Consider the following 113,877-nt stretch of genomic DNA (forward strand, 5'->3'; position numbering starts at 1 on the left):
GCGGCCAACCTCTTCGGCTCCGGCTTCAAGGGGCCGGTGATGCCGGTGAACCCGCATGCCGGCAGCATCCGCTCCGCCGTCAGCTACCGCTCGGTCGCCGCGCTGCCGCTGGTGCCCGATCTCGCCGTCATCGCGACGCCCGCACCCACCGTACCCGGCATCGTCGCCGAGCTCGGCGCGCGCGGCTGCCGTGCGGCGGTGGTGATATCGGCGGGCTTCGGTCAGGACGACCTGCGCCAGCGCCTGCTGGACGCCGCCCGCCCGAACCTGATGCGCATCGTCGGGCCGAACTGCATCGGCTTCATCTCCCCGCCGGCCGGCATCAATGCGAGCTTCGCGCATCTGACGCCACGCAGCGGCGATCTCGCCTTCATCAGCCAGTCCGGCGCGATCGCGACCGCCGTGCTCGACTGGGCCGACGTGCGCGAGATCGGCTTCAGCCATGTCGTCTCGGTCGGCGACATGAGCGACGTGGATATCGGCGATCTCCTCGACTATCTCGCCCTCGACGCCAAGACCCGCGCCATCCTGCTCTATGTCGAGAGCATCACCGACGCGCAGAAGTTCATGTCCGCGGCCCGCATTGCCGCGCGCGCCAAGCCGGTGGTGGTGATCAAGGCCGGCCGCAGCGAGGCCGGCGCCAAGGCCGCGGCGTCCCACACCGGTGCGCTGGCCGGCTCCGACGCCGTCTACGACGCCGCCTTCCGCCGCGCCGGCATGCTGCGCGTCGACACGCTGCGTGAGCTGTTCGAGGCGGTCGGCACACTGGCCTCGGGCCTGCGGCCCAGCGGCGACCGGCTGGCGATCCTCACCAATGGCGGCGGCGCCGGCGTGCTCGCCACCGACACGCTGTCGGATTATCGCGGCGAGCTGGCGCAGCTGTCGCCGGACACGCTGGCCAAGCTGGACACGATCCTGCCCGGCAGCTGGTCGCACGGCAATCCGGTCGATATCCTCGGCGATGCGCCGGGGGCGCTCTATGCGCAAGCTCTGGAGGCGATCCTCGCCGATCCGGGCCAGGACGCCGTGCTGGTGATGAACTGCCCGACAGCCGTCGCCGATGGTCTCGACGCCGCCCAGGCCGTGGTCGGCACGCTGAAGTCCAATCGGCGCGCGCCGATCCTGACCTGCTGGCTCGGCGAGCGGGCGGCGCGCGAATCCCGCCGGCTCTTTGCCGCCAGCGGCCTGCCGACCTACGACACGCCCGATGCGTCCGTGCGCGCCTTCATGCAGCTTGTCGACTACCGGCGCAATCAGGAGCTGATGATGCAGACGCCGCCGGCGGCGCTGATCGGCGACTTCGACAAGGCCGCCGCAAGCGCCCTGATCGACGCGGTGATGGCCGGCGGGCGCTCCACCCTGACCGAGCCTGAGGCCAAGCGCCTGCTCGCCCTCTACAACGTGCCGGTGGTGCGAACGCTGACCGCGGCGACGCCCGCCGAGGCCGCGCGTTTGGCCGAGACCATCGGCTATCCCGTTGCCCTGAAGATCCTCTCGCCCGACATCTCTCACAAGTCGGATGTCGGCGGCGTGCGGCTCGAGCTGGAGAGCGCGGCGAGCGTCGAGGAGGCGGCGACGCAGATGCTCAAGCTCGTCGCCGAGCGCAGGCCGGATGCGCGGGTCGAAGGCTTCACCGTGCAGGAGATGATCCTGCGCCCGCGCGCTCACGAGCTGATCGCCGGCATCGGCGAGGATCGTATCTTCGGTCCGATCATCCTGTTCGGCCAGGGCGGCACGGCGGTCGAGGTGATCGCCGACCGGGCCATCGGTCTGCCGCCGCTGAACCTTTTGCTCGCCCGCGACATGATCGGGCGCACCCGCATCGCCAAGCTCCTGCACGGCTATCGCGACCGCCCGGCGGCGGACCTCGATGCCGTGGCGACGACGCTGGTGAAGCTGTCGCAGATGCTGGCCGACCATCCGGAGATTGCCGAGCTCGACATCAACCCGCTGCTGGCCGACGAGAACGGCGTCATCGCGCTCGACGCGCGCGTCGTCGTGCGGCCGGCCCCGGCCGGCCAGCGCTCGCGCTTTGCCATCCAGCCCTATCCGGACGAGCTCGCCGGCACGATCCGGTTGCGCAATGGCGATGCCATCTGGCTGCGGCCGATCCGTCCGGAGGACGAGGCTTCGCTGATCGAGATGCTGGAGCAGTCCGAGCCCGAGGATCTGCGCCTGCGCTTCTTTGCGGCGATGAAGCGCATCGGACATGCCTTCGCGGCGCGGCTGACCCAGATCGACTACAGCCGCGAGATGGCCTTCGTCGCACGCGCGGCCGACGGGCCGCAGCACCCGATCCTCGGCGTCGCGCGCCTGATCGTCGATCCGGACGGCGAACTCGCCGAGTTCGGCATCATGGTGCGCTCCGACCAGAAGGGGCGGGGCCTCGGCTACTGCCTGATGCAGCGCATCCTCACTTACGCCCGCGAGCGCGGCATCCGCCGCGTCTATGGCGAGGTTCTCGCCGAGAACACCACCATGCTGGCGATGTCGGAGGAACTCGGCTTTGTCAGAAGCAGCGTGCCGGGCGATCCCGGCCTGCGCCGCGTCGAGATCGCGCTGTAGAGCCTGTGACGCGTGCGGTGACGAACCGCAGAGGGGTCCGATCAACTCGGCGTGGTCGAGTGGCGCGGAGATGTGAGCAAACGCCAGACTGTCCAGCGGCCGCGATCCTGGAGGCTGCGAGGCAAGCTTGCCGGTTCACGCCGGATCGGCTAGGAACGAGGCACCATACGCCTGGCCGGCCCGATGCGGCAGCCATGGCGAGGCAAACGGCCGCAAGGCCGCGGCACCCGTAGCTCAGCTGGATAGAGCGCTGCCCTCCGAAGGCAGAGGTCACAGGTTCGAATCCTGTCGGGTGCGCCACTTCTCCGTGTCTGCGACCCAGGGATATGGCTGACGGACCCGTTCAAGACCGGGTCTGCCAGCCATCGGCAATGTCAGACGCCATACTCCGACACGAGTTTGGTCCGCAGGAACGCTTCGAGCCCCTCACTGCCGCTTTCCGAGCCGTAGCCGCTCTCGTTCACACCGCCGAACGGCGTATCCGGGGTCGAGATCACCGTGTGATTGACGCCGACGAGCCCGGCATTCAGCGCCTCCTCGGTCTTCGCGGCGAGCGTCATGCTGCGGGTGAAGACGAAGGAGGCAAGGCCGTAGGGCAGGGCATTGGCCCGCTCCACCACCTCGTCGAAGGCGGCGAAGGACGAGATCGGCGCGATCGGGCCGAACGGCTCCTCGGACATGATCCGCGCGTCCTGCGGCATGTCGCTGAGAACCGTCGGCTCGAAGAAAAAGCCGCGGTTGCCGGCGCGCCGTCCGCCGAGTGACAGTGTCGCGCCGCGGTCGAGCGCATCCGCGACCATCGCCTCCATGACGTCGAGACGGCGCTTGGCGATCATCGGACCCATCCGTGTTTCGGGATCGAGCCCGTTGCCCAGCCTGATCGTCCGGGCTCTTGCCACGAATCCCTCGACGAAGGCCTCGTAGCGCGATTCATGGATGAAGAAGCGCGTCGGCGAGGTGCAGACCTGCCCGGCATTGCGGAATTTCGCCGCCACCAGCGTGTCCATCGCCTGGTCGAGGTCGGCGTCCGCATGCACGATCACCGGCGAATGGCCGCCGAGTTCCATCGTGCAGCGCTTCAGCGTGTCGGCCGCCTGCCTCTGCAGCAGCTTGCCGACGGCGGTGGAGCCGGTCAGCGTCACCTTCTTGGGGATCGGCGAGGCGATCAGATGCGACGAGATCGCCGCCGCCTCGCCGAAGACGACGGCAAGGACGCCGGCCGGCAGCCCCGCCTCCTGGAAGCAGCGGGCGAGAGCCACCGCGGTGCCCGGGGTCTCCTCCGCCGGCTTCATGATGATCGAGCAGCCGGCGCCGAGCGCGCCGGAGATCTTGCGGATGATGTTGCTTGCCGGGAAGTTCCAGGCGGCAAAGCCGAGCACCGGACCGACCGGCTCCTTGACGACCATCTGCCGGACGCCCGGCGTGCGCGCGGGAATGATGCGGCCATAGGCGCGCTTGCCTTCCTCGGCATAGAAGCGGGTCACCTCGGCCGCAAAGGCGACCTCGATGACAGCCTCGCCGAGCGGCTTGCCGTTTTCGAGGGTCAGGATCCGGGCGATCGTCTCCTTGCGATCGTCCATCAGCTGCGCCGCCCGCATCATGATGGCGGAACGGGCATGCGTGGTCATCGCCTTCCAGACGGCGAAACCCTTGGCAGAGGCCTCCAGCGCCCGGTCGAGGTCGGCGGTCGAGGCATAGGGCACCTGGCCGAGCACCTCCTCGCTCGCCGGGTTGATCAGCGGCTGCGAGCGGCCGTCGCTGCCCTGGCAGAAGACGCCGTCGATCAGGAGTTCGATCGTCTCGTCGTACATGTCGATCCTTTCAGACTTCACAAAAATCGCGGCCGTTGCGCATGGCAAAGCGGCGTGTCGGGACGTAAGCGGCGCCGATCGCGCCGGCTCGCCGGGTCCTCCAGCGGTAAGGGTGGCGGCTCCTTCGCATGGGCTGGACGGACGTCCTGTCGTCAGCCATGGCGGATGAAATCGGCACAGCGCTCGCCGATCATGATGCAGTTGGCGTTGAGGTTGGCGCTGACGATCACGGGCATGATCGAGGCATCGGCGACGTGAAGGTTGGCGATGCCGTGCACCTTCAGGCGGTCGTCGACCACCGCGTCGGCGCCGTGCCCCATCCGGCAGGTTCCGGCGGGGTGATAGATGCCGATCGCCGTCTCCCGGACATAGGCACGCCACTCGTCGTCCGATTGGATCTCGCGGCCCGGCTTGAACTCCGCCTCGACATAGCCGGCCAGCGGGGCGGTCTCGAAGATGCGGCGCAGCATCCGGCCACCGGCCATCAGCGTCTCGACATCCCGCTCATCGGCGAGAAGGTTCGGCTGGATGAGCGGCTGATCGCGGTGATGGCCGCTGCGCAGGCCGATCCACCCGCGCGAATACGGACGGTGCATGTTGGTCAGGCCGGTAACCGCGGGGCGGTCGAACAGGATCGGCCCGTCCTCGGCAAGGTCGTAGCCGACGGGCGTGAAGTGGTACTGCAGGTCGCAGCGATCCAGATCCGGGCGCGAGCGGGCGAAACCGAGCACATGCGTATCCGGGGTCGATCCGGGTCCCCGCCCGGTCAGCAGCCATCGCGCGCCGAAGGACAAGACGTGATGCAGCCTGGTCTGGACGTTGTATGTCGGCCGGTTGACGAAGGCGCTGTGGTTGATGCCGGGATGATCCTGGAAATTGCGGCCGACGCCCGCAAGGTCATGCACGACCTCGATGCCATGGTCCTTGAGGTGGGCGGCGGGACCGATGCCGGACAGCATCAGGATCTGCGGCGAGGCGATCGCTCCCGCCGAGAGGACCACGCCCGCGCCGGCGCGGGTCTCTTCGATCCGTCCCCCTCGCTCGTAGGCGACGCCGGTGGCGCGCCGTCCCTCCACCAGGATGCGCACGACATGCGCGCCGGTGAGGATGCGCAGGTTGGGGCGCCGGCGGGCCGGCCAGAGATAGGCCCGCGAGGCGCTGCAGCGCCGGCCGCGCCGCTGCGTCGCCTGGAGAAACCCGATCCCTTCCTGCGGCGGCCGGTTGATGTCAGCCTTGCGGGCCAGTCCGGATGCGACGCCCGCATCGAGGAAGGCGTCTGAGATCGGGTGCCGGACGCGCAGGTTGGAGACGCCGAGCGGCCCCCCAACGCCGTGATAGTCGTCGGCGCCGTTCTCATTGTCCTCGGCGCGCTTGAAATAGGGGAGCACGTCGCGGAACGACCAGTTGCGATTGCCGAGCCGTTCCCAGTCGTCGAAATCCTCCGGCTGCCCGCGCACATACAGCATGCCGTTGATCGAACTCGATCCGCCGAGCACCTTGCCACGCGGCATGTCGTCTCGCCGGCGATGGCGGGTCGGATCGGCCGCCGCCTTGAAGCGCCAGTCGAAACGCGGATTGCCGATGGCGCGCAGATAGCTCGCCGCCGGCATCTGGATGAAGAGGCTGCGATCGGAGCCGCCGGCTTCGAGCAGGAGAACGCTGTGCCGGCCATCCTCCGAAAGACGGGCGGCGACCGCCGCGCCGGCCGATCCGGCACCGATAATGATATAGTCGGCATTGTCCATGAAGGCGTTCTTCTCGGCCGGCGACGGGAGCGTTCCGCATTCCGTGCAGCAACAGCCATGCCAGTTGGGGGGACGCGGGTCGCGAGCGGTGCCGGCGCGGCAGACCCGACGGCGGCGTGACAACCATGCGTGTCATCGGCGACATTGGCGTGCGACGGATTTTCTCGGATGAGACGTCCCGGCCACCGCGACTGCGAACCCGGTGTTGTCGCGCTGCTTTCGCCGGTTGGCACGCTGCTTGCCAATTCCCCTCCGACCGATTCAATCGACGGAGACCAGAACAATGAAGCTGTCGCTCTTCATGATGCCGATGCACACGATGGGCCGCGACTATGCGGAAGCGCTCGCGGAGGACATCGAGCAGTTCAAGCTGGCGGACGAACTCGGCTTCGAGGAAGCCTGGATCGGCGAGCATTATGCCTGCGAGATCGAGCAGATCTCCTCACCGCTGATCTTCCTGTCCTTCATGGCCTCGCAGACCAAGCGCATTAAGCTCTGCACCGGTGTCGTGGCGCTGCCCTACTATCACCCGGCGCAGATCGCCTCGCACATCGCGCTGGTCGATCATCTGACGCAGGGCCGCCTGATCCTCGGCATCGGCACGGGCGCGCTTGGCTCCGACATCGAGATGCTCGGGCTGAAGGGCAAGGACCGGAACGCCATGATGCTCGAGTCGCTCGACCTGATGAAGCGCATCTGGACGACGGACGCCCCTTACGATCTGAAGGGCGAGCACTGGTCCGTCACCATCAAGGACAGCCATTGGGCCGACCTCGGCGTCGGGCCGCTGCCGAAGCCGCTGCAGAAGCCCTATCCGCCGATGGCGATCTCGGTCAGCAGCCCGAACTCCAGCTCGATGCGCCAGGCGGTGCGCCACGACCTGATGCCGATCTCGGCCAACTTCGTCGCCGGATGGGTCGTGAAGACCCATTGGGACACGTATGTCGACGAGTGCCGCAAGCTCGGCAAGACGGCCGATGGCGCCAAGTGGCGGGTGGCGCGCAGCATCTACGTCGCCGACACGGACGAGGAGGCGGAGGCCTTCGTCAAGACGGCGGGCGGTGCCTATGACTGGTACTACGACTACATGTTCCAGGTGTATGCGCGCATGGATGCGGCCGGGCTCCTCGCGCCGCGGCCGGACGCCGATCCGGCGACCATCACGCACCAGATGGTGCGCGACAATTTCGTCATCTATGGCAGCGTGGAAACCGTCAGCCGCAAGATCCTCGAACTGCGTTCGGAGGTCGGTCCGTTCGAGACGCTGCTGATGACCGCGCATGACTGGACCGACAAGGCGGCCATGCGCCGCTCGATGGAACTGCTCGCGACCGAGGTGATGCCCCGCGTCAACGCGGCGCTGGCGCAGGCCGAAGCGGCCTGAAGGGATTGAACATGGACACGATGACGACCGAGGTCGACGTGCTGCAGCCGGGCGCCCTGTGGTGGAACTGGTTCGGCGAGCAGTATTTCGTGCCGCGTTATACGGCCCGGCCGCGGACCGAGGAGGAGGCGCGCCATGCCGTCCTCGCCGCGCGCAAGCTGAAGCTGCCGGTCCGCGCGAGCGGCGCCGGCCACTCCAATCCGGCCGTGGTCCCGACGCCGGGCGTCCATGTCGACTTCGACGGCATGCGCGACGTCATCTCGGTCGATCGCGAGAAGCTGCAGGTCACCATCCAGCCCGGCATGCGCGTCGGTGAGGTCAGCCGGTATCTTCGGACCGTTGGTATGTCGCTGAACAACCAGGGCGACATCGATACGCAGACGGTGGTCGGCGCCATCGCCACCGGCACGCACGGCGCCGGTATCACGCTCCCCTGCATGTCGATGCAGATGATCGCCGCCCGCATCGTCACCGCCGACGGCGACTTCCTCGACCTGTCGGCGGAGAAGGACGGCGAACTATTCCGCGCCTTCCGCTGCTCCATCGGCCTGTTCGGGCTGGTGGTTTCTGTGACGTTGCAGGCCGTGCCCTCGTACAACATCCACAAGATCTCGTGGAACGCCGATGTCGAGGACTGCATCGGCGGCCTCCACCAGCGTCTGGAGACGAACCGGACCTTCTGGTTCTTCTGGCTGCCGGTGAAGAAGTCAGCGGAGCTCTACGTGCTGCCGGGCGGGGTCGTGCCGTCGACGGCGACGCGCGAGAACGACATCTGCCACATGCGCGTCTACAACGCCGTTCCCGTCGACGAAGCGGCGCCGGCGCTGAAGGAGGGCGAGCAGTTCGACCACTCCTCGGTGATCTTCCCGAACCCCTACATCCCCAACTTCCGGGAGATCGAATACGCCGTGCCATTCGGCCGCTTCGAGGAGGCCTTCGCGGAGGTCCGCCACCTCTTCCAGACGAAATATCCGGAGGCGCTGTATCCGGTGGAGTGCCGGCCGGTGAAGGCGGACGACAGCTATATCAGCGCCTATGCCGAGCGTGACGGCTACGCCCTGTCGATCTCCGGTCCGCTGGAGTTTGAGACATGGGGTATGCTCAAGGAGATGGACGCGCTGCTCGACCGCTACGACGCCCGCCCGCATTGGGGCAAGCACCACTTCATGTCGGCCGAGCGACTGGAGCGGATCTATCCGCGCTATGACGACTTCAAGCGGACGCGGCGCGAGATCGATCCGGACGGCGTGTTCCTCAACGATCACCTGCGCTCGCTCTTCGCCTGAGCTGCCAGCCCTCGTCTTGCGGTCGCGGCTGCATAACTTGACGGCATCGCATTAAGATGCCCAATTTGTGCTCCACCGCGGCTGACGGGGGAGCTGGACATGGCCGATCGTTTCCCTAACGGGGAGATGCCGACGCAAAGGGCGGCACTCGGTGCCGCTCCATCTTCCACAGGTTCGATCTTCGCGCGCCGGCCGGCGCGCCTCGATGCCTCCTGGCGACGCTGCGCGGAGCGCTACCGGTTCGAAAGATCGGTGTCGCCGCGGTCCGTCACGCTGACGCACCACGAGATGCGCGAGCACCGCGAGCCTCTCGACGAAGTCATCAACGCCGCGAAGGAGGAGCTCGACTATATCTGGGAGCCGCTCTCGGCGGCCGGCTTCGGCGCCAGCTTCTCCAACACCGCCGGGCTGATCCTCTACTACCGCTCAGACCGGGAAGCGGGCAACTTCGTGGAATCGGAGCGCTCCGGAACGCTGTGGGCGGAGGGCGTCAGCGGCACCAACGGCGTTGGGACATGCGTCATCGAGCGACGGCCGACGCAGGTGTTCAAGAACGAGCACTTCTTCCACGACTACAGCAAGCTCTCCTGCGCGGCGGCCCCGATCCTGTCCGCCGAAGCCGAGATGATCGGCGTCTTGAACTTCACCACGGGCAATCCCGACATCCGGCGCGAGACCTTCGATCTCGTCGGCGGACTGGTGGTGAAGTCGGCCGAGCGCCTCAGCGACCATCTGTTCCGGCACCGGTTCAGGGACAGGACGATCCTGATGGGCCGGGCGGCGAACGGCGTGATGCTGCTGGCGCTGGACGAGGACAGGATCATCGGGGCGAACTACGCCGCCCGCCAGTCGCTCGGCTGGGACGGTGCCATCCAGCCCGTATCGATCGCCTCCATCCTCGGCGATCGTGAGACGACCGCCCCGCTCGCAGGCGGCCGTCCGATCAACCTGCAGATCCGCGACCGATCCGTCAGCTTCGACATTCTCGAAGCCAGGCCGCTGCTGGCCCGGCGGGCCGGCCGCCCGCCGCTGATCGAAGGCCGCAAGGCCGAACCCGCTGCGGCTGCGAAGCCGGCCAAGCCGTCTCTTCCCGCGGTGGAGGACTGCCTCGGGTCCGATCCGGCGCATGCGCCGACACTGCGCCTGCTGCGCAAGATCAGCGGCAGCGCGCTGCCGATCCTGATCCTCGGCGAAACCGGCGTCGGCAAGGACACACTGGCGCGCGCCATTCACCGCGACGGGAGCCGCCGCGACAAAAGTTTCGTCGCCTTCAACTGTGCCGCGATGCCGGAGACGCTCATCGACGCGGAGCTGTTCGGCTATGCCGAGGGTGCCTTCACGGGCGCGCGCCGCACCGGCAACCGCGGCAGGGTGGCGGAGGCGGATGGTGGCATCCTGTTCCTCGACGAGATCGGCGACATGCCTCTGGCTTTGCAGACGCGCCTTCTCCGGGTGCTGGAAACGGGAGAGGTCAGTCCGCTCGGCTCGGGGACGACGCGGCATGTCGACGTCCAGGTGATCGCCGCCACCAATCAGGATCTGAAGGCCAGGGTCGCCGCCGGCCTGTTCCGGCAGGATCTTTATTACCGGATCGCCGGCGTCGTCGTCCTGATGCCGCCGCTGCGGCAGCGCCCCGACGCTTCTTCCATCTTCGATGCGGTCCTCGCCGCCGTCAGCGGCGAGACGCCGATCACCCTGTCGGAGGCTGCCCGATCAGCGCTGCAGGCGCATGACTGGCCCGGCAATGTGCGCGAGCTCAAGCACGTCCTGCATCGCGCCGTTCACCTCTGCGAGGACGGGGTGATCCAGGTCGGCGATCTTGCCCTCGACGGGCCCGCCGCGGGGACGAGGCCGGCCGCCGCCGAGATACCGACCAGCGCACCGGCCGCCACCATCCAGGACGCGGCCGCCATAGCGGAGCGCGCCCTGATCCTGGAGACGCTGAGGCGCCTCGACGGCAATGTCGATGCGGCGGCCAAGACGCTGAATGTCAGCCGGGCGACCCTTTATCGCAAGCTCCGCTTCCACAAGCTTCGCCCGCAACGCTTCTGACGATGCAGGGCGGCGGCGACAGCGGCAGCGCACATCCTGCGGAATCGCAGGTGACGCTTGCAGCGCTGCGAAACCGTCTCACAGTTGATCCGCGTCGCGGCGAGCCTGTGCGAACGGGCGGCCCAGCCCGCCAGCGGCTGCAAGGATGCGCCAGCACGACCGCTCGCGCCGGCGCCGGCCAGCGCCGACATGCGGGCACGCAAACAGCGATGCCCCGCCGGGCGCGCGAGCTGTGACCGGAGCGCAAGCAAATGGCACGCTCTTTGCGAGTCCATCTCCGTCATCGCCAACTCGCGGAGCCTGCCATGTTCGAGAAGACCCCCATTCTCAATCGCCGCTCGCTGCTGAAGGCCGGCGGCACGCTCGGAGCGACGGCGCTCTTCGCGCCGGCCGTCATCCGGAAGGCGTGGGCCGCCGAAACGATCACGCTCCTGACCTGGGAGACCTACCATGACGACGCCTGGGTCGAAGAATGGGGCAAGGCCAACAACACCGAAGTGAACGCCGTCCGGATCGGCTCGGAGGACGAACTGTTCGCGCAGCCCTTCTCCGGCGCCATTCAGCCGGACATCCTCTATGTCGAGACCGGATCGCTGCCCCGCTTCAAGGCCGGCAACCTGATCAAGGAGATCGACGTCTCCAAGGTCCCGAACGCCTCGACCATCACGTCGCGGCTGGACTGGAAGGCCTATACCGGCGTCGACGGCGCGACGATGGGCATCCCCTACAACTGGGGCACCCAGCCGCTGATGTACAATGCCGACAAGGTGAAGGAGCCGGACAGCTGGGCGGCGCTCTGGGACAAGGCCCATGAGGGCCAGGTCAACATGTTCGACGACTGCACCATCACCTTCCCGATGATCGCGCTCTATGCCGGCGCGAAGGACCCGTTCAACCTCACCGACGCCGAGTTCGACGCCTGCGTCGAGGCGCTGCGGGCGCTGCGCAGCCAGATCCGCGTCATCGCCAAAGGCTTTGACGACGCGTCCACCATCTATGCCGCCGGTGACGCCGTGATCGGCTACTGCCAGAATGTCGCCGTCGTCACCTCGCTGCAGCGCAAGGGCTTCAACTTCAAGTACACGCTGCCGAAGGAAGGCACCCCGACCTGGATCGACTGCGCCAGCATCTCGCCGCAGGGCGACCGGCCGATCGTCTACAAGTTCATCAACGACAATCTGACCGCCGAGTGGCAGGCCCGCTTCATCAAGGCCTCGACGAACAACGGCATTCTCGACGCCAAGACGGCGCGTGACGGCGGTCTGACCGAAGACGAATTGAAGGTGACCAACATCCTCGATTCCGAGGCGCCCGACTTCTGGGACAAGCTCGTCGTCTATCAGAAGCCCGAGGACCTCGACCGGCGCCTGCAGCTCTGGAACGACTTCAAGGCCGGCACGCTCTGAAACCCGCCCTCTCGCCCCCGGAGTTCGGCGCCATGTCCATCCGCAGTGCAGACAGCGTCCTGTCGCTGGAGACCATCGACAAGACCTATGATGGGGCGAGCAAGCCCGCGCTCGACCGGGTGTCCTTCTCGGTCGCGCCGGGCGAGTTCTTCTCCATTCTCGGTCCGAGCGGATCGGGCAAGACGACGATCCTCAGGATCATCGCCGGGTTCGAGACGCCTGACCGGGGCCGCGTCGTCATGGGCGGCACGATGGTCAACGACACCCCGCCGTTTCGGCGGGACGTGCGCACCGTCTTTCAGAGCTACGCGCTGTTCCCGCATCTGACGGTGCGGGACAACGTCGCCTATCCCCTCCGGATGCAGGGTGAGGCGAAGGGGCCGCGGCGCGCCAAGGCCGAGGCGGCCTTGGCGCTCGTGGAGATGAGCCCCTATGCAGAGCGGCTGCCGCACCAGCTCTCGGGAGGGCAGCGCCAGCGCGTCGCTCTCGCCCGCGCGGTCGTGTCGCGGCCGAAGATCCTGCTTCTCGACGAGCCGCTTGGCGCACTCGACCTGCGGCTGCGTCAGCAGATGCAGCACACGCTCGTTCAGCTGCAGAAGGAACTCGGCATCGCCTTCGTCTATGTCACGCACGACCAGGGCGAGGCCCTGTCGATGTCGAACCGCGTTGCGGTCATGCGCGATGGCCGGATCGCCCAGCTTGCAACCCCGCGCGAGATCTACTTCGAGCCGCGCTCGGAATTCGTGTCGCAATTCGTCGGCCGGTCCAATCTGGTCCCGATCCGGTTCGAGCCTGCCGGCTCCGACTTCGTGGCGGTGATCGAGGGCACCAGGCTTCCCGCCATCACCTCCGACCGCCCGGGCCCGGCACGCATGGCGCTGCGCTTCGAATCCGTCAGGATCTCGCCCCGCAACGGGGTGGCCGGTCCATCCTCCGCCCTGCCGGGGATTGTCGAGGACATCCTTTTCCTCGGCACCAACTGCGAGGTTGCCGTGCGCTGTGGCGAGCTCAGCCTGATCGGCAGCATTCCGGCCGAACGCGACACGACGCTCGCCGTTGGCCAGCCCGTCCATGTCGACTTCGACCTCACCAGCACCCAGGTGTTTCGTGACTGAGGCGGCGGTCATGGGAGTGCCGACGGTCTACCGGCAGAGCCTGGCGCGCCGCATCGTCTCGTCCGTCAATCCCGTCGCGCTGCCGGTCTATGCCTGGCTGGCGCTGATCGTGCTCCTGCCCAACGCGCTGCTGATCGGCGCGAGCATCCTGAAGACCGCCAACGGCTTCATGGTCTTCGAGCCGTCGCTGGTGAACTATGTCCGGCTGTGGAAGTCCGCCGGCTTCTGGACGCTGCTCGGCCGCACCCTATGGCTCAGCTTCTTGGCCTGCGCGCTCGGCGCGCTGATCGCCTATCCGCTCGCCTTCTATGTCGGGCGGGTGGTCCGCCGCCATAAGGGGCTGCTCGTCGTCCTCATCATCCTGCCGCTGTGGATCAGCCTGCTGATGCGGGTCTTCGCCTGGCGGATGATCCTCGGCCAGTCGGGTATCCTCAACACCTTCCTGGTCTCCAGCGGACTTCTCGACGCACCCTCGGCGGCCTTTCTGTATACCCCGACATCGGTGCTGCTGGTCTTCGCCTACATCGCCATCCCCTTCGTCTTCATCGCTGTCGTCGGCGCCTTCGAGAAGATCCCGCAGGCGCTGCTCGAAGCCTCCGAGGATTCCGGCGCGACGGCGCTGCAGACCTTCCGGCACGTGATCTGGCCGCTGACCCGGCGCAGCCTTGCCATCGGCTTTGCCCTCGCTTTCCTGGTGACGGTCGGTGACTACGTAACGCCATCGATGATCGGCGGCATCGACGGCACCACGATCGGCATGGTGATCGCCTCGCAGTTCGGCATGTCGAACAACTGGCCTTATGGCTCGGCGCTCGCCGTCGTCCTCATCCTGAGCGTCGCGGTCATCCTCGGCATCGTCTTCGCGCTGTGCCCGTCGCGCGGCATCCTTCTCGGCGATGAGGGCGTAAAGACCGCGCGGGCGCCTGAAGGGCGGACGGAGCGGCTCGGGCGCCTCCTCGGCGGCTGCGGCTTCACCGCCACCGTTCTCTTCCTCTATGCGCCGCTCGCCATCATCATCCTCTTCTCCTTCGGATCGTCGACGCTGCAGGCCTTTCCGATCCCGTCGCTCACGCTGCGCTGGTACGGGGAGCTCGCCGGCAATGCGGCGCTGATCGCCGCCGCCCAGCGCTCGCTGCTCGTCGCCCTCCTCGTCGTCCTCGTGTCCAGCGTGATCGGCACGGCCTTCGCGCTGATCCTCCATTACGGACGCGTCGCCGGCTCGCGTGCCTGCGAGATCGCGCTGGCCCTGCCACTGGCGACGCCCGGCATCGTGCTCGGCGTCGTCATGGTGCTCGGAACGGAGCTGTTCTCGATCCCCTCGGGCATTGCCAAGACGGTGATCGGCCAGTCGAGCTTCGTCATGCCGGTCACGCTGATGCTGGTCCTGGCGCGGCTGCGGCGGCTCGATCCGAGCCTGATGGAAGCCTCGCAGGACCTCGGCGCGACGCGGCTGCAGAGCTTCCTCCACGTGCTGCTGCCAATGATCCGTGGTGCCATTATCGGCGGCGCGCTGCTCGGGCTGACGCTGTCGGCGGACGAGGTGATGGTGACGCTGTTCCTGACCGGATCCTCGCCGACTCTGCCGATCTGGGTCTTCAACCAGATGCGCTTCGGCTTCACGCCCTCTGTGAATGCCGTCTTCACGCTGCTCGCCGCCGTCTGTCTCCTCGCAGTCCTCCTCTCGAGCTGGATTGCGGGCCGGCGCAAGGCCGCCGTCTAGGCAGGTGACATCCGCCTGCATCGCACCGGGGCGAGCCGCCCCCGGTGCCGCGGTATGGAATTTTCTGGAGTCTTCGATGATCGACCCCCTTCTCTTCAAACGCGGCATGCGCCGGCTGGCATCGGGCGTCTCGCTGGTGACGACGATCGAGCCTGGCGGCGGTCCGAAGGGTTTTGCCGCGACCTCGGTAACGGCGGTCAGCGCCGAGCCGACGCCCTCGCTGCTCGTCTGCGTCAACCGGCAGGTTTCCTGCCACGGCGCGCTGCATGCCTCCGGCGTCTTCTGCGTCAATGTCCTGTCGGAGCATGACGCCGCGATGGCGCAGCTGTTCTCCTCGTCCGAGCACCGGGACCGGCGCTTCCTTGATCCGCGCTGGGAAAGCCTGGCGACGGGATCGCCGGCCTTCGCGGGGGCGCTGGCGAGCTTCGACTGCGAGGTCGTCTCGACCATGGAGGTCGAGAGCCACACGATCTTTGTCGCCCGCACCGTCGAGATCCGGCTCTGGGGAGAGGACGTGCAGCCCCTCCTTTACGTGGACGGCCGCTTCGACGGCCTCCGCCTCGCCGTGGCGCCGACGGGCACGGCCTGAGTCGGCACACCGGACGGGACGCGACGATCAGGACACATTCAAAGGAGACGACATGCGCATCGGTGTCATCGGCGGCGGCGCCATCGGCGTCGCGGCGGCAAGCTGGATGCAGCGCGACGGTGCGGAGGTGTTCATCCTCGAGCCGAACGGCATCGGCAACGGCGCCTCCTTCGGCAATGCCGGCTGCTTCAATCCGTCCTCGGTGGTGCCGATGTCGATGCCGGGCATGCTGCACAAGGTTCCGGGCTGGCTGTTTGATCCGCTGGGGCCGCTCTCGATCCGCTGGCCCTATCTCCCGACCATCGCTCCCTGGCTCCTGCGCTTCATCAAGGCCGGCAGCCGGGACAGGGTCGAGGGGCAGGCCCAAGCGCTGCGGGCGCTTCTGCGCGACTCGCCGGACGCATGGGCGCCGCTGGTCCGCAATGCCGGCGCCGAGCATCTCGTCCGGCGCAACGGCCATCTCGTCGTCTATCGTTCCAAGCAGGCCTTCGAGGGCGACGCGCTTGGCTGGAAGCTGAGGGCCGACACCGGCATCCCGTTCCAGGTGCTGGGCGAGGACGAGCTCCGGCAGCAGGAGCCGGCGCTATCGCCCGACTACCGGCTCGGCGTCTTCATCCCCGACAACGGCCACACCACCAACCCCAATGCCCTGGTCAATGCTCTGGCGGACGCCTTCCAGCGCGATGGCGGTACGCTCATCAAGGGACGGGCGCGGGGCCTCGCCTTCGAGGGATCGGTGCTGAGCGGCATCGAGACGGATGCCGGCGTCGTTCCGGCCGACCGCGTGGTGATTGCCGCAGGCGCCTTCTCCAAGCCGCTCGCGGCCGAACTCGGTGACGCCATTCCGCTCGACACCGAGCGCGGCTATCACATCATGATCCGCGATCCCGAAGTCATGCCCCGCACCTCGATGATGGACGCGGAGGGCAAGTTCGTCTGCACGCCGATGGAGGGCGGGCTGCGCCTGGCAGGAACGGTGGAGTTCGCCGGGCTGGAGGCCGCGCCGGACATGCGCCGCGCCCACAATCTCCTGACGCTCGGGCGGCGGCTGTTCCCGGGCCTCGCCTCCAGCTATCCCGAGGAGCGCCTCTCCACCTGGATGGGATTTCGGCCGAGCCTTCCCGACTCGCTGCCGGTGATCGGTCATTCCCGGCGCAGCCGGGAGGTGGTGTATGCGTTCGGGCACGGGCATGTCGGGATTGCCGGCGCGGCCCAGACGGGGCGGATCGTCGCTGATCTTCTTGCCGGACGATCACCCTCCATCGACATCACGGCTTTCAGTCCGGCGCGCTTCGGAGCGGCCTCGCAACTCCCGTCGTCATAAGGCTGGACTGAGCCGTATAAGGCTGGCCTCAGCCGTCCCCTGCAGGCCGCGGCTCCGGCGGTCTCTGCATCTATCGAACCACGCTAAGGCTCGTGCATCGCCAGGGCCGCAGCGGCGGTGCGGTTCTCGACACCCAGCTTGCGGAAGATGGTCTCCAGATTCTTCTCGATCGTGCGAGGGCTGAGGCTCAAGATGTCGGCTTCCAGGACAGCCATGGCCTGACCGCCCGCGAGACGGAGATTCCGACCTCGCTCATCACTTGCTGCTCTCAAGAATAGCGTATGGAGGCCTGTCGATCCGCTTCTAGCATCGCCTCCCTGTCGGTCTGCGCGCGTGCCAGCTCCAATGCGGTGCGCCTTTCCGCAGCGTGGATAACACAGCACCTCGTTGGCACAGCGGCTTCGTTCAGCCTATTATTCGTTGGGCGAATAGCTGTTCGAGCCCCGCAGGCAACGGCAGCTTTGGTGCATCATGGAGGAGCGCCGCTTGGCTTCCAACGACCCCGTCGGGATCGACCGCTCAGCGCCGGAGTTCGTCGAGGCTCTGGCACGGGGCCTCGCCGTTCTGGAAGCCTTCGACTCCAGGCAGCCGGAGATGACCTTCGCCGATCTCGCCCGCAAGCTCGACATGTCGATCGCAACCGTCAGGCGCAATATCCTGACGCTGGAGGCGCTCGGTTTCGTGCGGCGGCACAACAAGCATTTTCTTCTCGCGCCACGCATTCTCACGCTGGGATCGGCCTATCTGAACGCGTTCAGCGTCGAGGAAGCCGTGACTCCGGAGCTTCACCGGATCACGTCGCTGTTCGGCGATGCGGCGAACATGGCGGTGCTCGATCGCGGCGACGTCCTCTACATCGCCAATGTGGCGGCCAGCCGTGTCGCTCGGCGAAGCGCGACCCTGGGGGTGACCTACCCCGCCTATGCCACGTCGATGGGTCGCGTCCTCCTTGCCGCCCTGCCACAGGACGAGGTCGAGGATTATCTGGAACGTCTGGTACCGGTGCCGCTGACGGATCATACGGTGACCGACAAGAGCGAGCTGCGAGCCATCCTCGCGCAGACGCGCTCCGCTGGCTATGCCGTGACCGTGGATCAGCTCGACTACGGCATCACCGCGATCGCAGTACCGGTGAAGGACATGTCCGGCCGCGTCATCTGCTCGATCAACAGCTCCGGCTACACGCCGCGGCTGTCGCCGGAAGAGCTGGTCGAAAACCGGTTGCCGGAGCTGCGCGTTGCGGCCGACCGGGTCAGTCAGCTTCTGGCGCGCTTCCCGGCCCTTTTGCACTCGCTGGCGCCCAGCCGCCCCTGAGGCGTAGCCGCACGTCTGACGCGTGTGTGGCTGCGTATCAACCGCTTCTGCCCAGTCATCATGCGCATCGAGCCTCGCCGTCGCCGTAGGGATCCCCGCGCGAAGCGCCGACCAAGGCGCCGGCGACCTTCTGCCTTGCACACGCATCGCCCGCTGGCATCACCCCTCAAGCGCCGTTCGCAGCATCGCGAGGACGCTTGACTCCCGCCGTCGGCAAATTCATTATGAGAATATAAGTTCTCCTAGAGAATAATAGGGAGCTTGGGAGGGTGCGGGGTGAAAGGCGTTCGGCTGTTGGTCGGTCGGCGCACGCCCGCAAGAAGGCCGGGAGGGGCCCCTAGCGTGAAGATCGGCAAGCAGACCGCTCCGCATCAATCCATATGCACATCGAACCCGGACACGATCATCGTGCGGGGTCATGACCTCGTCGAGGATCTGATCGGCTCGGTCTCCTTCACCGACTACACCTGGCTGCTGATCACCGGATCGCTTCCAGACGATCGCCAGCGGCGGATGCTGGATGCCACTCTGGTGGCGATCGCCGAACATGGTCTCGTGCCGAGCGTGCAGGCCAGCCGCATGACGCTGGCCGCAGCGCCGGAGGCGATCCAGGGTGCCGTCGCCGCCGGGCTTCTCGGCTGTGGGTCGGTGATCCTCGGTGCGGCCGAGACGGCGGGCCGCCTTCTCCAGGAGATCCTCACGGAGCGCGCGGACAGCGATGCGCCGCTCGAGCGCGCGGCCGAGACGGTCATGCGGCATTACCGTGCGGCCAAACGCGCGCTGCCGGGCTACGGGCACCCGCTGCATAAGGGCCGCGACCCCCGGGCCGAGCGTCTCCTGTCGCTGGCAACCGAGCTCGGGCTCGCCGGACCGCATTGCGAGGCGGCCAAGGCTGTCGAAGCGCTGATGCCGGACGTCGTCGGCAAGCCGCTGATGATGAACGTGTCGAGCGCCATCCCTTGCGTCCTCCTGGACGCGGGATATCCGCTGCTTGCTTTGAAGGGAGTGCCGCTGCTGGCGCGCACCGCCGGGCTGATCGCCCACCTCCTCGAGGAGCAGACCCGCCCGATCGGCTTCGTGCTGTCGCATGCCGGCGCGGGGGCCATCACCTATGACGGCCCTGCGCCCGCCGGCTTCGTGCCCAACGAGAATTAGGATCTGCACATGCTGAACGTGTTGAGCGGTGTTCGCATCGTCGAGCAGGGCACCTTCATCACCGGACCATGCGCCGGGATGATGCTCGCCGACCTTGGTGCCGACGTCATCAAGGTGGAATCGCAGGGCAATGGCGATCCCTATCGCAGCTTCAAGGCCGGGTTCTACAGCGCCCATTTCCAGGCCTACAACCGCAACAAGCGCGCCATCGGTCTGGACCTGAAGGACGCCGGCGAGCGGGCGATCTTCCATCAGCTGATCGCGGAGGCCGACGTCTACATCCAGAACTTCCGGCCAGGCGCGGCCCAACGGATCGGAGCGGACTACGAGACGCTGAGCGCCGTCAATCCGAAGCTCGTCTACTGCTCGATCAGCGGCTTCGGTCCGGACGGGCCCTACGCGCAGCGCCCCGTCTATGATTCCGTCGCGCAGGCCGTCAGCGGTTTCCTGAGCGTTGCCATCGATCCGGAGCAGCCCCGTTTCATCGGTCCGGCGCTCGCCGATGCCATCACAGGCATCTATGCCGCGCTGGGAATCTCCGCCGCGCTCGTCGAGCGGGGGCGAACGGGACGCGGCAAGCGCATCGACGTCTCCATGCTCGAGGCGATGATGCATTTCGCGGTAGAGCCGTTCATGGGCTACTTCGCGCTCGGCGAGGAGCCGAGCGGCGTCGACCGCCCGCGCCTTGCCCAGGCCTTCATCGTCCGCTGCCGCGACGGCAAGCTGTTCGCCTTCCACCTCTCCTCGCTCGACAAGTTCTGGGACGCTCTGGTCGCGGCCATCGATACGCCGGAGCTGGCCACTGACCCGCGCTTCGACCAGCGGCTGAAGCGGATCGACAATTATGAAGCGCTCAACACCGCGCTGAACGCCGTTTTCGCGACCCGTGATCGCGACGCGTGGGTCCAGCGCTTCGCGGGCTTCGACGTGCCTTATGCCCCGATCAACTCCATTCCCGACGTCGTGTCGGATCCGCAGGCGCGCCACCTCGACATGATCGTGCCAGTCGCCGACCGGATCGAAGGCGCCGAGCGGACGGTGCGGCCGGCCTTCGCCTTCGACGGCGAACGGGCCTCGGCGGTGCGTGCCGCGCCGGTGGTGGACCAGCATGGCGCTGCGATCCGCGCGGCTCTCGCGCGCAGTCCAGGCGTATGGCCCGAGCGTTCGTCTGCGTCCGCGTCCACAGCCGAGGCGGCGGAGGCGGCGGCCTGATGCCAGGCAGCGGCAGACACTGACGACATTTTCTCTGGGAGGAGATCTATGGCGACACTCGCGGCCGTGCTGGCCACCACGCATCACCCCTTCTATCTCAAGGCGACCTCCGCCCCGCCAGACCAGCAGATCCCGCAGGCAGCGGAATGGAAGCGCAAGGTCGAGGCCTATCGCGAGACCCTGACGCGCGCCGAGCCCGACATCCTCGTCATGGTCGGAGCCGACCACTTCCACCAGTTCTTCCTCGACAACTATCCGACCTTTATGATCGGCAAGGCGCCGCGCTACGACGCGACCTTCTATAACGAGGAGCGCGAATTCGGCCTTCCGAAATACGTGCTGGAAGGGCACGAGGAGCTGTCGGGCTTCATGCATCGCGGGCTGCTCGACCGCGGCTTCGACTTCTCCTTCAGCCACGAGCTGAAGATCGATCACTCGATCATCTGCCCGATCATCACCACCAGGCCGGACGCCGACCTGCCGATCGTCCCGATCTACACCAACATCTTTGCCCCGCCGCTGCCGTCTCCCAAGCGGTTCTGGGACCTTGGCCGGGCGATCCGCGACATCATCGACGAATATCCGTCCGACAAGCGGATCGCCGCAGTCGGCAGCGGGCATCTGTCGCTGGAGCTCGGCGGGCCACGCCAGTTCGGCCAGACCGGTCCGGATCCGGATTTCGACCGGCAGGCGATCGAGTGGCTGTCGACCGGCAATATCGACGAGATCCTCGCCAACGTCACGCATGAGAGCATGACCAAGAGCGGCAACGCCACGCACGGCTTCATGGATCTGATCCTGATGATGGGGATCGCCGGTCCGATCGCGGCCGACTACGTCGACAACCTCGATCTCTATCATACGATGGAAGCTTACTTCACCTGGTACCCGCAGGAGAGGCCGGCATGAGCAAGTATTATGTCAACAAGTTCCTCTACACGGTCGACCGAGATCCGGAGCTGCTGCGCCGCTACAAGGAAAACCCGGCGGCACTTGTGGCGAGCTGGGAGCAATCGATCGGGCCGCGGCTGAACGATGCCGAGATGAGCACCGTCAATCATCTGACGGAGGCCGAGCGCAGAGCGTTGGTGGAGCATGATTACGTGGCGCTGTTTGAGATGGGCGCCCACTTCTTCCTCTCGCTGACCATGTTCATCGCCCTTCACGACGAGGATTGGTCGGCGCGGAGCGGCCCACTGTCGTTCCAGCGCGAATTCGCCAGGCGTCTCGAGCACTGGCTGGGCAAGGACTACCCCACCATCGCGATCTGACGCGGCGACAGGCGCCGAGCCGGGAGGACGGTTCGACGCCTTGGCCTAGCAGCGAATGCGGCCTTGCGCCGACCATCACCCACCGGGAGGGAAATCACATGAGCGCATTGCATTCGCCGCCGCTTGTCGCCGTGCCGCTGGACGCCAGCACACGCCGTTCGCGATGGACGCAGCTGGCCGTCGGCACCATCGCCATGATGGCGATCTCCAGCCCGCAATATGTCTGGGCACTGTTCGTCGGACCGCTGCAGACGAAATTCGCGGCCTCGCTGGCCGCCATCCAGATCACCATCGCGCTGTTCAGCATCTTCCAGTGCGGCTTCGGCCCCATGCACGGCTTCCTGGCGAGCCGGTTCTCGCCACAGGCCTTCGCCGCCGCCGGCGGCGTCCTCGTGGGGTTGAGCTGGATCCTGTCGGCCGAGGTGACCGACATCATGCTGTTCTACGTGACCTATGGCGTCCTCAGCGGTGTCGGGACAGGGATGATCTACGTCGCCGTCATCGAGCTGATGACGCAGTGGTTTCCCGACCGGCGCGGCCTCGCCATCGGCATCGTCTCGGGAAGCTATGGCTTCGGCGCCATCGTCACGACCTTCCCGATCGCGACTTCGCTCCAGGCGATCGGATATGAGCAGACGCTGACCATCTTCGGCCTGATCCTCGGCGGCGTCTGCGTCGCTGCGGCCCTCGGCATGCGGCGGCCGCCGCAGAACTACCTGTCCGACGTGCGGGAGGAACTGCAGCACCGCGCCGCTGCGGCGAGGAGCTATCGTACCAGCGAGATGGTCCGCCAGCCGATGTTCTGGCTGCTGTTTGCGATGATGAGCATGATGGCGACCGGCGGCCTCATGGCGATCTCCCAGATCGGCGCATTCGCCAAGGATTTCGGGATCACCCCGGCGGTCACCGTGTTCGGACTGGCCGCCCTGCCGCTCGCGCTCACCGTCGACCGGGCGATGAACGGGCTGACGCGGCCGCTCTTCGGCTGGATCTCCGATCATATCGGCCGCGAGAATACGATGGCCGTCGCGTTCACGCTGGAAGGCTGCGCCATCCTGCTTCTCCTGCACTATGGCAGCGATCCGCTGATGTTCGTCATCCTCACCGGCGTCGTGTTCCTGGGGTGGGGGGAGATCTACTCCCTCTTCCCCGCGCTTCTCGGCGATCTGTTCGGCCCCCGGCACGCCGCGAACAACTTCGGCATCCTGCTGATGGCAACCGCCGTCGGTGCGGTGTTCGGCGGCCCCCTTGCCGCCATGCTCTACGAGGCGACGCAATCCTGGACCTATGTGTTCGGAACGGTGATCGCGCTCGACTTCCTCACCGCCATTCTCGCCATCGCGGTCCTGAAGCCGATGTGCCGGCGCTGGCGCGCCGTGCCGTGACCTCTTCCGCCTGCCCCGTTCCGCTTCGGTCGAGCCGGCGGAACGGGGCAGGCGGCGCCTATACCGCGGCACCACTCGTACCCGAAGACGACCCGAGATGATTCGGAGGCCGACGTCGGAACGGGCAATGCAGAAGGGCTGCGCAGGCCGTTTGGCCAACCTGCGCAGCCCTCCCAGCAGGCAGCGGAAGCAGGCCGGAATACGCGTCCGGCCGCCTGCGCAACGATGCGGTCTACATCCTCTCGAGCGACTTCAAGGTGAGCTCCCTGCGGGCCTCTTCGGGCAGGAGGCGGCCGTCATAGGTGGTCGTCATGCGCTCGACCAGACCGTCGGCATTCAGCTCGATCGCGGTGATCCCGCGGATCTTGCCGTCGGCGCTGCGCCATTCGAAGCCGCCGCCTTTCGTGCCGCCGACGACGTGGAGCAGCGTGGCGCCGCGGCCGAACGGAACGCCGTCCGCGATCCGCCCGAGATAGCGTTCGGTGGCAGAGCGGCCGAGCAGCTGCGTCCGCAGGGCGAAATCCTCGTAGACGACGTCGGGCGACAGCAAGCCGGAGGCCGTCGTCGCATCGCCGCCGGCCAGCGCCTTCTGCAGGTCGGTGGCGATCGTCACGATCGCCGGATCCGCATTGTCCTTGACCTCAGCCTCGCGGAAGTCCGTCGGAAAGCTTGGCGCCGGCGTGCGGACCTTGTCATACACGGCGCTGGGAAAGCCGGTGCTGTCCCAGTAGTCGGCCCAGCGGATGACCTTGCCGTCCTTGAAGTCCACCGCGCCGATCAGGCGTATCTCGCCGCCGAAGAGCTCCGGCGTGTCGATGAAGGCGACAATCGCACTGTCGGGACCACCGATGATGCGAAACGGATAGGAGCGTCCCTCGCCCCACTTCGGCATGTAGGCGGCGAAGATGTCCTCCAGTGCCTTGTGGCTGTTGATCGGCCAGCCGAGGATCGCATCCGTGTAGGTCAGGAGATCGGGCGAGAACAATGACATGGTCGCGGCGACGTCGTGCCGGCTCTTGGCCGTGAAGAACGAGCGGAAGAACTCGCTCGTCTGCGGTGATGCGTGCGAAGTCTCCGCGATCTGCGGATAAAGCGGCTGATCGGCGGCCGATGCCGCCGCAGGGAACAGGAGCGCTGACACCATGAGTGCCGCCCGTATCGACTTCATTTTCTACCTCCTCCGTTTGCGGACCCTTCCGCGACGGAGGCAAACTGCGCGCGGCATGCGCGCTTGACGATGACCGCCGGTCTTGAATCCATGTCCGATCGTCTCAGGCCGGCGTCTCCCACCACGAGGCATCCTGATGTCCGAAGTCGTCTCGAACTGGGCCGTCTCGGCGGCACCCAATCTCGTCGGCGTGGCCCGGCGCCAGCTGGCGGAAGGCGAGCGCATCGCAATCGACTGCCGGGGCAAGACGGTCGTCTTCCTCGTTCTCGACGGCGAGTTCACCATGGGCCGCGGGCCGGCGACATCCACCCTTCGGCGGGGCGATGCCTGTTTCATCCGCGACCGGATGGCGCCAGATGGCTCCGGTGATGCGCTGCCGCAGGCCATATCGAGCTCGGCGACAATGCTCTGGGCCTCGTTTCATCCCGCAACGCCTGCGTTGAACACGGCGGTCCACACGCTGCCGCCCGTCATCCGTGTTCCAGCCGAAGACAGCGTATCGGCCGACGGCCTCCGCAGCATCACCGTGCTGCTGCGGCATGAATTCAACGGCGACACCTGTGGCCGGGAACTGCTGATCGGCCACCTCTGCGAGGCCTTGTTCCTTTACATCATCCGCTACTGGTACGACCGCTTCAGCAATGCCGCCTGCATCCTCGACGCATTTGGCGATCCGTCTCTGGCGAGGGTCATCGAGCACATCCACCAGAGCCCGGACCACCCCTGGACGCTCAACGAACTGGCCGGGATCGCCGGCCTGTCGCGCGCGGCCTTCGCGCGGCGCTTCCGAACCGCGATCGAGGACACGCCGCTCGGCTACATCACCCGCTGGCGGATGAGCCTTGCGTCGCTCCTGCTCGACCAGTCAGCCAGCATCGCGAAGGTCAGCGGAGAGCTCGGCTACACCTCGGAATTCGCATTCAGCCGGGCATTCAAGCGCTATCACGGGCTGTCCCCCGCGCATTACCGGGACCGCAGCGCCGGCGCGCGATAGCTTACTTCATCTCGATCAGACCCATGGCCTGAGCCACCGATACGGCCATGGTCCGGCGGCTCGCCCCGAGCTTGCCGAAGAGGTTCTTGAGGTGGAACTTCGCCGTGGCCTCGGTAACGCCGAGCTCGCGCGCGATCTCCTTGTTGCTGAGACCGACGGCGAGGAGCGATAGGACGTCAATGCAGCTCTTCATCGCCAGGCGTCAGGCCGGCGAGCGCCCGCAGCCGCCACATGCGGTCTGTCCACCAGCGCTCGAAGGCGTTGGCGCCAGGGTCGAGCGGTAGGTCGAGGACCATCGCCCGGCTGACTCGCGAGCGCGACCATTGGAGGCCAAAACCCGGCGCCGCGCCGCCATAGAGCTGCAGCATCGTCAGGCTCGAGACGCCGCGGATCGCACCCGCTTCGTCCCGCAGGACGATCCAGCCGGGCGCGTCGCTGCCGCCGCCCGGCATCGCAAAGAACATGGGCCGGCCGCAGACCGTCAGCGTCCAGCGCCCATCCGGGCTCCTCTCGGTGACATAGGGCTCGCCGCAGGCAAGCCGGCCCTCGGGTACAAGAAGGACGACGAGCACCGGCAGAGTCGCAACCAGCATCAGACGACAGTACCGCCACCAGTGCCAACGCCTTGGTGCCGCATCCGTCATGGCTCCCCCAGATGCCGTTCAGTCGGCCCCGCGCTCAGCTCGCGAGGATGGTCCCGGTCTTCATACAGGCCGAGCGGAAACCTGTCGCCGTCCTGGCATCCGGCAGTCGCAGACCCAGCCTGGGATTAAGTGGTGGTATCGGCCAATGAAGCGTCGCGCCGCGACATCGTCAACGGCGGGTCCGTGCCGGGCGACGGTGCCGCTCAGAGCTCCGCCACCGGCACGGCGTCAGCCGGCGCCGCAGGCGTCCGCGCCGCGGTCGCGCCGGCGCGCGGCACCAGAAGGGCCATGACCAGCGTCAGGACCGAGACGGCGAACATCGCCCAGAAGGTCAGGTGCAGCGAATGGGCGAGAGCTGCCTGCGTCGCGGCGTCGACAGCGCCGCCCGGCTCGTCGAGCAGGCGCTGGATCTTGTCGAAGCTCGTCGGCAGTGCGCCGCCGCTTCCCCCATGCGCCAGGCTGAGATTGAAGACGGCGCCCAGCGCCGTCGCGCCGAGCGTGGAGCCGAGATTGCGCGAGAAGATGTTGGAGGAGGTGGCCGCGCCGCGCTCGCTCCAGCCCACCGTGCTCTGGATGGTGACGATCGCAGCGTTGGACAGGAACCCCATGCCGAAGCCGACGATGATCGATCCGGCCGCCGCGATTTCAGGCGGGTAGCCGGGGCGCAGGAACAGGAAGACGCTTGCTCCGATCGGCAGGAGCATGGCGCCGATCAGCAGAATCCGCCTGAGGCCGAAGCGCTTGAAGTTGTGGGCGGCGATGGTGGCCGCGATCGGCCAGCCGAGCACCATGGCGGTCAGCGTGAAGCCGGCGACGAGCGGGCTCTGGCCAAGCACGCCCTGCACATACATCGGCAGGAACGTGCTGAGCCCGATGATGGTCATGCCGCTGAGCAGCGTCGTGGCATTGACGGTGGCGATCGAACGATGCGCCCAGAGCTTCAGGTCCACCATCGGGTCGCGTGCGGTGCGCTCGTGCAGGATGAAGGCCGTGCCGGTGACGAGCGCGACGGCGAGCGCCAGAAGAGCCGTGCGGCCCGAATTGCCGACCTCCGTCAGCGCCACCATGAAGGCCGCCACCGCCACGGCGAAGAGGGCTGCGCCGAGCGCATCCACCTTGCGCGACTGGTGCGCCACGTTCTCATGCAGGAAGGCGATGAAGCCGAGGCCCGCGGCAATGCCGATCGGCACGTTGATCCAGAAGATCCACGCCCAGCTCACATGCTGGATGATCAGCCCGCCCGCGAGCGGTCCGGCAACGGAGGAGATGCCCCAGATACTGGCGAGCCAGCCCTGCACCTTGCCGCGCTCCTCGATCGAATACAGGTCGCCGACGACGGTGAGAGCCACAGGCTGAATCGCCCCGGCCCCAAGCCCCTGGACGAGGCGGAAGGCGATAAGCGAAGGCATCGACCAGGCGAACCCGCACAGCACCGAACCGATCAGGAAGATCGCGATACCGAAGAGCAGGATCGGCCGGCGGCCATAGAGATCGGCAAGCTTGCCGAAGGCGACGGTCATCGCCGTCTGCGCCAGCAGGAAGGACGAGAACACCCAGGAATAGAGATGCAGGTCGCCGAGCTGCGCGGCGATCTGCGGCATCGCGGTCGAGACGATGGTGGCCTCGATGGCGATCATCGCCATGGCGGCCATAATTGCGGCAATAATGAAGGGGCGGCGAAGGGTTCGCGTGTCAGGCATGGATCCGGTCGGGCTGAGGCTGAGGGGGATAAGCCCCACGCGTCCGGGCAGGGACGGCGGCGGCGACGCCGGGGTCCGACCGCGGAGCGGGCGATAAGGGAGCCTTTCAAATCCGACATAGGCCTGCCCGGCCTGTCTGGCAAGCCGAGCCCTGGCCGGACGAGCCGCAGCACGCCGATGTGATGCGCGCTGCGGCCATACCTCGTTTCTCGGCGCTATTCGGCCGCGGCCTGCACGAGACTGCCGGAGAGATGGGCCACGACCTCGTCGACATGCATGACGTCGCAGTACTTATGATGGAGGTCGAAGAGGTTCATCTTGTGCACGAGTTCGTGCCGGTCGAAGCTGCACTCCTCCACGAGGCTGACATGCAGCCCGGCCGAATAGCCGTCGACGCAGCTGGAGCGCACGCAGCCGCTGGTGCTCTCGCCGCAGACGATCAGGCTCCTGACGCCGAGAAGGTTCAGGTGCGAGACCAGCGGCGTGCCCTGGAAGATGCTGGCGCGCTGCTTACGGATGACGATGTCGCCCTCCTGAGGGGCGAAATCGCTCCAGATCTCGAAGTCGTCCGGCAGGCGCTCGCCGGCCGACGCCTTCCGGCGCCGTGTCGCGCCGCCGCCGGAGGGCGCCGCCATCGGCCGGTTGTCCGAGGTGCAGTAGATAACGGGAATACCCGCACCACGTGCTGCGGCCAGCAGCCGCTTGGTCGGCTCGATCGCCCGGTGGGCGTAGAGGCCGCAGCTGCTTGGATACCGGTCGATCAGGCTGACCGGCGGTACCGGCCCGCCGCGATAGGCGAGATTGTAGAGGTCGATCATCACCAATGCCGGTGACGGACCGACGAAGGTCTCGCGCCGGTAGGGCGCGTAGATCTGGATGAGATCGTCGGGCACGACATCGGCCCAGGCATGGTCCTCGAAGCGGTCGGGCGTCATGGCGTCGTCCTCGATGGGCGGATCAGTAGGCGGCTGGCGTCTCGGCTGCGTGACGGGGCCGTCATTCGGCGGCGATCCGGCTGGTCATGCCTTGGCCAGAGGGAAGCTCGAACATGCCCGCGTCGAGGCCCTCGAGGTAGTCGAGCACTTCCCCGCTCGGCCGGACATTGGCGTATTTGGCGTGCATGTCGCAGAGATTGATCGCGTGGCTCGCCTGGCTGCGGTCGAAGCAGCCGTCCTCGACGACGGTCAGGCGGAAGTTCTGCGAGAAGGCGTCGAGCACCGTCGCCCGCACGCAGCCCGACGTGGTGGTGCCGGTGACGATCAGGCTGTCGCAGCCGAGCAGCTGGAGGTAGGACTGCAGCGGCGTGCCGGCGAAGCCTGACGGCTTGAGCTTGCGCACGACGATATCCTGCGGGCCGGGCGCGATCTCGTCGACGATGTCGTTGCCGTCGCGGTTGCTGACCTCCGTCACCGGCGCCTCGCCACGGCGGCTGGACTTCCAGCTCCACGAGCCGGAGTCCCAGTTGTCGGCGCGGCGCGTCCCGGTCGTGTAGATCACCGGGATACCCTTGCTGCGGCTGGCGGCGATGAGCTTCTGCAGCACCGGGATCGCATCCCAGGCGTCCTCGCCACAGGAGGTGCGCCACTTCTTGATGCTTTCGAGGATCGGCTTGGGCTCCTCGTCGCAGAAGGCGTAGTTCACGTCGATGATGAGGAGCGCCGGGCGCTTGCCCCACGCCGCCAGTGCGCCGAAGCCGGCCGCGGCGAAGACCGCCTTGTCGCGCTCGGTCAGGAACCTGTCCCAGATGCGTTCGCTCATGTCAGTCCTCTTTCACGGGTTGAGGGGAGGGGCTGGCCGCACCGGCGGCGGCGGCGCTGAGCCGCCCCATCCGCGTGGCATAGGCGGAGAAGCCGAAGGTGGCGGCGACCAGCACCGTGCCGCCGGCCAGGAAGGCGCTGGTGAGGCCGATGAAGCTGCCGAGAACGCCGAACAGCGCCGGGCTGACCGTCTGGGAGAAGCGGTTGACGAGCAGCCTGAGGCCCATCAGCTTGCCGTGCTGGCTCTCTCCGACGGCATCCACCATGATCATCATGCTGACGGGCAGGTTGACGCCAGCGGCCGCTCCGAGAACGAACATCAGGACGTAGGTCAGCACGACATTGGGGGCGGCGGCCGGCGTCAGCACCACGCAGAAGGCGGCGATCAGCCCGGCGACGGTGAGGATGCGCTCCAGCGTGAAACGCCGCATCAGCGACTTGATGACGAAGCGGCTGAGCATGCCCGCCAGACCCTGCCATGACAGGATCGAGGCGATCTGCAGCGCCGAGTAGCCGAACTGGTCGAGATAGACCGGCAGGAACCCGCTGTAGAGCGCCTGGATGTACATGATGATGAAGGTGCCCACGAGGCCGAACTGCACCGGGCGATGGGCGGTGAGGTCGAGGCCGCGGCGGTAGCTGGCGGTCACGCCCCGCAGGGACATGATGGCGCGGATCTCGCCGTCCTGCGGAACGGGATGCGGATAGCGGCGGCTGAACCAGGCGAGCAGTAGCATGAAGGCGGCGGTTGCGACGGACGCGACCACGAAGGTGAACCGGTAGCCCTCGGCCGGAACGGCAAAGCCGGAGGCGATCAGCCCGCCGATGAGCGGACCCAGCATCCCGCCCCCGGACATCCACATCGAATAGGTGGTGATCGACCGGTTGCGGGTGTCCCGATCGCCGCTCGACACCAGCACCTGCAGGGCCGAGGCCATGATGATGATGCAGGCGCCCATGAAGAGCTGCGAAACGGCGAGCATCGGCACGCTTGCCGCAAACACGGTGTTCAGCAGCGAGATCAAGAGGAACACCGATCCGACCTGCAGCATCTTCATCGGCCCGATCGAGTCGATCAGCTGCCCCGTCGGCATGGCGATGATGATGGGCAGCAGCGCGCGTGACGTGACGATGAAGCCGATGGCGAGGGTCGAGGCACCCATCGACGCGGCATAGAGCGTGAAGAAGGGCGCCGCCATGCCGGTGATGGTGAAGAACAGCCCGCCACCGAAGATGCCGAAGCGCCGGAACGTGTCAGTTTGCATAGTGGCAAGCCGTTTCCCGTGTCGCCGAATAGGGCTTCAGGACCATCTTGTGGCTGCGGCAGTAGTCGGTTGCCTTCGGGCATCGCGATGCGAAGGAGCAGCCCGGCGGCAGGCTCAAGGGGCTCGGCAGCTCGCCCGACAGCGGCGTCTGGACCCGCGCCGCCTCGGCGGCCGGATCGGGGATCGGCATCGCCGCGATCAGCGCCTGCGTGTAGGGATGGGCGGGCGTGTGGAAGACCTCGTCGGCCGAGCCGTATTCCACCACTTCACCGAGATACATGACGGCGATCATGTCGGCGACGTAGCTGACCGTCAGCAGGTCGTGGGAGATGAAGACGAAGCTGACCCGCAGCTGCTGCTTCAGATCCATCAGGAGATTGATGATCTGCGCCCGCACGGAGACGTCGAGCGCCGAGGTCGGTTCATCCGCCACCACGACCGACGGCTTCAGCGCAAGCGCGCGGGCGATCGCGACGCGCTGGCGCTGGCCGCCGGAAAGCTGGCTCGGATAACGGTGCATGTAGCTCTCGTCGAGCCCGACCTGGCCCAAGAGTTCGCGCACGCGGTCCTCGCGCTCAAGGCGCGTTCCCCAGCCGGTGACGATCAGCGGTTCCTGGATGATGCTGGACAGCGTCATCTTCGGGTTGAACGAGGATGCCGGGTCCTGAAAGACCATCTGCGCGATGCCGTCGATGAAGATGTCGCCGGAGGTCGCCGGATCGAGGCCGAGCAGCAGCCGGGCGACGGTGCTCTTGCCGCAGCCGGATTCGCCGACGATCCCGAGCGTCTCGCCCCGGCGGATGCGCATGGAGATGCCGTTCACCGCCCGCACGGTCGGCGGCTTGCGCCAGGGCAGCGCGCTGCGGCCGGTGAAATGCTTGTGCAGGTTGTTGATCTCGACGGCGACGCGGTCATCGCCGGGGATGCCCGTCGGCGCCAGCGGTTCCACGAGCGGGCGCTCCACCGTTCGATCCGCGCCGAGGCCTTCCGGCAACCAGCAGGCGGCGACATGATCGTTTCCGCGCGCGGCAAGCTCGGGCGCTTCCTCGAAGCAATGCCTGTGGGCGCCGGGGCAGCGGTCCTTGAAGGCACAGCCGGTCACCGGCCGCTTCATGTCTGGCGGGAATCCGGGAATCTGCGCGAGGCGCCGCCGCTCCTGCTGATCGACCGGCGGGATCGTGTCGAGCAGGCTCTGCGTATAGGGATGCTGCGGACGGGCGAAGATGTCCCCGACCGGGCCGAATTCAGCCAGCCGCCCGGCATACATCACGCCGACCTTGTGGGCGAAGCGGGCGACGAGGCCGAGATCGTGGGTGATGAAGATCATCGCCGCGCCGGTCTCCGCCGTCAGCTCCTTCAGGAGCTCGACGATCTGGGCCTGGATCGTCACGTCGAGAGCCGTGGTCGGCTCGTCGGCGATTACCAGCCGCGGCCGGCACGACAGCGCCATGGCGATCATCACGCGCTGCCGCATGCCACCGGACATCTCGAACGGATAGGCATCGATGCGGCGGGACGGATCGGGAATGCCGACGCGATCGAGCCAGCTGATCGCCTCGGCCCGCGCCGCGTCCCGGCGCAGCCGCAGATGCCGCATGATCGGCGGCACCATCTGGTCGGCGATCCGCATCACCGGATCGAGCGAGGACATCGGATCCTGGAAGATCGTGCCGATCTTGGCGCCGCGGATGTCGTTGAGCTGGCGCTCGCTCATCCGGTTGAGGTCGTGCCCCTCGAGGTTGATCTCGCCGGCGACGACCTTGCCGGGATGGGCAAGGAGGCGCAGCAGCGACATCGCCATGGCGCTCTTGCCGGAGCCGGATTCGCCGACGATGGCGACGCGCTCGCCGGCCTCGATCTGCAGCGAGACGCCGTTGACCGCCTTCACCGTGCCGGTGTCCGTGACGAAATGCGTGTGCAGATCGCGGACGTCGAGAAGCGGCTCCCGGATGGGGACATGTAGGTTCATGGGTTCGCTTCCGGGCTGGAGCCGAGGGGCTATTTCCGCGAGCGCGGGTCGAGGACCTGCCGGATCCCGTCCGACAAGAAGTGCAGGCTGATCGCGATCAGCAGGATGACCGCGCCCGGCAGCGTCGAGATCCACCACGCCTGTTCCAGGTAGGACTGGCCGTCGCGGATCAGATTGCCGAGCGAGGGGGCCGGCGGCATGATGCCGAGCCCGAGGAAGCTGAGGCCCGCCTCCACGAGGATGGCGTTGGCCGCCGCGATGGAGGCCGCCACCAGCAGGGAGGCGATGGTGTTCGGCACGATGTGCCGCGTCATCAGCCACAGATGCGATGCCTTGACCGTGCGGGCCGCGTCGATATAGGCGCGGGACCGCAGGCTGAGCGCCATGGAACGCTGCAGCCGGATGAAGCGCGGGACGTCCGACAGCGAGATCGCCAGCACCACGGGCAGCATGCCCGTTCCCATGACGGAGACGAGGCCGATCGCGAGCAGCAGCGACGGAAAGGCCAGGAAGATGTCGGTGATCGTCATCATCACCCGATCGATGGCCCCGCCGAAGAAGCCCGCGAGCGTGCCGACGACGAGGCCAACGATCAGCGACAGCAGGGCGACGGCGAAGCCGACGAACATGGAGATCTGAATGCCCGCCAGCGTCCGGCTGAAGATGTCGCGGCCCATCCTGTCGGTGCCGAACAGATGCTCCAGCGAGGGCGCCTTGGTCATCGCCCGCAGGTTGGTCTCCAGAGGGCCGGCGATCGGCAGGACCGAGCGGAACGTCGTCAAGAGCAGGATCGGGACGAGGATCATGAGCGCCAGCTGGACACGCCGGTTGGCGAGCAGCCTGACGATGCCGTTGAAGCGCGACAGGTCGATCGAGACGGTGCGGCGGGCGGGCAGCGGAATGGAGAAATGAGCCAAGCCGGCCTCCCGCTTCAGAATTGCACGCGCGGGTCGAACACCCGGTAGATCAGGTCGGTGGCGAAGTTGATGGCCACGAAGATCAGCGCGTAGAAGACGATCAGCGTCTGCACCATCTGGTAGTCGCGGCTGTTCATGCCGCCGACCAGAAGATTGCCGATCCCCGGCAGCGTGAAGATGAACTCCACGATCACCGTGCCGTTGAGGAGATTGCCGAAGCTGAGGCCGATCACGGTGACGATCGGCAGCGCGGCATTCTTCAGCGCGTGGCGGAACAGGACGCGCAGCTCGGACCAGCCCATCGAGCGGGCGGTGCGCACATAGTCCTCGCTGAGCACCTCCAGCACCGATGTGCGGGTGATCCGGGCGAGCGTTGCCACCTGCGCCATGGAGAGAACCAGAACGGGCAGCGCGATGCGCCGGAGAAGATGGGCCGGATCGTCGATCGAGACCGTGCCGCTGGCGGGGAACCAGCCGAGCGTCAGCGAGAAGATCAGGAGGCAGACGAGCGAGGTCCAGAACGAGGGCATCAGATCCAGCACCATCGCGACTCCGGTGATGGCATTGTCCAGCATGCGGTGGCCCTTGTGCGCCGTGAAGGCGGCGAGCGTGCCGAGCGGGATCGAGATCAGCACCGTCAGGACGATCGTGCCGACGGCGATGGAGACCGTCACCGGCAGCGCACCGAGGATCAGCCCGATGATCGGCAGCTTGGTCGTGACGGTGTTGCCGAAGTCGAAGGTGGCGAGATGGCCGAGATAGTTCAGATACTGGACGAAGAGGGGCGCATCGAGCCCCATCTGGCTGCGCATGCGGTCCAGCGCCTCGCCGGAGAGATTGTCGCCGGCGATCGCCGAGATCGGATCGCCGGGGATCATCCGCATGGTGAAGAACACCAGGGTGACGACACCGAGCACCGTCGTGAAGAGCTGCGCAAAACGCTTGAGGCTGTAGACCAGCATGGGGCGGTCCTCCGTCCTACTCGTCGACTTCCCAGAAGTTGACTTGCGCCAGGTAGTTGATGTTGACGCCGGTGACGTTGGTCTTGCTGGGCCAGTAGACGTTGTTGGCCGTCGAGGGGACGTAAGGCAGATCCGTCATCGCGATCGTCTGCGCCTTGGCGTAGAGCTCCATCCGCTTTTCGGGATCGGCTTCGGCGCGCGCGGCTTCGATGGTCGCGGTCAGTTCGGGATTGTCGTACTGGGCGCCGTTCAGCCCCTTCGGCGACCTGTTGTCCGGATGCAGGTAGCTGAACAGGATCATGTCGGGGTTGATCGCCGGCAGCAGCCGGGTCGCCGTCATGAACTCACCCTTGTTGCGCCGCTGGTTGTAGGTCGGCGTGTCGACCAGCTCGAGCTCCATCTTGATGCCGACCTGGCTGAGATAGTCGATCTCGAACTGCTGCTGCTCGGTGACGCCCTGCGCCGATGTGTTGAGCGCCTTGAGGGTGAAGCCGTCGGGATAGCCGGCCTCGGTCAGGAGCTGCTTGGCCTTCTCCGGATCATATTCGTAGCGCGGCGCGTCCTTGGCGAAGACCTCCATCCACGGCATCATGATCGAGTAGGCCGGCGCCTGCAGCGACGGCGCGATGGCCGCGGTGATGGCGGGATAGTCGATGGCGTAGGCGATCGCCTGGCGGACACGCACATCCTTCAGGATCGGATCGGACAGGTTCATGACCTTCAGCGTCGCCGCGTAATTGTCGACGTGGTTCATCTTGAACCCGGCGTCCTTGAGGATCTGGAGCTGCTCTTCCTTGTTCTGCCGCATCAGGAGATCGATCTCGCCATTGCGCAGAGCAATGGCCGCCGTGGCGTCGTCCTTGATGATGTGGAAGTCCAGCGTTTCGATCGGCGCCGGCCCCTTGTAGTAGCCCTTGTGCCGCTTCAGCACGATGCGTGAATTGACGTCGATCGACTCGAGATAATAGGGGCCGGTCCCGACCGGCTGCCAGCGGACCTGGTCGCCGGCCGCCTCGATGGCTTCCTTCTTGACGATCTGCCCCTGATGGTAGTTCGCCACCGTATGGAGGAAGCCGCCATTCGGCTGCTTCAGCTTGATGACGACGGTGTAGGGGTCGGGCGCCTCCATCGTCTCGATGCCGGTGAGTTCTGCGATGTACGGCGAGGCCGTCGCCGGATCGAGGATGCGCTTGTAGCTGTAGAGAACGTCGGCTGCGGTGAACTCGCCATACCCCTTCTGCCACTGCACGCCCTTGCGCAGATGGAAGGTCCAGGTCGTGTTGTCCTTGTTTTCCCAGGATTCGGCGAGATCCGGCACGATGGCGCCGGTCTTTCCGTCATAGGTGGTCAGGCCGCTGAAGACGTTGAAGGCGATGTTTTCGTTCTCGATCCGGAAGATGTTGGCGGGGTCGAATCCCGCCGGATCGTCGTAGAAGCGCACGTCCAGCGTCTTGTCCTCGGCCGCGCCGGCAACGGAGGCCGAGACGACGGCGCCGGGTGAGAGCAAGGTGGCGGCGAGAAGGGCGGCGTACAGCCTGGATCGGCCAGAGGATGTCATCGAACGATTCCCTGCGATGCGCGGCGCTGGAGGGGAGAGGCCGCCTGCAAATGGAAGGGGATGCCTGCGCGGGGCGTCGCGCGAGGCGCGGCAGGCACTATCCGGCCTTCAGCATCGGCTGCTGGACCGCCGTGCTGGCGAGGTAGTCCTTCGCCATGTCGAGGGAGACGACGTCGGCATACTTGTGATGCATGTCGTAGAGGTTGATGTAGTGCGAGGCTTCGGTGCGATCGAAGACGCACTCCTTGACGACGCCCATGCGGAACCGCGCCGTCGCGCCATCCACCACCGAGGCGCGTACGCAGCCGGACGTCGTCTCGCCGCAGACGATCAGCGTATCCACGCCGAGGCTCTGCAGCTGGAAGGCCAGCGGCGTGCCCTGGAAGGCCGAGGGCGCCGCCTTCTCGATGACGAGCTCGCCGGCGATCGGCTTGACCTCGTCGACGATCTGCCAGCCCTTTTCGATCATCTCCTGGGGCATTGTCGGCTTGGCGCGCTTGCGGCGGCCCCAGTGGTTGACGCCCGAATGCAGTCCCTTGACGTGGATGACGGGCACGCCGGCCTCGCGCGCCACTGCCAGCAGCTCGGCGGTCCTGTCGACGGCCTCCCAGCCTTCCAGGCCGGTCGATCCCATCCAGGTCTTCATGGAATCGAAGATGTCTTCGCGCTTCAGGCCGAGCACCGAGTAGTAGATGTCGATCAGGAGCAGCGCCGGCTTCTCGCCAAAACCGTTCAGCTCCTTCTTGCCCCACAGCTCACTGTGCTTCCTGTCGCGCTCCGAGAGGAACGGCTCCCAGCCATATTCCATGTCGCTCGTCTCCGTGAGGTCCTGAGAAGGCGTGGCAGCTGAGCGTGGCGGTGCCTGCACCGCAGCCACCGGACTGCCATCGCACCAGCAGAACTGCCCACTTCTTGATCACCTGAGACCAATGCTAAGAAAATCGACACAGCAAGGTCAAACGAGGATTTCCATGGGTTTTCATAAGCTCTACTAATACGTGCCATGCACGTGCCGCCCCTTCACCTGCTGCGCTCCTTCTCGGAAGCCGCCCGTCTCGGAAGCTTCTCGCGCGCCGCAGCGTCGCTGAATGTCACCCAATCGGCGGTCAGCCAGCAGATCCGCCAGCTTGAGCTGCAGGTCGGCACGCCGCTGTTTCAGCGGGCAGGGCGGCAGATCGCTCTCACCGACTTCGGCCGCGTCTATCTCGAACTGGTCGGGGGGCCCATCGCCGCACTGGAGGAGGGGCATACGGCGCTGAGGGCGATGACCGGGCGCAGCTCCGTCGTGCTGCGGCTGTCGCGATCCTTCGGGATGCAGTGGCTGGCGCCGCGCATGCTCGATATCGCGCAGCGGCACCCGGAGATTTCCGTGACGTCGCTGTTCCTGAATCCGGGCGACGGGCTGGATGCCAATGGCAGCGACGCGCTGGTGCTGTCGAGCAACCGCGCGAGCGAACTGGCCGACTTCATCGTCGAGCCGCTCTTTGTCACCACCCTCTGCCCGGTGGCAGCGCCGGACTTCGGCCCGGTCGACATCGAGCGCCTCGCCGACTATCCGATCATCCACACGCTGCGCCGCTACAATGATTGGCAGACCTGGTGCGCCGCCGCCGACATTCCGTTCGTGCCGCGCGACCACGGATGGTCGTTCGAGAGCTCCAGCATGTCCTATGCGGCCGCCGAGCACGGGCTCGGCATCGTCATGGCGGAGCTGGAATTCGTTGCGCCCGCCATCGCGCAGGGGCGTCTGCGGCCGATCTCACCGATCCAGGCGATCTCGGAACATCATTTCCATATCGCCTATGCGCGCAGCCGCTTCAGCCGTCCTGCCCTTCGCACCTTCCGGACGTGGATGGAGGAGCAGGCGGAGGCCACGCGTCTGACGGATACCTGACGGTCCGCAGCGAGAGGGCGGGATGACCCCGCCGCTCCAGATGGCGCCTTAGGACGAGCGCTGCGCCAGGTTGGCAGCGAGCGTGATCGCAGCGGTGAAGGCGCCGGTCTGCGCGATGCCCTTGCCGACGATGTCGAAGGCGGTGCCATGCGCCGGCGTGGTGAACACCGTGTCGAGGCCGGCCGTCACTGTGACGCCCTTGTTGAAGCCCTTCAGCTTCGTCGCGATTTGCCCTTGGTCGTGATACATCGCGACGACGCCGTCATAGGCCCCGGAGAAGGCCTTGAGGTAGACCGTGTCGGCCGGGAACGGGCCCTCGCAGGCAATGCCGTCTTCGCGCGCCGTCGCCTCCACCGCGGGGCGGATGATGTCGATCTCCTCCGTGCCGAAGAGGCCGTTCTCGCCGCCATGCGGGTTCAGCGCCGCCACCGCGATGCGGGGCGCGGCGATGCCGGCCTTTCGCATCATCCGGTCCGACAGGCGGATGGCGTCGCGGATCGCCGGGCCGGTCACGCCGTCCACGGCCTGGCGCAGCGAGACATGCGAGGTGACGCGCGACATCCACTGATTGTCGAGGACGTTCATCTCGCTGAAATAGGTCGTGTGGCCGAGGAGATGGGCGAACATCTTGTGCTCGTCGGGGAAGCGCCAGCCGCCGTCATACATCGCCCGCTTGTTGAGCGGCGCGAAGGAGACCGCGTCGACCTCGCCGGCCTTGGCAAGGTCGATTGCACGCGCCAGCGTGTCGCCGGTCAGCCGGCCGGACTCAGACGAGACGACACCGGCCGGATAGAGGGCGGGATCGATGTTGCCGAGATCGATGAGCGGCACGCTCGAGGCGTTCCAGTCGATCTCCCGCGGCGAGGCGACGGTGCGGATGTCCAGCGAGACGCCGGCCTGGCGCGCGCCGAGCTCCAGCACGCGGCGGTCGCCGACCACCAGAAGCCGGCAGGGCGGCAGGCCGCTGCGGTCGGCGAGGATCTTGGCGAGGATTTCCGGGCCGATGCCGGTGCAGTCGCCGGGTGTCAGAGCGATGACGGGGCTGTTCATCCGATCTCTCCTCAAGTCGCCGCGACAGCGTCGTCGGCCGCCGCGACGGCGTCGTCGGCCGCTGCGACGGCGTCGGCAATCGCCTGGCCGCAGCTTTTCGTGTTGGCCGAACCCTTCAGGTCGCCGGTGCGCGTCGTCGGATCGGCCAGCGTCGCCTCGATCGCCTTGAGGATCGCGGCCGCCGCCTCGGCATGGCCGAGATGCTCCAGCATCATCGCGCCGGCCCAGATCTGGCCGACCGGATTGGCGATCCCCTTGCCCGCGATGTCGGGCGCCGAGCCGTGCACCGGCTCGAACAGCGAGGGGAATTTGCGCTCCGGATTGATGTTGCCGGAGGGCGCGATGCCGATCGTGCCGGTGCAGGCCGGCCCGAGATCGGACAGGATGTCGCCGAAGAGGTTGGATGCGACTACCACATCGAAGCGGTCCGGGTTCAGGACGAAGCGGGCACAGAGAATATCGATGTGGTCCTTGTCCCAGCGCACGTCCGGATAGTTCGCGGCCATCGCCTCCACCCGCTCGTCCCAATAGGGCATGGTGATGGAGATGCCGTTCGATTTCGTTGCCGAGGTCAGGTGCTTCTTCGGGCGCGAGCGGGCGAGCTCGAAGGCGAAGCGCAGGATGCGGTCGACGCCGATCCGGCTCATCACCGTCTCCTGCACGACGATCTCGCGCTCGGTGCCGGGGAACATCTTGCCGCCGATGGAGGAATATTCCCCTTCGGTGTTCTCGCGCACCACCATGAAGTCGATGTCGCCGGGCTGGCGATTGGCGAGCGGCGCCGGCACGCCCGGCATCAGCCGCACCGGGCGCAGATTCACATACTGGTCGAATTCGCGTCGGAACTGGATCAGCGATCCCCACAGCGAGACGTGGTCGGGCACGGTCGCCGGCCAGCCGACGGCGCCGAAGAAGATCGCGTCGTGCCCGCCGATCTGCGCCTTCCAGTCGTCCGGCATCATCTTGCCATGCTGGAGGTAGTAGTCGCAGGAGGCAAACTCGAACTCGTCGAAGGAGAGCTCAAGGCCGAAGCGCTTGGCCGCGGCCTTGAGAACCCGCACACCCTCCGGCATGACCTCAGTGCCGATGCCGTCGCCCGGAATGACCGCGATGCGCTGTGCCGTCATGGCTTCGCCCTTCCGTGTCAGTTGTTGTCACCGAGGATCGCGGCGACCACCGCGTCCGTCACCAATCGGGTCGTCGCCTTGCCGCCGAGGTCGGGCGTGTGCAGCGCCGGATCGGCCGTCACCCGCTCCACCGCGCGCATCAGGCGCGCTGCCGCAGCGGCCTCGCCGAGATGATTGAGCATCATCGCCGCCGACCAGAAGGTGCCGACCGGATTGGCTACCCCCAAGCCGGTGATGTCGAAGGCCGAGCCGTGGATCGGCTCGAACATCGACGGAAACTGCCGCTCGGGATTGAGGTTCGCGGTCGGGGCGATGCCGATCGAGCCCGCCAGGGCGGCGGCGAGGTCGGAGAGGATGTCGGCGTGCAGGTTGGTGGCGACGATCGTGTCGAGCGAAGCCGGCTTCAGGGTCATGCGCACGGTCATCGCATCGACCAGCATCTTGTCCCAGGTCACGTCCGGGAAGTCAGCCGCGACCTCGGCGGCGATGTCGTCCCACATCACCATGCCGTGGCGCTGCGCGTTCGACTTGGTGACGACGGTCAGGAGCTTGCGCGGCCGCGAGCGCGCCGTCTCGAAGGCAAAGCGCATGATGCGTTTCACCCCGGCGCGGGTGAAGATCGCGACGTCGGTGGCGACTTCCTCCGGCAGCCCGCGATGCGAGCGACCGCCCTGACCGGCATATTCGCCTTCAGAGTTCTCGCGCACGATCACCCAGTCGAGATCGCCCGCGCCGACAGCGGCGAGCGGCGAGCGGATGCCCGGCAGGATGCGGGTTGGGCGGACATTGGCGTATTGGTCGAGCGGCTGGCAGATGGCCAGGCGAAGGCCCCAGAGCGTCAGGTGGTCCGGCACGTCAGGCGCGCCGACGGCGCCGAAGAGGATCGCATCGAAGGCGCGCAGGCGCTCGACGCCGTCCGCCGGCATGAAGGTGCCGGTCTGCTTGTAGCGGTCGGAGCCCCAGTCGAAATCCTCGAGCTGGAGCTCGAAGCCGCCGTCGCGCTGGGCGGAAGCGCGCAGCGCCTCGACGCCAGCCGCCACTACCTCGATGCCGATACCATCGCCCGGAATGACCGCGATTGAATGCCGCCGCATGAATGCTCTCCCATCTCCCGGCTCACATCTCGTCCCATTCGAAACGCCAGTCAATCGAAAATCGTTGACAATTTACAGAACGAGTTGTGCAATCCTCGCCGGGAGGATTGCTCATGACAGATGCACAAACGGGACGGGTCGAGGGTGTCGGTGCCGCGACGGCGGAGCTGATGCCGGGCTTCGCCATCGAGCGCGTGAAAACCGACGGTGCCGAGATAAACTGCGTGATCGGCGGCTCCGGGCCGCCGCTGCTGCTGCTGCACGGCAATCCGCTGACCCTCGTCAGCTGGCACCGCGTCGCGCCGATGCTGGCGGAGCACTTCACCGTCGTGGCGCCGGACCTGCGCGGCTATGGCGACAGCTCCAAACCCGATGGGGGCGAAGACCATGCCGCCTATTCGTTCCGGGCCATGGGCGAGGACAATTTCGCCGTGATGCGGCACTTCGGCTTCGAGCGTTTCCCCGTCGCCGGACATGACCGTGGCGCACGCGTTGCCTTCCGCATGGCGCTCGACCGGCCGGAGGCCGTCGAGAGGCTGGCCGCCCTCGACATCATCCCGACCTATGATCTCCTGTCGAATGTCACGATGGGCTGGGCGATGGAGAGCTACCACTGGTTCTTCATGGCGCAGAAGGCGCCGTTCCCGGAGAAGCTGATCGGCGCCGACCTCAATTATTACATCAACTACAAGCTCAACAAGAAAGGTGTGGGGCTGTCGATCTTCGATCCCCGTGCCTTCGCCGAATATGCGCGCTGCACGACGGCCGAGCAGATCCACGCCGTCTGCGAGGATTATCGCGCGACGGTGACGCTCGATTACGCCTTCGACAAGGCCGATCGCGAGGCGGGCCGGCGCATCGCCTGCCCCGTCTTCGCGCTGTGGGGCTCCAACAGCCATGTCGGGCGGCATCTGAAGCCGGATGCGGCCTGGCGCGGCTGGGCGGACGATTACCGTGGCTTTGCGATCCCGACAGGGCATTATCCGGCCGAGCAGCGTCCGGATCTCGTCGGGCCGATGCTGCGCGACTTCTTCTCCGGCCGCGAGCCGGAAGCCCCGGCAGAAGGCTGAGACATGGCAGCAAGCGCGATCGATCCCGCCGAGGCCAAGCGGCGGGTCCACGCACCGGGACAGGAGATCGCGCTTCTGGATGTGCGCGAGCACGGCCAGTACGGGGAGGGGCATCCCTTCCTCGCCATACCGTGCCCCTTCAGTCGCCTCGAAGCCCTGGTTCCGACGCTGGTACCCCGTCTGGGAGTGCCGATCCTGCTCATCGACGATGGCGACGGGGTCGCGGAGCGGGCAGCCGCGCGGCTGGCCGCACTCGGCTACCGGGATGTCGCATGGATCGCCGGCGGCGCACCGGCCTGGGCCTTGGCAGGCTTCACGCTCTTCAAGGGCGTCAACGTGCCGTCGAAGACGCTCGGGGAGTTGCTGGAGGAGCGCTGGCATGTGCCGCGCGTCACCGTCGAGACGCTGGCTGCGTGGCAGGCGGAAGAGCGTGGCATCCATCTGTTCGACGGCCGTCCGGCGTCCGAATACCGCAAGACCACCGTGCCGGGCGCAGCCTCCTTCCCGAATGGCGAGCTGCCGCACCGCTTCGCCGCCGCCGTCCCTGACGAGACAGCGCCGGTGATCGTGCATTGCGCCGGGCGCACCCGCAGCATCGTCGGCGCGTCAGGACTGGCGCTGGCGGGCATACCGAACCCGGTCTTTGCGCTGGAGAACGGCACGCAAGGCTGGGCCTTGTCGGGGCGCGAACTTCAGAAGGGCTCCACGCCCGCGCCGCTCCCCAGGCTCGACGCCGCTGACATCGCCACAAGCAGGGGAAGGGCCCGCCGCATCCTCGAGCGCTACGCCATTCCGGCGATCGGTGAAGCCGAGCTCAGCCGGCTGGCGGCCGACCCGTCGCGCAGCCTCTACGTTCTCGATGTGCGCAGCGCCGATGAGTTCGCGCGTGGCTCGGCGCCAGGCGCCGTCCATGCGCCGGCCGTGCAGCTGGCGCAGGCGAGCGACGGCTGGCTCGGCGTTCGCCGCGCGCGCGCGGTTCTCGCCGACGATACGGGCCTCAGGGCCGCGATCACCGCCGTCTTCCTGCAGGCGCTGAACTACGAGGTCTTCGTGCTCACGGACGTTGACCGGATGAGCGGCGGCGCGCTGCAGCGCGCCGATGCGCCGCAGCGGGACCGGTTGCCATCACCGCCGCCGTCGATGACTGCGGCCGAGGCCGCGGCGCTCGTAAAGTCCGGCGCCACGATCCTCGATCTTCGTGGCTCGATGGACTACCGCGCCGGCCATCTCGACGGCGCGCGCTGGGCGACCCGATCGCGCCTGCCAGGCCTGTCACTCTCTGCGGAACAGCCTGTCATTCTCGTCGGCGATGCCGACGTGGTGGCGCTGGCGGCTGCCGATCTTGCGGCCGATGGTGCGCCGGTGGCGGGTTGGATCGCGGACGGGCCGGAGGCGTGGCGCAAGGCCGGCCTGTCGGTGGTCGCGACGCCGGATGTCCCGACGGATGCCGAGGCGATCGACTTCCTGTTCTTCGTCCATGATCGCCATGACGGCAACATGGAGGCCGCGCGCCGCTACCTTGCCTGGGAAACCGGCCTCGTCGCGACATTGGACGAGGCCGAGCACGGCGAGTACCGGATCGGTCCCAGCCCCTTCCACTGAGAGCCGACGGCGAGTAGCCCGAGTCGAAACATAACACCGGAGCCGCTGTCGCGGCGCCGGTGTATTGGTGCGTCCTGTGCCTTGGATGGCTTCAAGCCGCGACGGCCGTGCCGCCATTGATCGCCGCAACGATGCCGCGGGTCATGTCGGCCGTGCCGCCGGTGCCGCGGATGTCGCGCGTGCGCGTCGAGGGGTCAGCCAGTGCCGTGGCGATCGCATCCTGCATCAGGGCGGCGGCATCCACCGCCTCCTGGCGACCACGGTTGTGTCCGAGCCACTCGATCATCATGCGCGCCGATTCGATCATCGCGAAGGGATTGGCGATGCCGCGGCCGGCAATGTCCGGCGCCGAGCCGTGCGTCGCCTGCGCCATGGCGAGCGCGCCTTCACCGATGCAAAGGCCCGGCGCCATGCCGAGGCCACCGACGAGCCCCGCCGCCTCGTCGGTGAGGATGTCGCCGAACATGTTGGTGGTCACCACCGTGTCGAAGCTTTGGGGATCGCGCACCAGGCGCATGGCCATCGTGTCGACGATCACCTCGTCGACGGTCACGTCCGGGAACTCCTTGGCGACCCGGTAGCACTCTTCCACGAACATGCCGCAGCCGAGCTTGAACACCGTGTTCTTGTGGACGAGCGTCAGCCGCTTGCGACGCTGCTGGGCGATCTCGAAGGCCGCGCGGGCGACCCGGGACGAACCGGTTCGGGTGATGACGCGCACCGAGATCGTCACCTCCTCGGTCGGCCGGAACTCGCCGGAGCCGGCGACGACGTTGCGGTCCGGCTGGAAGCCTTCGTTGTTCTCGCGCACGATCACGAGGTCGATGTCGTCACGCAGTGCGCCGAGGCCGGGGAAGCTCTTGGTCGGGCGGACATTGGCGAAGAGGTTGAAGTGCTTGCGCATGATCGGATGCGGATTGATCGCGCCTGGCCCCTCTGGATAGGCCTGATGACCGATCGGCCCGAGGATGAAGCCATCAAACGTCGATAGCGTCTCCAGCGTGCCCTCCGGCAAGGTCGTGCCGTGCGTATCGAGCGCCGAGCGTCCGATCGGCATCGGCCGCCAGTCGATCTTGAGGCCGGTCTTTTCCGCCGCTGCCTTCACGACCTCGACGGCGGCCGGCACGATCTCGTGGCCGATGTCGTCGCCGTTGAGAATGCCGATGACGAGATGATGATCCATGATCGTCGTCCTCCTATCGCTCAGGCCGAAACGGCAGACATCGCCGTGATCGCGCCGACGTCGGACGCCGTCTCGAGCGCCCAGCCGGCATCCAGCAGCCGCTGCGTCGCGGCTTCGCCGATGACCGGGATCGACTGGCGGACGAACTTCTCGTTGATCGCCGCATTCGACAGCGGCTTTTCCAGGCTGCCGACGGCATGGGCGACGTCGAGCGTGATGCGCTCGCCGTCGTTGAAGGTGACGGCGATCTTCACGGCGTCCTCGTGGATGCCCGTGTCGGCGGTCGCCGAGACGCGGTCGCGCAGCGCGATCACCTTCGGGTCGCGCACGGCTTCGTCGGTGAAAGCGGTCGGCGAGCCGTCGCCATGGAGCAGCGCCATCGCCGCCGCATGGTAGACGCTGAACTTGCCTTCGAGGCCCGTCTTCGGCGTCTTCTTGCCGGTCAGCTCCAGCACCAGCGGATGCGTGGTGAGTTCGACCTTTGCGATCGCCTCGACCCGATCACCAAGCTGCTCGCGCAGCTGCTGGCAGCCGTCGATCGCGGGATGGATGACGATGCCGCAGGCGAACGGCTTGTAGGAGTTCAGCGCCGCCTCCCAGCGGGTGCCGAGCTCGCCGAGGATCTCGGTATAGTCCTGTTTGGTCGACATGACATTGGCAAAGCCGCGCGGCGCCTCGATCGCCCGCTCGGAGCTGTCGAAGCCCGCCTTGGCGAGGAAGGCGGCCATGGCGCCGTTCTGCGCCGCCCGGCCGGGATGGAAGCTCTTGCACATGGTGCCAAACATCTCGCGGAAGCCGGAGGACTGCGTCGCGGCAATGCCGAGCGCCCAGGTCATCTGCTGTTCGGTGAGGCCGAGCAGCCGCCCCGTCGCGGCAGCGGCACCAAAGACACCGGCTGTGCCGGTGATGTGCCAGCCGCGGTCATAGTGGTCGGGATAGACCGAGTTGCCGATCCGGCACTCCACCTCGACGCCGACGATCAGCGCAGTCAGGAAGTCAGCGCCGCTGATGCCGCGGCCCTCAGACACCGCGAGGATCGCCGAAGCCACGGGACCCGCCGGATGGATGATCGTCTTCAGATGGGTATCGTCATAGTCGAGAACATGGCTGGAGATGCCGTTGACGAGCGCCGCATGCAGCTCGTCCAGCCGGTCGGCACGGCCGATCACCTGCGCGCGGGCCGGACCGGTGAACAGCCGCACCGCATCAAGCGCCCGGTCCACCGTCTCATGGGAGGCGCCGCCGACGGCGCAGCCGAGCCAGTTGACAAAGGTGCGCACGCCCTCCGCTCGCACGGCCTCCGGAATATCGCTGCCCTTCAGGCCGACGGCCCATTGCGCAAGGGTCTTGGTGACGGCGGCGGTCTCGGTCATCGGTTCTCTTTCATGACTGTCGGCATCGCGGCAGCACGCGAAGTGTGCCGTGCGGCGATCGGAAGCCGTACCGCTCCCGATCGCCGAGAGGCGCAGTAGCTCAGCGGGCGCTGATCAGGCGGGTTGCCAGCTCGTTGACGGAGGCGAGCGTCTCCAGTCCGCGGACCAGCTCGACGATCTCGTCGGCCTTACCGCGGCTCATTCCGGCGAACTCGGCATTCTCGCGGAATTTGCCGGCAACCTCGTCGTAGCTCATCGGGAAGGCCGGGCTCCCCTTGCCGAAGTCGGCACGGCCCGAGATCTTGCGGCCGTCCTTGAGCGTGATGTCGATGATCGTCGTCATCAGGTGGTAGCCGGCGGCCTCCGCCTCGTCGTCGACCACGAAGTCGACCTTCTCGATCATCGCCTTGACGTCGTCGCGCTCCACCGCGGCGTCGGTGAACTCGTTGAGCCCCGCGCGCCCGTCAAGCAGCAGGATCGCCATGCAGAATTCCATGGAGAACTTCGCCTGCAGCTCGTCCTTCGGCCGGTGATGGATCAGCGCATTCGGCATGTTGGAGTTGGTGCCGACGCGCACGTGCTGGACGTCCTCGGCCTTGATGCCGTTCTCGCGGATGAGGCGCAGCATCTCGGTCATGCCGGGATGGGTGAGCGAGCCCGACGGATGCGGCTTGATGGAGACGCCGGGGTCGAGGAAGGTCCAGGGGCTGCCGAGCTTGCCATGGATGGCGTTGACATCGTAGCCGCCGCCGGCGGCCGCGAAGAAGCCGCGGGGCGCCTCGAGGATCTTGTCCGTCGCCGTCCAGCCAAGGCTCGCGAACTGCGCCGCGGTGACGCCGCTCTCGGCAGCTTTGCCGGCGTGGAACGGCTTCGTCATCGTGCCGAAATTCTCGCGCAGGCCCGCCGACTGGCTGCCGGCGAGCGACAGGGCGCGGCGCGTCGTCTCGACGTCGAAGCCGAGCAGCTTGGAGGCCGCGGCGGCTGCAGCGAAGGTGCCGCAGGTGGCGGTGGCGTGAAAACCTGTCTGGTAGTGGCGCGGCGCGATCGCCTCGGCGATCTTGCATTCGACCTCGACGCCCAGATGGTAGGCGAGCATGAAGTCGCGCCCTGATGCGCCGGTCTTCTCCGCAAGCGCAAAGGCCGCCGGCAGGGCCGGGGCGGTCGGATGGGTGAGCAGGCCGTAGACGCGGTCCTTGGCGACGGCCAGCTGCGTGTCGTCATAGTCGTCGGCATGGATGCCGACGCCATTGGCGAAGGCGGCAAAGCGCGGTGTCACCTTGCGGCCGGCGCCGATCACCGTCGAGGGGCCCTCAGCAAGGCCGAGCTCGTCAAGGTGGCGGCGGACCAGCTCGCCGCTCTTGGCGACCGAGCCGGACAGGGCCAGACCGAAGCCGTCCAGGATCGACTTCTTGCCGGTGGCGATCAGGTCGCCCGGCAGGTTGTCCGACGTTGTGCCGACGACGAATTCCGCAACATATTTCGTCAGTTCGACATCGACCGGCTTGGCTTGGTTCATGCTGTCCTCCGTCGGGCGCGGGATGGTTGCGCCACCTTTCGAGAGGCAGTGATGCCGGCCAATCTGTCAATTGTCAACAATTTTCGATTGGTCGAAGGGTCGCCTATGAACCCGTGGAAGGGCCCTTCGTGCGCCCACGTCTGGTTGCCGCCTTGGCACTCGCAGCGGCCTCCGCGGGCGCACCATCCGCCCCGGGCTGCCCGGCTTTACGGGTGCGCACGATGCCATTCATGATGTGACCGCGGCCGGCGAGCAGGGCGCGCACAGGATCGCGGGCCTCCAGCGCATCGACGATGGCGCGATGCTCCTCGTTGGAGATGTGGAGGACGTCGTTGCTCGCAAGCGCACGATAGCGCTGGATGTGCAGCTCGCGCACGAAGCTCTGATAGAGCAGCTCCAACCGCTTGTTGCCGGCCATCACGGCGATCTGCCGGTGGAACTCGAGGTTGACGGGATAGTAGACGTGGACATCGCCGAGGGCGACGATCTCGTCCATCCTCGCCGTCAGCGCCCGCAACTCGGTCAGCTGCACGTCGGTGATGCGTTCGGCCAGCATCATGCAGATGCAGCCGAATACGCTGGCACGGGCCTCGGAGAGGTCCTGCGCCTCGTCATTGGTCAGGGCGCGGATGAAGAAGCCCCGATTGGGGATGATCTCGATCAGGCCCATGGCGGCGAGCGCCGAGCAGGCTTCGCGGATCGGCCCGCGGCTGACGCCGAGGCGCTGCGACAACCCGTTCTCGTTGACCCGCTCGTTCGGCTTCAGCTCGCCGTCGATGATCATCCGCTCGATCTCGGCCTGGACGACATTCGCCAGCGAGCGTGTCCGCAGGAAATCGATGGCAGCAAGATGCTGCGGCGGGTTCAGACTGTCCGACATGCGAAGGCCATCACGAGGTTCAACGGGCGCCGGCTGGGCGGTCCGACTGTCATTGTGACCGAAAAACCGGGGCGGCCGCTTCGATTAGCAAGATTTGCCGGCAAAATCGATGCGGCGGCGAGGCGCTTTTCAAAACGAAACTCCCCGCCGCCACAGCACATCGCTTGATGCCTCGATCCTATCCTCTGGCATTCATCTGCGAGCCGCCGAGAACAGGCAGTCGATTGGCGACGAAGACGACAGCGAAGGAGATTGCGAGCAGGATGATGCCAAGCACGCAGATCGCCCCGAGGTCGCCGCTCTCGTTCAGATCGTAGATGATCACCGAGACGAGCTTGGTGTTGGCCGTCGTCAGAAGGATCGTCGCCGACAGCTCCCGGATCGTTCCGACGAAGACGAAGCACCAGGCCGCAACGACGCTCGTTCTAAGCAGCGGTGCCGTGATGTCCCAGAGCGTCTTCAGCCGCGAGGCGCCAAGGATGCGGCCGGCCTCCTCCAGCTCCGGATGCACCCCCTGAAAGGCCGAGGACATCTGCTGGTAACCCGCCGGCAGCTCGATCGTCATGAAGGCGATCAGGAGGATCCAGATCGTCCCGTAGAGCTGAAACATCGGATTGGCATAGGACAGAAACAATGCGACGCCGAGGACGATGCCGGGAATGGCGACCGGGGCGGTGGCAAGCACGCCGAGATAGCGCGCGCCGGGCAGCGATTTGCGGGTCACGAGATAGGATACGACGAGAGCGACCGCTGTGACGATCGTCGCCGTCATCACGCCGAGCACGAAGGTGTTGCGCAGCGCCAGCTGCGTCGCCGAGAACTCGAACAGCACGAATTTCCAGTGCCGCAGGGTCAAGGTGTCGAAGCTGATGGCATCGCCGATCGTGCCGGTGAAGGCCGTCTTCACAAGCGCGAGGTAGGGCAGGATGATCGTCAGCGACAGGATCACGCCGACAAAGGCGATCGCCGCCCATTTCCAGCGCCCGAGTTCCGTGATGCGCGGCGTGCCGCTCTTGCCGCCGAGCACCGTATAGCCGCGTCGCCCGAGAATGGCCTTCTGCGCACGGAGCAGCACGATGGTTATGAGGAGCAGCGGGATGGCCGCGGCCGCGGCAAGGCCGGGCTTGGGCGGAAACTGGAACAGGCTCCAGATCTTCGTGGTGATGACGTGGAAGCCGGCCGGCAGGGCGATGATCGCCGGCGAGCCGAACATGGTGAGCGCCTGCAGGATGGCGATCAGCGTTCCCGCCAGCATTGCCGGCAGCACCATCGGAATGGTGACCTTGCGCAGCGTCGTCATCGCACCGCCGCCGAGGATCGAGGAGGCGTCCTCAAGGTCGGAGGGCACGCGGTCGAGGGCGTTGGCCACAAGCGTGAAGACGAAGGGAAAGGTGAAGCAGGCGATCGCGAAGACGAGGCCCGGGAAGGAGTAGATGTTGACGAGGTAGGAGTCGGCCGAAAGCCCGAGCGCCGAGCGGTAGATGATGTTCACGAGGCCACTGTTCGGCGCGGCGATGATCTCGTAGGCGATCGCGCCGAGAAAGGGTGGGGTGACGAAGGACGCCGTCACCAGCATGCGTATCCACCGCTTGCCGGGAAGGTCGGTCCGCGCGACGAGCCAGGCCATTGGCGTCGCGATCAGGCAGGACAGGATGCCGACGGCGAGCGCCATGCCGATGGCAAGCGCGTAGGAGCGCAGCATGGCCGGGTCGGTGACCAGCGAGACGTAGTTCTGCAGGGTGAATTCGGGACGCCGTCCGCTGGTGCGGAAGGAGTACCAGATCAGCCAGAACAGCGGCAGGATGACGAGAACGCCGAGCAGTGCCGCCAGGAAGCCGAAGGTCGGCCAGGAGAGATCGACGCCTTTGCGGCGCCGATCGTCGTTGAGGGTGGTGTCGGTGATAACGGCCACGGTTTCGATCAGGTCCCGAAATACTTCTCGTAGTTCGCCTTGATCTCGTCGATCATCGGCTCGAGCTTCTCTGGGTCCGACTCCAGGACCTTGATGTCCTTCAGCGGCGTGCGGCCGGCCTTCTCCTTCACCTCCGGATGGAAGGAGCGCAGTCCGCCGAAGTCGCTGTTCAGCTGCTGCGCCTCGCGCGAGAAGAGGAAGGCGTAGAAGAGCTTGGCGGCGTTCTTGTTCGGCGCTTCGGCGAGCACGGCCGCATTGCCGACGGCGAGCGGGGTTCCCTCGGCCGGGTAGACGATCTTGATCGGCACGCCTTCGTCCTGCAGGCGGAAGACGTTGTATTCGTTGCCGTCGACCTCAAGCGCACGCTCGCCCTGGGCAAGCTTCTTCGGCGGCTCGGTCGAGGACTGCACCTGCATGACGTTCTGCTGGCCGAGCTTCTCGAACCAGTCCCAGCCGAGCGTCTGGCTGAGCACGAAGGTCGCGGTCATCACCGTGCCGCTGTAGCCTGGATGCGCCTTGACCATCTTGCCCTTGTATTTGGGGTCGAGAAGGTCGGTCCAGGTCTTCGGCGCGTCCGCCTCGGGCAACAGGTCGGTGCGATAGGCCATGACGGAGAGATGGGCGCGATAAGCGGCGAAGTTGCCGTCCGGATCCTTCTCCTCGGCCGGCCAGGAATCCGCCACGACCTGCGGCACCATCGGCTCGAGCCAGCCTTCGCGCTTGAAGTACTGGAAGTGGACGGCGTCGGAGGTCTCGATCACGTCGGCATTGTAGATGCCGCTCGTATATTCCTGGCCGATGCGCTGGAACACGCGCTCGGAGCCGGCGCGCTCCACCTGCACCTGGATTTCAGGGTACTTCTCCCGGAAGAGGCCGGCGAGCTTCTCCGCCACAGCGACGTCGGTCGCCGTATAGAAGACCACCTTGCCTTCTTGTCTGGCGGCCGCCTCGAGCTCGGGCGTCACCTGATAGGGCGCCGGCGCCTCGGCGAGGGCCGGCAGGGCCCCGAAGGCCATTCCAAGCGCTGCGGCCGTTATCGTCTTGAACCACATTCCAGCTCTCCTCCCGTTTTGGCTGGTTATCTGCTCAGTGCCCGGCAGCGCTCCGGTGGGAAGCGCATCCAGACCTCCTGCCCTGCAGGCACGGCGAAATCGACCGGCGCGAGCGCCCGCACAGTTTCACCGTCCTTCAGCGACACGAGATAGTCGCGGTGCGAACCCAGATAGATCTGGCGCACCACCGTGCCGGCCGCGGCATTGGAGCCGCTGTCGCCCGGCCGATCCTTGGACAGGACGATGTCGTGATGGCGGACCGAAACAGCGGTCTGCCCGTCCGGGGCGACCGTGCCGCTCCTGCAGACCAGGGCGAGGCCGTCGTCGCGCAGGACGGTCTGGCCGTCGCCGCGTCTGCCTTTGAGAATGTTCGTGCCGCCGATGAAGCGCGCGACGAACTCGGTCTCTGGCCGGGCATAGATGTCCTCCGGCGATCCGGCCTGCTCGATGAGGCCGTCATTCATCACCACGATCAGGTCGGCGGTGGTCATCGCCTCCGACTGGTCGTGCGTGACATAGACCGTGGTGTAGCGGAATTCGTCGTGAAGGCGGCGGATCTCGAAGCGCATCTCCTCGCGCAGATTGGCGTCGAGATTCGACAGTGGCTCGTCGAGGAGCAGGATCTCCGGCTTGATGACGAGCGCGCGCGCCAGTGACACGCGCTGCTGCTGCCCGCCGGACAGTTCGCCAGGATAGCGCTCGGCAAGAGCGGAAAGGCGGGTGGAGGCCAGGATCTCGTCGACGCGGCGCCTGACCTCGTCCGCCGGCAGCTTGCGCAGCTTCAGCCCGTAGGCGACGTTCTGGAACACCGTCATATGCGGCCAGAGCGCATAGGACTGGAAGATCATCGACATGTTCCGCCCTTCCGGCGGAACGGTCGAATGTTCGGACGAGACGACCTTGCCGCCGACGCGGATCTCGCCGCCATTGGCCGGCACGAAGCCGGCGATGAGCCGCAGCGTCGTCGTCTTGCCGCAGCCCGAAGGGCCAAGAAGACAGACGAGCTGCCCCTTCTCGACAGCGAGATCGATGCCTTTCACGGCCTGGAAAGCACCGTAGTTCTTCCGAAGGCCAGCCAGTTCCAGAAACGCCATCGTTCCTCCCAATGGCACCCGCACTCCCATACGGGCTTCTCCAAACGAAGCTATGGTTCAAATTGAAGATTGTCAACAAAAGGCGATTTGAAGACGCGGGCCTTCCTGTTGCCTCATATGATCAGCCCAACCCAGCCGTGGGCCAGCCCGATGATTGGCCGACCGTGAGTCCGTGATTGGCCAGCAGCTGTGCTGAGACGCGCTTATGGGCCCCAGCGAAGGAGCACGGGTAGATAACCGGCCCGTGCTTGGAGGCCGGTAGTATCTGCGGCGATGGGCGCGGCTGCGCCCGGGCCCGTCGTGGATCACACCATGTAGGCGCCGCCATTCACATGCAGCGTCTGGCCGGTGATGTAGCGGGCCGACGGTCCGGCCAGCATGCGCACGGCCGCTGCGACCTCGTCGGCCGAGCCGCGCCGGCCGAGCGGCGTCGTGCGGCTGGCATGGTGGGCCGGCTCCTCGCCCGTCCGCTTGGTTTCGATCAGGCCGGGCGAAACGGTGTTCACGGTGATGCCGGTCGGGCCGAGATCATGGGCAAGCGCCCTGCCGAAGCCGGCCAGACCCGCCTTTGCGGAGACGACGTGGATGCGCTCCTTGGCGCCGCTGTGGCCGGTCATGCCGCCGATCAAGACGATCGCACCGGCCGGGCTCTTCTCCAGCGCCGGCAGGGCGGCCTGCGCCAGCAGGAAGGCGGCGTCCAGCGTCAGGCTCATCACCTGCCGCCAGGTGGCGTAGGCCAGCGTATGGATGTCGGCCTCCGGCCGCACCGATGCGTTGTTGACGACGATGTCGAGGCCGCCAAAAGCACCGACCGCGGCCTGGACGAGGCGTGCCGGCACGGTTTCGTCGGTCAGGTCGCCCAGCATCGTCTCGGCCCGCCCGCCGGCGTCACGGACCAGCCGCGCAGTCTCCGCGGCGCCGGCTTCATCCTGTCCGGCATGGACGAGGACATTGGCGCCGCCGCTCGCCAGCGCCACCGCGATGGCCCGTCCGATGTTGCGCGAAGCGCCGGTGACGAGCGCCGTGCGGCCTTCGAGTTCACGCTGTTCCATGGATGCTTTCCTCTCCTACGGGATCCGGGCTGCGGCCGAACCACCGGACACCGGACTTAATGCGATTGAATATTGTTGACAATATTATGTTGTCGGAATACGAGGCGGCATGATCAGTCTGCGTGAGACTTTCTCGCTCATCCAGAACACCTCGCTCGCCTCGCATCTCGAGCGCGAGATCGAGGCGATGATCCTTGCCGGTGAGCTTGCGGTCGGGGACCGGATCGCCGACCTGGAGCTGGCGGAGCGCTTCAAGGTGAGCCGCAGCCCGGTGCGCGAGGCGCTGCGCGCCCTTGACGCCACCGGCCTGGTAGAGGTGATCCCGAACCGCGGCGCCTTCGTCAAACGCATCGCCGTCGAGGAAGCGATGGAGGTCTACGAGGTCCGCGCCGCCCTGTTCGGGCAAGCCGGCCGCCTGATGGCGGAGCGCGCCGGCGATGCGGATTGCCGGCTGCTCGGCGAACTGCACCGGGAGATGGGCGAGGCCTCGGCGTCGCACGCCTTCGACCGCTACTTTCCGCTGAACTTCCGCTTCCACGAGCTGATCGTGGATGCTGCAGGAAACCGGACGCTGGCGGCGCAATACCGCATGCTGGTGAAGCGCTTGCGCCTGTTCCGCGCGCGCAACCTGATGTTCCGCGACACGCTGGAAGTCTCCAATCGCGAGCATGAAGCGATCGTCGATGCGATCGGGCGGCGCGACGGCGAGGCGGCGGGCGCTGCCTGCTTCGCCCATGTCGAACAAGGGCGCCTCAGGGTGATGGAGCGGCTTCGCAGCGAAGCCGCCGGCACCGGTGAGGGCGGTGAGGAAAGACCGCGCGGCCAAGCCGTGTGAGTGCATGCGATCCGGCGCACTGGGAGGTGGCCGGACGACCAACAACAGGGGAGGATGATCGATGAAGAAGACGCTGCTGGCCCTCGGGGCCTTCATTGCTGCGGCCATGCCCGCTTCGGCCGAGCCGCTGGACTATCCGCATGACGTGGTGACGCTCGTCACCCATTCGAGCCCGGGTGGCGGCAGCGACGTGTTCCTGCGTGAGCTGGTGCGCTACCTCGGCAAGCAGATCAAGACCAACTTCGTCGTCGAGAACGTCCAGGGCGGCAGCGGCGCCAAGGCGATGGCCCGGCTCGCCCAGTCGCCGGCGGATGGCTCGATCTTCTATGCGACCACGCCGACCTACATCTACACCTCGCTCCTGAGCGCGCCGGAATACAAGTACGACGCGCTGCAGCCGGTGGTGAACTTCTTCACCGACACCGAGGTCGTCTATACCGCCGAGAACAGCCCCTACAAGACGCTGGCCGATGTCGTGGCCCACGCCAAGGAGGACCGCGGCCGCTGGGGCGCCGCCAATCCGGCCTCGCTGGAGCGTCAGGCCGCCGAGCAGCTGAAGGCGGCAGCCGGCGTCGAGGCCGCCATCGTCACCCATGAGGGCGGTGGCGACATGATGATCAACGTCCTGAACGGCACGCTCGACATTGGCATCGGCGAGGTCCAGGAGCTGCGCTCGCAGATCGAGGCCAAGCAGATCCGCCTGCTCGCCACCTTCAATCCTGATCGGCTGCGGGACTTTCCCGACGTTCCGACGGTGAAGGAGAGCGGCTACGACGTGGTGCTGCAGAAGTTCCGCGGCCTCGCTGCGCCGAAAGGCCTGCCGGACGACGTCGCGGCGATCTGGGACAAGGCCGCGCAGGCCGTTCTCGCCGATCCCGACTACAAGAAGGCCTATGAGGCGGAGAGCCTCGTGGCGAACTTCATCGACCACACGAAGTACCCGGCCTTCGTGGACCAGTTTGTCGCGCAGACCACCGACTTCCTGAAGAAGTCGGGCGTCATTCAGTAATCCGGCCTCCAATGGTCTGGCGGGGCCGGCGATGCCGCCCCGCCGCTTTCAGCGGACGATCTCGATGAACAAGGATCTTGCGAGCGGCCTTCTGCTGCTGGCGCTGGCCGGCGGCTATTTCTGGGCCGCCGAGACCATCCCGAACAGCATGCTGGACGACGCTTTCGGCCCCCGCGGCCTCCCCGTTGTCCTCGCTGGCCTGCTGGCCTTCCTGGCCCTGATCCTGGTGCTGCGCGGCGTTGCGGGCCTGCGCACCGTCACGGCCGATGCCGTCGCCAATGACGAGGAGGATGACGGCGAGCCGGATGCCGCGCTGCCGCGCGCCCTCGGCTTTCTCTTGATCGGCGCAGCTTACGTGGTCGCTTTGCCCTGGCTCGGCTACCCCGTCTCCATCGCGCTGCTGATCGCCTCCATCGCGCTGTACGAGCGGGCGCGGCGCGACTGGCGCCTTCCCGCCGCTGCCATCTTCGGCGGCGTCCTGTTCTGGCTCCTGTTCAACAAGCTGCTCGGCGTCGCTCAGCCCTCCGGCGTGCTCTTCTCCGCCTTGTTTTCCTGAGGACACCCTGATGGACAGCCTCGGACTGATCTGGACACTTTCCACCACCACCTGGATCATCCCCGCCGCCCTCATCGGGCTGGTCTGGGGCATCCTCGGCGGCGCGCTGCCGGGCATCTCGGCCTCGATCACAATGGCGCTGCTGCTGCCCTTCACCTACACGATGGAGCCGGTCACCGCGATCGTGCTGCTCGCCTCGGTCTATATCGGCGCCGAATATGGCGGTTCGATCCCGGCGATCCTGATCCGCACGCCGGGGACCAACTCGGCTGCCGCCACCGTCATCGACGGCTATGAGATGAAGCGGCAGGGCAGGGCGGGCGAGGCGCTCGGCATCTCGCTCTGGTCCGGCTTCCTCGGCTCGATGTTCGGCCTCGTCATGCTCGTCACGATGACGGAGCCGCTGTCCTGGCTGGCGCTTGCCTTCAAGCCGACCTCCTATTTCGGCCTTGGCATCCTCGGTCTCAGCGTGATCGCCTCAATGACGGGCGGTTCGCTGGTGAAGGGCCTCGCCGCGGCCGTGGTCGGCCTGATGATCGCCACTGTCGGCGCTGATCCGATCGCCGGGATCAACCGCTTCACCTTCGGCGTGCCGGAGCTTCTCGGCGGCGTCGAGCCGGTGCTGGTGATGGTCGGCGTCTTCGCCCTCAGCGAGCTGATGGTGCAGTCCGGCGCCTCCGAGCTGTACGAACTGAAGGAGAAGATCCGCGTCCGCCTGCCGAGCTGGGACGTCATGAAGCGGCTCAAGCGCTCGCAGTTCATCGGCTGCATCATGGGCCTCTTCGAGGGCCTGACGCCGGGCGGCGGCGGCTCGATCGCCGCCTTCCTGTCCTATAACGAGGCGCGGCGCTGGTCGAAGGAGCCGGAGACCTTCGGCAAGGGCTCGATCGAAGGCGTCGCAGCGCCGGAGGCTGCCAACAACACGGTGGCGTCAACGACGCTGATCCCGCTCCTGTCCTTTGGCATTCCGAGCTCGAACTCCACCGCGGTGCTGCTTGGCGGCTTCCTGATCCACGGCCTGCTGCCAGGCCCGCGCCTCTTCGAGCAGAATGGCGATGTGGTGATGGGCCTTTACCTCGGCTCCTTTGTCGCCATCGTCGGGCAGCTCCTCTTCGGCATCCTGCTGCTGCCGGTCTGCGTCTGGCTGGTTAACCGGCCGCGCCCCTACCTCGCCGGCTTCATCCTCGCCCTCATCCTGTCCGGCGTCTACACGCTCGACCACAGCCTGTTCCATGTCGGCTTCGTGCTCGCCATGGGCCTCGTCGGCTACCTCATGCGCCGGGCCGGCTTCCCCTTCCTGCCGCTGATCCTCGGCGTCGTGCTCGGGCACATGGTGGAGTCCTCCTACCGGCGCTCGCTGGTGCTGTCGGGCGGCGACCACCGCATCTTCCTGGAAGATCCGATCGCGGTCGGCCTCCTGCTCGTCTCGTTCGGCTTCATCGTCTTCTCGCTCGGCCGCGACATCCGCGAAGCCCGCCGCGCCAGGCAGGTGGCAAAGCCGCTGGAACTCAAGGAAACGCACCCATGACATTGCATGCCAGCCTCGACGCGCCGGCCCTCTCCCTCCAGCTGGCGCAGGCGCTGCGAAGCGCCGAGCCCTCGGAGGCGGCCCGGCACACCTGCTGGCGCCTGGCGCTGGACATCGTCGGCCTCGCCGTTGCGGCGCGGGAGACGGACTATGTCGCGGCCGTTCTCGGCTCCTGCGTCGGTGACGGGCCGGCCCGTGTCTTCGGCCATGACCGCAGGCTCGGCCTCTATGATGCGGCGACCGTCAACGGCACGGCGGCCCATGGCGAAGACTTCGACGACACCTTCGAGGGCGGCCCGGTGCATGCCGGCGCGGTGGTGGTGCCGGCGGTCCTCGCGCTGGCCGATGCACGGGGTCTCGACAGCGCGGCGGTGCTGCGCGGCATCGCCGTCGGCGCCGAGCTGATGTGCCGCCTCAGCCTCGTTGCGCCGCAGGCGATCCACAAGGCCGGCTTCCACCCGACGGCGGTGATCGGCGCCCTGGCGGCCGCCGGTGCGGCGAGCGCAGCGCTCGACCTCGACGAGAGCCGCTTTGCCCATGCGCTCGGCACCGCAGGGAGCCTTGCCTCCGGCATCATCGAATATCTCTCCGACGGCAGCTGGACAAAGCGCCTGCATGCCGGCTCTGCCGCGGCGGCGGGCCTGCGGGCCGCACTCCTTGCCGAGCACGGCTTCGTCGGGCCGCGCACCGTGCTGGAAGGCCACCACGGCTTCTTCAAGGCCTTCGCCCCATCGCGCCAGGCCGACTTCGCGCCGCTGCTCGACGGGCTCGGCCAGCGCTGGATCATGGAGGACATCGCCTTCAAGCCCTATGCCTGCGGGACGATGACCCAGCCTTTCGTCGACTGTGCGGTCGATCTTGCACGGCAGGGTATCAAGGCGGACGAGATCGAGCGCCTGCTCTGCTTCGTCGGGGAAGGCACGGTGCATCGCCTCTGGGAGCCGATCGAGGCCAAGCGCACGCCGCCGAACGGCTATGCCGCGAAATTCTCGACGCCGTTCTGCGTCGCTGTCGGGTTCCTCGACGGGGCGGCGGGGCTCGACCAGTTCACCGATACCAGGGCGACCGACCCGGCGGTGCGGGCCCTGGCGGCCAAGGTCGCCTACGAGATCGACCCAAAGGACGAGTACCCCAAGAACTTCACCGGCCGCATCCGCGCCGAGCTGAAGGACGGCCGCACCGTCGAGGCCCGCAAGCCGCATATGCGCGGCGGCGCCAAGGAGCCGCTGACCGACGCGGAGCTGGTGGCGAAGTTCCGCGCCAATGTCGAGTTCGGCAAGGCCTCGCCGGAGCAGCGGCAGATCGCGCTGGAGCGGCTGCAGTCGCTGGCGCCGGAGGGCGTGGAGACGCGTCTCTAGACGGTCGCGCACTCGGCCTTCGGGGCGGCGGAAGGCTGGTGCGACACCGAGAGTTTGGCGAGCTCGTCTGCGCCAGGCTCAGATCTCTTCGGAAACGGGGACCACCAGCATATTGCCGGCGGCGCCGCAGCACTGCTGATTCCGCACCGCTGCATGGCTGGCCTGCGCGACAAGAGCAGGGCCTGCTGGAGCCTTCCAGCTCATGACGAAAGGTTCTAGGTTCCGCCGCGACGCCGGACCCGGCGCCCGTCTGCCTGTCAGCCGCCGCGCGCTTCGGTTCGCGGCAGGCCTCCGGAGCCTATCCACATGAAAGTCGCAGTTCTCGGCAGCGGCGTGATCGGCGTCGCTTCGGCCTGGTACCTCGCCAAGGCCGGCCATGAGGTGGTGGTGGTCGACCGGCAGGAGGGGCCGGCGCTGGAAACGAGCTTTGCCAATGCCGGGCAGCTCTCCTACGGCTACACCTCGCCCTGGGCCGCACCGGGCATTCCGCGCAAGGCCGTGAAGTGGCTGATGATGGAGCATGCGCCGCTGATCCTGCGGCCGAAGCCGGACATGGCGATGCTGTCCTGGCTCACCCGCATGCTGGCGAACTGCACGAGCGCTGCCTACGCCCGAAACAAGCGGCGCATGTTGCGCGTGTCCGACTACAGCCGGCAGAGCCTCGAGGCGCTGCGGGCGGAGACCGGCATCACCTATGATGGTCGGGCCAAGGGCACACTGCAGCTGTTCAGGACACAGGCGCAGGTGGACGCCTCGGCAAAGGACATCAAGGCGCTCGCCGCCGACGGCGTGCCGTTCGAGGTGCTGGACGCAGCCGGCTGCGTGCGCGTCGAGCCGGGGCTTGCCGCTGCCCGGGACCGCATTGCCGGCGGGCTGCACACGCCCGGAGACGAGACCGGCGACTGCTTCATCTTCACCAACGCTCTTGCCAAGCTGGCTACGGCGGTCGGCGTCAGCTTCCAGTATGGCCGCACGATCCGCCGCATTCTGGTCGATGGCGGTCGGGCGACCGGTGTCGAGACCGATCAGGGCCGGCTCGATGCGGATGCGGTGGTGGTGGCGCTGGGATCCCACTCGCCGGCGATGCTGAAGCCGCTCGGGATCCCACTGCCGGTCTATCCGGTGAAGGGCTATTCGCTGACGATCCCGATCGTCGATGCCGCGCGCGCGCCGGAGTCCACCGTGCTCGACGAAACCTACAAGGTGGCGCTGACGCGGCTCGGCACGCGCATCCGCGTCGGCGGCATGGCCGAAATCTCGGGCTACAACAATGCGTTGACGCCGGCGCGGCGTCGCACGCTGGAGCACTGCGTCACCGATCTATTTCCCGGCGGCGACCTCTCGCAGGCGAGTTTCTGGTCCGGCCTCAGGCCGATGACGCCGGACGGCACACCGGTGATCGGCGCAACGCCGCTGCGCAACCTCTTTCTCAACACCGGCCACGGCACCCTCGGCTGGACGATGGGCTGCGGCTCCGGGCGGCTGATCGCCGACATCGTCAGCGGCCGCAGGCCGGACATCGAGACCGGCGATCTCGGCCTGTCGCGCTATTCGGGCACTGCCGCCTAACGCCGGAATGTCCCGCCGCATTTGATTGGCGGGAGCTTCGTCTCAGCCCCTGAAGGTCTGCGCGGCGATCGACTCCGGTTTCATCTCGATGGAGAAGCCGGGCCGCGCCGGCGGCATGTAGGCGGCAGCGCGGATTTCGCAGGGATCGACGAAGTGCTCGTGCAGATGGTCGACGAACTCGATTACCCGCCCCTCCTTGGTGCCGGACACGACGAGATAGTCGATCATCGACAGGTGCTGGACATATTCGCAGAGGCCGACGCCGCCCGCATGCGGCCACACCGGCAGCTCGTATTTCGCTGCCATGAGGAGCACGGCGAGCACTTCGTTGAGGCCGCCGAGCCGGCAGGCGTCGATCTGCACGATGTCGATCGCCCCTTCCATGATGAACTGCTTGAAGAGGATGCGGTTCTGGCACATCTCGCCGGTCGCGACCTTCACCGGCGAGACGCCCTGCCGGATCGCACGATGGCCGGCGACATCGTCGGGGCTGGTCGGCTCCTCGATGAAGTAGGGCTCGACGAAGGCGAGCTGCTTCACCCAGTCGATCGCCTCACCGACCTCCCAGACCTGATTGGCGTCGATCATGATACGGATATCCCGACCGACCGTTTCGCGGGCGATACGAAGCCGGCGAATGTCGTCTTCGAGGTCACGGCCGACCTTCATCTTGATATACGTGAAGCCGGCGTCGACCGCTTCCTGTGCAAGCCGCCGCAGCTTGTCGTCGGAATAGCCAAGCCAGCCCGCCGAGGTCGTGTAGCAGGGGTAGCCCTCGCGCCGGAGTGTTTCCAGCCGCTCAGCCTTGCCCTCGGCTGCGCGGCGGAAGATTGCCAGCGCTTCCTCCGGCGTCACGCAGTCGGTGATGTAGCGGAAGTCGATGAGGCGGACGAGCTCCTCCGGGCTCATCTCGGCGACGAGCTGATAGACCGGCTTGCCCTCCGCCTTGGCCCAGAGGTCCCACGCGGCATTGACGATGGCGCCGGTCGCGAGATGGATTGCACCCTTGTCCGGGCCGATCCAGCGCAACTGGCTGTCGCCGGTGATGTGGCGCCAGAAGCGGCCGGCATCCTCGCGGATCCAGTCGAGCGTCAGGCCGACGATGCGGGGTCGCAGCGCCTCGATCGCGGCGCAGACCACCTCGTTGCCGCGGCCGATGGTGAAGGTGAGGCCATGGCCGCTGAGCTGCGGATCGTCCGTCTGAAGGATCACATAGGCGGCCGAATAGTCCGGATCCGGGTTCATCGCGTCGGACCCGTCGAGCTTCGCGGATGTCGGAAAGCGAAGATCGTGGATGGACAGTCCGGTGATGGTGGTCATGATAGGTCCGTACGGCTGAATAATAAGAAGGACTGACTCCGCGTCAGTTCGGCTGCGAAACGATCTGAAAATTGGCCAAGCGCACGCACATCGGTGTGCCCAGAGGGATGCGCGTTCCGGTGTCCTCGAGGCCGCCCTTGTCAGCATCGCGCCGGAAGACCGCCACGGCGTCGCTGTCCTGATTGGCGACAAGGAGATGCCGGCCGGAGGGTGTCAGAGACATGTGGCGAGGCGTCGTGCCGCCGCAGGGCACATGCCCGAGCGGCGTCAGTGCGCCGGTCCCGCGGTCGACTTCAAGAATGGCGATCGAGTCGTCGCCGCGGTTGGCGACATAGACGAAGCGCTCGTCCGGCGAGAGCTGGATCTCGGAACAGTGGCTGTGCCCGGCAAACCCGGCCGGCAGGGTGGAGGCGACAGCGAGCCGCTCCAACTGCCCGTCGGCATGGCGGCGCAGCGACTGCACGGTCGAGTTCAGCTCGTTGACGGCCAGCACAAGCGCACCGTCGTGGCTGATCGCAAGGTGCCGCGGTCCGGCGCCAGGTTCCAAGGCCGTCGTGCCGGTCTGCGTCAGCATGCCGTCGGCGTCGAGGCGATAGCTGATGATCTGGTCGAGGCCGAGATCAGCGACGAGGCAGTCCGGCCCGCCGGCAACTTCATAGATCGAGTGGGCGTGTGGCCGCTCCTGGCGCTCGGGATTGGGGCCGTGCCCGGCATGGCTTGCAGAACCCGCCGCCGGAGCCAGTCCACCATCGGTGCGGATCGGCAGGGCCACAACGGAGCGATCCGGTCCGCCGCTGCCCATGCCGTAATTGGCAACGAGAAGGAAGCGTCCGTCGCGCCCGAGCGAACTCTGCGCCGCGATGCTCCCCTGCGTCGGCTGCATGTTGACGTAAGCGAGCTGCCCCGCCGTCGGGTCGATCCGGTAGGCGGCGGCGATGCCCTCCTTGCGGTTGAACACCTCGCTCGTCGCATAGAGCATGGAGCGGGCGGCATCGACGGTCAGGAAGGTCGGATTGTCGATGTCGTCGACCTCCGACAGAAGCCTTGCCGTACCGCTCTCCTCGTCGAAGGAGAAGACGGCGATGCCCTTGCCATGGGCGGCCTTGAAGTAAGGCGCCGGCCGGTTGAGGCAGCCGACGAAGAGGAGAAGGCGCTCGCCCATCGCTGTCGATTGGTCCCTCAGTCCGCTTCGGTGAGCTGGCGCTGCTCGCCGAGGCCGGCGATACCGAGCCGCATCTCTTGGCCGGCCTTGAGGTACAGCGGGGGCTTCTGCCCCATGCCGACGCCGGGCGGCGTACCCGTGGAGATGATGTCGCCGGGGTGCAGGCTCATGAACTGCGAGAGGTAGGAGACGAGGAAGGCGACGCCGTAGACCATCGTCCGTGTCGAGCCATCCTGGTAGCGCTTGCCATCGACCTCCAGCCACATGGAGAGATCCTGCGGGTCGGCGATCTCGTCACGGGTCACCAGCCAGGGTCCGGTCGGCCCGAACGTGTCGCAGCACTTGCCCTTATCCCAGGTGCCGTGCCGCTCGAGCTGGAATTCACGTTCTGAGACGTCGTTGATGACGCAGTAACCGGCGACGTGGTCCAGCGCCTCAGCCTCGCTGACGTATTTCGCCGTCTTGCCGATGACGACGCCGAGCTCGACCTCCCAGTCGGTCTTCACCGACTTGCGCGGGATGCGCACCGTGTCGTTCGGCCCGACGATCGCCGAGGTCGGCTTCATGAACATCACCGGCTCCGGCGGCACGGTGGCCCCGGTCTCTGCCGCATGGTCGGAATAGTTGAGGCCGATGCAGATGAACTTGCCGACCTGCCCGACGCAAGGGCCGAGGCGCGGCGAGCCCTCGACCAGCGGCAGGCTGGCGGGATCGATGGCCTTGAGGCGCGCAAGGCCATCCGGCGTCAGCGTCTCGCCGGCGATGTCGGTAACGTGGCCGGACAGGTCACGGATGCGCCCGTCCGCGTCGAGGATGCCGGGCTTTTCGCGGCCCGTCTCGCCATGTCGAAGAAGTTTCATGCGTTTCGTCTTTCCCGTTCGGTATCTCAGCCGGTCCAGCCGCCGTCGATGACGTGGATCTGCCCGGTCGTATAGGTCGCGCCCGCGAGATAGAGGACGAGATCGGCTATCTCCTCGGCCTTGCCGATGCGCCCGATCGGCTGGCGGGCGATGAAGGCGGCGCGGGCGCCCTCGTAGTCGCCACCGGCGGCGAGCCGCTGCTGCAGCGACGGGCTCTCCACCGTGCCGGGGCAGATGGCGTTGCAGCGGATGCCTCTCGCGACGAAGTCGGCCGCCACCGACTTGGTGAGGCCGATCACGGCCGCCTTGCTGGCGGAATAGGCGAAGCGGTTCGGCACCCCTTTCACGCTCGAGGCGACCGAGGCCATGTTGATGATGGTACCGTCGCCGCGCTCCAGCATGCCGGGAAGCACCGCCTTGATCGTGCGCACCATCGCCTTAACGTTGAGATCGAAGGCAAAGTCGAGTTCGGCCTCGGTGCAGTCGAGGATGGTGCCGCCATGGACGACGCCGGCGCAGTTGAAGAGGACGTCGATCCGCCCGGTCCTGGCAACCAGGGGCTCGACGGCTGCCGGGTCGAGAACGTCGAGCTTGGCCGTCTCGACACCAGACACGCCTGCAAGTTCCGCAAGCGCCGCCTCGTTGATGTCGGTGGCGATCACCCGTGCGCCGGCGCCGCTCAGCGCTTCGACGCTGGCGCGACCGATCCCTTGTGCCGCTGCGGTGACGAGGACGGTCTTTCCGCTCAGGTCGGCCATGGCTTTTCCCCTCTCATTGGATGACGGCCTGCGAGCCCGCGACGGCGAGCCGCGCGATGGCCTCGCTGTTCCAAGCGATGCCGAGCCCCGGCTCTTCGCTCGGGATCGCCCGGCCACCATCGATGCGCATACCGGTGGTGGTGATCTCGTCGAGCTGCGGGATGTACTCCACCCAGCGCGCATTCGGCACGGCGGCGCAAAGCGAGACGTGCAGCTCCATCAGGAAGTGCGGACAGACCGCGACGTTGAAGCATTCGGCAAGATGGGCGACCTTCAGCCATGGCGTGATGCCGCCGATCCGGCCGACATCCACCTGCACGACCGAACAGGCGCCGCGCTGCAGATATTCACGGAAATGCGAGGGGCTATAAAGGCTCTCGCCGACGGCGATGGGCAGGCTCGTCGAGCGAGACAGGCGCAGGTGGCCGTCGATGTCGTCTGCCGGCAGCGGCTCCTCCAGCCAACCAATGTCGAGCGGCTCGTAGGCGCGGGCCCGGCGGATCGCCTCGTCGATGGCAAAGGCCTGATTGGCGTCGGTGAAGATCTCGAAGCCGGGGCCGACGGCCTCGCGCACGGCGGTGATGCGGGCAACATCCTCGTGGATTGGCCGGCCGACCTTCAGCTTGGCGCCGCCGAAGCCCTCGGCCTTGGCCTTCAGCGCATCCTCGACCAGCGCGTCCTCGGGCAGGTGGAGCCAGCCGCCCTCGGTGGTGTAGAGCGGCACCGAGCCTTGCGCGCCACCGGCGAGGCGGTGCAGCGGCAGCCCGGCGCGGCGGCAGCGCAGATCCCAGAGCGCCGTGTCGATCGCGGCCATGGCAATCGCCGTGATCGCGCCGACTGTGGTGGCGTGGGTCAGGAACAGGAGGTCGCGCCAGATCCGCTCTATCTCCTCCGCCTCGCGGCCGAGGATCGCAGGGGCGAGCGTCCTCTCGATCAGCTTCATCACCGACGGGCCGCCGGTGCCGATCGTGTAGCTGTAGCCGGTGCCGGTGACGCCGTCCGCATCGGTGATGCGCACGATCGGCGTTTCCTGGCTGACGAAGCTCTGGATGGCGTCCACCCGCTTCACCTTCGGCTGAAGGTCGACCATCAGGATCTCGATGCGGTCGATGCGCGCCATGGTTCAGGCCTTCAGGCTGCGGCCGTCGGCAGCGTCGAAGACGTGCAGGCGGGCAAGGTCGACGACGAAGGGCAGCGTTTCGCCGGGCGTCACCACGCGCGGGTTCAGCATCTTCGCCTGGATCTCCTTGTCGCCGAGCCGCGTGAACAGGATCGTTTCCGTGCCGAGCGGCTCGGCCAGTGCCACCTCGCGCTCCAGCCGCAGCGTCTCGCCAGTGCCGGGCATGCCGTGGCCTTGCGGCGTGATGTCGTCCGGTCTGAGGCCGAGGGTGATGCGCTGGCCCTCGCTGACCGAGACGCCCGCCGGCAGCGGCACGACGACGCCATCGGCGAGCCGCGCGGCGGGGCGGAGGCCCTCGGTCGTCACGACGGCGTCGATCAGGTTCATCGGCGGCGAGCCGATGAAGCCGGCAACAAAGACGTTGACCGGACGCTCGAACACCTCGGCGGGCGTTCCGACCTGCTCGATATGGCCGTCGCGCATGATGACGATACGGTCGGCGAGCGTCATTGCCTCCACCTGGTCGTGGGTGACGTAGACGACGGTGGTCTTCACCCGCTGGTGCAGCTTCTTGATCTCGACGCGCATCTGGCCGCGCAGCTTGGCGTCGAGGTTCGACAGCGGCTCGTCGAACAGGAAGACGTCCGGGTCGCGCACGATCGCCCGCCCCATGGCGACGCGCTGGCGCTGGCCGCCGGAGAGGTTCGCGGGCAGCCGGTCCATATAGGGCTGCAGGCCGAGGATCTCGGCCGCCTGGTTGACCCGCCGCTCGATCTCGGGTGCGGGCACCTTGGCGATGCCGAGGCCGAAGCCGAGATTCTCGCGCACGTTCATATGCGGGTAGAGCGCGTAGTTCTGGAACACCATCGAGACGTTGCGATCGCGCGGCGGCAGACCGTTGACGACGCGGTTCCCGATGCGGATCTCGCCGTCCGAGATGTCCTCCAGCCCGGCGATCATCCGGAGCGTCGTCGACTTGCCGCAGCCGGACGGGCCGACCAGCACGACGAACTCGTTATGGGCGATGGAGAGGTCGATGCCGTGGACGACGCCGAGGGCGCCATACCGCTTCACCACCTTCGTGAGCTTGATCTCAGCCAAGGCGAACTCCGGTCATTTCACGCCGCCGAAGGTGAGCCCGGCGATCAGGTGCTTCTGCACGACGAAGGTGAGGAGGAGGGCCGGTATGATGATCAGCACGGCCATGGCGCTCATGCCGGACCAGTCGACGGTGAACTGGGCGGTGAAGTCCATCAGGCCGACCGGCATCGTCTTGGAGGCGGTGGTGCGGGTGAGCTGGCTCGCCAGCGCGTATTCGTTCCAGGAGGTCAGGAAGGCGAAGATCGCCGCCGAGGCGAGGCCTGAGCGGGCGAGCGGGAACTCGATCTTCCAGAAAGCCTGCCAGCGCGTGCAGCCATCGATCTGCGCGGCCTCCGAGAGGTCGACCGGGATCTGCCGGAAGAAGCCGTCGGTCAGCCACACCGTGAAGGGGATGTTGATGGCGAGATAGACGATGATCAGACCAAGCGAGGTGTCGAGGAGGCCGATGCGGCTCCAGACGATGAACAGCGGCAGCGACAGCGCGACGCCAGGCACGGTGCGCGACAGCATGAAGGAGACGAAGAGCGCGCCCTTGCCGCGGAAGCGGTAGCGGGCGAAGGCGTATCCGCCCATCATGCCGAGCAGGATCGCCACCGCCGTCGAGGTCAGCGAGATCACCACCGAGTTGAGGAAGTAGCGCGCCACCGGCAGACCCTGCTGCTGCGCAGGCAGCAGGCCGAAGATGCCGAGGAAGTTGTTCAGCGTCGGGTCCTGCGGGATCCAGACCGGCGGGCGCGCCAGGATCTCGACGTTCGGCCGGAAGGCGGTCAGCACCACCCAGACGCCCGGCACGCACAGGATCGCCATGGCGAGGAAAACGCCGAGGCGGATCAGCCAGCGCTGCCAGGGCTTCTCGATCGTCAAGGGACGGCCGCTCATTCCACCCCTCCCATGTAGCGCCGCGCCACCACGAGCTTGCGGTAGAAATAGACGGTGAAGAGGATGGAGGTCAGGATCGAGACGTAGCCCATGGCGTTGGCCATGCCCATCTGCGAGTTCTGGTAGCCGACCCGCGCCATCAGCGTCCAAAGGAGCTCGGTGCGCCCGGCGGGCCCGCCATTCGTCATGATCCGCACCATGTCGTAGGCCCGCGCGACGTCGAGCGAGCGGATCGTCATGGCGATGAAGATGAAGGGCATCAGGAAGGGCAGGGTGATGTGGCGGAACACCTGGATGGGTCCGCAGCCATCGACCTTCGCCGCCTCGATCGGCTCCTTCGGCAGAGCGAGCAGGCCCGCGAGGAGCAGGATCGCGAAGACCGAGGTGGACATCCAGATCTCGGCGGCCATGATCGAGAGCGGCGCCAGCGTTCCGTCGACGAGCCAGGGGATCGGCTGGGTGATCAGGCCAAGGTCGAAGAGGGCGTTGTTCACGAGGCCAACGGCGTCGTTGAAGATGTATTTGAACTGGAAGCCGACGAGGATCGGCGAGAACATCATCGGGAACATCATGATGGTGCGCAGCACCTTGCGGCCCATCGTCACCTGGTTGACGAGGAGCGCCAGGCCAAGGCCGAGCACCAGCTCCAGGTTCAGCGTCACCGTGATGAAGACGAGCGTGCGCCCGAAGGCCCACCAGAAGTCGGCATTGTTCAGGAGCCGGGCGTAGTTCCGAAGGCCCACGAAGCTGTAGAGCGTCGCCGGCCGCGTCAGGTTGTAGGCGGTGAAGCTCGACCACAGCGACACCGCCAGCGGCACGAGGATCACCGCGGCGATGACGACGAGGGCGGGCGTCAGCAGCAGGTAGGGAACGGCTCGCGGCGAGCGGAAAAGTGTCATTCCCGGTCCATGGCGGCGGGGTCAATCGAATGAGCCGGCCCGGCGGCGGCGGATGCCGCGCCGAACCGGGAATGGCTGATGGCCATGGCCGCTACTGGATCATCCCGGCATCTTCGAGGATGGTGCGGGCCTCGTCGGCCGCCTGGTCGAGCGCTTCCTTCGGCGTCTTCTCCCCGACGATGGCGGCCTGCAGCTGCGGCCAGATCACGTTGGAGACCTCGATCCACTGCGGCACCAGCGGCGGCGTGCGGGCGTCGGCCAGCGACTTCTCCCAGGTCTCGAACATGTCGGCCATGTAGGTGTTGCTGTCGCTCTTGAACTTGGCGACGACGTCCTCGAACACCTTGGTGCGGGTCGGCAGGTTGCCGGCTTCGGCTTCCAGCATCTCCGAATCGTAGTTCGTCATGAAGACGACGAAGCTGACGGCGGCGTCCTTGTCCGGGCAGGACTCGGTGACGGAGAAGGAGTGCGACCCGGACCAGGCGCCGCGCTTGCCGCCCGCGCCCGTCGGCGCCACGGCGAAGCCGACGTCACCGGCGACCTTGGACTTGTCCTTGTCATTGTAGAAGGCGGCAAAGCCCGGCCAGTCGAGATCGAGGGCGAGCGTGCCGGCGGCAAACGCCTGGCCGATATCGTCCCAGGTGTAGTTGACCGTGCCGGCCGGTACGGCCTTGGCATTGTAGAGGTCGACGAACCACTGCAGGGCGGCGACACCCTCGGGACCGTTGAAGGTCGGGTTCCATTGATCGTCGAACATGTCGCCGCCATTGGCGCGCACCAGCTCCATGAAGCGGCCGGTCATGCCTTCGTCCTTGCCGGCAAAGGCCGTGCCGTAGAGGTTCGGCGGCGAGGCGAGGAAGATTGCCTGCTCCTTGAATTCGTCGAAGGTCGCGGGCGGAACGAGGTCCTTGCCGAACTTCTCCTTGTAGCGGGCCTGCACGGCCGGATCGCCGTAGACGCGCTTGTTGTAGTAGAGGTTGGAGACGTCGGTGACGCGCGGCAGCTGGACGAGCCGCCCGTCGACCTCGGCCGACTTCAGCGTCCCCGGCACGTAGAGCGCCAGCTCCTCGGCCGGGATCTTCTCCTTCAGGTCGATATAAAGGTCGCCATACTGGGGCGCGAAGCTCGTATGGTTCGAGCCGACGCACCAGTTCACCGTGCCGCCGGCGATGTCCTGCTTGATCTCGCGGTCGAGGTCGAAGTGGTTCTTGGAGGAGACGATCTCGACCTTGGCCCCGGTCAGCTTCTCCCACTCCGGAATACGGGTGTAGAGCTTCTCGTATTGCGTGCCGCCGATCAGCTTCACCTTCAGCGTGACGCCGTCGAACTTGCCGTAGTCGAAATCGGCGAGGGCAGGCGAGGCGAGCATCGTTGCGCCGGCGAGCGCCAGCGCGAGGGTGGTGGATTTCCACGGCGACATGATCGTTCCTCCCAGAACAGACTTGATTGTTGATCATGCAAATTTAAAAACTTCATTCGCAGGTAAGCACGATCTGCATGATCCGGTCAATCGCCGGGCGTCGGTCGGAAGCGCTGCCCGTTGCGCATGTCGACTGCGCCGATCATGACTGGCGCGTAACCGCCGGACCGGAGGGATGGGATGTCGGAGCTCGGAGACGATGTTGCGGAGCGCTACCGCGCGCCGGCGCTGGACAAGGGCCTCGACATTCTCGAGCTCCTCGCTGATTGCGACGAGGGCCTGTCGCAGGCGGAGATCGCCAAGGCGCTGGAGCGCACGCCCAACGAGATCTACCGGATGCTCGACCGGCTGGTGCGCCGCCACTACGTCATCCGCGACGCCGGAGATCGCTACCAGCTGTCGCTGAAGCTGTTCTCGCTGGCTTACCGGCACCCGCCGACACGCCGCCTCGTCAGCCAGGCTCTGCCGCCGATGCGCCGCTTTGCCCGGGAGGCCGAGCAGTCCTGCCATCTCGTCGTCTACGACCGGGGCTCACTGGTGGTGGTCGCGCAGGTCGACTCGCCGGGCTACTGGGGCGTCACCATCAAGGTCGGCTCGCATATCGGCCTCGTTAACACCGGTTCAGGCCATGTGCTCCTCGCCTTCGCCAGCCCCGCCGAACGGAGCCTCATGCTGGAGGAGCGGGAGGTCATGCCGCACGAGCTCTGGCCGAACGACTTCGAGCGGCGGCTGGACGAGGTGCGGGAGCGCGGCCACGAGGTGATGCAGAGCCAGCAGACGCTCGGCGTCACCAACATCTCGCTGCCGCTGCTCGGCCCCGGTGGCACGGTGCTGGCAGCGCTGACCTGCCCGTATCTCGAGCGCATCGACACGGCCCGCCCGCCATCGCGTGACGCGGTCCTGGAGCTGCTCGCCCGCACCGCATCGGAGATCACCGCGGGTGTTGGCGACCGTGGCTGAGCTTCGGATGCAGGGCTGGTGACGACGGTCCTTGAGACGTGACGACTGGAGGGAGGCACTATTGCGCATCGTCGATACCCATCTGCACCTGATCTACCCCGACCGCTTCACCTATGACTGGCTGGCCAGCGTGCCGGCGATCGACCAGGCTTTTTCCGCCGAGGACTACTGGGCCGAAGCGGAGCGCCTCGGCATCGAGGCTGCGCTCCACATGGAGGCTGATGTCGCAGCCGGCCAGCGGGAGGCGGAGACGCGCTTCGTCCAGGGTCTCGATGCGCGTATCGTCGGCGCGGTCGCGGCGGCGCGTCCGGAGGAGCCGGCCTTTCCGGCCGAGATCGAGCGGCTGGCGGCCATGCCACGGGTTCGCGGCATCCGCCGCATCCTCCACACCGCGCCAGACGCCCTGTCGCAGACGGACCTCTTCGCCGACAACATCCGGCGGCTCGGGCCTCTCGGTCTGCCCTTCGATCTCTGCGTCCTTGCCCGGCAGCTGCCGGTCGGCCGCAGTCTCGCGGCGAAATGCCCGGACACGCAGTTCGTGCTCGACCACTGCGGCGTGCCGGACATCGCCGGTGGCGGCTATGGGACGTGGCGCGAGGCCATATCGGCCATTGCCGAGCTGCCGAATGTCGCTGCCAAGATCTCGGGGGTCGTCGCCTATGCCGGCGCGGACTGGGGCACCGACACGCTGCGCCCTTACGTCGAGCACGTGATCGAGTGCTTCGGCTGGGACCGAATCGTCTGGGGCAGCGACCATCCGGTCTGCCGGCTCACCGCCGACCTGACCCGCTGGGTCGAGGCGACGCACGAGCTCCTCGCCGGCTGCAGCGACGACGAGAAGGCACGGCTCCTCAGCCGCAATGCCGTCCGCATCTACGGGCTGGAAGGAGAGGTCGCATGATCCGCATGGGCTTCGTGATCGGGATCCGACCGGAGGCAATACCCGAGTACAAGCGGCTGCACGCCGCCGTCTGGCCGGATGTCGCGGCCAAGATCGCCGAATGCCACATCCGCAACTACACGATCTATCTGCGCGAGCCGGAGAACCTCCTCTTCGCGTCCTACGACTATCACGGCGCCCACCATGACGCCGACATGGCGATGATGGCCGCCGATCCCGTGACGCAGGACTGGTGGCGCGTTTGCATGCCGCTGCAGGTGCCGCTGGAGACGCGCGCCGAAGGCGAATGGTGGGCGCCGCTGGAGGAGGTGTTCCACCAGGATTGAACGATTACCCCGCCGCGCCCGGCCCTCGTTAGTAGCACCGCGCTTGCACCGATAGCCCACATATGAAATCATCATTCACATAGGAAGGATGATCGGGGAGGCCAAAGTCGTGGATCATGCGCTGCGCCAGCACTGGCCGCTGCCATCGTCGCCGCGCCCGATCGTGATCTTCGGCGCCGGCGGCATCGTCTCGGATGCGCATATGCCGGCCTATCGCCTGGCTGGGCTGCCGGTCGCCGGCGTCTATGACGTCGACGCCAGTCGCGCTGAGGCGACGGCAAGCCGCTGGGGCATTGCGCAATACCGCAGCGTCGATGAGGCCGCCGCCGTGGCGGACGCGGTGTTCGACCTCGCTTTGCCGCCTGCCGCCCATCTCGATATCCTGCCGCAACTCCCCGCTGGCGCGGCGGTGCTGATGCAGAAGCCGATGGGCAGCGACCTCGCCGGCGCGACGAAGATCCTGACGCTTGCGCGCGAGCGCCAGCTGACCGCGGCGGTGAACTTCCAGCTGCGCTTTGCACCGATGATGCTGGCGATTGCGGATGCCAGGTCGCGCGGCTTCTTCGGCGAGATCGTCGACATCGAGATGCATCTCAACCTGATGACGCCGTGGAACCTCTGGCCGTTCCTGAAGGGCATGAAGCGGGTCGAGATCGCCGTCCACTCGATCCACTATCTCGACCTCATCCGCAGCCTCGTCGGCGATCCCCTCGGCGTCCACGCCAAGACGCTCGGCCATCCCTCGACGGAGATTGCGCAGACCCGCACCTCCGCGATCCTCGATTATGGCGACCGGCTGCGCTGCATCCTGTCGATCAATCACAACCACGATTTTGCCAGGAAATTCCAGAGCTGCTGGCTGCGCGTCGAGGGGATGGAGGGCGTCGCCATGGCGAAGCTCGGCGTCAACCTGAACTATCCCGAGGGCGAGCCGGACGAACTATGGCTTTGCCGCAAGGGCGGCGACTGGCAGTCGGTGCCGCTGGAGGGGACTTGGTTCCCGCACGCCTTCATCGGCACGATGGCGAACCTGCAGCGCTTCGCCGTCGGCGAGGACGCGGCGCTGTCGACCCGTGCCGAGGACGCCTGGTCGACCATGGCGCTGGTGGAGGCATGCTTCCGCTCCAGCGCCACACCGGCGACGCCGATCGAGGCGCGGCCAGAGGTATGATGATCATCTCCGTGGCCGCCGCACGCGCTGAGGCGGCGCAGGCAATTGCCATGTCCAGGGCTCGGCGCCGTCCGGTTGCCGACCCGGGCGGCTCGGGCGCGCGCCTGCCGCTCACTCCCACGACGAAATGCAGACCGGCGACGACGCCGGCGCAGGAGTTCCGCCCATGACCGTGCACGCAACGCCGCCGCTGGATGGGCTGATGGTCGTCGACCTCAGCCAGTTCCTGTCCGGCCCCTATTGCTCGCTGCGGCTGATGGATCTCGGCGCCCGCGTCATCAAGGTCGAGCGTCCCGATGGCGGCGACCTGTCCCGCCGCCTTTATCTCAGCGATACGGAGATCGGTGGGGATTCCACCATCTTCCACGCGATCAACCGCGCCAAGGAGAGCTTTGCCGTCGATCTGAAGAACGCCGAGGATCTTGGCCGCCTGCGCCGCCTGATCGAAAAGGCCGACGTCGTCATCCAGAACTTCCGCCCCGGCGTGATCGAGCGGCTCGGCCTCCATTATGAGGCGGTGAAGGCGATCAATCCGAAGATCGTCTATGCCTCGATTACCGGCTACGGCAACGAGGGGCCGTGGGTGAAGCGGCCCGGTCAGGACCTCTTGGCGCAGGCGCGCTCCGGCATCATGTGGCTGAATGGCGACGAAACGCAGGGGCCGGTGCCCTTCGGCCTTGCGGTCGGCGACATGCTGGCGGGCGCCGCGCTCTGCCAGGGCATCCTTGCGGCGCTGGTGCGGCGCGGCATCACCGGCCAGGGCAGTCATGTCGAGACCAGCCTCCTGGAGGCGCTGGTGGACTTCCAGTTCGAGGTGCTGACCACGCATCTGAACGACGGCCGGCGGCTGCCGCGCCGCTCGTCCTTCCGCAGTGCCCATGCCTATCTCTCGGCGCCCTATGGCGTGTACCCGACGAAGGACGGCTTTCTCGCCGTCGCCATGACGCCGATCGCCAAGCTCGCCGACCTCCTGGAGATCGCCGAGCTTGCACCCTATCACGACCAGCCCTCCACCTGGTTCACCGCCCGCGACGAGATCAAGGCGATCATCGCCCAGCGCCTGGCGACCGAGACCAGCGACCACTGGCTGTCGGTGCTGGAGCCGGCCGACATCTGGTGCGCCAAGGTGCTGCAGTGGCCGGAGCTGCTGGATAGCGAGGCCTTCACCGTACTCGACATGCTGCAGACGGTGACGCGCGAGGACGGCGTCAGCATCGAGACCACCCGCTCGCCGCTGCGGGTCGACGGTCATCGTCCGGTCTTTACCAATGCCGCGCCGCGGATCGGCGAGCATACCAGCCGCATCATCGAGGAGTTCGGACTGTGAGCGTGACGCTGAAGGGCATGACCTGGAGCCATCCGCGTGGCTACGACCCGCTGGTTGCCTGCTCCGCGGAGTGGAAGGCCAAGACCGGCGTCGAGATCGTCTGGGACAAGCGCTCACTGCAGGACTTCGAGAGCTTCCCCGTCGAGGAACTGGCGCGGGCCTACGACTTCATCGTCATCGACCACCCGCATGTCGGCCAGATCACCGGCGAAAATTGCCTGCTGCCGCTCGACGTGGCGGGCCGGGAAACCGAGCGTGCCGCGCTTGCGGCGGCTTCCGTCGGCCCGTCCTACCGCTCCTATGAGTGGCAGGGCCGGCAATGGGCCTTTCCGATCGACGCGGCGACGCAGGTGCAGGCCTGGCGCCCCGACCTGGTCGAGACGGCGCCGACGACGTTGGGTGAGGTCGAGGCACTGGCGGCCGACGGCAAGGTCGCCCTGCCGCTGCGCAGCCCGCATGCGCTGATGACCTTCTACACGATATCAGCCAATCTCGGCCGGCCCTGCCGGGTTGACGGCGAGGGCGACCTCGTCGATGCCGAGGCCGGTACGGAGGCTCTGGCGATCATGGCGCGGCTGGCGAGCCGGCTCGATCCCGCCGACTTCGACAGCGATCCGATCGCCGTCTTCGAGCGCATGGCGGCGGAGAACTCGCCCATCGCCTGCGTGCCCTATACCTACGGCTATGTCAGCTACGCGCTGGACGGCTTCCGCCAGCGCCACATCGCCTTTGCCGACATCCCGGCGGCGGGCGGTCACGGGCCGGTCGGCGGCACCCTCGGCGGGACCGGCATTGCCGTCTCCGCCATGACGCGCCATCCCGAGGCCGCCATCGACTTCGCCTACTGGATCGCCAGCGCCGCGGTGCAGGCCGGACCCTACGCCGCCGCCGGCGGCCAGCCGGGGCACGCGACGGCCTGGGAGGATGATGGGGTCAACGCGCCGGTGCTCGGCTTCTATCGGAATACGCGCGCGACGCTGGAAGGCTCGTTCCTGCGTCCGCGCCACGACGGTTACATGCCGTTCCAGCACGAGGCCTCGCAGCGCATTGCGCAGGCGCTGCGGAGCGGCGAGGCGCCGGAGGCGGGGGTCACCGATCTCAATGCGATGTTCCGCCGGAGCTTTGCCGCCGGCTGAGCGGCGGGCGCCGTCGCGGCGCCCCGGCCCCCTTCCGGCGCCGTCGGCAAGCGGCCGGTGAGCGGCCATCACGATCGAAAGGACACGCCATGGAGCGTCCGCGCTTCTTCGAGGATTACGCGATCGGCGAGGAGCGCCGCTCGCACGGCCGCACCATAACGGAGACCGACTTCGTGGTGCATGCCGGCCATACCGGCGACTTCTTCCCGCATCACATGGACGCCGAGTTCATGAAGGACAGCGCCTTCGGCCAGCGGATCGCCCATGGCACCATGACCTTCGCCATCGGCATCGGCCTGACTGCCTCGGAGATCAATCCGCGCGCCTTCACCTATGGCTACGAGCGGCTGCGCTTCCCGAAGCCCGTCTTCATCGGCGACACGATTCACACCGTGCTGACGGTCACAAGCCTGGAGCCGGACTTGAAGCGCGCCTCGATGGGCCGCGTCGTGGAGAGCTGCCGGGTGGTGAATCAGCGTGGCGAGACGGTGCTCGCCTGCGACCACGTGCTGCTGGCGGAGCGGCGCGAGGCCGCGTGAGGTCGGTGGCCACCCCGGCCCCTGGCGCGGTCGGCAAGGCCCGGGTGGCCTTGGCGGCTGATGTCGAACGGGCATAAGTTGCCGCCGGTGATCCGGCGTCAGCGACAAATCAGCTGCCGCTGTCGGAATGGAGAAGGCGATGCGTCCTGACGATGGAGCGCCGGCAGCGGCGGCGGAGGGACCAGGCGAGGGGCTGGAGGTCGCGCTCTTCGTTACCTGCCTCGTCAATGTCATGCGTCCGCAGATTGCCGAAAGCGCCATCGACCTTCTGGAAGCCGCGGGCTGCCATGTCGTCGTGCCGCTGGAGCAGACCTGCTGCGGCCAGCCGGCGCTGAACGCCGGTGACGCTGAAGACGCCAAGGCGATGGCCCGCCACCAGATCGCCGTGCTGGAGCCGTTTGCCCACGTCGTCGTGCCCTCCGGCTCCTGCACCGCAACGATCGCGCATGACTATGTCGCCCTGTTTGCCGATGATCCGGTCTGGGGCCCGCGGGCCCGCGCGCTCGCAAGCCGCATACACGAGGTGCTGAGCTTCCTCGTCGACGTGCTCGGCTTCACGCCGCCGCCGGTGCGGCTCCCGGCAACCGCGACCTACCATGACACCTGCTCGGGGCTTCGCGAGCTCGGCATCCGGGCCCAGCCGCGCCAGCTGCTGAAGAGCGTCGAGGGGCTGGAGCTCGTGCCGCTGCCGGATGCCGATGTCTGCTGCGGCTTCGGCGGCACCTTCTGCATCAAATATCCCGCCATCGCCGACGCTGTGGTGACCGAGAAGACGGCGGCGATCCGCTCCACCGGCGCCGACATCCTGCTCGGCGGCGATCTCGGCTGCCTCATGAACATGGCCGGCAAGCTGAAGCGCCAGGGCTCCACGGTGCGCACCTACCATACGGTGGAGGTGCTGGCGGGCCGCGGCGCGCTGCCGGGCCTGGGCGAGGAGCGCTGAGTTGGCACAAGCGAGCGAGATCGTCCCCGGCTTCGACCGGCGCACCGCGGAGGCGCTCGCCAACCGGCAGCTGAAGATCGCCATCGACCGCACCGCGGGCACGGCCCGGGCCAAGCGCGCCGCGATCGTCGGCGAGTGGCCTGATTTCGCCGTCGCCCGTGCCCATGGCAAGGCGATCAAGGATCATGTCGTCGCCCATCTCGGCCACTACCTCGCCGAGTTCGAGCGCAATGCCGTGGCGTCCGGCGCCGTCGTCCACTTCGCGCGCACCGCCGATGAGGCCGCGACCATTGTCGTCGGCATCTGCGAGGCAGCGGGCGCCAAGCGCGTGACGCGCTCGAAATCGATGCTGGGCGAGGAGATCGGACTGCCGCACGCGCTGGAAGCAGCCGGCATCGAGCGCACCGAGACCGATCTTGCCGAGCACATCGTGCAGCTCGCGGGCGAACGGCCGAGCCACATCATCTGGCCGGCCATGCATAAGACGCGCGAGGAGATCCACGAACTGTTCAAGGCGGGTCACGCCGCGCCGGATCTCGGCGAAACGCCGGTGGAGATGGCGGCCTCGGCACGCCGCATCCTGCGGGAGAAGTTCCACGCCGCCGATGTCGGCATTTCCGGCGCCAACTTTCTCATTGCCGACAGCGGCAGCGTCGCCGTCGTCACCAATGAGGGCAATGCCGAGCTGACGACGACCTTGCCGCCCGTCCACATCGTCACCGCCGGCATCGAGAAGCTCGTCCCCTCCGCCGGCCACGCGCTGCAGATGCTGCGCCTCCTGGTGCGCTCGGCAACGGGGGCGGCGATGACGCAATACACGACCTTCCACACCGGCCCGAAGCGGGCGGGCGACGCGGACGGGCCGCGCGAGTTTCACATCGTTCTCGTCGACAATGGCCGCACCCGGATGCTCGCCGAGGAAGGCGGCCTGCGCGACATGCTCCGCTGCATCCGCTGCGGCGCCTGCATGAACCATTGTCCGGTGTTCAATCAGATCGGCGGCCACGCCTATGGCGGCACCTATCCCGGTCCGATGGGCGCGGTGCTGACGCCGGCGCTCGACGGCCTGTCCATGCAGACCCGCGATCTTGCCCATGCCTGCACACTGAACGGGCGCTGCCGCGAGGTCTGCCCGGTCGACATCCCGCTGCCGACGCTGCTGCGCGGCTGGCGCACCAAGAGCTGGCGGGAGGGGCTGGAGCCAGTGACGATGCGCTCCGGCCTCTCGCTCTGGCGCAGTCTTGCGACCCACCCGCTCGCTTATCGGCTGGGGGTGGCCGCCGCCTCGCTGGCGCTGCGGCTGATGGCTGGCCGGAGCCGGCGCATCCGGCGGCTGCCGTTGGTCGGCGGCGCCTGGACACGCCATCGCGACATGCCGGCGCCGTCCGGCTCGACCTTCCTCAACTCGGCCGCGGCACGCGCGCGCGCGCCCGGCAGAGGCAAGGGCGAAATCCGATGAGCGAGGCGCGGGACACGATCTTCGCGGCGATCCGCGGCGCCCTGGGGTCCCTCGCGGACACGCCGGCGGACGAAATCCGCCGCGAGGCGGCGCGGCTGCTGGAGACGCCGGAGCGGGTCCGCCCCATCCTGCCGGAGGGCACGGCGGTGGAGCTCTTCGTCGCGGCGGTGAAGCGCCTGCCGCCCGGCGCCTCGGTGGAGCGCGTGCTGGACATTTCCGCCGTACCGGCGGCCGTTGCAGCCCATCTGCAAAGGCTCGGCATCAGCGGCCTCGCGCGTATCCAGCCGGTGGCGCCGCTCGCGGGCCTCGATTGGCACAGCGCCGGCATCTCGGTGACGGAGACGGTGGACGAGGGGGTGGCCGTCACCTTCGTGGAGACCGGCATTGCCGAGACGGCAAGTCTCGTGGTGCGTTCGGGACCGGCGAGCGCCATCCTCGATTCCATTCTGCCGCTCCACCATGTCGCGGTGCTGCCGGCATCGGGGATCGTCCGCCATCTCGACGAGGCCTTCAGCCCCGCCGACCTCAAGGCCGGGCGCAACGTGATGATCGTCACCGGCCCCTCGGGCACGACCGACATCGAAGGCAATCTGGTGATCGGCGTCCACGGTCCGCGCACGCTGCACGTCGTCATCGTTGGCTGAGAGAGGGCGAGCGAAGGAACGTCGTCGCGGCATTCGATCAGCAGATATTCGCCTTATGGATGCGGCATTCCCTGAGGTAAGAAGGTCGACGCTGCAACGCCCGCATGGCATGAACGAAGCGTCGGAGCTGCCCGAACGCCGTCACATTGGCGCACTACGCAAATGCGAGGGAATACGGTAGACGAGCGGCATGACAGCCGATCGCGGTGCTGCTGCATGGTAGCCGCCGCCTTCGGCAGGAAGCCGCTCGAGCGGTTCTCACGTAGATGCGTCACGGGCCGGCACGGCCGCCCAACCAACAAGGATGACAGGATGATCGTCAACGCCAAGATCGTGCGGGCCGCAGTTGCGACCGCCCTTCTCGCCATCGGACTGCCGGCCGTGCCGGCCTTTGCCGCCGCCTGCGGCAACAATGGCGCCGGCTTCGGTCAGTGGCTCGACGACTTCAAGGGTCAGGCCGCCGCGAACGGTATTTCCCAGCGGACGATCGACAGCGCTCTCAGCGGTGTCACCTATGACAAGAAGGTCATCGGCCTCGATCGCAACCAGCATTCGATGAACCTGTCGCTGGATGCCTTCATGCAGCGCCGCGCCCCGGCCTCCTTCGTGACCAAGGGCAAGAAGATCATTCAGCAGAACGCCAAGCTGCTGAACTCCATCGAGCAGCGTTACGGCGTCCAGAAGGAAGTCTTGGTCGCGATCTGGGGCATGGAAACGGGCTTCGGCGCCAATTCCGGCAACATGCCGGTGTTCCGCTCGCTGGCGACGCTCTCCTATGACTGCCGCCGTTCCGACTTCTTCACCGAGGAACTAATGGCCGCCCTGCAGATCGTCGAGCGCGGCGACATGTCCGCTTCGGCGATGAAGGGTGCCTGGGCCGGCGAGATCGGCCAGACCCAGTTCCTCGCCAAGAACTATGTGCGCTTCGCCGTGGATGGCGATGGCGATGGCCGCCGCGACCTCATCCGCTCCAAGGCGGACGTTTTGGCCTCCACCGCGAACTTCCTGCGCCAGCATGGCTGGCAGCCGGGTGCCGGCTACCAGCAGGGCGAGCCGAACTTCGCGGGGCTGCGCGAGTGGAACAAGGCCGGCGTCTACCAGAAGGCGCTGGCCCTCTTCGCCTCCAAGCTCGCGAGCTGAGCCACCGGCTGGCCCGTCCCGCGGGCTGGGATTCCTCCGATCCTGACGGCCGGGCCAGCGCCCGGCCGTTTTGGTTCCGGCCCTACCTTGCGCCGTTCAGTCCGCGTCGAGTTCGGGATAGTGCCGGAAGATGCCGTCTTCGCTGAAGGGCAGGCGGCGGTCGCTGCCGAGATAGGCGATCAGCGTCGGCTCCGCCGCCACCAGCATCACCAGTCCGGCAATGCCGGGATAATCCGCCGCAATCGCCGCCATGCGGCGCGGAAAGGCGTAGGTGAGTCCCGCCATCACCTGGAAGAGGCCGAGATCGGCATAGGTGAGCGTCTCGCCGACGAGCCGTCCCTTGCCACCATTGGCCTGGAGGATTCGCTCGTACCAGCCGAGGAACTTCGGAATGCGCTCGCTCCGGAACTCCTGCGCACGCCGGGCCGCTTCGGCCTTCTGATCCTTATAATAGAGGCCGACACCAATGGGGTGATGGACGTCATGCGCCTCGGCGACGAGATCGGCGGTGGTGACCGCGATGGAGCGCGCGAAAAGCCGGCCCGCCTCGTCCTCGGGTGCCAGTCCGCGCCGCTCGCCCAGAAACGCTGCGATGCTGGCGGTCTGCGAGATCAGCCGGTTGCCGTCGATCAGGAAGGGCGGCGCGAAGGGGATATGGCCGTTGTGGCCGGTCTCCAGCAGCCGCATCATGGCGGAAACGCCGCCGCCTTCGCTCTCCGGCAGCCGCGCCATGTCGCGATAGGGAACCTCAGCGACCTCCAGCACCAGGCGGACGAACTCGCCGCGGCCCTGGATGGTCGGCCAGTAGTAGAGATCATAGGCCATGCGGATGTCCCCTCGAGCTTCGATTAGATGTTGATAGCATCGGGCTCGGCCGTGGGCGGCTCGTCCCCGGCGAGCCCAAGGCGTGTCAGCCGGAATGCCGCGGCGGCCGCCCGGTCCTGCTCGCACCCAAGCGTGAGCGCCATGCGACCGCCTTCGACGGCGTGGATCAGGCGGGCTGGCGCAGCGGCTTCAGTGCCGTCGCCCACTTCGCCAGCTCGTCCAGCATGGCCGTCGCCGAGACTTTGTGCAGCTCGTTCGGCTCGAAGACGTCGTCCTTGATGTGGTTGGTGAAGACCGGGATCACCACGCCTTCGGGGATGGGCATCATCTTCATGGTGGGAACGAGCTGCTTGGCGCCCTGCGCCGCCCGCATGCCGCCGGAGACGCCGCCATAGGAGACGAAGCCGACCGGCTTGTAGTGCCACTCGCGATGGAGGTAGTCGACGGCGTTGAAGAAGCTCGCCGGCGGCATGTAGTTGTACTCCGGCGTCACGAAGACGAAGGCGTCGGCCTTCGCCGTGATGGCGCTCCAGCGCTTGGTATGCTCGTGATGGTAGGTCTGCCGCGCCGGGTGTTCGGGCTCGTCGAAGAGCGGCAGCGCGACCTCCGCAAGATCCACCGGCGCGACATCGAAGCCGCCGTGCTCGCCGGCCGCCTTGACGAACCAGTCGGCGATGATCGGGCCCTTGCGGCCCGGGCGGGTCGAAACGGTGACGACGTTGAGGGTGAGATCAGCCATATCGGTCTCCATGTCCAAGGCGCTCGGCGGCTTAGATGAGGGCGGCCGCCGCCGCGGCAAGCCTGCCTGCCAGCGCCCGCTGTGCAGGTCAGGTCGATCAGGCTCCATGCGCTGCTGCGCGGCCTCTGGCGAGGGCTCGGAATGTCGACGCTGTGTTCGCCGTTCGGCGCGGCGCTTGTGTGAAGGAGCTACGTTCGCGTCGTCCAATGCGCCAGCGCCGGCGCAACCGTGGCCGTTCGGTAGCAGGCTGGAGAGATTCTAGGCTTCATTGCGCCTTTGCCCTTCCCCGAGCCGGCGATCGGTCTACCCTTTGACGGACCGCGATGAACGGGGCGCGGTGCGTGAGGGACGGCCGCAGTGGCGCAAGTATTCAGGGAGCGGGCGAACCTCTTCATGCGCCTCGGCCTCCTGGGGCTGGCCATCCTGCCGGGCTCGCTCGGGCTTCTCGGCTTCTCCTATTATCGATCGAGCGCCTATACCGGCGTCGGCCGCTATGTCGAGCAGCCGGTGCCCTTCTCGCATCGCCACCATGCCGGCGAGCTCGGCATCGACTGCCGCTACTGCCACACGGGTGTGGAAAAGGCGGCCTTTGCCGACCTGCCGCCGACCGAGACCTGCATGACCTGCCATTCGCAGATCTGGACGAATGCCGCGATGCTGGCGCCGGTGCGCAAAAGTCTTGCCGATAACCGGCCGCTGCGCTGGCAGCGCGTCACCAGCCTGCCGGACTACGTCTATTTCGACCACTCGGTCCATGTGTCGAACGGCGTCGGCTGCTCGTCCTGCCACGGCGACGTCGCCGCGATGCCGCTGATGGCCAAGGCCGAGCCGATGACCATGGGCTGGTGCCTCGATTGCCATCGCGATCCCGCCGCGAAGCTGCGGCCGGAAGAGGCGATCTTCGACATGCGCTGGCAGCCCCCGGCGGACCAGCCGGCGAAGGGTCGGGCGCTCCTCGCCCATTACGGCACCCGGGCCGAGCACCTCACCGATTGCTCCGTGTGCCACCGATGAGCGGCGCGATGGACTGGCAGCCTCGCGCGGCCTTCGTTGGTGGCGGAGAACCGCAACCTGCCATCGAGCGGCCGGACGAGTTCGTGCCGGCTGCGCGCACGGCGCCGCTCGACCGTCGCACCCTCCTGAAGCTGCTCGGCCTCTCCGCCGCGATCCCGCTCGCCGCCTGCGCGCCGCCGGCGGAGGAGATCGTGCCCTATGTTGAAATGCCCCAGGGCCTTCTGCCAAGCGTGCCCCGCGCCTACGCCACCGCCTTTGAGCTCGGCGGCATCGGGACGGGCGTGCTGGCGACGAGCCACGAAGGGCGCCCGACCAAGATCGAGGGAAATCCCGATCATCCGGGCTCGCGCGGCGGCACCGACGCCTTTGCTCAAGGCTCCATCCTGTCGCTCTACGATCCCGGCCGCGCCTCGCTGGTGCGTCACCGCGGCCAAATAGCCTCGATCGACGCCTTCCACGCGGCTGTGGCCGAGCGGCAGTCGGAATGGCTGGCGACCGGCGGCGAAGGCTTGCGGGTGCTGACCGGCGCGACGGCGTCGCCGACCTTCCACCGGCTGAAGCAGGCGCTGCAGAACCGCTTTCCGAAGATGGGCTGGCATGCCTATGAGCCGCTCGGGGCCGAGAATGCGCGCGGTGGCGCGGCGCTGGCCTTCGGCCGCCGGCTGCAGGCCGTCCTCGAGCCGGGCGAAGCCCGCGTGATCGTGTCGCTCGACGCCGATTTTGTGGGGCCCGGACCCGAACAGGCGCGGCTCGCCCGCGGCTTCGCCCGCCGCCGCATCGTCCGCCGCGCAGCCGAAGCTGGCGCCGGCGAACCGTTGCCGATGGCGCGGCTCCATGTGGCGGAGCCGACCATGACCGCGACAGGCGCCTCGGCGGACGAGCGCCTCGGCGTCCGCCGCTCGCGGATCGATGCCGTCGCCAGGGCCATCGCGGCGGGTCTTGGACTCCCGGTGGAGGCGCCGGCGCTGGCGCCGCGCGAGGCGGCCTTCGCGGCGGCTGCGGTGCGCGATCTTCGTGCCGCTGGGCCGCGGGCCCTGATCACCGTCGGCGAGGCACAGCCGCCGCATGTGCATGCGCTTGCCCTGGCGGTGAATGGCCACCTCGGTGCGATCGGCACGACGCTGCGCCTCGCCGTGCCCGGCGACGAGCCGCGTGCTCCGGCAGCCAGCATTGCGGATCTCGCGGCTGATATCAGGCGCGGCGCTGTTTCGGCGCTGCTGATCCTCGGTGGTAACCCGGCTTACGACGCGCCCGCTGATCTCGATTTCGAGGCAGCGCTGCGGAGCATTCGCTTCAGCGCGCGGCTCGGTCTCTACGAGGACGAAACCAGCGACGCCTGCCTGTGGCACGTACCGCAGCTCCATCCGCTGGAAGAGTGGTCCGACACGATCGCCGCCGATGGCACCGCCGCCGTCGTGCAGCCACTGGTCACACCGCTCTTCGAGGGTCACTCGCCGCTGGCGATCCTCGCCGCTCTCGGCGGGCGGCTCGACATCGCCGCCTACGACGCCGTGCGGGAGCACTGGCGTTTCCGCTTGGGCGAGGGTGGCGCGGCACCAGCAGGAGCGGTGGACGAGCGCTTCGAGGCGGCATGGCGGCAGGCGTTGAGCGAGGGTGTCATTTCCGGCACCGCCGGTACGGCGCTGGTCGCGGTGGGCGCCGCGACGCTGCCCGTGCTGCCACCGCTGCCGGGCGCCGATACGGCCGCAATGGAGATCACCTTCCATCCCGACCCGTCCGTCTGGGACGGGCGTTTTGCCAACAATGCCTGGCTGCAGGAAACGCCGAAGCCGGTGACCGGTCTCGTCTGGGGCAATGCCGCTTCGATTGCGCCGGGCGACCAGCGGCGCCTCGGCATCGCTGATGGCGACGAGATCGCGGTCGAGGTCGACGGCACACGCATCGTCATCCCGCAAATCGCCGTGCCAGGCCAAGCGGAGGGCTCGATCGCCCTGACGCTCGGCTACGGCCGGCGCGCCGGCTCGATCGCCCGCGGCGTCGGCACGGACGTCACGCCGCTGCGTCGGAGCGACCGGCTCTGGCAGGTGTCCGGTGCAACCGTCGGGCCGACCGGCGTCACCGTCGAGCTGGCGGTGCCGCAGGGCTCGCACGCCATGGAAGGGCGCGACATCGTTCGCACGAGGACGGTTGCGCAGGTCGAGGCGGAGCCACCGCGCAAAGCGGCGCCGCGCAAGCCCGCGACGCTCTACCCTGAATATCCGGCGGGGCCTTATGAATGGGCGATGGTCATCGACCAGACGCTCTGCATCGCCTGCAACGCCTGCGTCGTCGCCTGCCAGGCGGAGAACAATGTGCCGGTGGTCGGGCCGGAGGAGATCCGCCGCGGCCGCGACATGCACTGGTTGCGCATCGACAGCTACTTCGCCGGGTCGCAGGAGGCGCCGCGCGTCGTCTCGCAGCCTGTGCCCTGCATGCATTGCGAGAAGGCGCCCTGCGAGCCGATGTGCCCAGTCGAGGCCTCCGTGCACGATTCCGAGGGGCTGAACGTCCAGGTCTATAACCGCTGCATCGGTACGCGCGACTGCCAGTCGAACTGCCCCTACAAGGTGCGCCGCTTCAACTATTTCGGCTACGCCAACGGCCAGGAATTTGCCGATCTCGGCGAGCCGATCCTCCACGCTGCCCGCAACCCCGACGTGACGGTGCGCTCGCGCGGCGTCATGGAGAAATGCACCTACTGCGTCCAGCGGATTTCCGGGGCCCGCCGCGCCGCGGAGCGGGAGCACCGGACGATCGCAGACGGGGAGGTGATCACGGCCTGCAGTCAGGCCTGCCCGACCGAGGCGATCCGCTTCGGCAATCGTTCCGATCAGGCGTCGGAGGTGAACGCGCTGCGCCGCGAGCCGCACCATTACGCTCTCCTGGAAGAGCTCGGCACCCGTCCGCGCACCACCTATCTCGCTCGGGTCGAGAACCCGGCCGCAGTTGAGGCGGGCGCTGCGCACCCAGACGCCGCGCCGAAAGCAGGCGGTGCCGGATGAGCGCTGTCGCCGCCCCGTTGCATGTCGAGGCGAACGCGTCGCCGCCGCGGCTGCTACCGCCAGACGCCACCTATGGCGAGGTGACCGACATCGTCGCGAGCGGGATGGAGCGCCGCTTCGGCCGCGTCTGGTGGATCGCGCTGGGAGTCTCCCTCGTCGGCACGATCGTCATGCTGGCCTCGATCTGGACGCTTCTGAGCGAAGGCATCGGCGTCTGGGGCAACAACGCCATCGCCGTCTGGGGCTTTGACGTCGGCAACTATGTCTGGTGGATCGGCATCGGCAATGCCGGGACGCTGATCTCCTCCATGCTGCTCCTGACGCGCCAGCGCTGGCGGGCCGCGATCAACCGCTATGCCGAGGCGATGACGCTGTTCGCCGCCGCATTGGCAGGCCTCTACCCGCTGCTCCATCTCGGCCGGCCCTGGTATGCCTACTGGCTGGCGCCCTACCCGAACACCATGGACCTCTGGCCGCAATGGCGGAGCCCCTTGGTCTGGGACATGGTGGCGATCGCGAGCTACCTGATCTTCTCGGCTCTCTTCTGGTACACGGGCCTGATCCCCGACTTCGCCACGCTGCGCGACCGCTCGCGTGGCTTCCGACAGGTGGTCTACGGTGTCCTGGCGCTGGGATGGCAGGGCTCCTCGCGCCAGTGGAAGCACTACAAGTCTTTCTACACCGCGATGGCGGCGCTCGGGGTGCCGCTGGTCGTCTCGCTCCATTCCGTGGTCGGGCTCGACTATGCCGCAACGCTGATGCCCGGCTGGCAGGAAACGATCTTCCCGCCCTACTTCGTGGTCGGCGCGATGTTCTCAGGGTTCGCCATGGTGGTGACGCTGACCGTGCCGATCCGCTGGGGGCTTGGCCTGCAGCGCGTGATCACGGCGGAGCACCTCGACGCCATGGGCAAGTTCATCCTGTTCGGCGCGCTGGTGATGGGCCTGTCCTACGCGCTCGAATGGTTCAATGCCTGGTATGGCGGCAATGACGTGGAGCGCGATCTCGTGCTTTTCCAGTTCACCGGCGCCCATGCCTGGCTGTACTGGACGATGCTCGCCTGCAACTGCGCCGTGCCGCAGCTTCTCTGGTGGCCGGCGGCGCGGCGAAGTGCGGCGCTGCTCCTTGCAACCTCGGTCGCCGTGAATATCGGCATGTGGCTGGAGCGGCTGCTGATCAATATCGACACGCTGACGCACGGCCACCTGCCGGCGCGCTGGGGCTTCTACGTCCCGACGGTCTGGGACTGGACGCTCTTCGGCGGCAGCCTGTCGCTGTTCACGCTCCTGTTCCTCCTGTTCACTCGCTTCGTGCCGGCGGTCTCGATCCACGAGCTGCGCGAGCTGGCGCGGCAGGAAGGGGCGGCGCGATGAGGATGCTCGCCGAATTTGCCAGCGGCGATGCGCTGGTCGCCGCGGTCCGGGCGCTGCGGCAGGGCCATGCCGGACGTCTCGAGACCTTTACGCCGCTGCCGCTGCCCGAGCTCGATACGCTGGTCGACCCGGCGCCCTCGCGGCTGCGCCGGTTCATGGTCGTGGCGGCCCTTGCCGGCGCCCTGATGATGCTGGGTCTGCAATACTATTCCGCCACGATCGACTATCCCATCAACTCCGGCGGCCGGCCGCTCGCGGCTTGGCCGGCCTTTGCCGTCGGCGCGTTCGAGATCGCCATCCTCTCTGCCGCTGTCGCGGGCTTCGTCGCCCTCATCGTCCTCGGCGGACTGACCCGGCTGCATCATCCCGTCTTTGACTGGGAGGGGATCGAGCGGGCCAGCCGCGATGGGTTTTTCGTCGAGATCGCATTCGCGGACCGAGGCGCTGCTGATCGTGCCGAGAGCGAAGCCCTGGCGCGGCTGCTCGTGCAGCACGGCGCCGTCACGGTCATGGAACGACCGTCGTGAGGCGGGCGATCATCCTTCGGCCTGCCGCGGCGGTTCTTGTCGCCAGCGCGCTCGCCGGCTGCCGCGAGGATATGGAGGTGCAGCCCAAGCTCACCGCCTATTCCTCTGCCGCCGCCTTTGACCAGAACATGGCGGCGCGCCAGCCGCCGACCGGCACGCTCGACCGCGAGGCCCTCGAGCGCGAAGCCGCACTCGGCCGTCCCCCTGCGCCAAGCGAGGCTCTGATCCGCCGTGGCGCCGAGCGGTACAAGATCGCCTGCACGCCCTGTCATGGCGAGGCCGGGCTTGGCGACGGCATCGTGGTCCAGCGCGGCTTTCCGCAGCCACCCGCCTTCACCGAGCCGCGCCTGCTGGCCGCCGACGCCAGCCATGTCGTCGACGTCATCACCCATGGCTGGGGCGTCATGTACCCCTATGAGAACCGTGTCGCCCCGGCCGATCGATGGGCGATCGCGCTTTATGTGCGGGCGCTGCAGCTCGCCCAGACCGGCAAGGACGCCGCCGACCCTGCGCCGGCTCAGGCGGTGCAGCGATGAGCGCGGCGATTATGGGGAGCCGGCAGCAGCGGCGGCCGACACGCACGCGCCTCGGTCTTGCAGCGACCGGTCTCGTCGTCGCGGTTGTAGCCGTCCTCATACCCGCCGTGGCGCGCGGCTTCCTGCCCGCCTGGATCCTGCTCGTCTCAACCGGCGTCGGCGCTGCCGTGCTTCGGCATATCCATGCGCTGACCGGCGGGCGCTGGGGCGAGGCGACGGCGCCGACGCTCCGAGCGCTGGCCGCCACCGTTCCGCTCGCGGCACTCGGCGGCGCCGTGCTGCTGCTGACGCTGCCGGCACTTTACCCTTGGGCCCGCAACGGGGCGACCGTACCATCCGACGTCGCCGCGCTCTACCTCGCACCGCTCGGCTTCGGCATCCGGGCGGTGCTGGTCCTCCTGCTGTGGAGCGGCGTCGCGCTCGTAGCGGCACGGGGCGCCCGTCCAAACCGCGCTGTCGCAGCCGGCTCGCTGGTCATCCACGCGCTCTGCGTCAATGTCGCCGCGGTCGACTGGATCATGTCCATCGAGCCGCACTGGAACTCGTCGGCCCTCGGGGCGCTGCTGGCGATCACGCAGATCGCCCTGGCACTGGCGATCCTGGCGGCCGTCGATGCGGCTTGCGATGTGGGGGGCGGGCGGCGGGGTGACGTGGCGAAGCTGCTCCTCGCCGCCGTTCTCGGCGTCGCCTACCTCCTCTTCATGCAGTTCCTGGTACAGTGGTCTGGCAACCTGCCGGAGAAGGTCGCCCACTACCTGACGCGCCGCGCGCCGATGTGGACGGGCTGCCTGATGGCCGCGACAACCTTCGGCTTTGTGCTGCCCGTCGCCATCCTGTCGCGCACCGCGCTGCGGGCAGAGCGCGGGCCGGTGCGCCTGGCCGGGTTCTCGGCGCTCGCCGGGCTGGCGCTGCTCGTCCTCTGGCAGGTCCTGCCGCCCTTCCGCGACGCGGTAGCAAATGGGATCGGCATCGGGCTCGCCGTTGCCGCCGCCGGTGCCGCGTCCTTCGTTGGGGCAGGCGCGCAAGCGCGGCTACGGGCGGAGGATGCACCACCGGGCGATGCTTCGCGCCGAACTCACGGCGAGGCGACGCTTGGCTGACACGCTGCCGACCCTGCCGCAGGAAAGCCCCGAGGTGCGCTCCGGCGCGGTCGCCGTGCCGATGCTGGCGGTGCTGAGCGTCGTCGTTGCGGTGCTGGCGCTTCTATGCGGCGTGTTCTGGTGGATGTTCGGCACCTTGCCGTCGCGCGTTCCGGAGGCGCCGGTGAGCACCTTCCCAGCCCCTCATGTCACCGATGTCGGCACCGGCGAGCTGGCACGCGTGAGGACGCAGGGTGCGGTCGATCTCACGGTTCGCGCCGCAATCCCGATCGAGGCGGCGATGGACGCCGTGCTCGCCCGGCCCGATCCGTTCGCACCATTGATCCCGGCGAGCGCCGTGCCGGACAGCCCCGCCGTCAGGGCGATCCAGGCGCTAGCAGCCGCTGGCGGCACGTCCCCTCGGGGGAGAGAGGCGCGCCCCGCGGCCAGCGGTTCGGCCGCAACCCTAGACGATCAGGCCCGTGTTCCCGCCAGCGCTCTTCGCGGCACGCCCGGCTATCTCCCGCCGGCCGGCAGCGCCACGCCCGAGGTGACGCGATGAGGTGCCGAGCCTTTGCCCTGCTGTTCCTGGCACTGCTCCTGCCGACGGTGTCGGCGGAAGGCGGCCTGACCCGTGCGGAGCTGCGCGAGGCGGGCTTTGCCGACCGTACCGGCCAGATGCTGCCAGGCGACCTCACGCTCACTGATGCCGCCGGCGCGACCTTGAAGCTGGAGAACCGGCTCGGCGGCCGGCCGGCGCTTCTCGCCTTCGTCGACTACACCTGCGAGACCGTCTGCGGCGTCGCGGCCGAGGCGCTGGCCGGCGCCGCGACGGGCCTGACGCTGCGGCCGGGCGAGGACTACCGGATGCTCGTCGCTGGCTTCGACCCGCGCGACACGACCGCCGATCGCGATGCCTGGCTCGCCGTCCATCCCGCCGTCGCCGCGCTCGGCCGTGGTGCCGTCCTGTCGGCGTCGCCGGCGGCGACGCGGCGCCTGACGGAAGCGGCCGGCTTCGAAGCCGTCTACGATGCCGAGCACGATCAATTCGCCCACCCCGCCGGCGCGCTTCTCATCGGCGCGGACGGCCGCATCCTGCGCGCACTCGACCTCGTTTCGCTGGATCCGGACACGCTGCGGCTCGCTCTTGTCGAGGCGTCCGGCGGCGCGGCCGGCTCGCTTCTCGATCGGGCGATCCTCTCCTGTTACGGCTGGGACGCCGCCACCGGACGCTACACGCCGGTGGTCAGCATGGCGCTGATGGGCTCCGGCCTCTTCACCGTGGCGGCCATCCTGCTCTTCCTGGCGCTGATGCTGACGCGCGAACGCCGCTCGGCACCCGGGCCGGACGGGAGGCGCGGCGCATGAACGAGCCCGGCATCTGGCTGCCGCAGGCCTCCAGCGAGGCGGCCGCGACCGACACGATCCTGATCGCCCTCCTGGTCGTTTCCAGCGCCATCGTGCTGCTCGTCGCCGGCCTGATCACCGTTTTTGCCATACGCTACCGAAAGGGCTCGCCGGCGAGCCGCGAGCCGCTGCCGTCCATCTTTGCCCGGGACGTCGAATTCGGCTGGACCTTCGCCACGCTCGGCCTGTTCATCGCGATCTTCGCCTGGGCGGCGTCGCAGAACATCACCCTGGCCCATCCGCCCGCGGCGCGGATGGAGATCCATGTGCTGGCCAAGCGGTGGATGTGGAAGGTCGAGCATGCCGGCGGGCAGGGCGAGATCGACGAGCTGCACGTACCGGCCGGCGAGCTGGTCGAGCTGATCATGCAGAGCGAGGACGTGATCCATTCCTTCTACGTACCGGCCTTCCGGGTGAAGCAGGACGTCGTGCCCGGCCACACCGAGCGGCTGCGCTTCACGCCGGAGAAGCCGGGGACCTACCATCTCTTCTGCGCCGAATACTGTGGCACCGATCATTCGCGCATGATCGGCCGCGTCGTCGTCCAGTCGCCGGAGGAGTTTGCGGCCTGGCTCACCCGCCAGCCGCAGGAGGACGATCTCGCCAAGTCGGGGCGACAGCTCTTCGTGCGCTTCGGCTGCGCCGGCTGCCACGAAGGGCAGGCGTCGGTGCGCGCCCCACGCCTTTCCGGCCTCTTCGGCGCGCCGGTGCAACTCGCGGACGGCCGCACGGTGACGGCGGACGACGCCTATGTCAGGGATTCGATCCTGCAGCCGAAGCGCGACATCGTCGCCGGCTATGATCCGGTGATGCCGAGCTTTGCCGGCGTCGTCAGTGATGGCGAGATCGCCGGGCTCACCGCCTATATCCGCGCGCTCCGCGCCCCTGCTGATGGAGGCGTGTATTGAGCGACATCCCGCTTCGCGACGTCCGACTGGAGACCGATCCGCATGTCGGCTTCGAGACGAGCTATCTCGGCGAGGGATTCTCGCTGTGGTCCTGGTTGACCACCACCGACCACAAGCGCATCGCCATCCTCTACCTCATCTCGACGACGATCTTCTTCTTTCTCGGCGGTGCCGCGGCGGTGCTGATCCGCCTCGAACTGTTCACGCCCCAGGGCGACCTTCTGACGGCCGAAGCCTACAACCGCACCTTCACGCTGCATGGCGTGATCATGGTCTGGTTCTTCCTGGTGCCGGTGATCCCGACCGTGCTCGGCAACTTCCTGCTGCCGTTGATGATCGGCGCCAAGGATGTCGCCTTTCCCCGGCTGAACCTCTTCTCCTGGTATCTCAACATCATCGGCGGCGGGCTTGCCGTTGCGGCGATGCTGGCCGGAGGCGTCGATACCGGCTGGACCTTCTACACGCCCTATTCGACGATCTATTCCAACGGCCATGTCTCGCTGACCGCGATCGGTGTCTTTGTCGCGGGCTTCTCGACGATTGCCACCGGCATCAACATGATCGTCACCGTCCATACCCTGCGCACAAACGGCATGCGCTGGTTCCGCCTGCCGCTTTTCGTATGGGCGATCTATGCCACCAGCCTGATCATGCTTCTGTCGACGCCGGTGCTTGCCATGGTGCTGGTGCTGATCATCGCCGAGCGGCTGTTCGGCCTCGGCGTCTTCAATCCCGATCTCGGCGGCGACCCGATCCTCTTCCAGCACCTGTTCTGGTTCTATTCGCACCCGGCCGTCTACATCATGATCCTGCCGGGTATGGGCGTCGTCACCGAGGTGATCACCTGCTTCGCCCGCCGCCGCGTCTTCGGCTACCAGTTCATGGTCTATGCGCTGCTCGGCATCGCCGTGATCGGCTTCTTCGTCTGGGGCCACCACATGTTCACGAGCGGGCAGTCCATGTACGCCTCGCTCGCCTTCTCCATGCTGTCCTTCCTCGTCGCGGTGCCCTCGGCGATCAAGGTGTTCAACTGGACGGCGACGCTCTATCGCGGCCAGATCACCTGGGAAGCCTCGATGATCTACGCGCTCGGCTTCGTCGGCCTCTTCACCATGGGCGGGCTGACCGGCCTCTTCCTCGCCTCGGTGCCCGTCGACATCCATGTCCACGACACCTACTTCGTCGTCGCCCATTTCCACTACATCATGGTCGGCGGCATGGTGTCGGCCTTCTTCGCCGGCCTGCACTTCTGGTGGCCGAAGATCACCGGCCGCCTCTATCCCGAATTTGTCGCGCAGATTGCCGCCGGGATGATGTTCGCCGGCTTCAACCTCACCTTCTTTCCGCAATTCATCCTCGGCAATCTCGGTATGCCGCGGCGCTACTACGCCTATCCGCCGGAGTTCCAGGTCTGGCACGTCCTGTCCTCGGCGGGCGCGGTGATCCTCGCCTTCGCCTATCTCCTGCCGATGGCCTACCTGTTGTGGTCGCTGATCTGGGGCAAGCGTGCCGGCGACAATCCGTGGGACGCCAGCGGTCTGGAGTGGCAGACCCGCTCCCCGCCCCCGAAGCACAATTTCGTCGAAGCACCCTTCGTCTCCGAAGACGTCTACGACTACCATCCGGAGAACGCGCCGCGCGGCAGCGGTGCGGACGACAGGCGTTATGACGACCGGGATATCGCCGGCGAGAAGGCGGACGCCGCGGAGAGCGGACGACGCCATCGGGCGGCCGAGACGCCGCCGGCAACCGCGCAGGCGCGGCGTGCAAGCAAGACCCGCGAACCGTCGGATGGGGAGGGCCGATGAGCAGCACCGTCGCCGGCCACTTTCACGACCACCGCCAGCAGAGCCGCGCCAACACGCTCGGCCTCTGGATCTTCCTGGCGACCGAGGTGCTGTTCTTCGGCGCCCTCTTCGCCGCCTATCTCATCTACCGCGTCCTCTACCCGCAAGCCTTCGAGACGGCGGCGCGCGAAACGGAAATCGCCATTGGCACGCTCAACACGGCGCTGCTCCTGACCTCCAGCGCGAGCGTTGCGATGGCGGTGAAGACGGCGCGGCTAGGGCAGCGGCGGGCGACGATGGTGCTTCTCGGGGTGACGCTCGCGCTCGGCCTCGGCTTCCTCGCAGCAAAGGGTTTCGAGTACCACTCGGACTTAACCAAGCACCTCTGGCCGGGCTCCGCGGACTTTCCCCTCGACCCGCCGCAGACCCGGATCTTCTGGGCGCTCTACTGGATCATGACCGGCATTCATGCCGTCCATGTCACCGCCGGGCTCGGCCTCTGGGCGGTGATCCTGACCATGATCGCCCGGCGCAGCTTCCCGCTGGAAAGCTCCGACAAAGTCGAGATCGCCGGGCTCTACTGGCACCTCGTCGATCTCGTCTGGATCTTCCTGTGGCCGATCCTCTACCTCGTAGGACGGTCATGAGCGCCCGCCCGCACAAGGCTGCGTCGGCGGCAGAGCCGCGGGAGAAAACGCTGCGGGCGTGGCTGCGGGAATTTCGCGCCGAGCTCATTGTCTGGCTGGCTCTGATGCTGCTGGCGGCTGCGACCTTCGTGCTGGCTTACCTGCCGCTCGGGCCATTCCATCCGCTGACATCGATGGGCATCGCCGTCGCCAAGGCGCTGGTGGTGGCGCTGTTCTTCATGCATCTGAAGCGCGAGAGCGCGACGATCCGGCTTGCAGCGGCGGCCGGCCTCGTCTTTCTCGGCGTCCTCTTCACCCTGACGCTGGCGGACTACCTGTCGCGCCCGCCGGGTGTCGAGCTGGACGCCGTGCGCGCCACAAGGGCACAGACGCCGCAGCAGCCTTGAGCGCGAACGTTCCGGATTTCGCCGTGGCTGCGCCGACGCTTCAAAAGGTCAGGCCGCGGCGGCCTCTTCCTCCAGCGTCAGGTCGCGCAGGATAGCGTGCATCTTGTGGCCGCCGAGCCGGGCCGGATCGAAGCCGCGGGTCAGGCCGATTGCCGCAAAGCGCTGGGCATTTTCGGCGGAGTGGCCAACGAAACCCATAGCCCAGTTGGAGAAGGAGCGCTGTGCGATCGGCTCCAGTGCCAAGAGCGAGACATCGCCGTGGCGCTCGTCCTGCTGGATGCGCTCGAACGTTGCCTCCACCGCTGCGAGCGGGCCCTCCAGCACCTGCGCGAACACGCCGGCATTGAACAGGAGTGCGCCGGTGATGCCCGCCGCCTCGTTGTTGCGGCGGCTAGCGGCGAGGATTGCGTCGACCTCCGCCTCAAAGACGCTGGCATCGCCCGCGATGGCATTCCGGCTGTAATAGACGAGCTGGTAGAGGGACATGGTCACTCCGAAAGAAAGGGATGGATGCCGTCGGCCGGCATTGGCCGGCCGGTGAGGTAGCCCTGCACATGGGTGCACTGCTCGTCGCGGATGCGCGCGAGCTGCTCCGGTGTCTCGACGCCTTCCGCGGTGATCGCCATGCCGAGACTCAGCCCGAGGCTGGCGATCGCCTTCAGGATTGCTTCGCTGTCCTCGTCCGAACCCTGCACGAAGGAGCGGTCGATCTTGATCTTGTCGAAGGGGAATTTCTGCAGATAGCTCAGCGACGAGTAGCCCGTGCCGAAATCGTCCATGGAGATCTTCACGCCGAGGGCCTGCAGGGCGTGCAGCGTCTTCAGGACATTGACGGTGTCCTCCAGGAGGGCGCCCTCGGTGATTTCGATCTCCAGCCGCTGGGGCGATAGGCCCGAATGGGCGAGCGCCGAAACCACCGTCTCCACCAGCGTGTCGGACTTGAACTGCACCGGCGAGATGTTCACCGCCACGGTCATCGGCTCCGGCCAGGTCGCGGCGGTGGCACAGGCGGTGCGCAGCACCCATTCGCCGATCTTGGCGATCAGCCCGGTCTCCTCGGCGAGCGGGATGAAGTCCATCGGCGGCACGCGCCCGCGCACCGGGTGATCCCAGCGGATCAGCGCCTCGAAGCCGATCACCCGGTCGTCGCGAAGATCGACGAAGGGCTGGTAGTGAACGGCGAACTGCTTCAGCGCCAGCGCCCGCCGCAGGTCGATCTCAAGCTCGCGCCGATATTTGAGGGCGGCGTCCATGCCGGTTTCGAAGGTGCGGAAGCGGCCGCGCCCGGCACGCTTGGCCTCGTAGAGCGCAAGGTCGCCGTTGCGCAGCATGTCGCGCGGGCCATTGCCGGCTTCCGCCACCGCGACGCCGACGCTGGCACCGATATTAACCGTGTGGCCGCTGAGGACGTAGGTGCGCCCGATCAGGTCCACCAGCCGTGCGGCCAGGCGCTCGGCGTCTTCGGGCGACGCGATGCCCGTCTGCACCACCACGAACTCGTCGCCGCCAATCCGCGCCACACAGTCGCCCTTGCGGCAGGCGGAGCGGATACGCTCCGCGACGCGCGCCAGAAGCACGTCGCCGACGCCGTGGCCGAGCGTGTCGTTGACGACCTTGAAGCGGTCGAGGTCGATGCAGTGGATGGCGACGCGTCCGGCGCCGCCGTCCTCCGCCACGAGCGCACGTTCGATCCCGTCATTCAGGCCGTTGCGCTTCAGGAGCCCGGTCAGTTCGTCCGTATCGGCGATCGCCGCAGGCGTCGCGCTCTCGTCCGGGAAGAGGCTGAGCACCCGGCCATAGGCGCTCGGCGGCCCGGCGAGTGCGCGGTAGCGGGCATGCGTCTTGGAGGCGAGCGTCAGGGCCGAGCCGCGGGCGATCAGCCGCTCGAAGCTCTCATCCGAACCGGGGAAAATCTCGGCAAAGGGCAGGCCGGCGATCCAGCCGCCGAGGGCAACCTGCGCGGCGCCGTTGGCATAGATCACCTCGCCGTCGTCGCTGATGACGATGACCGGGTGAGGCAGCGCGTTGAGGATGGCGTCCGGTGGCGGAGAAGCTTCGGGCGCGTGGAGGGATTGGGGGGACATCCGCTCGTTCGACGATTAACGTTTGACGCATCGTGACCCGACAACCCTGCGAAGTTGTGAAGCAAGGGATTGGACCGCTTAAAGGAGCGGCGGAGATGGGCAAGAGGGTTAAGGGAGGATGGAGACGACGCGCCGGGAGGCTCAGGTCCCTGTCAGGACGTAGGGCCGTCGACGATGACATGCGCATGGTCGAGCGAGCATCGCTCGATGCGGGCCTCGACCTTGTAGACGTCCCTCAGCATCTCGACCGTCACGACGTCGCGCGGATCGCCGCAGGCCCGCATGCGGCCGTCGGCGATGACGAGGACCGTGTCGGCGAAGCGCAGCGCCTGGTTGAGGTCGTGAATGGCGATCAGCACGATCATGCCCTTCGAGCGGGCCTGCTGGCGCATGAAGGCGAGCACTTCGACCTGACGATGGAGATCGAGCGCGCTCGTCGGCTCGTCCATCAGCATGATCTCAGGCTCGCGCACCAGCGCCTGCGCGATCGAGACGAGCTGGCGCTGTCCGCCCGACAGTGCACCGAGGTCGCGGAAGGCGATCGGCGTGATGTTCAGGGCATTCATGATGCCGTCGATGAAGCGAAGGTCGGACTCGCTCACGCCCCAGGACTGGCCCTGCTTGCGCGCGAGCAGGATCGATTCATAGACGGTGAGCACGGCGTTCGCCGCCGTGTCCTGCGGCATGTAGGTGATGGTGTTCTTCGTCCGCGCGCCGTCCACCACCACTTCGCCCGGGCCTTTAAGGATGCCTGTGATTCGCTTGAAGAGCGTCGACTTTCCTGCCGCGTTCGGACCGATCACCGCGACGACCTCGCCCGAGCGCATCGTAGGCGTGGTGACGCCTTCGACGAACAGCCGGCGGCCGTGATAGGCGCCGACCGACCGCAGCTGCAGGGCTACCATGACCGGCTCCTGTTGGAGAGGATCAGCGAGAAGAAGAACGGCACGCCGACGAGCGCCGTGATGATGCCGATCGGGAAGACCACGCCGGGAATGATCGACTTCGACACGATCGAGGTGAGCGACAGGAGCAGCGCGCCGGAGAGGATGGAGCCGGGCAGGAAGAAGCGCTGATCCTCGCCGAGGATCATCCGGGCAATATGCGGCCCGACGAGACCGACGAAGCCGATCGTGCCGACAAAGCTGACAGGGATCGCGGCAAGCAGCGAGATGACCAGCATCGTCTCCAGCCGGATGCGACGCACATTGACGCCGAAGCTTGCCGCCTTGTCCTCGCCGAGGCGGATCGCCGTGAGCGCCCAGGCGTTGCGGGCAAAGAGCGGCAGGGCGATCAGGAGCACGGCGAGCGTCATCCAGATCTTCGGCCAGGTCGCCTTGGTGAGGCTGCCCATCGTCCAGAACACCACCGCAGAGAGCGCCTGCTCGGAGGCGAGGTACTGCAGGAAGGCGAGCAGCGCGTTGAAGGTGAAGACCAGTGCGATGCCGAGGAGCACCACTGTCTGCACCGAGACGCCGCGCGCCTGCGAGACGAAGTGGATGAAGAGGGTGGCCACCAGCGCCATGATGAAGGCGTTGGCGGGCACCAGCATGCCGGCCGCGACCGGAAGGAGGGGCACGCTGGTGACGATCGCCAGCGCCGCGCCGAAGCTGGCGGCGGCTGATATGCCGAGGGTGAAGGGGCTGGCGAGCGGATTGGCGAGGATCGTCTGCATCTGTGCGCCGGCGACCGAAAGGGCCGCGCCGACGACGATCGCCATGATCGCGACCGGCATGCGGATGTCCCAGACGACGGCGCGGATCTGCGGCGAGACCGAGGCGGGATCGAACAGCGCCGCGGCGACGTCGCTAAGGGCGTAGCGCGCCGGTCCCCAGGCGAGATCCACCGCGAAGGACAGGCAGAGGGCGGCCGTCATCGCCGCGAGGATCAGGAGCTTGCGCCGGGCGAGCGCGCGATACTTCGTCCGCCCGGCCTCCATCGGGACCGCCGCGATCTCGGTCATCCCGCGCTACTGCGCCGCCTTGGCGTCGACCCAGTAGCCCGGCTGGTACGCGACCGGCAGGAACTTCTCGTGGAAGTCCTTGAAGGTTGCGTCCGGATCAAGATCGGCGAACAGCTCGGGGTGGAACCACTTGGCCAGGCGCTGCACCGCGACGAACTGGTAGGGGCTGGCATAGAACTGGTGCCAGATCGCGTGCACCTCGTTGTTCTTCACCGCCGTGGAGCCGGTGAAGGCAGGGTTCTCCATCAGCGCGTTCAGCGCCTTGCGGCTGTCGTTTGCTGTGGCCGCCGCGTTCGGGCCGACGGTGACGAAGTCCTTGGCGTCCTTGGTGTTCGACCAGTTGGCGCCGGTCACCACGACGACGTCGGGATTGGATGCCACCACCTGCTCGGCATTGATGCTGCCGGTGTAGCCGGGCAGGAAGTCCGAGCCGAGATTGTGGCCCCCGGCAAGATCCACCATCAGGCCGAAATTGTCCGGGCCGAACGTGCCGCAGCACTCCACCAGGCCGGCGGCGCGATACATGAAGACCTTCGGCTCGGCCGGCTTCTTGTCCTTCAGCCTGTCCGTCACCCGGGCCATCTCGGTCTTCCAGTAGGACGCCAGGGCTTCGGCCCGATCCTCATGGTCGAACATCTTGCCAAGGATCTTCAGGCTGGGCTCGGTATTGTCGAGGATGTGGACGCGGAAATCGACATAGACGATCTTCGCGCCGAGACCCTTCAGCGTCTCCTCCAGCTTGACCTCGTCGGCGGCCTCCTTGTCGCCGATGGTCAGAAGCACGACGTCCGGCTTCAGATCGACGAGGGTTTCGGTCTGCAGCGTGCCATCCGTCAGGCTGCCGAGGAAGGGGATGTCCTTCCCCTTCGGGAACTTCGCGACATAGGCGGCGTAGCCGTCGCCGTCATTGTTCTTCAGATCGTTGCGCCAGCCGACGATCTTGGCGAAGGGATCGTCCTTCTCGATCGGCGCGACGGCGTAAAGAAGGCGCCCCTCGCCGAGGATGACGCGCTCGGCCGGCTTGTCGAAGGCAATCTCGCGGCCCGCGACGTCGGTGATCGTGAAGGACTGGGCGAAAGCGGGAAGCGGCAGGAGCCCCATCAACGCGACCGTGGACACTGCGACGATTCTCATGACACCCATCTGGAAGCTCCCCTTACGTCTGCTAATGTCGCAGCCTTATGAAACATGACCGTCGCGATCAAGTTATTTCGGGAACTGGTTCGACGGGGCGACGAACCGGCTGATGCGCACCATGAATGCCAATTTCACTATCCGCGACGAGATCCGCGAATTCTGGTCGGACCGGGCGGCGACCTTCGACGAGAGCGTCGGTCACGAGATCTTCTCCGAGGCCGAACGCCGCGGCTGGCAGCGCCTGATCCGCAAGCATCTGGGCGCCGGATCAGGCCGTGCGGCGCTCGATCTCGCCTGCGGCACGGCGGTGATCTCGCATCTGATGCATGACGCGGGTTTCAGGGTGACCGGGCTCGACTGGTCGGATGCGATGCTGGCCCGGGCGCGCGCCAAAGCCAGAGAGCGTGGCGCCGACATCCGCTTCATCTCGGGCGATGCGGAAAACACCATGGAGCCGGCGGAGAGCTACGACGTCATCACCAACCGCCATCTCGTCTGGACGCTGGTCGATCCGCGCGCAGCGTTCCGCGAGTGGTTCTCAGTCCTGAAGCCCGGCGGCAAGGTTCTGATCGTCGACGGCAACATGCGCCGGGAGACCTGGGTCAAGGCGCTGCAGGCGCTCTGGACCAAGCTGTCCGGCAAGGCGCCCACGAGCGCCATGAGCCCGGAGATGCTGGCGCGCCATCAGAGCATCTGGTCGCGCGTGCATTTCGCCGAAGGCATGCCCGCCGAGGCCGTGGTGGCGCTGCTGCACGAAGCCGGGTTCGAAAACGTCGTGGTCGACCGCAACCTCACCGACATCCATTGGGCGCAGGCCCGCAAGATGGGATTCCTGCGCGGACTCGACCGCATGGCGCAGGACCGTTTTGCCATCTCGGCGACGAAGCCGAGCAGGGCATAAGGACAGGCGGCGGCGGGTGGACGTGGCCCGCGGGCTGTGCCGCGCCGCGGGGGCATGGGTCGTTTCCCATCCAGCGGGAGGACGACGATGAAGCGCTAGGCCGGTGCTGATGACGTCCAGCGGCGGAACGGACAAGCCCGTATCCGCTCGTTAGCCCCTCACGCCGCCAGCATCTCAGGCTCGGGCGCTCGGGCACCGGTCATCAGGGCGACGGCGTCTGACATGGTCGAGGTCTTCGGGTCGATGACGCAGAGGCGCCGGCCGAGCCGGTGCACATGGATGCGGTCGGCGATCTCGAAGACATGCGGCATGTTGTGCGAGATCAGGACGATCGGCAGGCCGCGCGAGCGCACCTCCAGGATCAGGTCGAGGACGCGCCGGCTCTCCTTGACGCCGAGCGCGGCCGTCGGCTCGTCCATGATCACCACCTTGGAGCCGAAAGCGGCAGCGCGCGCCACCGCGACGCCCTGGCGCTGGCCGCCCGATAGTGTTTCCACCGGCTGGTCGATGTTCTGGATGGTCATCAGGCCGAGCTCGGACAGCTTCTCGCGGGCGATGCGCCGCATCTTCGGCTTGTCGAGCATGCGGAAGGCCGAACCGAGCACGCCCTCGCGCCGGATCTCGCGGCCGAGGAACATGTTGTCGGCGATGGAGAGCGCTGGGGAGAGCGCCAGGTTCTGGTAGACCGTCTCGATGCCGGCGTCGCGCGCCGCCTGGGGATTGTCGAAGGACACGGGCTTGCCGTCGAGGCGGATCTCGCCGCCATCCGGCGTCACCGCGCCCGTCAGCGCCTTGATCAGCGTCGACTTGCCGGCGCCGTTGTCGCCGATCACGGCGAGAATCTCGCCCCGGTAGAGGTCGAAGTCGGCCGAACCGAGCGCGACGACGCGGCCGTAGCGCTTCACAAGGCCGCGGGCGGTGAGGACGGGTTCGGGGCGCATCAGGCGGAGACCTTTCTGATCCACTGGTCGGCGGCGACCGCGAGCACGATCAGCGCGCCGACGGTGAGGCGCGTCCATTGCGGGTCGGTGCCCCAGATCCTGAGACCCATGGCGAAGACGCCGACGATCAGCGCGCCGATCAGCGTGCCGAGCACCGAGCCGCGCCCGCCGAAGAGCGACGTGCCGCCGATGACGACGGCGGTGATCGACTGGATGTTGGCCTCGTAGCCCGAGGTTGGGCTGACCGAGCCGAGGCGCCCGATGATCGCCCAGCCCGCCAGCGCGCAGATGCAGCCGGCCGTGACATAGACGCCGAAGAGCGTGCGGCCCGTGCGGATGCCGGACAGGCGCGCGGCGTCCTCGTCGTCGCCGATCGCATAGACGTGCCGCCCCCAGGCCGTGTGGTTGAGGACGTACCAGAAGATGAGGACGAGCAGCACCATGAAGACGGCGCCGTAGGTGAGGACGGCGCCGCCGATCTTGAAGCTGGTACCGAGGAACTGCAGGAGCGGCGCGTTGGCGGAAACGTCCTGCGCGCGGATCGTCTCGTTGGCGGAATAGATGAAGTTGGTCGCCTCGAAGACGAACCAGGTGCCCAGCGTGACGATGAAGGGCGGCAGGCGCACGAAGGCGACGAGCGCGCCGTTGATCGCCCCGCAGATCATGCCGACGCAGAGACCGGCGCCGAGCGCCAGCGGCGCCGGTACGCCGTGGTGGAAGGCGAGCTGGCCCATGATCACCGAGGAGAGCACCATGATGGCGCCGACCGACAGGTCGATGCCGGCGGTGAGGATGATCAGCGTCTGCGCGACGCCGACGATGCCGACGATCGTCACCTGCTGGAGGATCAGCGTCAGGGTGAAGGCGTTGAAGAAGCGCCCGCCGACGAGCATGCCGAAGACGGCGACGCCGACGAGCAGCACCAGCACCGGCACCAGCGTCGGATTGGCATGGAGGGCATGCTGGAGGTGGTCGAGCGGCCCGCGCCGCGACGGCTTGAAGTCGGCAACGCGCGTATCGGCGGCGGCAAGGCCCGCCTCGTAGCTGGCGCCGGTCGGCGGCTTGGCCGTCTCACTCATCGCCGTTCCTCCGGTGGTCGTTCAGTATCTAGATCGGCCGGCACAGGAAGCCGTCAACGGCCGGTCGAAGAGCCGGCCCCGCACGTCCCGATGCCGGCGTGCCGCTGGACCGGTGCCTGGCCTTCCGGATCGAGCTTGCGGCGGCGGCCATTGCCGCCGCTGCGCTTCTCCCGCCCGGGCAGTCCGGCCGGCGCGCGGTCCGGCGGCCGGGGATGCGGCGCCCGTGAAAAGGCGCCGCGCCGATCGCTCAGCCCCAGCAGGCTTTGGCGGCCTCTTCGGTCGTCATCGAGGTGACGCCCTCGGCGGGCTTGTCGGTGACGAGGTCAACGCCGGTGTTGGTGAAGGTCAGGCCTTCGCTCGCCTGCGGCTTCTCGCCGGACTTAGCGAACTTGTCGATCGCTTCGACGCCCATCGCCGCCATCTTCAGCGGGTACTGCATGGAGGTGGCGCCGATGATGCCCTCCTTGACGTTCTGCACGCCCGGGCAGCCGCCATCGATCGAAACGACCAACGTGTCGCCTTCGCGCCCCACCGCCTTCAGCGCCTGGTAGGCGCCCGCCGCGGCCGGCTCGTTGATGGTGTAGACGACGTTGATGGTCGGATCCTTCTGGAGAAGGTTCTCCATCGCGGTGCGCCCACCTTCCTCGTTGCCATTGGTGATGTCATGGCCAGCGATGCGCGGATCGTCCTCGTCGCCGATCCGGTTCTTGTCCTTCACGTCGATGCCGAAGCCCTGCATGAAGCCCTGGTCACGCTGGACGTCGACGGAGGGCTGCGCCGGGATCAGGTCGAGGAAGGCGATGCGGGCATTCTGGGCCTCCGCGCCCATGGAGGCCTCGGCCCACTGGCCGATCAACTCGCCGGCCTTGAAGTTGTCGGTGGCAAACGTGGCGTCGGCGGCCTCGATCGGCTCCAGCGAGGTGTCGAGCGCGATCACCAGGATGCCGGCGTCGCGCGCCTTCTGGATGGTCGGCACGATGCCCTTGGAATCGACCGGGGTGATCAGGATGCCCTTGGCGCCGGCGGCAATGCAGCCCTCGACGGCGGCGAGCTGGCTCTCGGTGTCGCCGTCGATCTTGCCGGCATAGGCCTGGAGGTTGAGGCCGAGCTCCTTGGCCTTGGCCTGCGCACCCTCCTTCATCTTGACGAAGAAGGGATTGGTGTCGGTCTTGGTGATCAGGCAGACGGTGGCGCCGTCCTGCGCGGCGGCCGGGACGGCGGCCATGGCGATGGCGCCGAGCGAAACGGCGGCCAGAAGCGAGCGGAATGTCACGGTGGTGTCCTCCCAGACATGGATGCGGCGGCGGGACGGCCGCCTCGGTCCTTGCGCCGCGGTTTCCCCGCCAGCAGCACTTGCCGCATTAAGAGCCCCCTGAAAAAGCTTGTCAACGACAATAATTCACGCGGAATTAGATATTCCTCGGTTGGCAATGGCAGCGTCCCGACGGATAGTTCCGGCCGTTGAACGGCGCCTCGGCGGGCCCGGGAGGAGGAGGTAGCCTTGAGCGTCACGGCTCGGGATGATGCCGCCAGAGGCGGCGATGCGGAGGCCGGCACCGAACGGCTGCGCGGCTCGAACCAGTCGGGCCTCAGAGCCCACAACGAGCGCGCCGTTCTTTCCCTGATCCGCCGCCACGGTGCCCTCGCCAAGGCCGACATCGCCCGGCGCACGGGCCTCTCTGCGCAGACCGCATCGGTGATCATGCGGATGCTGGAAAGCGAGGAGCTGGTGCTGCGCACCAAGCCGCGGCGCGGCCGCGTCGGCCAACCATCGATCCCGATGCGACTGAACCCGGACGGCGCCTTCTCGCTCGGGCTGAAGATCGGCCGCCGCTCGGCCGAGCTGGTGCTGATGGATTTCGTCGGGACGTTGCGGGCCCGCGAGCGGCGCAGCTATCGCTATCCGCGTCTCGCCGAGATCCTCGACTTCGCCGCGGGCGCGGCCCGGCAGGTTGCCGCTGCGGCCGGACCGGACGGTCAGAAGCGGATCGCCGGCCTCGGCGTCGCCATGCCCTACGACATATGGAGCTGGGCGGAGGAGATCGGCGCCCCTGCAGACGCCATGGCGGAGTGGCGCAGCGTCGACATCGTCGCCGAACTGGAAGCCTGCACGGGGCGCAGCGTGAACCTTGCCAACGACGCGACCGCCGCCTGCGCCGCCGAGCACGTCTTCGGGCAGACTGGGAGCGCCGACTTCCTCTACTTCTTCGTCGGCGCCTTTGTCGGCGGCGGGATCGTCATGGATGGCGACCTCGTGCCGGGCCGCACCGACAATGCCGGCGCCCTCGGCTCGATTCCGGTTCCGCATCCCGACGGCGGCGGCTTCGACCAGCTGATCGCCTTTGCCTCCATCCGCCTCCTGGAGACCATACTTGCCGAGGCCGGACAGGATGGCGCAGCGCTCTGGGAACGGCCGGATGTCTGGGGCGAGCTCGGCGAGGTTCTCGACCGCTGGATCGCGATCGCCGCCCACGGGCTGGCCCATGCGATCCTTGCAGCGAGCGCCGTCTATGACTTTGAATGCGCGGTCATCGATGGCGGCTTTCCGCCGGAGGTGCGCGCGCGCCTCGTCGCCGAGACGGCGCAGCGGCTGGACGGGCTCAACCGGCGCGGCCTGTCGCCGATCACGGTGCGGGAGGGAACGATCGGCTCCAGCGCGCGCGAGATCGGCTCGGCGAGCCTGCCCTTCTTTGCCCGCTTCCTGATTGACCACCGCGTCCTCTACGCCGACCGCGGCTGAGCCCGGGGCGAGGTACCCCTGGTCTGCGGCGAGCCCGGCGCCAGCGGCTACTGCGGCAGCGCGTAGGCGATCACGTAGTCTCCGATCGGCGTTTCCATGAAGTGGTGCCCGCCGGCCATGAAGCCGATGTACTGACGCCCATCCACCTCGTAGGCCATCGGCGTTGCCTGCCCGCCGGCAGGCAGTTCGTCCTGCCAGACAACCTTGCCGGTCTTGATGTCGATGGCGCGGATCAGATCGTCCGTCGCCGCGGCGATGAAGACGAGGCCGCCGGCGGTGACGAGCGGCCCGCCATTGTTGGGCGTCCCGATGGTGATCGGCAGGAAGGTCGGAATGCCAAACGGACCATTCTTACGGGCGGTGCCGATCGGCTCGTCCCACAGCGTCTTGCCGGTGGCCAGCTCGATGGCGCGGATGCCGCCATAGGGAGGCTCCTTGCACAGAAGGCCGGTGAAGGGAACGCGCCAGCCGGCGTTGACGTCGATCGCGTAAGGTGCGCCCGTCTGCGGGTCGCCGGCGCCCTCGGCGCGGCCTTCGACATCGGACTGGTCGTTGCGCTCGTAGATCGGCGCAAGGCCGCGCTCGTCGGCCTCTTCGCGGGTCAGGAGCCGGTTGTGGTTCGGCATGTTGTTGTAGTTGGCGATCAGGATGCCTCTGCTCGGATCCACCGCCACGCTGCCCCAGTCCGACCCGCCGTTATAGCCGGGATATTCGATGTAGTAGCGGTCGCTTGTCGGCGCGGTATAGGGCCCGTCATAGGCTGCGCGGCGGAACTGGATGCGGCACCACAGCTGGTCCAGCGGGGTCATGCCCCACATGTCCTTTTCCGTCAGCCGGGGAAAGCGCAGGTCGTGATAGGCCGATGTCGGCTGGCTGTCCGCCAGGGCCTCATTCTCGACCCCGCCGGCCGGCGCCGCTTCCTCGTTCACCGGAAAGAGCGATTCGCCGGTCCGCCGGTCGAGGATGTAGATGTCGCCCTGCTTGCTTGGCAGCACCACGGCCGGCACTGTGCCGCCGTCGCGGGGAAAATCCACCAGCGTCGGCTGTGAGCCGAGATCGTAGTCCCAGACGTCGTATCGCACCGTCTGGAAGTGCCAGACGGGCTTGCCGGTGGTCACATCGAGAGCGACGAGCGAGGTCGACCACTCGTTCTCGGCTTCGCTTCGATTGCCCCCAAAGTAATCGACCGAAGAGTTGCCGAGCGGCAGATAGACATAGCCGAGCGCCTCGTCGCCGACGGCCGCGGTCCACATGTTCGGCGTGCCCCGCGTATAGGTCTGACCCTCCGGCGGCAGACCGGTGAACGCCGGATTGGCGAGGTCCCAAGCCCAGACGAGCGCGCCGGTGACCGCGTCATAGCCGCGGATGACGCCGGAGGGTGCATCCTCTGCCTCGCCATCCTTTACCTGCGCACCGGTAACGACGACGCCGCGCACAATGGCGGGCGGCGCGGTGACCGCGTACCAGCCCGGCACCTTCTCGCCGATGCCGGTCCACAGATCCACGGCGCCGTTGTCGCCGAAATTGGCGCAAGGCTCTCCAGTGCGCGCGTCCACGGCGATCAGCCGGGCATCCAGCGTCCCCTCGATGATGCGGGTGGCGCAGGCGCTGTCGGGCGCCGCATCCGGCACGGCGTAATAGGACACGCCGCGGCAACTGGCGCTGTAGGGGATCGCCTCGTCGGCGACCTGCGGATCGTAACGCCAGATTTCCTCGCCGCTCGCTGCATTCACAGCGATCAGGATGTTCTTGGCCGAGCAGAGATAGAGCCGGTCGCCAATCTTCAGGGGTGTCGTCTCGGGCGCGTATTTGTTCTCGGCCGCCTCGCTCGGCATGTCGCCGGTGCGATAGGTCCAGACCTTCTGGAGCTGACCGACATTATCCGGCGTGATCTGGTCCAGCGGCGAATAGCGGCTGGCAGTGGTGCTGCCGCCATAGTGTGGCCAGTCGGGGCCGACTGGTAGCGGTTCAACAGGAGCACGCGCCGCGGCGGCAGCCAGCGGTGAGGGCGGCGTCGCAGCCGTCGGAGCGGTGGCCGTATCGTTCGGGGTGCTACCCGCCGGCGTCGATGTGCCCTGTTCAGCCGGTGAAGGCGGGGCTGGCTGAATCGCCGGATCGGCTGGAGACGCAGCCGGCGGAACGGCCCCTTGCGGTACGGGCGCTGTGGACTGATCCTGCGGGGCCGGAGCCGTGGTGGTGGTGGACGGGCTCGGCTCCTGCGCGCTGGCGGGGAAGAGCGCAAGGCCGAGGCAGGTCATTCCCGCAAGTAGGATGCGTCCACAGGCAATCGTTGGCAGCGCCATCGGATGTCCTTTCAGCGAAGTCTTTGCGGAAGCCATCAGGCGGCCCTGCGGACGCGCTCGTCCGGGTATGGTGACGATGCAGGCGCTGCGCCGGGCGCCTGGCGCCTGTGGCGTCGCAGAACCGGGATCGTCAGCAGCACGAGAACGAGTACGACGGTAGGCGCGACCAACCTTGGCACCTGTGCCCACCAGTCGAAACCCGCCTCCCAGAAAGCCCAGATCAGCGTACCGACAAAGGTGATGGCGTAGATGCTAACCGCCGTCATGGAGAAGCGGAACAGGTAGATGGCCGTCAGCAGGAGGCCAAGTCCTGCAAAGACGTAGTACCAGGAACCGCCAAGCAATGCGAGCCAAATGCCGCCAAGGAAGATCGGTATGCCGAACGCGAGAATCACCACGGCCACGGCCAGAGTGCCCCAGTAGCCGACAGTACGCGGTGGTCGACTGTTCGATTGCTGGACGACGGTCATAGGATGCTTCCCTGCGCAGTTCCCCGTGTGCAGGGGTAGCTAATTTTCGCCCCCGAGCCTTCAAGCATCGCTCTGCTAGATGGCTGACGACCTGCGCCGTCTCAGCTCTGGCGCGGCAGGCGGCCTCTGCGAGACGCTTGCTAGATATCTGCCTCCTATGGGCCGGCGTCAGTCGACCTCGCTGATCCTGCCGTCGGTGTGAGGCTCATACGCTGCGTTGGTCTTGCCGAGATAAGCGGCCACGGCGTCTTCCAGCGACGGGCCGTAGTCATAGGCCTTCATGCCCTTCTCGGTGAAGACGGTGTAGCCGTCGCCGCCGCCACGCATGAAGTTGTTGGAGACGACGAGATAGGTCTTTGCAGGATCCAGCGGCACGAAGGCATCGCCCTGCTTCACCTCGACCGAGCGGATGCGGTCGATGCCGGGCTTACCTGCCTTCGACCAGGTGAATTTGAGGCCCGCCACCTGCGGAAAACGCCCCGAGCCTTCCTCCACCTTGCTGACGCCGTTCTCCAGGGCCGCCTTGATGTCGGCGCCGGTCAGCTCGAAGGTCGAGAGCGTATTCTGGAACGGCAGCACGGTCAGCACCTCGCCCATCGTGACGTCGCCGGCATCGATCGAGGCTCTGAGACCGCCGCCGTTGACGATGGCGATCTGCGTTCCCTGGCCCTTCACATGGTCGAGGATCGCCTCGGCGACGAGGTTGCCCATCGCGCATTCCTTGGCCCGGCAGGTCTCGCGCGAGCCGTCGATCGCGTCGGCCGAGTGCGCGACCACCTTGTCGCGGATCTCCTGCAGGGGTTTGGCTAACTCGGCGACGCGCGCCTTGATCCCTCCGTCCTCGGCGATGCTGGCGTCGAGGAGGATCGGCGCGCCGCTCGCCTCCGTAAGGCGGCCGGCACCATCGAAGCGGACGGTCAGCGCGCCGAGATATTTGCCGTAGGAGCGGGCGCTCACCACCGCGACCTTGCCCTCCGGCCCGTCCACCATGGTCGGGTAGGGGCCTTCGGCGTCCTTCTCGGTGCTGGACAGGAAGGTGTGACTATGGCCGCCGACGATGATGTCGATGCCCGGCACCTTGGCGGCAAGCTCCTTTTCGACCCCATAGCCGGAATGGCTGAGAACGACGATGCGTTCGACGCCCTGGCCCTTCAGCGCGGCGATCTCGCGGCTCAGCGCGGGCGCCGGATCGGTGAAGACGACCGTCGGTCCTGAGCTCGACACCTCCGGGGTCTCGACCGTGGAGAGGCCGATCACGCCGACCTTGTCGCCGTCAGCATCGAGGATGATGGACGGCTTCGTTCTGCCGGCGATCAGCGGCTCCTTCGACGTATCGCCATTGGCGAGCAGCATCGGAAAGGTGATGGTGTCGAGGAACACGGCGGCTCCGGCCGGACCGCGATCGAACTCGTGGTTGCCGAGCGCCATCGCCTGATAGCCGAGGCGGTTCATCATCTCCACCTCGGCCTTGCCGCCATAATAGGTGTAGAAGAGCGAGCCCTGCGACTGGTCCCCGGCATCGACGAGGATGCTGGCCGGCGCCTTGGCGCGCTCGCGGTCAATCGCCGTCTTCAGCCGTGCGGATCCACCGAAGCAGGCCTTCTCCGCCGCCTCATCCGCCGTGCAGGTCGAATCGAATTTGTTGATCGGCTCGACGCGGCTGTGGAAGTCGTTGGTGTGGAGGATCGTCAGCGTGTCCGCGCCGAAGGCCGCCGGGCGCCGATGGACATCAGGGCGGCAAGCACGGCGGAAGCTCGAAGGGCCATGGGATCGCTCTCCGTTGGCCGGACGATCCGGTCGCGTCCGGCGTCGTGACGCCGCATGGCGGCATGAGCCGATCATGGCGCGTCGGGAGCCAAAGGCCAAGCCGCTTCATGCCTGCGCCAGTCCTTTGCATCCGGCCTCGGCCGCATGCCGACGGCCAGTGTCGCCGAAGCGCTGCTTCACCGGATGATCGTCTTCATTGATTGACTGATCAATCAATGAAGGACAGGTTGCCAGGATCGACGGAGCAGGCGGAGGTCACATGGCACGGAGCGATATCGAGGGCGTTCGCCGCGAGGCGCTGATCCAGGCGGCGATCGGCGCCATCGAGGTGGAGGGCTCGCTCGACGTCACTATGGCGGCGATCGCCCGGCGGGCGTCAGTCTCGCCGGCGCTCGCGCACCACTATTTCGGCGGCAAGGACGATCTGATGATCGCCGCCATGCGCCACCTCCTGAAGGAATTCCGCGCCGGCGTCACGGCGCGCCTGCGCGCCGCCGAGACGCCGCGCCAGCGTGTAGGGGCCATCGTCGCCGGCTGCTTTGCTCCCGGCCAGTTCACCGCCGAGACGATCGCCGCCTGGCTGGTCTTCTATCTCAACGCCCGCCGCTCGCCGGAAGCGGCGCGGCTCCTCGCCGTCTATTTCCGCCGGCTGGAATCCAACCTAGTCGCGGCTCTCTCGCCGCTGACGGGACGAGGTGCCGCTCGCGATATCGCTGCTGCAGCGGGTGCCATGATCGATGGCGTGTGGCTGCGCCAGGCACTGACACCGAAACATGCGCCCGACGCTGCCGCTGCCATCGGCGCGGTCGAGCGCTTCGTCGATGCGGAGATTGCCCGATGCGCGTGATCACGGAAGCCGACTATGTCATCGTCGGTTCGGGCTCGGCCGGCTCGGCGCTTGCCTATCGCCTGTCGGCGCATGGCCGCTACGACGTCGTGGTGATCGAGGCCGGCGGCACCGACGCGGGGCCGCTGATCCAGATGCCCGGCGCCCTGTCCATGCCGATGAACATGCCGCGCTACGACTGGGGCTACCGCGCCGAGCCGGAGGCCGCGCTCGGCGGTCGCCGGCTCGCAACGCCGCGGGGGCGGGTGATCGGCGGCTCGTCCTCGATCAACGGCATGGTCTATGTGCGCGGACATGCCCGCGATTTCGACCACTGGGCGGAGAGCGGTGCGCAGGGGTGGGGCTATGCCGACGTCCTTCCCTACTTCAAGCGCATGGAGGCGATGGAGGGTGGCGACCCCGCCTGGCGCGGGACGGACGGGCCGCTGCATGTGCGTCGCGGCGTCATGGCGAACCCCCTCTACCACGCCTTCATCGAGGCAGGCCGGCAGGCGGGCTATCCGGTCACCGACGACTACAATGGCGAGCAGCAGGAGGGCTTTGCCCCGATGCAGCAGACCATCTGGCGCGGCCGCCGCTGGTCGGCCGCCAACGCCTATCTGCGCCCCGCCATCAAGCGCGGCAACTGCCGGCTCCTGCATGCCGTGGCCCTGCGGGTCGCGCTGGAGGGTGACCAGGCGACCGGCGTCGTCGTCGGCAACGGCCGCCGCGAAACCGGGCTGGTGAAGGCGCGCCGGGAGGTGGTGGTGGCCGCCGGCGCCATCAACTCGCCGGTGCTCCTGATGCATTCGGGGATCGGCGATCCCGCCGAGCTTGCCGCCGCGGGCGTGACGACCAAGGTCGAACGGCGCGGCGTCGGCAAGAACCTGCAGGACCATCTGGAGCTCTATATCCAGCAGGAATGCATCCAGCCGATCACCCTCAACGGCTATCTCGGCCTGTTCTCCAAGGGCCGGATCGGGCTTGAATGGATGCTGCTCCATACCGGCCACGGCGCGACCAACCATTTCGAGGCGGCGGGCTTCATCCGCTCGGCGGCGGGCATCGACTATCCCGACATCCAGTACCACTTCATTCCGGCGGCGGTGCGCTACGATGGCCGGGCGGCGGCGCCAGGCCACGGCTTCCAGGCCCATGTCGGGCCGATGCGGTCCAAGTCGCGTGGGAGCATCCGCCTCAAGAGCGCCGATCCGGCCGAAGCACCGTCGATCCGCTTCAACTATATGAGCCACAGCGACGATTGGACGGAGTTCCGCCAGGCGATCCGGCTGACGCGCGAGATCTTCGCGCAGGACGCCTTTACCCCCTATCGCGGCCGGGAAATCCAGCCGGGCGATGCGGTGAAGAGCGACGATGATCTCGACGCCTTCATCGCCCATCATGCCGAGAGCGCCTATCATCCCTGCGGCGCCTGCCGCATGGGCGCCGCAGATGATCCGGATGCGGTGGTCGATCCGCAAACGCGCGTCATCGGCGTCGACGCCCTGCGGCTCGCCGACTCCTCGATCTTCCCGCGGGTGACCAACGGCAATCTCAACGGACCCTCCATCATGGTCGGCGAGAAGGCGGCAGACCATATTCTCGGCGAGGGCATGCTGGCGGCCTCCAACCTCAAGCCCTGGATCGCGCCACATTGGCAGGACAGGCAGAGGTAAGGCGTCCAGCTTGATCGGCATCGGCGTGCTGCTTAGCTTTGCCAGTTGATACGACAACTGTGACGGGTGGGGTGTGATGCGCACGATCCGGCTTGGCGATGCCGACGCTATTCCTTCGACGGTCGTGGATGATGCCGCCAACGGCATGCCTTCGATCATCGCGCGCGGTGGCGAACCGGAGGTCGTCGTAGTCAGCTTCGCCGAATGGGAGCGTCTCTCCACCGTTCCGTCTTTCGGACGTCTCCTGATGGCGTCTGGTCTGGAGGAGGGTGACTTGCCCGAGCGCAACCGAAAAGGTCTTCGCACTGCCGGCTTCTGACGTGTATCTGGTCGACACGAACATCCTGTCCGCAGGGTCACCGACCGTCAGGATGCCTTTCGGCGAACTCGTCGCGTGGATGGATCGGGCATCGGCCAGTCTGTACTTGTCGGCGGTTACCGTGGCCGAAGTTCATGACGGGATCGAGAAGGCGCAGCGGGAAGGCGCGACTCGCAAGGCCGAGACACTGCGCGGGTGGTGGGAAACGGTCGAGCATCTCTATGGCGATCGAATCTTGCCCTTCGGCATCGCTGCTGCTCGCATCGCAGGAGCCTTGTCGGACCGTGCCCGATTTATCGGCGCCGAGCCCGGTTTTCCAGATATCGCCATTGCAGCGACGGCTGAGTTGCACGG

101 protein-coding genes, 1 tRNA gene and 1 pseudogene (2 of these 103 only partly in view) are annotated in these 113,877 nt (G+C 67.3%); 55 read left to right on the forward strand and 48 right to left on the reverse strand.

Annotated features, from left to right (window positions below; all coding sequences use genetic code 11):
• A protein-coding gene (locus C0R46_RS09690; RefSeq protein ID WP_102959422.1) for a bifunctional acetate--CoA ligase family protein/GNAT family N-acetyltransferase crosses the window boundary here: on the forward strand, positions 1–2,565 show its 3' portion. It extends 93 nt beyond the left edge of the window; 2,565 of the gene's 2,658 nt are visible here — the last part of the coding sequence; its start codon lies off the left edge, out of view; the stop codon is at positions 2,563–2,565.
• A 223-nt stretch (positions 2,566–2,788) separates the two neighbouring features.
• Positions 2,789–2,865, forward strand: a tRNA-Arg gene (locus tag C0R46_RS09695).
• A gap of 74 nt (positions 2,866–2,939) precedes the next feature.
• On the opposite strand, the gene C0R46_RS09700 is transcribed toward C0R46_RS09695, so the two are convergent.
• Both C0R46_RS09700 and C0R46_RS09705 read right to left on the reverse strand, forming a co-directional pair.
• Positions 2,940–4,376, reverse strand: a complete 1,437-nt coding sequence (locus C0R46_RS09700) for an NAD-dependent succinate-semialdehyde dehydrogenase (protein ID WP_102959423.1) — start codon at positions 4,374–4,376, stop codon at positions 2,940–2,942.
• Positions 4,377–4,528: 152 nt separating this feature from the next.
• Positions 4,529–6,121, reverse strand: a complete 1,593-nt coding sequence (locus C0R46_RS09705; RefSeq protein WP_102959424.1) for a GMC family oxidoreductase — start codon at positions 6,119–6,121, stop codon at positions 4,529–4,531.
• A gap of 283 nt (positions 6,122–6,404) precedes the next feature.
• Between C0R46_RS09705 and C0R46_RS09710 the strand changes: the two genes are divergently transcribed.
• From C0R46_RS09710 to C0R46_RS09745, 8 genes are all read left to right on the forward strand, one after another.
• On the forward strand, positions 6,405–7,505 hold the full coding sequence (locus C0R46_RS09710) for an LLM class flavin-dependent oxidoreductase (RefSeq protein ID WP_102959425.1): 1,101 nt from the start codon (positions 6,405–6,407) through the stop codon (positions 7,503–7,505).
• A gap of 20 nt (positions 7,506–7,525) precedes the next feature.
• Complete coding sequence (locus C0R46_RS09715; protein WP_102959753.1) at positions 7,526–8,791, forward strand: D-arabinono-1,4-lactone oxidase; 1,266 nt, start codon at positions 7,526–7,528, stop codon at positions 8,789–8,791.
• Positions 8,792–9,043: 252 nt separating this feature from the next.
• Positions 9,044–10,843 (forward strand): sigma-54-dependent Fis family transcriptional regulator, encoded by a 1,800-nt coding sequence (locus C0R46_RS09720; protein ID WP_198598285.1) that lies wholly within the window; start codon positions 9,044–9,046, stop codon positions 10,841–10,843.
• Between the two features lie 305 nt (positions 10,844–11,148).
• A complete protein-coding gene (locus C0R46_RS09725) occupies positions 11,149–12,249 on the forward strand; it encodes an extracellular solute-binding protein (protein WP_102959427.1) in 1,101 nt (366 codons plus the stop codon).
• Between the two features lie 32 nt (positions 12,250–12,281).
• The gene (locus C0R46_RS09730; RefSeq protein ID WP_102959428.1) at positions 12,282–13,364 is read left to right on the forward strand and encodes an ABC transporter ATP-binding protein; all 1,083 of its coding nucleotides are present in this window, start codon (positions 12,282–12,284) and stop codon (positions 13,362–13,364) included.
• A gap of 10 nt (positions 13,365–13,374) precedes the next feature.
• Positions 13,375–15,084 (forward strand): ABC transporter permease subunit, encoded by a 1,710-nt coding sequence (locus C0R46_RS09735; protein WP_102959429.1) that lies wholly within the window; start codon positions 13,375–13,377, stop codon positions 15,082–15,084.
• A gap of 76 nt (positions 15,085–15,160) precedes the next feature.
• Positions 15,161–15,673 carry a flavin reductase family protein gene (locus C0R46_RS09740; RefSeq protein ID WP_102959430.1) on the forward strand — a complete coding sequence of 171 codons (513 nt, stop codon included), beginning with the start codon at positions 15,161–15,163 and terminating at the stop codon, positions 15,671–15,673.
• Between the two features lie 52 nt (positions 15,674–15,725).
• The gene (locus C0R46_RS09745; RefSeq protein WP_102959431.1) at positions 15,726–16,997 is read left to right on the forward strand and encodes an NAD(P)/FAD-dependent oxidoreductase; all 1,272 of its coding nucleotides are present in this window, start codon (positions 15,726–15,728) and stop codon (positions 16,995–16,997) included.
• An 83-nt stretch (positions 16,998–17,080) separates the two neighbouring features.
• Here C0R46_RS09745 and C0R46_RS09750 read toward each other — a convergent pair.
• Positions 17,081–17,197: pseudogene (locus C0R46_RS09750) on the reverse strand (LuxR C-terminal-related transcriptional regulator); the annotation flags it as partial.
• Between the two features lie 286 nt (positions 17,198–17,483).
• Here C0R46_RS09750 and C0R46_RS09755 point away from each other — a divergent pair.
• The 6 genes from C0R46_RS09755 to oxlT all read left to right on the forward strand — a co-directional run bounded on the left by C0R46_RS09755 (position 17,484) and on the right by oxlT (position 23,334).
• On the forward strand, positions 17,484–18,311 hold the full coding sequence (locus tag C0R46_RS09755) for an IclR family transcriptional regulator domain-containing protein (RefSeq protein WP_245413509.1): 828 nt from the start codon (positions 17,484–17,486) through the stop codon (positions 18,309–18,311).
• Between the two features lie 342 nt (positions 18,312–18,653).
• Positions 18,654–19,466: a citryl-CoA lyase gene (locus C0R46_RS09760; protein WP_102959434.1), complete on the forward strand. Its 813-nt coding sequence runs from the start codon at positions 18,654–18,656 to the stop codon at positions 19,464–19,466.
• A gap of 9 nt (positions 19,467–19,475) precedes the next feature.
• Entirely contained in the window at positions 19,476–20,678 is a 1,203-nt protein-coding gene (locus tag C0R46_RS09765) for a CaiB/BaiF CoA transferase family protein (RefSeq protein WP_102959435.1), read from the forward strand.
• Positions 20,679–20,726: 48 nt separating this feature from the next.
• Positions 20,727–21,587, forward strand: a complete 861-nt coding sequence (locus tag C0R46_RS09770) for a DODA-type extradiol aromatic ring-opening family dioxygenase (protein ID WP_102959436.1) — start codon at positions 20,727–20,729, stop codon at positions 21,585–21,587.
• Complete coding sequence (locus C0R46_RS09775) at positions 21,584–21,949, forward strand: hypothetical protein (RefSeq protein ID WP_102959437.1); 366 nt, start codon at positions 21,584–21,586, stop codon at positions 21,947–21,949. Before C0R46_RS09770 ends, C0R46_RS09775 begins: the two co-directional genes overlap by 4 nt.
• A gap of 98 nt (positions 21,950–22,047) precedes the next feature.
• A complete protein-coding gene (oxlT, locus tag C0R46_RS09780) occupies positions 22,048–23,334 on the forward strand; it encodes an oxalate/formate MFS antiporter (protein WP_102959438.1) in 1,287 nt (428 codons plus the stop codon).
• Positions 23,335–23,566: 232 nt separating this feature from the next.
• On the opposite strand, the gene C0R46_RS09785 is transcribed toward oxlT, so the two are convergent.
• Entirely contained in the window at positions 23,567–24,502 is a 936-nt protein-coding gene (locus tag C0R46_RS09785) for a nuclear transport factor 2 family protein (RefSeq protein WP_102959439.1), read from the reverse strand.
• A 136-nt stretch (positions 24,503–24,638) separates the two neighbouring features.
• Here C0R46_RS09785 and C0R46_RS09790 point away from each other — a divergent pair, with 136 nt between their 5' ends.
• Entirely contained in the window at positions 24,639–25,496 is an 858-nt protein-coding gene (locus tag C0R46_RS09790) for a helix-turn-helix transcriptional regulator (protein WP_102959440.1), read from the forward strand.
• Position 25,497: 1 nt separating this feature from the next.
• Here the strand turns inward: C0R46_RS09790 and C0R46_RS09795 are convergent, their stop codons facing one another.
• The 11 genes from C0R46_RS09795 to C0R46_RS09845 form a co-directional block, all read right to left on the reverse strand.
• Positions 25,498–25,689, reverse strand: coding sequence for a response regulator transcription factor (locus C0R46_RS09795; protein WP_102959441.1), 192 nt, complete (start codon positions 25,687–25,689; stop codon positions 25,498–25,500).
• The gene (locus C0R46_RS09800) at positions 25,673–26,089 is read right to left on the reverse strand and encodes a hypothetical protein (RefSeq protein ID WP_102959442.1); all 417 of its coding nucleotides are present in this window, start codon (positions 26,087–26,089) and stop codon (positions 25,673–25,675) included. The genes C0R46_RS09795 and C0R46_RS09800 overlap by 17 nt, the downstream gene beginning before the upstream one ends.
• Before the next feature lie 254 nt (positions 26,090–26,343).
• Complete coding sequence (locus C0R46_RS09805) at positions 26,344–27,840, reverse strand: MDR family MFS transporter (protein WP_102959443.1); 1,497 nt, start codon at positions 27,838–27,840, stop codon at positions 26,344–26,346.
• A gap of 215 nt (positions 27,841–28,055) precedes the next feature.
• Entirely contained in the window at positions 28,056–28,775 is a 720-nt protein-coding gene (locus C0R46_RS09810) for an isochorismatase family protein (RefSeq protein ID WP_102959444.1), read from the reverse strand.
• Between the two features lie 61 nt (positions 28,776–28,836).
• Complete coding sequence (locus C0R46_RS09815; protein WP_102959445.1) at positions 28,837–29,598, reverse strand: cysteine hydrolase family protein; 762 nt, start codon at positions 29,596–29,598, stop codon at positions 28,837–28,839.
• Between the two features lies 1 nt (position 29,599).
• On the reverse strand, positions 29,600–30,862 hold the full coding sequence (locus C0R46_RS09820) for an MFS transporter (RefSeq protein WP_102959446.1): 1,263 nt from the start codon (positions 30,860–30,862) through the stop codon (positions 29,600–29,602).
• Positions 30,852–32,831, reverse strand: a complete 1,980-nt coding sequence (locus C0R46_RS09825; RefSeq protein WP_102959447.1) for an ABC transporter ATP-binding protein — start codon at positions 32,829–32,831, stop codon at positions 30,852–30,854. Before C0R46_RS09825 ends, C0R46_RS09820 begins: the two co-directional genes overlap by 11 nt.
• Positions 32,832–32,860: 29 nt before the next feature.
• The gene (locus tag C0R46_RS09830; RefSeq protein WP_102959448.1) at positions 32,861–33,748 is read right to left on the reverse strand and encodes an ABC transporter permease; all 888 of its coding nucleotides are present in this window, start codon (positions 33,746–33,748) and stop codon (positions 32,861–32,863) included.
• 14 nt (positions 33,749–33,762) lie between these two features.
• Positions 33,763–34,710: an ABC transporter permease gene (locus C0R46_RS09835; RefSeq protein WP_102959449.1), complete on the reverse strand. Its 948-nt coding sequence runs from the start codon at positions 34,708–34,710 to the stop codon at positions 33,763–33,765.
• A 16-nt stretch (positions 34,711–34,726) separates the two neighbouring features.
• The gene (locus tag C0R46_RS09840; RefSeq protein ID WP_102959450.1) at positions 34,727–36,268 is read right to left on the reverse strand and encodes an ABC transporter substrate-binding protein; all 1,542 of its coding nucleotides are present in this window, start codon (positions 36,266–36,268) and stop codon (positions 34,727–34,729) included.
• A gap of 97 nt (positions 36,269–36,365) precedes the next feature.
• Positions 36,366–37,076: an isochorismatase family protein gene (locus tag C0R46_RS09845; RefSeq protein ID WP_102959451.1), complete on the reverse strand. Its 711-nt coding sequence runs from the start codon at positions 37,074–37,076 to the stop codon at positions 36,366–36,368.
• Positions 37,077–37,271: 195 nt separating this feature from the next.
• Here C0R46_RS09845 and C0R46_RS09850 point away from each other — a divergent pair, with 195 nt between their 5' ends.
• Positions 37,272–38,162, forward strand: coding sequence for a LysR substrate-binding domain-containing protein (locus C0R46_RS09850; protein WP_102959452.1), 891 nt, complete (start codon positions 37,272–37,274; stop codon positions 38,160–38,162).
• 48 nt (positions 38,163–38,210) lie between these two features.
• Here C0R46_RS09850 and C0R46_RS09855 read toward each other — a convergent pair whose 3' ends face one another.
• Genes C0R46_RS09855 through C0R46_RS09865 form a run of 3 tightly spaced genes read right to left on the reverse strand, consistent with a single transcriptional unit; the run spans position 38,211 to position 41,433 of the window.
• Complete coding sequence (locus C0R46_RS09855) at positions 38,211–39,212, reverse strand: PdxA family dehydrogenase (RefSeq protein ID WP_102959453.1); 1,002 nt, start codon at positions 39,210–39,212, stop codon at positions 38,211–38,213.
• A gap of 11 nt (positions 39,213–39,223) precedes the next feature.
• Positions 39,224–40,339: a tartrate dehydrogenase gene (locus C0R46_RS09860; protein WP_102959454.1), complete on the reverse strand. Its 1,116-nt coding sequence runs from the start codon at positions 40,337–40,339 to the stop codon at positions 39,224–39,226.
• A 17-nt stretch (positions 40,340–40,356) separates the two neighbouring features.
• Entirely contained in the window at positions 40,357–41,433 is a 1,077-nt protein-coding gene (locus C0R46_RS09865; RefSeq protein ID WP_102959455.1) for a tartrate dehydrogenase, read from the reverse strand.
• Between the two features lie 113 nt (positions 41,434–41,546).
• Here C0R46_RS09865 and C0R46_RS09870 point away from each other — a divergent pair, with 113 nt between their 5' ends.
• Together C0R46_RS09870 and C0R46_RS09875 are read left to right on the forward strand one after the other, a co-directional pair.
• Positions 41,547–42,503 carry an alpha/beta fold hydrolase gene (locus tag C0R46_RS09870; protein WP_102959456.1) on the forward strand — a complete coding sequence of 319 codons (957 nt, stop codon included), beginning with the start codon at positions 41,547–41,549 and terminating at the stop codon, positions 42,501–42,503.
• 3 nt (positions 42,504–42,506) lie between these two features.
• Positions 42,507–44,105, forward strand: coding sequence for a rhodanese-like domain-containing protein (locus C0R46_RS09875; RefSeq protein WP_102959457.1), 1,599 nt, complete (start codon positions 42,507–42,509; stop codon positions 44,103–44,105).
• 91 nt (positions 44,106–44,196) lie between these two features.
• On the opposite strand, the gene C0R46_RS09880 is transcribed toward C0R46_RS09875, so the two are convergent.
• From C0R46_RS09880 to C0R46_RS09915, 8 genes are all read right to left on the reverse strand, one after another.
• Positions 44,197–45,288, reverse strand: a complete 1,092-nt coding sequence (locus C0R46_RS09880; RefSeq protein WP_102959458.1) for an isocitrate/isopropylmalate dehydrogenase family protein — start codon at positions 45,286–45,288, stop codon at positions 44,197–44,199.
• A 20-nt stretch (positions 45,289–45,308) separates the two neighbouring features.
• Positions 45,309–46,661: an MmgE/PrpD family protein gene (locus C0R46_RS09885; RefSeq protein ID WP_102959459.1), complete on the reverse strand. Its 1,353-nt coding sequence runs from the start codon at positions 46,659–46,661 to the stop codon at positions 45,309–45,311.
• A 100-nt stretch (positions 46,662–46,761) separates the two neighbouring features.
• Positions 46,762–48,177, reverse strand: a complete 1,416-nt coding sequence (locus tag C0R46_RS09890) for an MmgE/PrpD family protein (RefSeq protein ID WP_102959460.1) — start codon at positions 48,175–48,177, stop codon at positions 46,762–46,764.
• Positions 48,178–48,280: 103 nt separating this feature from the next.
• Positions 48,281–49,057 carry an FCD domain-containing protein gene (locus C0R46_RS09895; RefSeq protein WP_102959461.1) on the reverse strand — a complete coding sequence of 259 codons (777 nt, stop codon included), beginning with the start codon at positions 49,055–49,057 and terminating at the stop codon, positions 48,281–48,283.
• 178 nt (positions 49,058–49,235) lie between these two features.
• Entirely contained in the window at positions 49,236–50,969 is a 1,734-nt protein-coding gene (locus C0R46_RS09900; protein WP_245413510.1) for an ABC transporter permease, read from the reverse strand.
• Positions 50,970–50,977: 8 nt separating this feature from the next.
• Positions 50,978–52,021 (reverse strand): extracellular solute-binding protein, encoded by a 1,044-nt coding sequence (locus C0R46_RS09905; RefSeq protein WP_102959462.1) that lies wholly within the window; start codon positions 52,019–52,021, stop codon positions 50,978–50,980.
• Positions 52,022–52,047: 26 nt separating this feature from the next.
• Entirely contained in the window at positions 52,048–53,115 is a 1,068-nt protein-coding gene (locus C0R46_RS09910) for an ABC transporter ATP-binding protein (protein ID WP_102959463.1), read from the reverse strand.
• A gap of 305 nt (positions 53,116–53,420) precedes the next feature.
• Positions 53,421–54,167, reverse strand: coding sequence for an SDR family NAD(P)-dependent oxidoreductase (locus tag C0R46_RS09915; protein ID WP_102959464.1), 747 nt, complete (start codon positions 54,165–54,167; stop codon positions 53,421–53,423).
• A 109-nt stretch (positions 54,168–54,276) separates the two neighbouring features.
• On the opposite strand from C0R46_RS09915, the gene C0R46_RS09920 reads away from it, so the two are divergent.
• From C0R46_RS09920 to C0R46_RS09945, 6 genes are all read left to right on the forward strand, one after another.
• Positions 54,277–55,002 carry an FCD domain-containing protein gene (locus C0R46_RS09920; protein WP_102959465.1) on the forward strand — a complete coding sequence of 242 codons (726 nt, stop codon included), beginning with the start codon at positions 54,277–54,279 and terminating at the stop codon, positions 55,000–55,002.
• Positions 55,003–55,063: 61 nt separating this feature from the next.
• Positions 55,064–56,011, forward strand: coding sequence for a Bug family tripartite tricarboxylate transporter substrate binding protein (locus C0R46_RS09925; RefSeq protein ID WP_102959466.1), 948 nt, complete (start codon positions 55,064–55,066; stop codon positions 56,009–56,011).
• A 64-nt stretch (positions 56,012–56,075) separates the two neighbouring features.
• A complete protein-coding gene (locus C0R46_RS09930; protein ID WP_102959755.1) occupies positions 56,076–56,567 on the forward strand; it encodes a tripartite tricarboxylate transporter TctB family protein in 492 nt (163 codons plus the stop codon).
• 10 nt (positions 56,568–56,577) lie between these two features.
• Positions 56,578–58,095, forward strand: coding sequence for a tripartite tricarboxylate transporter permease (locus C0R46_RS09935; protein ID WP_102959467.1), 1,518 nt, complete (start codon positions 56,578–56,580; stop codon positions 58,093–58,095).
• Positions 58,092–59,453: an MmgE/PrpD family protein gene (locus C0R46_RS09940; RefSeq protein WP_102959468.1), complete on the forward strand. Its 1,362-nt coding sequence runs from the start codon at positions 58,092–58,094 to the stop codon at positions 59,451–59,453. The genes C0R46_RS09935 and C0R46_RS09940 overlap by 4 nt, the downstream gene beginning before the upstream one ends.
• A 306-nt stretch (positions 59,454–59,759) precedes the next feature.
• Positions 59,760–61,022: a D-amino acid dehydrogenase gene (locus C0R46_RS09945; protein ID WP_102959469.1), complete on the forward strand. Its 1,263-nt coding sequence runs from the start codon at positions 59,760–59,762 to the stop codon at positions 61,020–61,022.
• 42 nt (positions 61,023–61,064) lie between these two features.
• Here the strand turns inward: C0R46_RS09945 and C0R46_RS09950 are convergent, their stop codons facing one another.
• The 9 genes from C0R46_RS09950 to C0R46_RS09990 all read right to left on the reverse strand — a co-directional run bounded on the left by C0R46_RS09950 (position 61,065) and on the right by C0R46_RS09990 (position 70,541).
• Complete coding sequence (locus tag C0R46_RS09950) at positions 61,065–62,342, reverse strand: L-fuconate dehydratase (RefSeq protein WP_102959470.1); 1,278 nt, start codon at positions 62,340–62,342, stop codon at positions 61,065–61,067.
• Positions 62,343–62,385: 43 nt separating this feature from the next.
• Positions 62,386–63,504 (reverse strand): lactonase family protein, encoded by a 1,119-nt coding sequence (locus tag C0R46_RS09955; protein ID WP_102959471.1) that lies wholly within the window; start codon positions 63,502–63,504, stop codon positions 62,386–62,388.
• 17 nt (positions 63,505–63,521) lie between these two features.
• Positions 63,522–64,364, reverse strand: coding sequence for an ureidoglycolate lyase (locus tag C0R46_RS09960; protein ID WP_102959472.1), 843 nt, complete (start codon positions 64,362–64,364; stop codon positions 63,522–63,524).
• 26 nt (positions 64,365–64,390) lie between these two features.
• Positions 64,391–65,122 (reverse strand): SDR family oxidoreductase, encoded by a 732-nt coding sequence (locus C0R46_RS09965; RefSeq protein ID WP_102959473.1) that lies wholly within the window; start codon positions 65,120–65,122, stop codon positions 64,391–64,393.
• Between the two features lie 13 nt (positions 65,123–65,135).
• Positions 65,136–66,242: a mandelate racemase/muconate lactonizing enzyme family protein gene (locus C0R46_RS09970; protein ID WP_102959474.1), complete on the reverse strand. Its 1,107-nt coding sequence runs from the start codon at positions 66,240–66,242 to the stop codon at positions 65,136–65,138.
• A gap of 3 nt (positions 66,243–66,245) precedes the next feature.
• Positions 66,246–67,343 carry an ABC transporter ATP-binding protein gene (locus tag C0R46_RS09975; RefSeq protein ID WP_102959475.1) on the reverse strand — a complete coding sequence of 366 codons (1,098 nt, stop codon included), beginning with the start codon at positions 67,341–67,343 and terminating at the stop codon, positions 66,246–66,248.
• A 12-nt stretch (positions 67,344–67,355) separates the two neighbouring features.
• On the reverse strand, positions 67,356–68,222 hold the full coding sequence (locus C0R46_RS09980) for a carbohydrate ABC transporter permease (protein ID WP_102959476.1): 867 nt from the start codon (positions 68,220–68,222) through the stop codon (positions 67,356–67,358).
• Positions 68,219–69,121 (reverse strand): carbohydrate ABC transporter permease, encoded by a 903-nt coding sequence (locus tag C0R46_RS09985; protein WP_102959477.1) that lies wholly within the window; start codon positions 69,119–69,121, stop codon positions 68,219–68,221. The genes C0R46_RS09980 and C0R46_RS09985 overlap by 4 nt, the downstream gene beginning before the upstream one ends.
• Before the next feature lie 91 nt (positions 69,122–69,212).
• Entirely contained in the window at positions 69,213–70,541 is a 1,329-nt protein-coding gene (locus C0R46_RS09990) for an extracellular solute-binding protein (RefSeq protein WP_198598286.1), read from the reverse strand.
• 180 nt (positions 70,542–70,721) lie between these two features.
• Between C0R46_RS09990 and C0R46_RS09995 the strand changes: the two genes are divergently transcribed.
• The 11 genes from C0R46_RS09995 (at position 70,722) to C0R46_RS10045 (ending at position 81,087) form a co-directional block, all read left to right on the forward strand.
• Positions 70,722–71,501 (forward strand): IclR family transcriptional regulator, encoded by a 780-nt coding sequence (locus C0R46_RS09995; protein WP_102959478.1) that lies wholly within the window; start codon positions 70,722–70,724, stop codon positions 71,499–71,501.
• A 61-nt stretch (positions 71,502–71,562) separates the two neighbouring features.
• Complete coding sequence (locus C0R46_RS10000; RefSeq protein ID WP_102959479.1) at positions 71,563–72,402, forward strand: amidohydrolase family protein; 840 nt, start codon at positions 71,563–71,565, stop codon at positions 72,400–72,402.
• Positions 72,399–72,728, forward strand: a complete 330-nt coding sequence (locus C0R46_RS10005; RefSeq protein WP_102959480.1) for an L-rhamnose mutarotase — start codon at positions 72,399–72,401, stop codon at positions 72,726–72,728. Before C0R46_RS10000 ends, C0R46_RS10005 begins: the two co-directional genes overlap by 4 nt.
• A 109-nt stretch (positions 72,729–72,837) precedes the next feature.
• On the forward strand, positions 72,838–73,899 hold the full coding sequence (locus tag C0R46_RS10010; protein WP_245413511.1) for a Gfo/Idh/MocA family protein: 1,062 nt from the start codon (positions 72,838–72,840) through the stop codon (positions 73,897–73,899).
• A 166-nt stretch (positions 73,900–74,065) separates the two neighbouring features.
• Positions 74,066–75,226, forward strand: coding sequence for a CaiB/BaiF CoA transferase family protein (locus C0R46_RS10015; protein WP_102959757.1), 1,161 nt, complete (start codon positions 74,066–74,068; stop codon positions 75,224–75,226).
• Complete coding sequence (locus C0R46_RS10020; protein ID WP_102959482.1) at positions 75,223–76,362, forward strand: extracellular solute-binding protein; 1,140 nt, start codon at positions 75,223–75,225, stop codon at positions 76,360–76,362. Before C0R46_RS10015 ends, C0R46_RS10020 begins: the two co-directional genes overlap by 4 nt.
• 89 nt (positions 76,363–76,451) lie before the next feature.
• Complete coding sequence (locus tag C0R46_RS10025) at positions 76,452–76,901, forward strand: MaoC family dehydratase (RefSeq protein WP_102959483.1); 450 nt, start codon at positions 76,452–76,454, stop codon at positions 76,899–76,901.
• Positions 76,902–77,040: 139 nt separating this feature from the next.
• Positions 77,041–77,844, forward strand: a complete 804-nt coding sequence (locus C0R46_RS10030; protein ID WP_102959484.1) for a (Fe-S)-binding protein — start codon at positions 77,041–77,043, stop codon at positions 77,842–77,844.
• A 1-nt stretch (position 77,845) separates the two neighbouring features.
• Positions 77,846–79,303, forward strand: coding sequence for a lactate utilization protein B (locus C0R46_RS10035; protein WP_198598287.1), 1,458 nt, complete (start codon positions 77,846–77,848; stop codon positions 79,301–79,303).
• Positions 79,300–79,947: a LutC/YkgG family protein gene (locus tag C0R46_RS10040; RefSeq protein WP_102959485.1), complete on the forward strand. Its 648-nt coding sequence runs from the start codon at positions 79,300–79,302 to the stop codon at positions 79,945–79,947. The genes C0R46_RS10035 and C0R46_RS10040 overlap by 4 nt, the downstream gene beginning before the upstream one ends.
• A gap of 312 nt (positions 79,948–80,259) precedes the next feature.
• Complete coding sequence (locus C0R46_RS10045) at positions 80,260–81,087, forward strand: lytic murein transglycosylase (protein WP_102959486.1); 828 nt, start codon at positions 80,260–80,262, stop codon at positions 81,085–81,087.
• Between the two features lie 96 nt (positions 81,088–81,183).
• Here the strand turns inward: C0R46_RS10045 and C0R46_RS10050 are convergent, their stop codons facing one another.
• A complete protein-coding gene (locus C0R46_RS10050) occupies positions 81,184–81,912 on the reverse strand; it encodes a glutathione S-transferase (protein ID WP_102959487.1) in 729 nt (242 codons plus the stop codon).
• A 166-nt stretch (positions 81,913–82,078) separates the two neighbouring features.
• Positions 82,079–82,651 (reverse strand): NADPH-dependent FMN reductase, encoded by a 573-nt coding sequence (locus C0R46_RS10060; RefSeq protein WP_102959759.1) that lies wholly within the window; start codon positions 82,649–82,651, stop codon positions 82,079–82,081.
• 357 nt (positions 82,652–83,008) lie between these two features.
• Here C0R46_RS10060 and C0R46_RS10065 point away from each other — a divergent pair, with 357 nt between their 5' ends.
• Genes C0R46_RS10065 through C0R46_RS10120 form a run of 12 tightly spaced genes read left to right on the forward strand, consistent with a single transcriptional unit; the run spans position 83,009 to position 95,317 of the window.
• A complete protein-coding gene (locus C0R46_RS10065) occupies positions 83,009–83,665 on the forward strand; it encodes a cytochrome c3 family protein (protein ID WP_245413512.1) in 657 nt (218 codons plus the stop codon).
• An 8-nt stretch (positions 83,666–83,673) separates the two neighbouring features.
• Positions 83,674–86,667, forward strand: coding sequence for a 4Fe-4S dicluster domain-containing protein (locus C0R46_RS10070; RefSeq protein WP_102959490.1), 2,994 nt, complete (start codon positions 83,674–83,676; stop codon positions 86,665–86,667).
• Positions 86,664–88,040, forward strand: a complete 1,377-nt coding sequence (locus C0R46_RS10075; RefSeq protein ID WP_102959491.1) for an NrfD/PsrC family molybdoenzyme membrane anchor subunit — start codon at positions 86,664–86,666, stop codon at positions 88,038–88,040. The genes C0R46_RS10070 and C0R46_RS10075 overlap by 4 nt, the downstream gene beginning before the upstream one ends.
• Positions 88,037–88,567, forward strand: coding sequence for a DUF3341 domain-containing protein (locus C0R46_RS10080; protein WP_102959492.1), 531 nt, complete (start codon positions 88,037–88,039; stop codon positions 88,565–88,567). Before C0R46_RS10075 ends, C0R46_RS10080 begins: the two co-directional genes overlap by 4 nt.
• A complete protein-coding gene (locus tag C0R46_RS10085; protein ID WP_245413513.1) occupies positions 88,564–89,103 on the forward strand; it encodes a c-type cytochrome in 540 nt (179 codons plus the stop codon). Before C0R46_RS10080 ends, C0R46_RS10085 begins: the two co-directional genes overlap by 4 nt.
• Positions 89,100–90,203: a hypothetical protein gene (locus C0R46_RS10090; protein ID WP_157944613.1), complete on the forward strand. Its 1,104-nt coding sequence runs from the start codon at positions 89,100–89,102 to the stop codon at positions 90,201–90,203. Before C0R46_RS10085 ends, C0R46_RS10090 begins: the two co-directional genes overlap by 4 nt.
• Complete coding sequence (locus C0R46_RS10095) at positions 90,196–90,744, forward strand: hypothetical protein (protein ID WP_157944614.1); 549 nt, start codon at positions 90,196–90,198, stop codon at positions 90,742–90,744. The genes C0R46_RS10090 and C0R46_RS10095 overlap by 8 nt, the downstream gene beginning before the upstream one ends.
• Positions 90,741–91,550 (forward strand): thioredoxin domain-containing protein, encoded by an 810-nt coding sequence (locus C0R46_RS10100; protein ID WP_102959495.1) that lies wholly within the window; start codon positions 90,741–90,743, stop codon positions 91,548–91,550. Before C0R46_RS10095 ends, C0R46_RS10100 begins: the two co-directional genes overlap by 4 nt.
• Positions 91,547–92,497 carry a cytochrome c oxidase subunit II gene (coxB, locus tag C0R46_RS10105; RefSeq protein WP_102959496.1) on the forward strand — a complete coding sequence of 317 codons (951 nt, stop codon included), beginning with the start codon at positions 91,547–91,549 and terminating at the stop codon, positions 92,495–92,497. The genes C0R46_RS10100 and coxB overlap by 4 nt, the downstream gene beginning before the upstream one ends.
• A 5-nt stretch (positions 92,498–92,502) precedes the next feature.
• Positions 92,503–94,305: a cytochrome c oxidase subunit I gene (gene ctaD, locus C0R46_RS10110; protein WP_245413540.1), complete on the forward strand. Its 1,803-nt coding sequence runs from the start codon at positions 92,503–92,505 to the stop codon at positions 94,303–94,305.
• Positions 94,302–94,931, forward strand: coding sequence for a cytochrome c oxidase subunit 3 (locus C0R46_RS10115; RefSeq protein ID WP_102959497.1), 630 nt, complete (start codon positions 94,302–94,304; stop codon positions 94,929–94,931). Before ctaD ends, C0R46_RS10115 begins: the two co-directional genes overlap by 4 nt.
• On the forward strand, positions 94,928–95,317 hold the full coding sequence (locus C0R46_RS10120; protein WP_102959498.1) for a cytochrome C oxidase subunit IV family protein: 390 nt from the start codon (positions 94,928–94,930) through the stop codon (positions 95,315–95,317). Before C0R46_RS10115 ends, C0R46_RS10120 begins: the two co-directional genes overlap by 4 nt.
• A gap of 48 nt (positions 95,318–95,365) precedes the next feature.
• Here C0R46_RS10120 and C0R46_RS10125 read toward each other — a convergent pair whose 3' ends face one another.
• The 5 genes from C0R46_RS10125 to C0R46_RS10145 all read right to left on the reverse strand — a co-directional run bounded on the left by C0R46_RS10125 (position 95,366) and on the right by C0R46_RS10145 (position 100,507).
• Complete coding sequence (locus tag C0R46_RS10125) at positions 95,366–95,803, reverse strand: BLUF domain-containing protein (RefSeq protein ID WP_198598289.1); 438 nt, start codon at positions 95,801–95,803, stop codon at positions 95,366–95,368.
• 2 nt (positions 95,804–95,805) lie between these two features.
• Entirely contained in the window at positions 95,806–97,401 is a 1,596-nt protein-coding gene (locus tag C0R46_RS10130; RefSeq protein WP_102959500.1) for a putative bifunctional diguanylate cyclase/phosphodiesterase, read from the reverse strand.
• 152 nt (positions 97,402–97,553) lie between these two features.
• A complete protein-coding gene (locus C0R46_RS10135; RefSeq protein WP_102959501.1) occupies positions 97,554–98,306 on the reverse strand; it encodes an ABC transporter ATP-binding protein in 753 nt (250 codons plus the stop codon).
• Positions 98,300–99,364 (reverse strand): FecCD family ABC transporter permease, encoded by a 1,065-nt coding sequence (locus C0R46_RS10140; protein ID WP_102959502.1) that lies wholly within the window; start codon positions 99,362–99,364, stop codon positions 98,300–98,302. Before C0R46_RS10140 ends, C0R46_RS10135 begins: the two co-directional genes overlap by 7 nt.
• 6 nt (positions 99,365–99,370) lie before the next feature.
• Positions 99,371–100,507: an ABC transporter substrate-binding protein gene (locus C0R46_RS10145; RefSeq protein WP_102959503.1), complete on the reverse strand. Its 1,137-nt coding sequence runs from the start codon at positions 100,505–100,507 to the stop codon at positions 99,371–99,373.
• 103 nt (positions 100,508–100,610) lie between these two features.
• Here C0R46_RS10145 and C0R46_RS10150 point away from each other — a divergent pair, with 103 nt between their 5' ends.
• Positions 100,611–101,402 (forward strand): class I SAM-dependent methyltransferase, encoded by a 792-nt coding sequence (locus tag C0R46_RS10150; protein WP_102959504.1) that lies wholly within the window; start codon positions 100,611–100,613, stop codon positions 101,400–101,402.
• A 158-nt stretch (positions 101,403–101,560) separates the two neighbouring features.
• Here C0R46_RS10150 and C0R46_RS10155 read toward each other — a convergent pair whose 3' ends face one another.
• The 3 genes from C0R46_RS10155 to C0R46_RS10165 form a co-directional block, all read right to left on the reverse strand.
• The gene (locus C0R46_RS10155; protein WP_102959505.1) at positions 101,561–102,343 is read right to left on the reverse strand and encodes an ATP-binding cassette domain-containing protein; all 783 of its coding nucleotides are present in this window, start codon (positions 102,341–102,343) and stop codon (positions 101,561–101,563) included.
• On the reverse strand, positions 102,343–103,422 hold the full coding sequence (locus C0R46_RS10160; RefSeq protein WP_102959506.1) for an ABC transporter permease: 1,080 nt from the start codon (positions 103,420–103,422) through the stop codon (positions 102,343–102,345). The genes C0R46_RS10155 and C0R46_RS10160 overlap by 1 nt, the downstream gene beginning before the upstream one ends.
• A 247-nt stretch (positions 103,423–103,669) precedes the next feature.
• On the reverse strand, positions 103,670–104,647 hold the full coding sequence (locus C0R46_RS10165; protein ID WP_102959762.1) for a sugar ABC transporter substrate-binding protein: 978 nt from the start codon (positions 104,645–104,647) through the stop codon (positions 103,670–103,672).
• A 276-nt stretch (positions 104,648–104,923) separates the two neighbouring features.
• Between C0R46_RS10165 and C0R46_RS10170 the strand changes: the two genes are divergently transcribed.
• A complete protein-coding gene (locus tag C0R46_RS10170; RefSeq protein ID WP_102959507.1) occupies positions 104,924–106,162 on the forward strand; it encodes an ROK family transcriptional regulator in 1,239 nt (412 codons plus the stop codon).
• 47 nt (positions 106,163–106,209) lie between these two features.
• Here C0R46_RS10170 and C0R46_RS10175 read toward each other — a convergent pair whose 3' ends face one another.
• From C0R46_RS10175 to C0R46_RS10185, 3 genes are all read right to left on the reverse strand, one after another.
• Complete coding sequence (locus C0R46_RS10175) at positions 106,210–108,465, reverse strand: pyrroloquinoline quinone-dependent dehydrogenase (protein ID WP_245413514.1); 2,256 nt, start codon at positions 108,463–108,465, stop codon at positions 106,210–106,212.
• A 35-nt stretch (positions 108,466–108,500) separates the two neighbouring features.
• Entirely contained in the window at positions 108,501–108,935 is a 435-nt protein-coding gene (locus C0R46_RS10180) for a hypothetical protein (protein ID WP_198598291.1), read from the reverse strand.
• Between the two features lie 168 nt (positions 108,936–109,103).
• Positions 109,104–110,777, reverse strand: a complete 1,674-nt coding sequence (locus C0R46_RS10185) for a bifunctional metallophosphatase/5'-nucleotidase (protein WP_102959509.1) — start codon at positions 110,775–110,777, stop codon at positions 109,104–109,106.
• A gap of 184 nt (positions 110,778–110,961) precedes the next feature.
• Between C0R46_RS10185 and betI the strand changes: the two genes are divergently transcribed.
• The 4 genes from betI to C0R46_RS10205 all read left to right on the forward strand — a co-directional run.
• Entirely contained in the window at positions 110,962–111,549 is a 588-nt protein-coding gene (gene betI / locus C0R46_RS10190; RefSeq protein ID WP_102959510.1) for a choline-binding transcriptional repressor BetI, read from the forward strand.
• Positions 111,540–113,204, forward strand: coding sequence for a choline dehydrogenase (gene betA / locus C0R46_RS10195; protein ID WP_198598292.1), 1,665 nt, complete (start codon positions 111,540–111,542; stop codon positions 113,202–113,204). The genes betI and betA overlap by 10 nt, the downstream gene beginning before the upstream one ends.
• Before the next feature lie 76 nt (positions 113,205–113,280).
• A complete protein-coding gene (locus C0R46_RS10200; RefSeq protein WP_102959511.1) occupies positions 113,281–113,523 on the forward strand; it encodes a type II toxin-antitoxin system prevent-host-death family antitoxin in 243 nt (80 codons plus the stop codon).
• Position 113,524: 1 nt separating this feature from the next.
• Positions 113,525–113,877: the 5' portion of a PIN domain-containing protein gene (locus C0R46_RS10205; RefSeq protein ID WP_102959512.1), read on the forward strand. 217 nt of this gene lie beyond the right edge of the window; only the first 353 of its 570 coding nucleotides appear in the window; it begins with the start codon at positions 113,525–113,527; its stop codon lies off the right edge, out of view.

Source organism: Mangrovicella endophytica (genome assembly GCF_002893625.1).
Taxonomy (GTDB): domain Bacteria; phylum Pseudomonadota; class Alphaproteobacteria; order Rhizobiales; family Rhizobiaceae; genus Mangrovicella; species Mangrovicella endophytica.

What these genes read in the sequence shown, in the direction of transcription:
- C0R46_RS10130 (WP_102959500.1), bottom strand. Translation starts at nt 97,401, where the DNA reads ATGTCCCCCCAATCCCTCCACGCGCCCGAAGCTTCTCCGCCACCGGAC.
- C0R46_RS09775 (WP_102959437.1), top strand. Translation starts at nt 21,584, where the DNA reads ATGAGCAAGTATTATGTCAACAAGTTCCTCTACACGGTCGACCGAGAT.
- C0R46_RS09840 (WP_102959450.1), bottom strand. Translation starts at nt 36,268, where the DNA reads ATGACATCCTCTGGCCGATCCAGGCTGTACGCCGCCCTTCTCGCCGCC.
- C0R46_RS09905 (WP_102959462.1), bottom strand. Translation starts at nt 52,021, where the DNA reads ATGTGGTTCAAGACGATAACGGCCGCAGCGCTTGGAATGGCCTTCGGG.
- C0R46_RS10090 (WP_157944613.1), top strand. Translation starts at nt 89,100, where the DNA reads ATGAGCGCGGCGATTATGGGGAGCCGGCAGCAGCGGCGGCCGACACGC.
- C0R46_RS10160 (WP_102959506.1), bottom strand. Translation starts at nt 103,422, where the DNA reads ATGAGTGAGACGGCCAAGCCGCCGACCGGCGCCAGCTACGAGGCGGGC.
- C0R46_RS09865 (WP_102959455.1), bottom strand. Translation starts at nt 41,433, where the DNA reads ATGCGGCGGCATTCAATCGCGGTCATTCCGGGCGATGGTATCGGCATC.
- C0R46_RS09875 (WP_102959457.1), top strand. Translation starts at nt 42,507, where the DNA reads ATGGCAGCAAGCGCGATCGATCCCGCCGAGGCCAAGCGGCGGGTCCAC.
- C0R46_RS09770 (WP_102959436.1), top strand. Translation starts at nt 20,727, where the DNA reads ATGGCGACACTCGCGGCCGTGCTGGCCACCACGCATCACCCCTTCTAT.
- betA (WP_198598292.1), top strand. Translation starts at nt 111,540, where the DNA reads ATGCGCGTGATCACGGAAGCCGACTATGTCATCGTCGGTTCGGGCTCG.
- C0R46_RS09795 (WP_102959441.1), bottom strand. Translation starts at nt 25,689, where the DNA reads ATGAAGAGCTGCATTGACGTCCTATCGCTCCTCGCCGTCGGTCTCAGC.
- C0R46_RS09740 (WP_102959430.1), top strand. Translation starts at nt 15,161, where the DNA reads ATGATCGACCCCCTTCTCTTCAAACGCGGCATGCGCCGGCTGGCATCG.
- C0R46_RS09810 (WP_102959444.1), bottom strand. Translation starts at nt 28,775, where the DNA reads ATGACGCCCGACCGCTTCGAGGACCATGCCTGGGCCGATGTCGTGCCC.
- C0R46_RS09735 (WP_102959429.1), top strand. Translation starts at nt 13,375, where the DNA reads ATGGGAGTGCCGACGGTCTACCGGCAGAGCCTGGCGCGCCGCATCGTC.
- C0R46_RS10135 (WP_102959501.1), bottom strand. Translation starts at nt 98,306, where the DNA reads ATGGTAGCCCTGCAGCTGCGGTCGGTCGGCGCCTATCACGGCCGCCGG.
- C0R46_RS10165 (WP_102959762.1), bottom strand. Translation starts at nt 104,647, where the DNA reads ATGGCCGCCGTCCCGGCCGCCGCGCAGGACGGCGCCACCGTCTGCCTG.
- C0R46_RS10030 (WP_102959484.1), top strand. Translation starts at nt 77,041, where the DNA reads ATGCGTCCTGACGATGGAGCGCCGGCAGCGGCGGCGGAGGGACCAGGC.
- C0R46_RS10025 (WP_102959483.1), top strand. Translation starts at nt 76,452, where the DNA reads ATGGAGCGTCCGCGCTTCTTCGAGGATTACGCGATCGGCGAGGAGCGC.
- C0R46_RS10140 (WP_102959502.1), bottom strand. Translation starts at nt 99,364, where the DNA reads ATGACCGAGATCGCGGCGGTCCCGATGGAGGCCGGGCGGACGAAGTAT.
- C0R46_RS10005 (WP_102959480.1), top strand. Translation starts at nt 72,399, where the DNA reads ATGATCCGCATGGGCTTCGTGATCGGGATCCGACCGGAGGCAATACCC.
- C0R46_RS09970 (WP_102959474.1), bottom strand. Translation starts at nt 66,242, where the DNA reads ATGGCGCGCATCGACCGCATCGAGATCCTGATGGTCGACCTTCAGCCG.
- C0R46_RS09850 (WP_102959452.1), top strand. Translation starts at nt 37,272, where the DNA reads ATGCACGTGCCGCCCCTTCACCTGCTGCGCTCCTTCTCGGAAGCCGCC.
- C0R46_RS10045 (WP_102959486.1), top strand. Translation starts at nt 80,260, where the DNA reads ATGATCGTCAACGCCAAGATCGTGCGGGCCGCAGTTGCGACCGCCCTT.
- C0R46_RS09700 (WP_102959423.1), bottom strand. Translation starts at nt 4,376, where the DNA reads ATGTACGACGAGACGATCGAACTCCTGATCGACGGCGTCTTCTGCCAG.
- C0R46_RS10125 (WP_198598289.1), bottom strand. Translation starts at nt 95,803, where the DNA reads ATGTCCCTCTACCAGCTCGTCTATTACAGCCGGAATGCCATCGCGGGC.
- C0R46_RS10070 (WP_102959490.1), top strand. Translation starts at nt 83,674, where the DNA reads ATGGACTGGCAGCCTCGCGCGGCCTTCGTTGGTGGCGGAGAACCGCAA.
- C0R46_RS09980 (WP_102959476.1), bottom strand. Translation starts at nt 68,222, where the DNA reads ATGAGCGGCCGTCCCTTGACGATCGAGAAGCCCTGGCAGCGCTGGCTG.
- C0R46_RS09715 (WP_102959753.1), top strand. Translation starts at nt 7,526, where the DNA reads ATGACGACCGAGGTCGACGTGCTGCAGCCGGGCGCCCTGTGGTGGAAC.
- C0R46_RS10155 (WP_102959505.1), bottom strand. Translation starts at nt 102,343, where the DNA reads ATGCGCCCCGAACCCGTCCTCACCGCCCGCGGCCTTGTGAAGCGCTAC.
- C0R46_RS09835 (WP_102959449.1), bottom strand. Translation starts at nt 34,710, where the DNA reads ATGCTGGTCTACAGCCTCAAGCGTTTTGCGCAGCTCTTCACGACGGTG.
- C0R46_RS09925 (WP_102959466.1), top strand. Translation starts at nt 55,064, where the DNA reads ATGAAGAAGACGCTGCTGGCCCTCGGGGCCTTCATTGCTGCGGCCATG.
- C0R46_RS10120 (WP_102959498.1), top strand. Translation starts at nt 94,928, where the DNA reads ATGAGCGCCCGCCCGCACAAGGCTGCGTCGGCGGCAGAGCCGCGGGAG.
- C0R46_RS09785 (WP_102959439.1), bottom strand. Translation starts at nt 24,502, where the DNA reads ATGAAGTCGATACGGGCGGCACTCATGGTGTCAGCGCTCCTGTTCCCT.
- C0R46_RS09710 (WP_102959425.1), top strand. Translation starts at nt 6,405, where the DNA reads ATGAAGCTGTCGCTCTTCATGATGCCGATGCACACGATGGGCCGCGAC.
- C0R46_RS10145 (WP_102959503.1), bottom strand. Translation starts at nt 100,507, where the DNA reads ATGGGTGTCATGAGAATCGTCGCAGTGTCCACGGTCGCGTTGATGGGG.
- C0R46_RS10200 (WP_102959511.1), top strand. Translation starts at nt 113,281, where the DNA reads ATGCGCACGATCCGGCTTGGCGATGCCGACGCTATTCCTTCGACGGTC.
- C0R46_RS10075 (WP_102959491.1), top strand. Translation starts at nt 86,664, where the DNA reads ATGAGCGCTGTCGCCGCCCCGTTGCATGTCGAGGCGAACGCGTCGCCG.
- oxlT (WP_102959438.1), top strand. Translation starts at nt 22,048, where the DNA reads ATGAGCGCATTGCATTCGCCGCCGCTTGTCGCCGTGCCGCTGGACGCC.
- C0R46_RS10115 (WP_102959497.1), top strand. Translation starts at nt 94,302, where the DNA reads ATGAGCAGCACCGTCGCCGGCCACTTTCACGACCACCGCCAGCAGAGC.
- C0R46_RS09920 (WP_102959465.1), top strand. Translation starts at nt 54,277, where the DNA reads ATGATCAGTCTGCGTGAGACTTTCTCGCTCATCCAGAACACCTCGCTC.
- C0R46_RS10185 (WP_102959509.1), bottom strand. Translation starts at nt 110,777, where the DNA reads ATGATCGGCTCATGCCGCCATGCGGCGTCACGACGCCGGACGCGACCG.
- C0R46_RS09910 (WP_102959463.1), bottom strand. Translation starts at nt 53,115, where the DNA reads ATGGCGTTTCTGGAACTGGCTGGCCTTCGGAAGAACTACGGTGCTTTC.
- C0R46_RS10015 (WP_102959757.1), top strand. Translation starts at nt 74,066, where the DNA reads ATGACCGTGCACGCAACGCCGCCGCTGGATGGGCTGATGGTCGTCGAC.
- C0R46_RS09950 (WP_102959470.1), bottom strand. Translation starts at nt 62,342, where the DNA reads ATGACCACCATCACCGGACTGTCCATCCACGATCTTCGCTTTCCGACA.
- C0R46_RS10040 (WP_102959485.1), top strand. Translation starts at nt 79,300, where the DNA reads ATGAGCGAGGCGCGGGACACGATCTTCGCGGCGATCCGCGGCGCCCTG.
- C0R46_RS09985 (WP_102959477.1), bottom strand. Translation starts at nt 69,121, where the DNA reads ATGACACTTTTCCGCTCGCCGCGAGCCGTTCCCTACCTGCTGCTGACG.
- C0R46_RS09730 (WP_102959428.1), top strand. Translation starts at nt 12,282, where the DNA reads ATGTCCATCCGCAGTGCAGACAGCGTCCTGTCGCTGGAGACCATCGAC.
- C0R46_RS09825 (WP_102959447.1), bottom strand. Translation starts at nt 32,831, where the DNA reads ATGAACCTACATGTCCCCATCCGGGAGCCGCTTCTCGACGTCCGCGAT.
- C0R46_RS10150 (WP_102959504.1), top strand. Translation starts at nt 100,611, where the DNA reads ATGCGCACCATGAATGCCAATTTCACTATCCGCGACGAGATCCGCGAA.
- C0R46_RS10180 (WP_198598291.1), bottom strand. Translation starts at nt 108,935, where the DNA reads ATGACCGTCGTCCAGCAATCGAACAGTCGACCACCGCGTACTGTCGGC.
- coxB (WP_102959496.1), top strand. Translation starts at nt 91,547, where the DNA reads ATGAACGAGCCCGGCATCTGGCTGCCGCAGGCCTCCAGCGAGGCGGCC.
- C0R46_RS09995 (WP_102959478.1), top strand. Translation starts at nt 70,722, where the DNA reads ATGTCGGAGCTCGGAGACGATGTTGCGGAGCGCTACCGCGCGCCGGCG.
- C0R46_RS09820 (WP_102959446.1), bottom strand. Translation starts at nt 30,862, where the DNA reads ATGCAAACTGACACGTTCCGGCGCTTCGGCATCTTCGGTGGCGGGCTG.
- C0R46_RS09870 (WP_102959456.1), top strand. Translation starts at nt 41,547, where the DNA reads ATGACAGATGCACAAACGGGACGGGTCGAGGGTGTCGGTGCCGCGACG.
- C0R46_RS09845 (WP_102959451.1), bottom strand. Translation starts at nt 37,076, where the DNA reads ATGGAATATGGCTGGGAGCCGTTCCTCTCGGAGCGCGACAGGAAGCAC.
- C0R46_RS09940 (WP_102959468.1), top strand. Translation starts at nt 58,092, where the DNA reads ATGACATTGCATGCCAGCCTCGACGCGCCGGCCCTCTCCCTCCAGCTG.
- C0R46_RS10080 (WP_102959492.1), top strand. Translation starts at nt 88,037, where the DNA reads ATGAGGATGCTCGCCGAATTTGCCAGCGGCGATGCGCTGGTCGCCGCG.
- C0R46_RS09895 (WP_102959461.1), bottom strand. Translation starts at nt 49,057, where the DNA reads ATGTCGGACAGTCTGAACCCGCCGCAGCATCTTGCTGCCATCGATTTC.
- C0R46_RS10050 (WP_102959487.1), bottom strand. Translation starts at nt 81,912, where the DNA reads ATGGCCTATGATCTCTACTACTGGCCGACCATCCAGGGCCGCGGCGAG.
- C0R46_RS09935 (WP_102959467.1), top strand. Translation starts at nt 56,578, where the DNA reads ATGGACAGCCTCGGACTGATCTGGACACTTTCCACCACCACCTGGATC.
- C0R46_RS09800 (WP_102959442.1), bottom strand. Translation starts at nt 26,089, where the DNA reads ATGCTGGTTGCGACTCTGCCGGTGCTCGTCGTCCTTCTTGTACCCGAG.
- C0R46_RS09705 (WP_102959424.1), bottom strand. Translation starts at nt 6,121, where the DNA reads ATGGACAATGCCGACTATATCATTATCGGTGCCGGATCGGCCGGCGCG.
- C0R46_RS09930 (WP_102959755.1), top strand. Translation starts at nt 56,076, where the DNA reads ATGAACAAGGATCTTGCGAGCGGCCTTCTGCTGCTGGCGCTGGCCGGC.
- C0R46_RS10060 (WP_102959759.1), bottom strand. Translation starts at nt 82,651, where the DNA reads ATGGCTGATCTCACCCTCAACGTCGTCACCGTTTCGACCCGCCCGGGC.
- C0R46_RS09885 (WP_102959459.1), bottom strand. Translation starts at nt 46,661, where the DNA reads ATGACCGAGACCGCCGCCGTCACCAAGACCCTTGCGCAATGGGCCGTC.
- C0R46_RS09815 (WP_102959445.1), bottom strand. Translation starts at nt 29,598, where the DNA reads ATGAGCGAACGCATCTGGGACAGGTTCCTGACCGAGCGCGACAAGGCG.
- C0R46_RS09790 (WP_102959440.1), top strand. Translation starts at nt 24,639, where the DNA reads ATGTCCGAAGTCGTCTCGAACTGGGCCGTCTCGGCGGCACCCAATCTC.
- C0R46_RS09765 (WP_102959435.1), top strand. Translation starts at nt 19,476, where the DNA reads ATGCTGAACGTGTTGAGCGGTGTTCGCATCGTCGAGCAGGGCACCTTC.
- C0R46_RS09855 (WP_102959453.1), bottom strand. Translation starts at nt 39,212, where the DNA reads ATGAACAGCCCCGTCATCGCTCTGACACCCGGCGACTGCACCGGCATC.
- C0R46_RS10100 (WP_102959495.1), top strand. Translation starts at nt 90,741, where the DNA reads ATGAGGTGCCGAGCCTTTGCCCTGCTGTTCCTGGCACTGCTCCTGCCG.
- C0R46_RS09745 (WP_102959431.1), top strand. Translation starts at nt 15,726, where the DNA reads ATGCGCATCGGTGTCATCGGCGGCGGCGCCATCGGCGTCGCGGCGGCA.
- C0R46_RS09990 (WP_198598286.1), bottom strand. Translation starts at nt 70,541, where the DNA reads ATGTCGCCGTGGAAATCCACCACCCTCGCGCTGGCGCTCGCCGGCGCA.
- C0R46_RS09960 (WP_102959472.1), bottom strand. Translation starts at nt 64,364, where the DNA reads ATGAAACTTCTTCGACATGGCGAGACGGGCCGCGAAAAGCCCGGCATC.
- C0R46_RS09965 (WP_102959473.1), bottom strand. Translation starts at nt 65,122, where the DNA reads ATGGCCGACCTGAGCGGAAAGACCGTCCTCGTCACCGCAGCGGCACAA.
- C0R46_RS09860 (WP_102959454.1), bottom strand. Translation starts at nt 40,339, where the DNA reads ATGACGGCACAGCGCATCGCGGTCATTCCGGGCGACGGCATCGGCACT.
- C0R46_RS09915 (WP_102959464.1), bottom strand. Translation starts at nt 54,167, where the DNA reads ATGGAACAGCGTGAACTCGAAGGCCGCACGGCGCTCGTCACCGGCGCT.
- C0R46_RS10175 (WP_245413514.1), bottom strand. Translation starts at nt 108,465, where the DNA reads ATGGCGCTGCCAACGATTGCCTGTGGACGCATCCTACTTGCGGGAATG.
- C0R46_RS09890 (WP_102959460.1), bottom strand. Translation starts at nt 48,177, where the DNA reads ATGAACCAAGCCAAGCCGGTCGATGTCGAACTGACGAAATATGTTGCG.
- betI (WP_102959510.1), top strand. Translation starts at nt 110,962, where the DNA reads ATGGCACGGAGCGATATCGAGGGCGTTCGCCGCGAGGCGCTGATCCAG.
- C0R46_RS09805 (WP_102959443.1), bottom strand. Translation starts at nt 27,840, where the DNA reads ATGCCTGACACGCGAACCCTTCGCCGCCCCTTCATTATTGCCGCAATT.
- C0R46_RS09725 (WP_102959427.1), top strand. Translation starts at nt 11,149, where the DNA reads ATGTTCGAGAAGACCCCCATTCTCAATCGCCGCTCGCTGCTGAAGGCC.
- C0R46_RS09955 (WP_102959471.1), bottom strand. Translation starts at nt 63,504, where the DNA reads ATGGGCGAGCGCCTTCTCCTCTTCGTCGGCTGCCTCAACCGGCCGGCG.
- C0R46_RS09880 (WP_102959458.1), bottom strand. Translation starts at nt 45,288, where the DNA reads ATGGATCATCATCTCGTCATCGGCATTCTCAACGGCGACGACATCGGC.
- C0R46_RS09945 (WP_102959469.1), top strand. Translation starts at nt 59,760, where the DNA reads ATGAAAGTCGCAGTTCTCGGCAGCGGCGTGATCGGCGTCGCTTCGGCC.